This window comes from Fischerella major NIES-592 (genome assembly GCF_001904645.1).
Lineage (GTDB): Bacteria > Cyanobacteriota > Cyanobacteriia > Cyanobacteriales > Nostocaceae > Fischerella > Fischerella thermalis.
Genome location: NZ_MRCA01000016.1, coordinates 1 through 104,679, shown reverse-complemented (window position 1 = coordinate 104,679; position 104,679 = coordinate 1). Strand labels below are relative to the sequence as shown.

The 104,679-nt window shown below is 41.2% G+C and carries 90 protein-coding genes and 2 tRNA genes; 38 read left to right on the top strand and 54 right to left on the bottom strand.

Going from position 1 to position 104,679, the window contains the following annotated elements; translation table 11 throughout:
- Nucleotides 1-62 precede the first annotated feature (62 nt).
- Nucleotides 63-590 (bottom strand): hypothetical protein, encoded by a 528-nt coding sequence (locus NIES592_RS21075; RefSeq protein WP_073556792.1) that lies wholly within the window; start codon nt 588-590, stop codon nt 63-65.
- Nucleotides 591-688: 98 nt separating this feature from the next.
- Between NIES592_RS21075 and NIES592_RS21070 the strand changes: the two genes are divergently transcribed.
- The 4 genes from NIES592_RS21070 to NIES592_RS21055 all read left to right on the top strand — a co-directional run bounded on the left by NIES592_RS21070 (nt 689) and on the right by NIES592_RS21055 (nt 6,889).
- Nucleotides 689-1,345 carry an rRNA large subunit pseudouridine synthase E gene (locus NIES592_RS21070; RefSeq protein WP_073556791.1) on the top strand — a complete coding sequence of 219 codons (657 nt, stop codon included), beginning with the start codon at nt 689-691 and terminating at the stop codon, nt 1,343-1,345.
- A gap of 161 nt (nt 1,346-1,506) precedes the next feature.
- Entirely contained in the window at nt 1,507-3,186 is a 1,680-nt protein-coding gene (locus tag NIES592_RS21065; RefSeq protein ID WP_073556790.1) for a sensor histidine kinase, read from the top strand.
- A 326-nt stretch (nt 3,187-3,512) separates the two neighbouring features.
- Nucleotides 3,513-5,558 carry a serine/threonine phosphatase gene (locus NIES592_RS21060; protein ID WP_073556789.1) on the top strand — a complete coding sequence of 682 codons (2,046 nt, stop codon included), beginning with the start codon at nt 3,513-3,515 and terminating at the stop codon, nt 5,556-5,558.
- Between the two features lie 116 nt (nt 5,559-5,674).
- Nucleotides 5,675-6,889 carry an FHA domain-containing serine/threonine-protein kinase gene (locus NIES592_RS21055; RefSeq protein WP_062245549.1) on the top strand — a complete coding sequence of 405 codons (1,215 nt, stop codon included), beginning with the start codon at nt 5,675-5,677 and terminating at the stop codon, nt 6,887-6,889.
- A gap of 64 nt (nt 6,890-6,953) precedes the next feature.
- Here NIES592_RS21055 and NIES592_RS21050 read toward each other — a convergent pair whose 3' ends face one another.
- The 3 genes from NIES592_RS21050 to NIES592_RS21040 form a co-directional block, all read right to left on the bottom strand.
- Nucleotides 6,954-7,172, bottom strand: coding sequence for a DUF4327 family protein (locus tag NIES592_RS21050; protein WP_009459095.1), 219 nt, complete (start codon nt 7,170-7,172; stop codon nt 6,954-6,956).
- 775 nt (nt 7,173-7,947) lie between these two features.
- Nucleotides 7,948-8,895 (bottom strand): NAD-dependent epimerase/dehydratase family protein, encoded by a 948-nt coding sequence (locus NIES592_RS21045; protein ID WP_073556788.1) that lies wholly within the window; start codon nt 8,893-8,895, stop codon nt 7,948-7,950.
- A 306-nt stretch (nt 8,896-9,201) separates the two neighbouring features.
- Nucleotides 9,202-10,491: a serine hydrolase gene (locus tag NIES592_RS21040; RefSeq protein WP_178379599.1), complete on the bottom strand. Its 1,290-nt coding sequence runs from the start codon at nt 10,489-10,491 to the stop codon at nt 9,202-9,204.
- 797 nt (nt 10,492-11,288) lie between these two features.
- Between NIES592_RS21040 and remA the strand changes: the two genes are divergently transcribed.
- Both remA and gmk read left to right on the top strand, forming a co-directional pair.
- The gene (gene remA, locus NIES592_RS21035) at nt 11,289-11,555 is read left to right on the top strand and encodes an extracellular matrix/biofilm regulator RemA (RefSeq protein WP_009459091.1); all 267 of its coding nucleotides are present in this window, start codon (nt 11,289-11,291) and stop codon (nt 11,553-11,555) included.
- 208 nt (nt 11,556-11,763) lie between these two features.
- On the top strand, nt 11,764-12,363 hold the full coding sequence (gene gmk, locus NIES592_RS21030; RefSeq protein WP_009459089.1) for a guanylate kinase: 600 nt from the start codon (nt 11,764-11,766) through the stop codon (nt 12,361-12,363).
- Nucleotides 12,364-12,564: 201 nt separating this feature from the next.
- Here gmk and NIES592_RS21025 read toward each other — a convergent pair whose 3' ends face one another.
- From NIES592_RS21025 to NIES592_RS21015, 3 genes are all read right to left on the bottom strand, one after another.
- Nucleotides 12,565-13,083 carry a photosystem I reaction center protein subunit XI gene (locus NIES592_RS21025; RefSeq protein WP_062245558.1) on the bottom strand — a complete coding sequence of 173 codons (519 nt, stop codon included), beginning with the start codon at nt 13,081-13,083 and terminating at the stop codon, nt 12,565-12,567.
- Nucleotides 13,084-13,518: 435 nt separating this feature from the next.
- Nucleotides 13,519-13,656: a photosystem I reaction center subunit IX gene (psaJ, locus tag NIES592_RS21020; protein ID WP_009459082.1), complete on the bottom strand. Its 138-nt coding sequence runs from the start codon at nt 13,654-13,656 to the stop codon at nt 13,519-13,521.
- A gap of 37 nt (nt 13,657-13,693) precedes the next feature.
- Entirely contained in the window at nt 13,694-14,191 is a 498-nt protein-coding gene (locus tag NIES592_RS21015; RefSeq protein WP_062245561.1) for a Photosystem I reaction center subunit III, read from the bottom strand.
- 487 nt (nt 14,192-14,678) lie between these two features.
- On the opposite strand from NIES592_RS21015, the gene tsaD reads away from it, so the two are divergent.
- Nucleotides 14,679-15,722 (top strand): tRNA (adenosine(37)-N6)-threonylcarbamoyltransferase complex transferase subunit TsaD, encoded by a 1,044-nt coding sequence (tsaD, locus tag NIES592_RS21010; protein ID WP_062245564.1) that lies wholly within the window; start codon nt 14,679-14,681, stop codon nt 15,720-15,722.
- A 63-nt stretch (nt 15,723-15,785) separates the two neighbouring features.
- On the opposite strand, the gene NIES592_RS21005 is transcribed toward tsaD, so the two are convergent.
- Both NIES592_RS21005 and NIES592_RS21000 read right to left on the bottom strand, forming a co-directional pair.
- The gene (locus NIES592_RS21005) at nt 15,786-16,718 is read right to left on the bottom strand and encodes an alpha/beta fold hydrolase (protein ID WP_062245569.1); all 933 of its coding nucleotides are present in this window, start codon (nt 16,716-16,718) and stop codon (nt 15,786-15,788) included.
- Nucleotides 16,719-16,808: 90 nt separating this feature from the next.
- Nucleotides 16,809-17,528 (bottom strand): hypothetical protein, encoded by a 720-nt coding sequence (locus tag NIES592_RS21000; protein ID WP_062245572.1) that lies wholly within the window; start codon nt 17,526-17,528, stop codon nt 16,809-16,811.
- Nucleotides 17,529-17,823: 295 nt separating this feature from the next.
- Here NIES592_RS21000 and NIES592_RS20995 point away from each other — a divergent pair, with 295 nt between their 5' ends.
- From NIES592_RS20995 to NIES592_RS20970, 6 genes are all read left to right on the top strand, one after another.
- Nucleotides 17,824-18,369 carry a GNAT family N-acetyltransferase gene (locus tag NIES592_RS20995; protein WP_062245575.1) on the top strand — a complete coding sequence of 182 codons (546 nt, stop codon included), beginning with the start codon at nt 17,824-17,826 and terminating at the stop codon, nt 18,367-18,369.
- A 275-nt stretch (nt 18,370-18,644) separates the two neighbouring features.
- Nucleotides 18,645-18,718, top strand: a tRNA-Pro gene (locus NIES592_RS20990).
- Between the two features lie 830 nt (nt 18,719-19,548).
- A complete protein-coding gene (locus NIES592_RS20985; RefSeq protein ID WP_062250472.1) occupies nt 19,549-20,376 on the top strand; it encodes a Tic22 family protein in 828 nt (275 codons plus the stop codon).
- 283 nt (nt 20,377-20,659) lie between these two features.
- Nucleotides 20,660-21,574 carry a peptide chain release factor N(5)-glutamine methyltransferase gene (prmC, locus tag NIES592_RS20980; RefSeq protein WP_073556787.1) on the top strand — a complete coding sequence of 305 codons (915 nt, stop codon included), beginning with the start codon at nt 20,660-20,662 and terminating at the stop codon, nt 21,572-21,574.
- Nucleotides 21,575-21,754: 180 nt separating this feature from the next.
- Complete coding sequence (locus NIES592_RS20975; protein WP_073556786.1) at nt 21,755-22,342, top strand: L-threonylcarbamoyladenylate synthase; 588 nt, start codon at nt 21,755-21,757, stop codon at nt 22,340-22,342.
- Between the two features lie 89 nt (nt 22,343-22,431).
- Nucleotides 22,432-23,331 carry a sensor histidine kinase gene (locus tag NIES592_RS20970; protein ID WP_062245581.1) on the top strand — a complete coding sequence of 300 codons (900 nt, stop codon included), beginning with the start codon at nt 22,432-22,434 and terminating at the stop codon, nt 23,329-23,331.
- A gap of 114 nt (nt 23,332-23,445) precedes the next feature.
- Here NIES592_RS20970 and NIES592_RS20965 read toward each other — a convergent pair whose 3' ends face one another.
- The 6 genes from NIES592_RS20965 to NIES592_RS20940 form a co-directional block, all read right to left on the bottom strand.
- Entirely contained in the window at nt 23,446-23,907 is a 462-nt protein-coding gene (locus tag NIES592_RS20965; protein WP_062245583.1) for a GNAT family N-acetyltransferase, read from the bottom strand.
- A gap of 101 nt (nt 23,908-24,008) precedes the next feature.
- Complete coding sequence (locus tag NIES592_RS20960; RefSeq protein WP_062245585.1) at nt 24,009-24,410, bottom strand: hypothetical protein; 402 nt, start codon at nt 24,408-24,410, stop codon at nt 24,009-24,011.
- Nucleotides 24,411-24,511: 101 nt separating this feature from the next.
- Nucleotides 24,512-25,480 carry a protein translocase subunit SecF gene (gene secF / locus NIES592_RS20955; protein WP_062245588.1) on the bottom strand — a complete coding sequence of 323 codons (969 nt, stop codon included), beginning with the start codon at nt 25,478-25,480 and terminating at the stop codon, nt 24,512-24,514.
- On the bottom strand, nt 25,477-26,892 hold the full coding sequence (secD, locus tag NIES592_RS20950; protein ID WP_073556785.1) for a protein translocase subunit SecD: 1,416 nt from the start codon (nt 26,890-26,892) through the stop codon (nt 25,477-25,479). The genes secF and secD overlap by 4 nt, the downstream gene beginning before the upstream one ends.
- Nucleotides 26,893-27,005: 113 nt before the next feature.
- Nucleotides 27,006-27,989, bottom strand: coding sequence for an alpha-ketoacid dehydrogenase subunit beta (locus NIES592_RS20945; protein WP_062245593.1), 984 nt, complete (start codon nt 27,987-27,989; stop codon nt 27,006-27,008).
- Between the two features lie 429 nt (nt 27,990-28,418).
- Entirely contained in the window at nt 28,419-28,727 is a 309-nt protein-coding gene (locus NIES592_RS20940; protein WP_009459051.1) for a helix-turn-helix domain-containing protein, read from the bottom strand.
- A gap of 582 nt (nt 28,728-29,309) precedes the next feature.
- Here NIES592_RS20940 and NIES592_RS20935 point away from each other — a divergent pair.
- On the top strand, nt 29,310-31,310 hold the full coding sequence (locus tag NIES592_RS20935; RefSeq protein ID WP_073556784.1) for a cation:proton antiporter domain-containing protein: 2,001 nt from the start codon (nt 29,310-29,312) through the stop codon (nt 31,308-31,310).
- Here the strand turns inward: NIES592_RS20935 and NIES592_RS25420 are convergent.
- The 5 genes from NIES592_RS25420 to NIES592_RS20915 all read right to left on the bottom strand — a co-directional run bounded on the left by NIES592_RS25420 (nt 31,282) and on the right by NIES592_RS20915 (nt 34,011).
- Nucleotides 31,282-31,452 carry a hypothetical protein gene (locus NIES592_RS25420; RefSeq protein WP_178379598.1) on the bottom strand — a complete coding sequence of 57 codons (171 nt, stop codon included), beginning with the start codon at nt 31,450-31,452 and terminating at the stop codon, nt 31,282-31,284. The two genes, NIES592_RS20935 and NIES592_RS25420, sit on opposite strands and share 29 nt — an antisense overlap.
- 32 nt (nt 31,453-31,484) lie before the next feature.
- Nucleotides 31,485-31,631: a type II toxin-antitoxin system HicA family toxin gene (locus tag NIES592_RS20930; RefSeq protein ID WP_256678192.1), complete on the bottom strand. Its 147-nt coding sequence runs from the start codon at nt 31,629-31,631 to the stop codon at nt 31,485-31,487.
- Entirely contained in the window at nt 31,628-31,837 is a 210-nt protein-coding gene (locus tag NIES592_RS20925; protein WP_062245602.1) for a type II toxin-antitoxin system HicB family antitoxin, read from the bottom strand. Before NIES592_RS20925 ends, NIES592_RS20930 begins: the two co-directional genes overlap by 4 nt.
- A gap of 375 nt (nt 31,838-32,212) precedes the next feature.
- A complete protein-coding gene (hemB, locus tag NIES592_RS20920) occupies nt 32,213-33,193 on the bottom strand; it encodes a porphobilinogen synthase (RefSeq protein WP_009459046.1) in 981 nt (326 codons plus the stop codon).
- 476 nt (nt 33,194-33,669) lie between these two features.
- A complete protein-coding gene (locus NIES592_RS20915) occupies nt 33,670-34,011 on the bottom strand; it encodes a DUF4870 domain-containing protein (protein WP_062245604.1) in 342 nt (113 codons plus the stop codon).
- Between the two features lie 205 nt (nt 34,012-34,216).
- Here NIES592_RS20915 and prfC point away from each other — a divergent pair, with 205 nt between their 5' ends.
- The 3 genes from prfC (at nt 34,217) to NIES592_RS20900 (ending at nt 39,387) form a co-directional block, all read left to right on the top strand.
- Entirely contained in the window at nt 34,217-35,848 is a 1,632-nt protein-coding gene (gene prfC / locus NIES592_RS20910; RefSeq protein ID WP_073556783.1) for a peptide chain release factor 3, read from the top strand.
- A gap of 86 nt (nt 35,849-35,934) precedes the next feature.
- A complete protein-coding gene (locus tag NIES592_RS20905; RefSeq protein WP_073556794.1) occupies nt 35,935-38,244 on the top strand; it encodes a M48 family metalloprotease in 2,310 nt (769 codons plus the stop codon).
- 657 nt (nt 38,245-38,901) lie between these two features.
- On the top strand, nt 38,902-39,387 hold the full coding sequence (locus tag NIES592_RS20900; RefSeq protein WP_009459042.1) for an RNA recognition motif domain-containing protein: 486 nt from the start codon (nt 38,902-38,904) through the stop codon (nt 39,385-39,387).
- A 163-nt stretch (nt 39,388-39,550) separates the two neighbouring features.
- Here NIES592_RS20900 and NIES592_RS20895 read toward each other — a convergent pair whose 3' ends face one another.
- The gene (locus NIES592_RS20895; protein ID WP_062245610.1) at nt 39,551-39,940 is read right to left on the bottom strand and encodes a hypothetical protein; all 390 of its coding nucleotides are present in this window, start codon (nt 39,938-39,940) and stop codon (nt 39,551-39,553) included.
- A gap of 606 nt (nt 39,941-40,546) precedes the next feature.
- On the opposite strand from NIES592_RS20895, the gene NIES592_RS20890 reads away from it, so the two are divergent.
- On the top strand, nt 40,547-41,821 hold the full coding sequence (locus tag NIES592_RS20890; protein WP_062245612.1) for a glycosyltransferase family 4 protein: 1,275 nt from the start codon (nt 40,547-40,549) through the stop codon (nt 41,819-41,821).
- 181 nt (nt 41,822-42,002) lie between these two features.
- Here NIES592_RS20890 and NIES592_RS20885 read toward each other — a convergent pair whose 3' ends face one another.
- The gene (locus NIES592_RS20885; RefSeq protein ID WP_073556782.1) at nt 42,003-42,239 is read right to left on the bottom strand and encodes a hypothetical protein; all 237 of its coding nucleotides are present in this window, start codon (nt 42,237-42,239) and stop codon (nt 42,003-42,005) included.
- Nucleotides 42,240-42,594: 355 nt separating this feature from the next.
- Between NIES592_RS20885 and NIES592_RS20875 the strand changes: the two genes are divergently transcribed.
- The 4 genes from NIES592_RS20875 (at nt 42,595) to NIES592_RS20860 (ending at nt 47,398) form a co-directional block, all read left to right on the top strand.
- Nucleotides 42,595-43,404, top strand: a complete 810-nt coding sequence (locus NIES592_RS20875) for a choice-of-anchor W domain-containing protein (RefSeq protein ID WP_073556781.1) — start codon at nt 42,595-42,597, stop codon at nt 43,402-43,404.
- A 245-nt stretch (nt 43,405-43,649) separates the two neighbouring features.
- Nucleotides 43,650-45,371, top strand: coding sequence for an Rqc2 family fibronectin-binding protein (locus NIES592_RS20870; protein WP_073556780.1), 1,722 nt, complete (start codon nt 43,650-43,652; stop codon nt 45,369-45,371).
- A gap of 209 nt (nt 45,372-45,580) precedes the next feature.
- Nucleotides 45,581-46,018, top strand: coding sequence for a QcrA and Rieske domain-containing protein (locus NIES592_RS20865; protein WP_062245622.1), 438 nt, complete (start codon nt 45,581-45,583; stop codon nt 46,016-46,018).
- 69 nt (nt 46,019-46,087) lie between these two features.
- Entirely contained in the window at nt 46,088-47,398 is a 1,311-nt protein-coding gene (locus NIES592_RS20860) for a glutamate-5-semialdehyde dehydrogenase (protein ID WP_073556779.1), read from the top strand.
- Nucleotides 47,399-47,983: 585 nt separating this feature from the next.
- Here NIES592_RS20860 and NIES592_RS20855 read toward each other — a convergent pair.
- Nucleotides 47,984-49,399, bottom strand: a complete 1,416-nt coding sequence (locus tag NIES592_RS20855) for an isochorismate synthase (protein WP_062245626.1) — start codon at nt 49,397-49,399, stop codon at nt 47,984-47,986.
- 299 nt (nt 49,400-49,698) lie between these two features.
- Here NIES592_RS20855 and menA point away from each other — a divergent pair, with 299 nt between their 5' ends.
- Entirely contained in the window at nt 49,699-50,607 is a 909-nt protein-coding gene (menA, locus tag NIES592_RS20850) for a 2-carboxy-1,4-naphthoquinone phytyltransferase (RefSeq protein WP_073556778.1), read from the top strand.
- Nucleotides 50,608-50,710: 103 nt separating this feature from the next.
- Nucleotides 50,711-51,652 carry an o-succinylbenzoate synthase gene (locus tag NIES592_RS20845; protein WP_073556777.1) on the top strand — a complete coding sequence of 314 codons (942 nt, stop codon included), beginning with the start codon at nt 50,711-50,713 and terminating at the stop codon, nt 51,650-51,652.
- A 27-nt stretch (nt 51,653-51,679) separates the two neighbouring features.
- Here the strand turns inward: NIES592_RS20845 and NIES592_RS26040 are convergent, their stop codons facing one another.
- Nucleotides 51,680-51,811 (bottom strand): hypothetical protein, encoded by a 132-nt coding sequence (locus tag NIES592_RS26040; RefSeq protein WP_256678191.1) that lies wholly within the window; start codon nt 51,809-51,811, stop codon nt 51,680-51,682.
- Nucleotides 51,812-51,889: 78 nt separating this feature from the next.
- On the opposite strand from NIES592_RS26040, the gene NIES592_RS20840 reads away from it, so the two are divergent.
- Entirely contained in the window at nt 51,890-53,275 is a 1,386-nt protein-coding gene (locus NIES592_RS20840; protein ID WP_073556776.1) for a 2-succinylbenzoate--CoA ligase, read from the top strand.
- 43 nt (nt 53,276-53,318) lie between these two features.
- On the opposite strand, the gene NIES592_RS20835 is transcribed toward NIES592_RS20840, so the two are convergent.
- From NIES592_RS20835 to NIES592_RS20815, 4 genes are all read right to left on the bottom strand, one after another.
- A complete protein-coding gene (locus NIES592_RS20835; protein ID WP_073556775.1) occupies nt 53,319-53,765 on the bottom strand; it encodes an acyl-CoA thioesterase in 447 nt (148 codons plus the stop codon).
- 160 nt (nt 53,766-53,925) lie between these two features.
- A complete protein-coding gene (locus NIES592_RS20830; RefSeq protein ID WP_009459012.1) occupies nt 53,926-54,387 on the bottom strand; it encodes a PPC domain-containing protein in 462 nt (153 codons plus the stop codon).
- 91 nt (nt 54,388-54,478) lie between these two features.
- Nucleotides 54,479-55,150, bottom strand: a complete 672-nt coding sequence (locus NIES592_RS20825; protein WP_073556774.1) for a ComF family protein — start codon at nt 55,148-55,150, stop codon at nt 54,479-54,481.
- Nucleotides 55,151-55,421: 271 nt separating this feature from the next.
- Complete coding sequence (locus tag NIES592_RS20815; protein ID WP_062245639.1) at nt 55,422-55,631, bottom strand: hypothetical protein; 210 nt, start codon at nt 55,629-55,631, stop codon at nt 55,422-55,424.
- A 176-nt stretch (nt 55,632-55,807) separates the two neighbouring features.
- On the opposite strand from NIES592_RS20815, the gene NIES592_RS20810 reads away from it, so the two are divergent.
- Complete coding sequence (locus NIES592_RS20810) at nt 55,808-56,032, top strand: helix-turn-helix domain-containing protein (RefSeq protein ID WP_009459008.1); 225 nt, start codon at nt 55,808-55,810, stop codon at nt 56,030-56,032.
- A 40-nt stretch (nt 56,033-56,072) separates the two neighbouring features.
- Here the strand turns inward: NIES592_RS20810 and NIES592_RS20805 are convergent, their stop codons facing one another.
- From NIES592_RS20805 to NIES592_RS20795, 3 genes are all read right to left on the bottom strand, one after another.
- Entirely contained in the window at nt 56,073-57,932 is a 1,860-nt protein-coding gene (locus tag NIES592_RS20805; RefSeq protein ID WP_062245641.1) for a bifunctional serine/threonine-protein kinase/formylglycine-generating enzyme family protein, read from the bottom strand.
- Nucleotides 57,933-58,257: 325 nt separating this feature from the next.
- Nucleotides 58,258-59,082 (bottom strand): ABC transporter permease, encoded by an 825-nt coding sequence (locus tag NIES592_RS20800; protein ID WP_305887806.1) that lies wholly within the window; start codon nt 59,080-59,082, stop codon nt 58,258-58,260.
- A 276-nt stretch (nt 59,083-59,358) separates the two neighbouring features.
- Nucleotides 59,359-62,328, bottom strand: a complete 2,970-nt coding sequence (locus NIES592_RS20795; RefSeq protein WP_073556772.1) for a PAS domain-containing hybrid sensor histidine kinase/response regulator — start codon at nt 62,326-62,328, stop codon at nt 59,359-59,361.
- 418 nt (nt 62,329-62,746) lie between these two features.
- On the opposite strand from NIES592_RS20795, the gene NIES592_RS20790 reads away from it, so the two are divergent.
- The 3 genes from NIES592_RS20790 to NIES592_RS20780 all read left to right on the top strand — a co-directional run bounded on the left by NIES592_RS20790 (nt 62,747) and on the right by NIES592_RS20780 (nt 65,108).
- A complete protein-coding gene (locus NIES592_RS20790; protein WP_062245645.1) occupies nt 62,747-63,076 on the top strand; it encodes a hypothetical protein in 330 nt (109 codons plus the stop codon).
- Between the two features lie 495 nt (nt 63,077-63,571).
- Nucleotides 63,572-64,342, top strand: a complete 771-nt coding sequence (locus tag NIES592_RS20785) for a pentapeptide repeat-containing protein (protein WP_073556771.1) — start codon at nt 63,572-63,574, stop codon at nt 64,340-64,342.
- 139 nt (nt 64,343-64,481) lie between these two features.
- The gene (locus NIES592_RS20780; protein ID WP_073556770.1) at nt 64,482-65,108 is read left to right on the top strand and encodes a TenA family protein; all 627 of its coding nucleotides are present in this window, start codon (nt 64,482-64,484) and stop codon (nt 65,106-65,108) included.
- A gap of 6 nt (nt 65,109-65,114) precedes the next feature.
- Here NIES592_RS20780 and NIES592_RS20775 read toward each other — a convergent pair whose 3' ends face one another.
- The 5 genes from NIES592_RS20775 to NIES592_RS20755 form a co-directional block, all read right to left on the bottom strand.
- Nucleotides 65,115-66,317: an LL-diaminopimelate aminotransferase gene (locus NIES592_RS20775; protein ID WP_073556769.1), complete on the bottom strand. Its 1,203-nt coding sequence runs from the start codon at nt 66,315-66,317 to the stop codon at nt 65,115-65,117.
- 96 nt (nt 66,318-66,413) lie between these two features.
- Nucleotides 66,414-66,743: a thioredoxin family protein gene (locus NIES592_RS20770; protein WP_062245654.1), complete on the bottom strand. Its 330-nt coding sequence runs from the start codon at nt 66,741-66,743 to the stop codon at nt 66,414-66,416.
- 278 nt (nt 66,744-67,021) lie between these two features.
- Nucleotides 67,022-67,816, bottom strand: coding sequence for a PspA/IM30 family protein (locus NIES592_RS20765; protein ID WP_073556768.1), 795 nt, complete (start codon nt 67,814-67,816; stop codon nt 67,022-67,024).
- Between the two features lie 265 nt (nt 67,817-68,081).
- Nucleotides 68,082-68,786, bottom strand: coding sequence for a PspA/IM30 family protein (locus tag NIES592_RS20760; protein ID WP_062245657.1), 705 nt, complete (start codon nt 68,784-68,786; stop codon nt 68,082-68,084).
- A gap of 80 nt (nt 68,787-68,866) precedes the next feature.
- Nucleotides 68,867-70,111, bottom strand: coding sequence for a hypothetical protein (locus tag NIES592_RS20755; protein ID WP_062245659.1), 1,245 nt, complete (start codon nt 70,109-70,111; stop codon nt 68,867-68,869).
- Between the two features lie 169 nt (nt 70,112-70,280).
- Here NIES592_RS20755 and NIES592_RS20750 point away from each other — a divergent pair, with 169 nt between their 5' ends.
- Nucleotides 70,281-70,838 carry a DUF721 domain-containing protein gene (locus NIES592_RS20750; protein ID WP_073556767.1) on the top strand — a complete coding sequence of 186 codons (558 nt, stop codon included), beginning with the start codon at nt 70,281-70,283 and terminating at the stop codon, nt 70,836-70,838.
- Between the two features lie 30 nt (nt 70,839-70,868).
- Entirely contained in the window at nt 70,869-71,063 is a 195-nt protein-coding gene (locus NIES592_RS24745; RefSeq protein WP_143168393.1) for a hypothetical protein, read from the top strand.
- A 334-nt stretch (nt 71,064-71,397) separates the two neighbouring features.
- Here the strand turns inward: NIES592_RS24745 and NIES592_RS20745 are convergent, their stop codons facing one another.
- The 5 genes from NIES592_RS20745 to psbP all read right to left on the bottom strand — a co-directional run bounded on the left by NIES592_RS20745 (nt 71,398) and on the right by psbP (nt 75,626).
- The gene (locus NIES592_RS20745; RefSeq protein WP_073556766.1) at nt 71,398-72,375 is read right to left on the bottom strand and encodes a transposase; all 978 of its coding nucleotides are present in this window, start codon (nt 72,373-72,375) and stop codon (nt 71,398-71,400) included.
- A gap of 22 nt (nt 72,376-72,397) precedes the next feature.
- A complete protein-coding gene (locus tag NIES592_RS20740) occupies nt 72,398-73,324 on the bottom strand; it encodes a hypothetical protein (RefSeq protein ID WP_062245665.1) in 927 nt (308 codons plus the stop codon).
- Nucleotides 73,325-73,459: 135 nt separating this feature from the next.
- Nucleotides 73,460-74,116, bottom strand: coding sequence for an Npun_F0813 family protein (locus NIES592_RS20735; protein ID WP_062245666.1), 657 nt, complete (start codon nt 74,114-74,116; stop codon nt 73,460-73,462).
- A 232-nt stretch (nt 74,117-74,348) separates the two neighbouring features.
- Nucleotides 74,349-74,942 carry a Maf family protein gene (locus NIES592_RS20730; RefSeq protein WP_073556765.1) on the bottom strand — a complete coding sequence of 198 codons (594 nt, stop codon included), beginning with the start codon at nt 74,940-74,942 and terminating at the stop codon, nt 74,349-74,351.
- A gap of 141 nt (nt 74,943-75,083) precedes the next feature.
- Nucleotides 75,084-75,626: a photosystem II reaction center PsbP gene (gene psbP, locus NIES592_RS20725; protein WP_009458976.1), complete on the bottom strand. Its 543-nt coding sequence runs from the start codon at nt 75,624-75,626 to the stop codon at nt 75,084-75,086.
- A 1,561-nt stretch (nt 75,627-77,187) separates the two neighbouring features.
- Between psbP and NIES592_RS20715 the strand changes: the two genes are divergently transcribed.
- Complete coding sequence (locus NIES592_RS20715; protein ID WP_073556764.1) at nt 77,188-77,889, top strand: acyltransferase; 702 nt, start codon at nt 77,188-77,190, stop codon at nt 77,887-77,889.
- 28 nt (nt 77,890-77,917) lie between these two features.
- On the opposite strand, the gene NIES592_RS20710 is transcribed toward NIES592_RS20715, so the two are convergent.
- The gene (locus NIES592_RS20710) at nt 77,918-78,184 is read right to left on the bottom strand and encodes a phosphatase (RefSeq protein WP_073556763.1); all 267 of its coding nucleotides are present in this window, start codon (nt 78,182-78,184) and stop codon (nt 77,918-77,920) included.
- 373 nt (nt 78,185-78,557) lie between these two features.
- Here NIES592_RS20710 and NIES592_RS20705 point away from each other — a divergent pair, with 373 nt between their 5' ends.
- From NIES592_RS20705 to NIES592_RS20695, 3 genes are all read left to right on the top strand, one after another.
- Nucleotides 78,558-78,674 carry a photosystem II reaction center protein I gene (locus NIES592_RS20705; protein ID WP_009458972.1) on the top strand — a complete coding sequence of 39 codons (117 nt, stop codon included), beginning with the start codon at nt 78,558-78,560 and terminating at the stop codon, nt 78,672-78,674.
- A gap of 164 nt (nt 78,675-78,838) precedes the next feature.
- Nucleotides 78,839-81,316: a DUF3769 domain-containing protein gene (locus tag NIES592_RS20700; protein ID WP_073556762.1), complete on the top strand. Its 2,478-nt coding sequence runs from the start codon at nt 78,839-78,841 to the stop codon at nt 81,314-81,316.
- A gap of 558 nt (nt 81,317-81,874) precedes the next feature.
- Nucleotides 81,875-83,614 carry a serine/threonine-protein kinase gene (locus NIES592_RS20695; protein ID WP_073556761.1) on the top strand — a complete coding sequence of 580 codons (1,740 nt, stop codon included), beginning with the start codon at nt 81,875-81,877 and terminating at the stop codon, nt 83,612-83,614.
- An 11-nt stretch (nt 83,615-83,625) separates the two neighbouring features.
- On the opposite strand, the gene NIES592_RS20690 is transcribed toward NIES592_RS20695, so the two are convergent.
- Entirely contained in the window at nt 83,626-86,373 is a 2,748-nt protein-coding gene (locus tag NIES592_RS20690) for a cation-translocating P-type ATPase (RefSeq protein WP_073556760.1), read from the bottom strand.
- Nucleotides 86,374-86,555: 182 nt separating this feature from the next.
- Between NIES592_RS20690 and NIES592_RS20685 the strand changes: the two genes are divergently transcribed.
- On the top strand, nt 86,556-87,659 hold the full coding sequence (locus NIES592_RS20685; protein ID WP_073556793.1) for an ATP-binding protein: 1,104 nt from the start codon (nt 86,556-86,558) through the stop codon (nt 87,657-87,659).
- Between the two features lie 58 nt (nt 87,660-87,717).
- Here the strand turns inward: NIES592_RS20685 and NIES592_RS20680 are convergent, their stop codons facing one another.
- From NIES592_RS20680 to NIES592_RS20660, 5 genes are all read right to left on the bottom strand, one after another.
- Nucleotides 87,718-88,434, bottom strand: coding sequence for a DevA family ABC transporter ATP-binding protein (locus tag NIES592_RS20680; protein ID WP_009458967.1), 717 nt, complete (start codon nt 88,432-88,434; stop codon nt 87,718-87,720).
- Nucleotides 88,435-88,537: 103 nt separating this feature from the next.
- Nucleotides 88,538-89,695, bottom strand: a complete 1,158-nt coding sequence (gene devC / locus NIES592_RS20675) for an ABC transporter permease DevC (RefSeq protein ID WP_009458966.1) — start codon at nt 89,693-89,695, stop codon at nt 88,538-88,540.
- Between the two features lie 93 nt (nt 89,696-89,788).
- Entirely contained in the window at nt 89,789-91,081 is a 1,293-nt protein-coding gene (locus NIES592_RS20670) for an HlyD family efflux transporter periplasmic adaptor subunit (protein WP_073556759.1), read from the bottom strand.
- Between the two features lie 717 nt (nt 91,082-91,798).
- A complete protein-coding gene (locus NIES592_RS20665) occupies nt 91,799-92,536 on the bottom strand; it encodes a phycocyanobilin:ferredoxin oxidoreductase (RefSeq protein WP_062245683.1) in 738 nt (245 codons plus the stop codon).
- A 195-nt stretch (nt 92,537-92,731) separates the two neighbouring features.
- A complete protein-coding gene (locus tag NIES592_RS20660; protein WP_073556758.1) occupies nt 92,732-95,365 on the bottom strand; it encodes a DNA polymerase III subunit alpha in 2,634 nt (877 codons plus the stop codon).
- Between the two features lie 215 nt (nt 95,366-95,580).
- Between NIES592_RS20660 and NIES592_RS25415 the strand changes: the two genes are divergently transcribed.
- Nucleotides 95,581-95,730 carry a hypothetical protein gene (locus NIES592_RS25415; RefSeq protein ID WP_178379597.1) on the top strand — a complete coding sequence of 50 codons (150 nt, stop codon included), beginning with the start codon at nt 95,581-95,583 and terminating at the stop codon, nt 95,728-95,730.
- A 721-nt stretch (nt 95,731-96,451) separates the two neighbouring features.
- Here the strand turns inward: NIES592_RS25415 and recN are convergent.
- Nucleotides 96,452-98,197: a DNA repair protein RecN gene (gene recN, locus NIES592_RS20650; protein WP_073556757.1), complete on the bottom strand. Its 1,746-nt coding sequence runs from the start codon at nt 98,195-98,197 to the stop codon at nt 96,452-96,454.
- Between the two features lie 464 nt (nt 98,198-98,661).
- Between recN and NIES592_RS20645 the strand changes: the two genes are divergently transcribed.
- On the top strand, nt 98,662-100,722 hold the full coding sequence (locus NIES592_RS20645) for an ABC1 kinase family protein (protein WP_073556756.1): 2,061 nt from the start codon (nt 98,662-98,664) through the stop codon (nt 100,720-100,722).
- Here NIES592_RS20645 and NIES592_RS20640 read toward each other — a convergent pair.
- The 5 genes from NIES592_RS20640 to NIES592_RS20620 form a co-directional block, all read right to left on the bottom strand.
- On the bottom strand, nt 100,691-101,908 hold the full coding sequence (locus NIES592_RS20640) for an aminotransferase class V-fold PLP-dependent enzyme (protein WP_062245690.1): 1,218 nt from the start codon (nt 101,906-101,908) through the stop codon (nt 100,691-100,693). The genes NIES592_RS20645 and NIES592_RS20640 overlap by 32 nt on opposite strands.
- A 23-nt stretch (nt 101,909-101,931) precedes the next feature.
- Nucleotides 101,932-102,003 (bottom strand) — tRNA-Asn (locus NIES592_RS20635).
- A 181-nt stretch (nt 102,004-102,184) separates the two neighbouring features.
- Entirely contained in the window at nt 102,185-102,736 is a 552-nt protein-coding gene (locus NIES592_RS20630) for an NYN domain-containing protein (RefSeq protein WP_009458959.1), read from the bottom strand.
- Nucleotides 102,737-103,112: 376 nt separating this feature from the next.
- Complete coding sequence (locus NIES592_RS20625; protein ID WP_009458958.1) at nt 103,113-103,784, bottom strand: ABC transporter ATP-binding protein; 672 nt, start codon at nt 103,782-103,784, stop codon at nt 103,113-103,115.
- A 15-nt stretch (nt 103,785-103,799) separates the two neighbouring features.
- A complete protein-coding gene (locus tag NIES592_RS20620) occupies nt 103,800-104,072 on the bottom strand; it encodes a hypothetical protein (protein ID WP_009458957.1) in 273 nt (90 codons plus the stop codon).
- Nucleotides 104,073-104,679: the final 607 nt, after the last annotated feature.

Here is a 104,679-nt window from a genome sequence, read left to right as displayed (position 1 = left end):
GCTGCGGCAACGATAGTTGGAGGGACACCTCCTGCAAAAATAGCTCGATGCCAGGATATTATTTACATAACAGGAGCCGTTCTAGATGTTTCTGGAACGGCTTGTTCGTTTATTTTTATTGCAGTGTTACTTTGGGAAAGTATAATCACTCCTAGCGTTGAGTCAGAAATAGGGATGAGTCCTAAGCCAAAAGCTTGAGCTTTTATCTTCAGGTTTTTAAGTATCCGGTCTAGATACTGTTGTTCGTAAGCATCAATACCAGGGTCAGTATAGTGTTCGCCAGATGTCCAAAGGCGATGAAAAATACGTGCCAATTTATGAGCGGTGATCATTTCAGGTTTGTTTCCTGATCGCAAACCCAAATTAGTACCAAAGTCTTCCCACTTACTGTACTTTAGGAATCTTCCTCCAGCTACCATACATATTACCCATAACAGTTTCTTTGGCGCTTTAAGCCAAAATGTGCCACTCGTGACAAGGGCAGCGTGATGACGGGCTACCATCTTACTAAATTCTTTGTCACCACTACTACGCCTTGACGAATTAGCAAAAAGTGGGTTATTTGCTAAACCAATAGTAATGAAGACCATACTCCCCTGAGCGAGTGGGGATTAGGGTCAATAGGGAGGTGGGGAGAAAGACAAGCAAGACAACGAACAACCAACAACCAACCAATGACAATTGAGCAATGACAAATCATTATCGATATATTTTGTTTTATAAACCCTATGGAGTTTTGTGCCAATTTACTCAAGATACTCCAACTCGTAGCACTTTAAAAGATTATATTTCGATTCCAGATGTTTATCCGGTGGGTCGTTTAGACTGGGATAGTGAGGGTTTATTGTTGTTGACAAATCACGGACAACTCAAACATCGACTCTGTGATCCTCGATTTGGACATGAGCGAACTTACTGGGTACAGGTGGAACGCATTCCTGATGTTGCGGCTCTAGAAAAATTAGAAACAGGTGTAATAATTCAGGATTACCATACTCGGCCAGCTAAAGTGAGGCTGTTGTCAGCAGAATCAATTTTACCTGAGCGGGACCCGCCAATTCGATTTCGTAAGAATGTACCGACAACATGGCTGGAGATGGTTTTGACAGAGGGAAAAAATCGGCAAGTACGGAGAATGACGGCGGCTGTGGGATTTCCGACTTTACGACTAGTGCGAGTGGCGATCGCTGACTTACACTTAGATAATCTCAAACCAGGCCAATGGCGTGATTTGACGCCACAGGAAATAAAGTCACTAAATAACTTAACTTTTTCAAATCGCTCCTCAAGAAAACAAAATGGATTACAAACAAAGGCATTTCCGATGAAACAATTTCACCACTAACTTATGAAAAAAACTTTTTCCTGTTAAGAGTTCCCTGTATTCTTCTTAATATAAGTTTTTATTAGATTTTTTTCACAGAAATTACGCTATAAGCAGTATAATACTCTTTTATTTTTGACCTCCTTAGTTAACATCAGCGCTTGGGTGCAAGCTTAAGTTCTATGAGCCTTAATCAGCCATCTAGCTGGCATCACGCTTGCCAACAACAAAATGATATGGTTTCTGCAACACCTGTACGCTTGGGACTTGTACCAGAAAGAGCCTCCGAAGTCGAAAATTGCACAGCAGAATCCTGGCGTCGTACCCAAGAAGAACTGTTATGGTATCGCAAACTGTATGAAAATATACCTTGTGTGTACTTAATAATCAATAAAAATGGAGTAATATTATCTGTCAATAAATTTGGTGCTACTAGTCTTGGCTATTCTCCAGAAGAATTGGTACAACAGTCTATTCTGAATTTATTTGTTCAATCAGAACAGCACAGGCTATCTCATGCATTGAGAAAGCTATTTGAGGATGCACGAGAAAACGAAATTGTCAATCTTGAACTGCGCTTAAACTGTCCTACCAGTCAAATGAAATGGGTAAAAGTAGTGGTAAGGGTACTGCATCCTGAAAAGGAAAATCCATTGATTTCAATGGTTTTTGAAGACATAACTTCTCATAAGCTTTCGGAAGATGCCTTGCGAGAAAGTGAACAGCGCTTTCACACTATGGCCAATACTGCACCTGTGATGTTGTGGATGGCTGACTCCAAAGGATTGTGTAATTTTTTTAACCAGTTATGGTTAGAATTTACTGGACGTAATCAGGAACAAGAGCAAGGTTTGGGTTGGCTGGAAGGAATACATCCCGAAGATAAAAATTTCTGTACACAAACCTACGAAACCGCCTTCAATATACGTACGAAGTTTCAAATAGAATATCGCTTCAAGCGTGCTGATGGAGAATATCGTTGGATTTTAAATACTGGCGTCCCTCGATTTACTCCCAGTGGAAACTTTGCTGGTTATATTGGTTCAGCTATAGATATCACAGAGCGAAAATTAGCGGAAGTTGCTCTTAAAGAAAGCCAAAAAGCGACACAAGCACAATTAGAAGAATTAGAAAACCTCAATCGCCTCAAAGATGAATTTCTCAGTACGGTTTCTCACGAACTACGGACACCACTCACCAACATGAAAATGGCGATACAAATGCTAGGAATTGCACTTAATCAAGAGCAAAACTTGCTCTTAGAGATGGCAAAACCCCATGCACAAAGATCAAAAGTGGCTCGTTATTTCCAAATTTTAAATAATGAATGTGATCGAGAAATCAATCTAATTAATAACTTTTTAGATTTACAGCGTCTGGATACAACTGCCAAACCTCTAGTATTAGAAACTATTCAAGTCCAAGAATGGTTAGAAAGAGTAGTGGAACTATTTCAAGCACGCAACCGCAACAGTTCTTTGCACAATTTACAGATGAGGATAGCTGATAATCTTCCCAGTTTCATTTGCGATCAATTTAGCTTGGAGCGTATTTTAATAGAACTGTTGACAAATGCTTGTAAATTTAGTCCTCCAGGTGCAGAAATTATTATTACTGCTCAGTCAAAAGCTAATTTCATGCAAATTCAAGTCAGTAATGATGGTGCAGAAATCCCTATATCTGAATTGCCACGCATTTTTGAAAAATTCTATCGTATTCCCAGCAATGATCCTTGGAAACAGGGAGGTACAGGATTAGGGTTAGCATTGGTACAAAAGCTTATCAAATACATGGGGGGAACTATTAAAGTAGAAAGTGGGTCAAATCTTACTTGTTTTACTATTCAACTTCCATTGGCATAAAACCTCGGGCATGGGGCATAGGACAATATCAGTATCTAAATTACCAATTACCCATTACCCATTACTTAATTACTTATTACCAAATTTAAAGAAATGTGTTGTAATATGCTGCTTAAGATTATTTTAATGGCAAGTTATTGTGAGGAGTCAACTTGCCGAGATATCAAAATGTTTGGCTAAGATGCGTAAAAATTAAGACTGCCACAAAAACTCACATGTAAAACTACAATCATTTGTAGGTCTACTATAGGCAGGGGCTGCCGATTGTGGCACTTTGAGCGTAGTAGCCACAAGCACCTTGGAGCGGGAATTAAGGAACTTCCACAATGCTGATTTGCCCTCAGTGTAAATTTGAAAACCCCATTTCCAACAAATTCTGTCAAAAATGTGGGGCGTCCCTGACCCACAAGTTCTGTCTACAATGTGATACCCAAGTGCCTGTGGATGCACAACAGTGTCATAACTGCGGTGCTGAATGTGGCAGAGTTTGGTGGGCAATTATTACCAAGGTAGGAGATGTAGAAGTAACAGAAAGAGATTTTAATGAATCAGAGAAGGAGATAGGCGGTAGCGACGAGAGTGGGAGTGACTCCACATTACCACCTCAGGTAGTCTCTGTTTCTGCTTCTACCTTATCTCTTCTACCAGAATATCCCTACTTAGACCAGCAAAAGCGCTATCAGTTGCTAGAACCATTGCCAAACTTGGGAGACGTGGCGCCTCATACTCAAGTGTATGTGAGAGTTTTAGATTGTCTGCCTTACCAGGTTTCTCCTTTGGAAGCAATGATTGCTAACCAGTATCAGGGACTAGTAACGCCTGCGATGGAGGCTAGTGGTGTTCCTGTTTCTGCTAAAGCATATGTTGCTTTAGCAGCTTATACTCATCAAGGTATACCGCCTATTCACGATGCATGGCAGAACGAAAACATACAGGTAGTACTCATTGAAGACCGTTCTGATTGGAAGTACTTGCTAGATTTATGGCGCGATGAGTCAACCAGTTGTCTACAAATGATCAACTGCTTTTATCAGATGACACAACTTTGGGCGCTGCTAGAACCCCTAAATTGTTGTCACAGTCTGTTGGATTTATCGAATCTGCGGTTAGATGAAGACCAAGCAGTAGCGTTACAAATGTTATATGGGTCACCGTTTCAGCAAAGCAGTACTAGCAACATGCTGACTCATGAAGAAAATAACACACCTGAACAAATTGAAAATGTCTTAAATATTCAAGCTTTGGCCCAAGTTTGGCACAAGCTTTTTAGAGAGTCTCAGCGTACACAATTTGGTTCTTTGTTACAACTTTTGACAGATTTGGAAGCAGGTAAGATTGATAATTTGTTACAGTTACAGTCTAGTTTGCAAGCGATCGCTACAGAATTGCAACCAACCTCCAGTTTCGATGACTCAGATGTGACTGCAACAGTCGATTTAGCTACCAATTCACCGACAATTTTGCAATTAGGTGAGCCGCAAGAAGACAATGTCTCAAAAAATGATGATATGCCGACGGTAGTCCTACCAATGCAGCTAATCAGCTTAGAACACGCCGGACTTACCGATGTTGGGCGTCAACGACATCATAACGAAGACTACTTTGGTATTGATACCAAAATAACTAGGCTGGAATTGCCCACTAGCCGCAATGTCCAAGCCCGTGCTTTGTATATTCTTTGTGATGGTATGGGTGGACATGCTGGTGGGGAAGTAGCCAGTGCCTTGGCTGTAAACACCGTGCAACAATACTTTCAAACTCATTGGGTCGATAATAAATTACCTACAGAAGAACAAATCCGTGAAGCAGTAGGACAAGCAAACCAAGCAATTTACAACATTAATCAACAAGATGCCCGATCTGGTGTTGGGCGCATGGGTACGACTTTGGTGATGCTGTTAATTCAAGATACTCAAGCAGCCGTAGCCCATGTAGGTGATAGTCGGCTTTATCGTCTGACTCGCAAGGGGGGCTTAGAACAAATAACAGTAGATCATGAAGTTGGTCAGCGAGAAATCTCGCGAGGAGTAGAGCCTAGTGTGGCATATACCCGACCAGATGCATACCAACTCACACAAGCCCTTGGTCCCCGTGATGAACACTCAATTTCTGCCGATGTGCAATTTTTGGATATTGCGGAAGACACCCTGTTTATCTTAGCATCAGACGGTTTATCAGATAATGATCTACTAGAAACTCGCTATTCAACTCATTTACTTCCCCTGCTAAGTTCCGGTGCTAACCTGGAAACTGGCGTCAGGGATTTAATTGATTTGGCAAACGATTACAATGGTCATGACAACATCACCATTGTATTGATTAGGGCAAAAGTACGCCCAAATTTAGATAGTCAAAATATGGTTAATGGTTAGTGGATGTTTGTTCTTTGGTGTTTGTTGTTTGGAGAACCTACCAACAATCAACTACCAACTACCAACAATCGACAATCAACAACCAACAATTCCCATTCCCTTAGTTACTTTGTAATGTGGTTATTCTGACCCTGTTAGAACCGCAACAAAAAACGCCCCTCCAGGAGTGGCATTTTGAAAACGAGTCCGTGATTCGGATTGGTCGTTCGGCGGATAATCATGTTGTTTTAACCGATACTCTTGTATCGCGACACCATCTTGAACTCAGACAAATCAGTTCTGGTTATGATGGCGGTTCCTGGCAGGTGATTAGTAAAGGTACGAATGGTACTTTTCTTAATGGTGTGCTGGTAACTCAAAGTCCTGTACCAAATGATTCGCTGTTGCAATTGGCGCGGGGAGGGCCAATCCTCAAGTTTCACATCCAGCAGACAAGGGTGCAAAACAGACCTACACACTCGCTTAGTAATTGTACCCACGAAGGAAATTCCCCCAACAATCTGTTTTGTATCCATTGTGGTCAACCGCTGACTGTCCTCAAAACCATTCGCGATTATCACGTTTTGCGGACACTGGGACAGGGAGGTATGGGTACAACTTATCTAGCTTGGGATGAAACTGGAAAAATCAGCGGACAGCCTCAGCTTTTGGTGTTAAAGCAAATGAATGCTGACATGGCAAAAATTGCTAAGGCCCGTGAACTATTTGAAAGAGAGGCCAACACTCTCAAATCTCTTCACCATCCAGGCATTCCCAAATATTATGATTTTTTTGAGGAAGGAGGAAAAAGATATCTGGCGATGGAATTAGTTCATGGCCAGGATTTAGAAAAATTGATTTTATACAAAGGTCCTGTGACTCCATCTCAGGCGATCACTTGGATGATCCAAACCTGCGACATCTTAGACTATTTGCATAGCCAAGAACCTCCGCTAATTCACCGCGATATAAAACCTGCAAACTTGATGGTGCGGAATTCAAATAATGGCATAGTTGTGTTAGATTTTGGCGCAGTGAAAGAAATTGTTGGTACTGCACCAGGTACTCGAATTGGTGCAGAAGGTTATTGCGCCCCTGAACAGGAACGGGGACAACCTCTCACCCAATCTGATTTATATGCCATTGGTCCAACACTCATCTATCTGCTCAGTGGTGAAAATCCTTTCAAGTTTTACCGTCAGCAAGGGCGAAGCTTTCGGTTTGATTTGACAAAAGTCCCCACTATTACCCCTAAACTAGCAGAAGTAATTAATCGTGTTACACAACCATTGCCACGCGATCGCTATCAAACAGCTAGGGACTTAGCTCTAGCCTTGGCTGCTTGTGAATAGTAAAGAGTAGGTTGTTGATTGTTGATAGTTAGTTGTTATTCCCAACAACAAACAACTCTCATGCTTACTCTTCGTCCCAAGCCTCTACTGCTAATAAATCACTAACAGGGTCTTGCATATTAAATCCAAAATCCAATAATTCTTTTTTCCAATACTGCCATTCATTACCGAACAGCAGAGCGATTTTCCAGATACTATCAGTTGGCTTGATAATGTTTGAGTCTACGAGTGATTGCACATTACGCTGCAATTTCACCATTGGGTGAATTACTTGCTGAATCATAACCTCGATTGAATTTCAATTCAGATTTGGTTTGGTAAATGCTTAGTCAAAACCGCTTTCCATTTTGGAGCCATTGTCTATCCGTAGAGTTTAGTACTTTGGTAAAGCTAGTCTTAGCTTCTTCAATATATCATAACTAACTCTACTGAGTTCCTAGCAAATTCGGTTTTGTACGGTAATCACCACTAAAAAGTTTAATTGTGACTACCAACCTTTGCAGACACTTATATCAATAAACTCCACCTCTTCCCAGCATAGATAATATAGCAGGGAAACAATAGTACAATCTTATTCGTTTTTTCATCAACATGTGTGCATTATTTGACAAACCCATTGAAACAAGGGCTTAACGGTAGATTTTTGAGTAACAGCAAAATTTACAGGATTGAGACATCTACCATTTCTAGAAAATTGTTATATAGCATATCGTAATCCTTTGGAGTTGGAGAATGTAAATTTCAATTTTTATAAAAATTTAATGTTTTTCTTAGAAACCAAATCAAAAGAAAACAGAAAATTAAATAGCCGTAATGAACCATGTACACCAAAAGGGATGAAAATTCTTTGTGTCTTGGAGTCTTAGTGGTTCAGGAAGATTTTTTCATCCCAAAGGCGTACTCTAGTTTGAAAATAAGGCAACTATGCTGAGGGCAGTCTCGATGAAAAAATTTCACACTCATGCATAAAAAACCTCTCTAGGCATCTACGCCAGTCGCTTATTGGGAACCTCCTGCGTAAGAGTCGCTGACTCACCATCTGCCTTCTGCCTTATTTTTTAATAAAATGATTGTATCCATTGCCATTCTTGTTTTAAGCCGTCATATAGAGAAACTTGTGGCTGATATCCTAAAACCTTTTGTGCTTTTGACACATCTGCCGCAGTATGACGGGCATCTCCCATTGCTTTTTCTACATGGTTCTTCTTGATGGGATGTCCAACTATTTCTTCCATTGTCTGCAAAACTTCTGCTAAAACCACTCTACTACCACCGCCAATATTAAATATCTCCCCTACAGCTTCTAGTACGGTAGCGGCAGCTAAATTAGCTGCAACAGCATCACTGACAAAAGTAAAGTCTCGGGTTTGCTGTCCATCTCCGTAAATGGGAATTGCTTCATCTGTTAAAACTGCTTTAAAAAACTTATGAAACGCCATGTCAGGGCGCTGTCTCGGGCCATAAACAGTGAAATAGCGCAAAGATACAAATGGCACACCAAAATTTTTGTGATAAAGTCCACATAAACGCTCAGCTGCAAGCTTGGTAATTCCGTAAGGGGAAACAGGCTTGGGACAAATTTCTTCATGGGTAGGTAAAGTTTCAGCATCACCATAGACACTGGAAGTAGAAGCGAATACCAATCTTTTGAGAGAGGGAGTATCTTTTGCTGCTTCTAATAAAACTTGAGTACTGTTAATATTTCGTTCAGTGTAGGCACGAAACCCTTCTCCCCAACTAGCCCTTACTCCCGCCTGCGCTGCCTGATGGTAAATTACATCAACATTTTTTAGAAGTGTTTTCCAGTCTAGAAACTGAATATTTCCTTCTACTAATGTAAAGCGGGGATGATTTTGCAAATGTGCAATATTCTTACGCTTGATTGTAGGGTCATAGTAATCATTAAATTCATCAATGCCGATTACCTCTTCTCCTCTTTTCAACAATGCTTCTACAAGATGAGAGCCAATAAAACCTGCTGCTCCGGTAACTATACTTTTAGCCATAGTGTCCTATTTTTGGATATTTTTTAACTGGATATTCACAGGTTAATGCTTATAAGGTATTAACTGCCATTACTTAATTACTTATATTAAATATTACTTTGTTGTCTTCCTCTACCTTTTAGCCTCTGGCTTAAAAGTCACCTCACCCCGGCTACGCCACCCCTCTGGTGGACCCGCACAGAGGGTAACTCAGGACCCCCACTCACCCAAGGGAGTGGGGGTTACGGGTGTTGTGAGGTTTTTTATGCTTGGTGGTGAAATCTTTTCATCGGGACTGTCTGTGTCTGCCTTTGTTTGGTCAAGACTTTAATTCACATCAGGTAGATTGGAAAGTGCTACAGGCTTAGATTCTGGTTTAGTATCACGAGCAGTCATACGTTTGTAGACAAGACGAGAAATTTGGGGAAAGATGTCTACGCTATTGGAGTATGCAGGACTTTGACCAAAAATGGCTAAAATATAGGTTGTTTTATCATCTCCTGTGGAAACCATGGCCATTTCTGCACGGGAGCGAGAAGTCCAACCAGCCTTAGAATGAAAACTAACGTTATTTTTAGATAAAGACTGACCTAAAAAACCTCTTACAGGATTGAAAGCATACAAATCCGGATCTTGCCAAGCTTTCGGATTTAAATCCCTTTCTAGCCAGTTGCACATTTTTTGACTAGCTTCTTGAGAAACAGCTGTTTTCAGGTAACAAATTTCGTACATGAGTCTGGCTGCTTGTCTGGTTGTAATCCGATTCGGATTCCAAACAGGCGTACTCAACATTTGCGACTCACTACCTCTAGGTTCTGGAAGATTGAGGTAATAAAGCGGAAATGTTTTTTGGCTCACATTAATCCGTTTATAGCCAGCTTCCCGGAAAAACCTATTTACTTGTTCACGTTTATTTTTCAAACCTTTAAATTTTTCGCTCTTGAGTCTAGGTTGAGAACGTGTAGCAGTAATTTGATCAACAATATAGCTCGCAGCCTCATTATCAGACTCCTGAATCATTTTGGCGATATAAGGAATAAAATCATTTTCATTTTTCCAAATCCCACTCTCGATTTGGGAATATAAAACCGTCATCCAGAATGTTTTCACTACACTAGCAGGATATCTGGGTGTGTCTTGCTGATATCCTGCTGTCTCACCTGTTTTTGCATCTATCAATGTAATTGATAAAGGTTTTTTCGGCAGACCTTCAGCAGCAGTTAGCTTCACAACTTCATTAACGATTTTTTGCAACTCTTGGCTGTATTTAAAATCTGGAGGTGTGTCGAGATTGTAGGCAACTTCTGTATTTTCTTTTCCTGGAAGACGAGAAGGAATAGGCATTCCTTTAGCGATCGCCCAATTAGGACGTGGTGGCGGAGTAGTGCGTAATTTTAATTTTTTGTGAGCAGATGACGTTGCAGGAACTACTACAGAGTCTGGTACATTTGTACGTAATTTTAATGTTTTTTGAGTAGATGATTTGGCAGCAAGCAAAATACCGCCTGGTGCGGCAGCATTCAGTGAATTTAATGGTTGTGCAGCAGATGTTCTTGCAGACTGTGTAGTCACGTACTTAGCCATCAAAGCAGCTGCCAGCACAAATGGAATAGTCATTCTTACGGTTGCAGTATTGAATCTGGCAATGAAGCTTAGTGCTGAGATTTGCTGAGATGAAACCTTGGATTGAGGCGATTTCTGCATATTTATTTTTGGCTTGTGTATGGATATAGTTTGCAACTTCTAGTTACAACAACAAGCGTAATTATATTACCAAAAATATGCAGTATAAAACAATTCAGATTCGATTGTCTGTAACAGTAAATTGTATGAAATTACAATGTCTGATTCATATTGATTACAAATTTTAATAACGTGCTATCTCACGCAAAAATGAGGTTAAGAGACTAAAATTGTCACAGGATAAGGAACAGAAGATTTCACACTTAATTTACGAGATCAAATCTGATGGATAAATGTTTATCAAAATCTGGTTTAATTGATTGTTGTTAGTGACTGCATTCATGATAGTCTTGTATCAAACAAACAAATTTATCTTTTTCAATCTTTGATATTGAGTACGTGGCAGCGACAATAAAGATACTATCTAAAATTAGCTAAACAAACCAAAATACAAGCTTTTTTGAGTTTGAGTTTTTAATTTTGTGTAGCACTGTTAACACCTAGATTTTAATCCCTAGATACAGATACAGCTACTACCTGTATTCTGATAATTGTGCCTATATCTTGAGGCAGATATTTAGTTATTTGATATAAAAAATTCCTAAAAAAGCATTTCTTTTTAAAAAAGACCACTTACGGTGAAATAAAGCGTTGTAACTGCTATTTTTTGGGGATAACATGGGAAATAGTTCTAATTAGGCTTCTCACACCACATTTGGTGTTAGTTTTTTATGGACATTCAGCTAATCAACATCGGTTTCGGCAATATTGTGTCCGCCAACCGAGTAGTTGCCATTGTCAGTCCAGAATCTGCCCCTATTAAGCGAATCATTACGGATGCACGCGATCGAGGTCAACTTATTGATGCAACCTACGGTCGCCGTACCAGGGCTGTAATTATTACCGATTCCAGCCATGTTATCCTCTCGGCGATTCAACCGGAAACGGTTGCGAATCGTTTTGTGGTTTCCCGTGAGCATCAGGCGGTAGATAACTAAATCAGGAGTTGATGAAAATTCTTACTCCTATTTGCGCCATATCAGCAGTAACATGTGAAATAGACAAATTTTCTGTCACTCATACTACAAAATTCTGTTAGTCACAGAAAATCTGTGGGAAAGGGAATAGGTAATATGTAATAGGTGTTCTTACCAATTACCAATTACCAATAAATAATGTCTATTAATTAATTCACAGGTTGAGCGGATGATGCAAGTTTTATCCATCCAGAGTGGTGCTACTACCAAAGATTGTCCATCTTCTGGCAAGCTAATTGTCTTAACCGGGCCCAGTGGTGTCGGCAAAGGGACTTTAATGCGATCGCTCCTGGCGCGTCATCCAGAGCTTTATTATTCGGTATCCGCAACTACTCGTTCTCCTCGTCCAGGAGAAATCGACGGCAAAGATTATTACTTTATTAGCCGTAGTAAATTTGAACAATTGGTGGCAGCTGGTGAATTTTTAGAATGGGCAGAATTTGCTGGCAACTATTACGGTACTCCCCGTGAACCAGTCATCAACCAAATTTGTTCTGGCAAATTGGTTTTACTAGAAATAGAGTTAGAAGGAGCTAGACAAATACGCCGTTCCTTTCCCGAAGCACTGAGTATTTTTATCTTGCCACCTTCATTCAGCGAGTTAGAAAAACGGATACGTACTCGCGGACAAGACTCCGAAGAAGCGATCGCTCGTCGTCTACGCCGCGCCCAAGATGAGATCAATGCTGCTGATGAATTTGATATTCAAATCGTTAATGACGATTTTGAAACAACCCTCAAATCTATAGAAGCAACTTTGTTTGGATAGTTCAGCACCCTTAAAAAACCCCTATTATTTGCCCAAAAAGCGACAAAGGGCACAAAGCAAGACTTACTAAGCCTTTTCTTTGTGTCCTTTGTATTTTGTTAGTAGTTAATAGTTAGTAAATAGTAGTTAGTAGATAATAGGTAATTGGTAATTGTTATTAGCCATCAACCACTAACCACTAACCATTAACAAACACGTATATTAACCAAAGAAACCTTGAATCAATCCGAAATTGACAGTTAAGAAGTAGGCTGTAACAGCACCACCAATACCGCCAATTAAGAAAGCACTGCCGAAGTTGCTCCAACCTTCTTTAGTGTGGAAAGCATCAGAAGGATGAGGTGCAGTCACGCTAGCAACTGGTTCGGGAGGATTGCTATTAGCATACAAAGATAGGGCTATTGTCAAAATCACGAGTAAGCCAATAGTTGATAACAAACCAGCTAAGTCAGCATTCACAGTATTCCGCAGGGGACCCAATTTAGCAAAGGGACCAAAAATCCAGTAACCATGAGCCATGCCAACTTCCAGTCCTCTTCTAAAAGGAGTTATACCTGGACGATAGGCAGGCAAGTTGTTAATGAACCACTTGGTTAAGGCAGAAGAATTAATAGGTGTTTCTAAGTTGCCAATTTGCGGATCACGTGTTGCTGGAAAAACTACTTCCCGATTTCTAGGATCGCTAGGAAGATTTTTTGATGCATCTACTGCTTGCGCCATATTTTAATTTCGCCTCTCAACAGTAAGGTGGCAATATTTTATATTAATAATAATTGTCTTTTAATGACATTTTTGAAAACTAAAGTTTAGAAAAATTAATTTACTTTCCTACTACCTAAAAATACCTGATTATTTAGCTTTGAGCTTGTTGAAGATTTATATTTATCAGCCATAAAGGGCACAGAGAAGTTAAGGGGTATTTTTAATTTTTGATAACACAAAGAATCATGTTGTTATCAACATTTAAAGGTTAAAATACTCTTTTTATAATATTTAGCAGCGAGTAGTTACTATTTATTTATTATTTACTCAAGCTAACTACTGTACGGGCGAAGCATCTGTACAATAAAATTTTCGCTTTAGCGAGAAATATAAATAATACAAATGCTTCGCTCCTACTAACTAAACCCTTCAAAAACTAAAACCCGTTATTTCTTACGGCAACGGGTGGAAAAGTAGATCGGGGAAAAAGCGGTTAAATTCAATCAAAATGCCTGCTGTAATGAACAGCCATATTGTAGTGATTACAGGTGCTGTACTAAGAAACTTAAAGAAAGGGCTTTGATTATCCATGAATTAATCTCCGAAGTAGTCAATGAATCAAGCAATACTAGCGTGGTGAAATGGGAATTTCTTCATCCTTGGCTGTTAATTCACCAGAAAGCAATTCTTTGATTGCTGCTGCTGGCCAAGCAAAGCCGGATAGCATGATTGGCAATGCCAAGGGAACATCGATTTGAATTTCCTTCTGTTCTACGTCGCCTCCTTGCTTTTTGATTGTTTGCAGGTAAGCACGACCAACCCAGCCAATCCAACCAGCAATATACAAAAAGAGGATGCTGGGAATTAAAAAGTCACCAGCACGGTCTAAACGACCATCCACAATTAAGTGAGGTAAACCCTCAGGACCACAATACGCCTGAGAATAACGCTCAAATCGCTTTTGCCCAGACTGGGGGTCAGCGGTGGTGTTGCGAGCAACTTGTGCACGCTGAGCAAAGGCAGAAGATTCACTACAAGGTACAAGGTCAGCTCCCAGCGCATTAGCGGCAGGAGCAAAGTTCAACCAAAGACAAATCGCTAAAATCAAAGCAAACAAGCGTCGCATGGAATTGTTTCCTTTCATTACGAAACAAAATCTTAATATTGTACAAAACGAAGCGGCTTGTACAATTTTGATTTGCACAACTATTACGTCAGTATAGTTTCATAGAATAAAGGTGAATACTAAAATTACCTTTATTTTATGTTTTTGGGAATCACACCCAATGGCTGAACTAAAACAACCTTTGTCGAAAAAGGATGTGATCAATTTTCGACTACTTTATGTAGAAGCATGTTCACTTTTGATGACCAGCAGAAATTTAATATTTCTTATCTGGTCTTTTGTGAAATTGTGGAGTTTAAATCCACAATCAAAGTAGGATAAACAAAACTTTTGACAGATATTAATCTGACAAAATTTCTGATTTTTCCTGTTATTTTAGTGGGTTTTGAGTCTATGGCAATCATACTCTTGCCTGTGAACCGAGTAAAGTTGAAGTAAATAAAAGTTAAAGTTTCTCAAACTAGTCTCTATTAAGCATAACCCAGTAATGGCAAGCGTTTTAGCGATAGAAACCAGCTGTGATGAAACTGCTGTAGCAATTGTTAACAATCGTCAAGTAATAAGTAATATTGTTACGTCGCAAATTCCTGTCCACAGTCAATATGGCGGCGTAGTGCCAGAAGTGGCGTCTAGACAGCACTTAGAAGTCATTAATATAGCGATCGCTCAAGCTTTGGAACAAGCCCGGCTAGATTGGCAAGGGATAGATGGTATCGCCGCCACCTGCGCGCCTGGGCTGGTGGGAGCGTTACTAGTTGGGTTAACTGCTGCCAAAACCCTGGCAATGGTACACAACAAACCATTTTTGGGTGTTCATCACCTAGAAGGTCACATTTACGCTAATTACCTCAGCGAACCCAGCCTCAAGCCTCCTTTTTTAAGCTTACTAGTTTCCGGTGGACATACAAGCTTGATCTACGTCAAAGATTGTGGTGTATACGAAACTCTGGGCGAAACTCGTGACGATGCTGCTGGCGAAGCCTTTGATAAAGTCGCCCGTCTTTTGAAGTTAGGATATCCTGGGGGGCCAATCATAGATAAGTTAGCACAACAAGGAAATTCCCAAGCCTTTAGCCTGCCATTCGGGAAAGTTTCTTTACCGAATGGTGGCTATCATCCCTACGATGCGAGTTTTAGTGGCTTAAAAACAGCTGTGCTACGTCTGGTGCAGCAATTTGAGAAACAAGAGCAACCAGTACCAATAAAAGATATTGCAGCAAGTTTCCAAGATACCGTGGCGCGGTCGCTCACTAAAAGGGCAATAGCTTGTGCGATCGACTATGGTCTACATACAATTGCTGTGGGTGGTGGTGTTGCAGCTAACAGTGGATTGAGAAAGCACTTACAATCCGCAGCCACAGAATATAATCTCAGGGTTTTGTTTCCTCCTCTTAAATATTGCACTGACAACGCCGCGATGATTGCTTGCGCCGCCTCTGACCATTTAAGCCGGGGTCATACCTCACCTTTAACTCTTGGCGTTCACTCTCGCCTCGGATTGACGCAGGTGATGGAGTTGTATGAGGGATAGGGTATTAGGGATCGGGCATTGGTGTTTATTTTCTCCCGTATCTTCCTTGTTTTCCTTATCCTCCTAATCCCTAACCTTTATTTCTGAGTGTTTAAAAACAATTGAACGGATATGGTCAGCAACCGCGTCTGGTTGCTCTAACATAGCTAGATGACCACAGCCAGGAATTTCGATCACATTGTTACCACTGTATTGGAACAACGGATGAAAACTTGCTAAATGACGGACATACTTAGGTTCCATGACCTTATCTTGAGCGCCTGCAATGAAATAGATTGGCTGTTTTAGTTGGGCGACTAACTGTGGTAAACGGTTGATTTCATCCTCAGTTGTGGAATCTAGCAATGTTCCTAAAGCTGCTTCTGGGTCTGCGTTAATGAAATCAACGATCCGCTGGCGCGCCCAGTAGCGTTCTAGAGGACGCACCACACTCGCTCTGCTAAATAGCAAATCAATTAAAGGTACTTGACTAAGCCATCGCGGACGAATTTGTAAAAACCGTTGACCTGCAAGGCGAAATTGTTCAAAGGCTTCTTTGAGATAAATACCGCCACCAGAGTTAATACAGATGACTCCCCGAATGCGCTCAGGCTTCTGAGCAGTTCCCCAGAGAGCGATCGTACCTCCCAAGGAATGACCAACAAGCCAGGCACTGGTAATATTTAGCTGTTCCAACAGAGCAGTTAAATCCTGTGCATAGGCAGCTGGTGTGTAAAGAGACTCAAAAGGATTGGCAAAGTCACTGCGCTGGATAGAACTCAGTTCAAAAGAAACTCCCTGATGAATAAAATCAGTATATTTATTGGGCTGGGATTGGCCAAAACCCCTTAAATCATAAGACAGACACTGAAAATCACCGGACAAGCGAGAAATTACAGGTTGCCAGTAGCCACGACTATTGAGCCAACCGTGAACGAATACCAAAGTATGGGGATAGGACGTGGGAGCTGTTAGTTCGTATGCGTGTGGAACGCCCAAGATTTCGATGGTAGCCATATTTCTATCGTACTCCGAACAAGTGGGTACGACAGCACAAGAATAAAGGACGAAAGATTGAACTTAACACTTCACACTTCATCCTTCATTTCATTTGCCCAACAACCTCTGTCGCACCCCTTCAGCAATTTTGTGACCTAAGTATTCTGGAATTAGACTTTCATTTGGCCCTAGCAAATAGAGAATCAAGCGTGTACGTCCACGCCATACTAACAAGTTGGCATTGACTACCAAAAGGTCTTCCTGCCAAATGGCATACATTACTTTATAAAATAATCCCGGTTGGTTGTCAGCCTCTATGACTAAAGCAGGAAGATGAAAAACTGGATCGACGTAAAATTCAGTTTGTACCTGCTCTAAACCAGCATCAAGATTGAATTCTACTGCCAGCATTTCTTCTACTTCAAACCGCCCTGCTAAAGCTTCTCGAACCGCGCGACAGACATTTTCGGAAGTTTTCTCGCTCAAGGCTTTACTACCACGGGAAACTAGTAGTTTGATAAATACCAGCATTGGTGGTCGAATCTGACCGTATAAACTTAAACCGTGAATTGTTAGCCCATAAGCTGCAAGTACACCAAATATATCGCTGAGCAAAAACGATTGGTTACGGTAAGCAAAATGCAAAGCACTTTTGCTACCTTCCGGCTTCAGTTCAATAACTGCGCGCCTGCTTTTATATAGGCGGTAGGCCAAGCGTAAATTTTGCAGTTGAATTTCACTGCTGACAAATTGCTCATAAAACTGAGGAAATGCGCGATTAAAGCGTTTTAGGAGTTCCAGTGTTGAAGATTTTAAACCAGAAGCCATTGTTGGAGGTAAGCCTTGCTTGCTGTGATCAAATCTAAAGCTTTCGTACGTTTTGTGTGCTATTTAGTTTTAAGTTGTCGTCCTTTTGGTTAATTTTTCCTAGCCTTACTACAAAATGCTAAAGTTGAAAATGATTGATGTGAAGTAAACGATTACTGAGAACTGTCATTGGAACTCTCGACTATGCCAAAAACACGGATGTGAGAGATACTTAGACATAACTGACTCAGATAAGCGTTAATAAACACTCTTTCATTAGAAACCAATTCAGTTATACTACCCGAACCACGCTGGCATGGGTTTTTGGAAAACTTGGTTTAGTGCTTCTGAACCGATCGCAACAACTAAAACTACTTCCTTTGAAGAGCATACAGTGGACAGCGCTGGTAACTCCAGTGGCGTCACCGAAGCTTCTACCCAGGAGGCTCGCATTGTTTTTAGTACAGAAAGAGATATTGATTTATATGAACTTGAAGAACTATGTGATGCGGTTGGTTGGTCGCGTCGCCCTTTAAGAAAAGTTAAAAAAGCTATTGAGCATAGTTTTCTCGTTGCTTCAATGTGGCAAGTGCGAGGTAATAAAAGGCGACTCATTGGTTTTGCCCGTGCTACCTCGGATCATGCTTTTAATGCCACGATTTGGGATGTGGTAGTTCATCCAGACTTTCAAGGTAAAGGGCTAGGTAAAGCACTGATGAAATATGTTCTCAAAAAACTGAGGAGTGAAGAAATCAGTAATGTAACTCTTTTTGCTGATCCCCATGTTGTAGAATTCTACCGAAGCTTGGGTTTCATGTCAGATCCAGAAGGCATTAAAGGTATGTTCTGGTATCCTCAGTAAGCAGCAAATGTATTTAATTAGCCCAATTAATAAACATATATTTTTGCTAGAAGATACCGTAATAGCAGTATAGGTATAAATACAGTTAAATTCCTAACCTAGCTGCTTTGCTCCTTGCTTGGCGCTATACCCCTATTTCTTGACATATAAACGACTTCCTTGTAGATTTATCCTTGTTTGCGTATAGTCATAAGATGTAGAATAAAAGAGTCTAGGCTTTTATGTATTTATATTTTGTGTAAACGCTCCCAACTGTGATAAGATATTGGAATTAACGGGATGTAGCGCAGCTTGGTAGCGCGCCTGCTTTGGGAGCAGGATGCCGCAGGTTCAAATCCTGTCATCCCGACTTCAAAAATTCAGTTATGTAATCCTAGATCATTGAATTGGTCTAGGGTTTTTTATTCTGGAAAAAGTCGGGGGTCTGGACTGTCTCCACAACTCCTACACGATTGCTAGAAACATTAATCCAACAAGAATGTAACTGCTCACTAATATGCATAAGAAATGGAAGAGATTTTTTCTAATCAAGAGAAATATACGCAAATCTATAGTAATTATTGATTCAGATAGATAGTTCTATCAAGTAGATAGTGTCGCAATTCACAATCTATCTGTGATTTATCACTTATAGATTCAGTTGGTTAAATAATTATTGTTTTATATTTAGACCAAGTTATATGCAGCTTTTCATTTTCTCATAAATAAATAAAAATTGACTATATTTTAATCTTAGATATTTTCAGAAAAGTTTTGGTAATTATATTTGCACTTTAATTACCGATTATTGCGGAAAAATAAAACTTTGTAATTTTGCTGGCAGCTTAGTTTTGAGGTATAAAAGACAAATTCAATGTATTGGAGGATATGTGTAGATTAAGGCAATCATGTCATGCAGGAGATGGAACGAATGACTGGCATATGGCGTCAACTATGGCATAGTAAAGGCAATAAAATGGCATTTGTCGCCTTTACAAGCGGGAGAGTTTTCGCCGTCTGAAAGCAACATATAGCAGGCATCTATCTACGTTACTTTGCTGTCAATCTCTATGAGAAATTGACGAACAAACTACTGCACAGTCCACTAGTAGAACAGGTACCATAACAGAAACTAGTTGGTTCTGTGCGACTATAACAATTTGTTTGACTCGATAAAAAATATTGATGCTAGGAGAAGTCATGAAATCATTGGTTCGCTGGGGTACAACATTAGGTTTAGTGGGGAGTACTCTGCTGGCAACAGTTTTTAGCGGAAATGCCCCAGTACTAGCATTACCAGACCAACAAATAACAGAAAAACTGAATGAAGTACCTGTTTTTCTCATCACTAACCCTCAAGGTGTACCCCTAACTCGTACTCTGCCTCCTGCCCAAAACGGACAAAAAAGTACTACGGTGGCAGATGTATTTATGAACGGACAAGAAGCGCAGGCCTTTTTAGAGCAACTGCGGAAGCAAAAAGACCCGAAACTTGTAGAAATGGTGAAAACCCTGCAAGTAAAACCTGTACCTATGGGAATGGTTTATCAAAAGCTCCGAGAAGACAGGAATAAACCAGACCGCGTCTTGTTTGCCCTTCAACCCGGACAGCAAGATCTTCAAGGAGCAATTACACTACTACGCCAAAAAGGTCAAGAGGTCAAAGGTTTAATTGTACCCGTGTTTATTGTTCAATCAGCAGATAAGGGCTATGTTTCAGTCAAACGCAAGTCTAACAATCAGGAAATTGTGCCTTTGTTTTTGAGTAAAAAAGACGCCCAAGGTTTGTTGAACCAAGTCAAGAAAGATATTCCCAAAGCGGAAATTCAGGTAGTTGATATTGAAGGTGTCATCCAAACGTTGCAGCAAAAAAACGATGAGTGGTTGAAGCAAGTTACTTTAGTACCTTCTTCAGAAAGCTTAGAATATATCAGCAAGCAGCCAAGGACTAATGCACCTAACACAGCTGCGACACCAAATCTCAAGCCCAATAATGCTGTCACACCACCCACTCAACCGAAAAAATAACTAGCTTTATCAGTTATCGAGATTTTGGGTCTAAAACCCCGTCCTAGTAGTCGCCATAGGGCATTGGGAGACTCTAAACGGACGTGGAGAGACTGTAAGATTACCTAGTAGCAAGTTTCTGTGAAGCGTCAAGGAATCCTTGCTTTTAGGACGAGGAGGTATGTCAACAAACTGATATCTCCCCACACATTTTATGTGTGGGATTCCTTTTACAAATTTGAGACTGTTCACTCTTCAACGATTTGAGTCATTGAAATTAGCTAATAACTGCTAACTGTTAATCATGGCGGAGCAACAGCCCAAAGAAATTTCTGGTTTGCAACTCTGGCAATGGCGTCAAGCGGCGATCGCCGCAGCGATCGCTGCTGATGTATCACCTACCGAGGTAGACTGGCTATTACAAGAAATAGCTGGATTAGATCGTTTGGCGCTACGCTTGGAATCGTTTAAAGACTGGGCACAAATTCAGTTACATTTGCCTTTAGCAGAATTAGATCTACTCTGGCAAAAACGATTAAAGGAACGCCTGCCAGTACAGTACATCGCAGGAGTTACACCTTGGCGAAACTTGAAAATCACAGTTTCTCCTGCGGTTTTAATCCCCAGACCAGAAACAGAGTTGTTGATTGATATTGCAGTAGCAGCAATTGCCAAGAGTAAGAACGAACTGGGTCTACAACAAGGACACTGGGCAGATTTAGGAACTGGTAGTGGAGCAATCGCCATTGGGCTAGCAGATGCCTTACCAGAGGCGACAATTCATGCTGTTGATTATTCCAGCGCAGCAGTTGCGATCGCTCAAATTAATGCCCAAAATGCCAAGCTGAGCGATCGCATCAAATTTTATCAAGGCTATTGGTGGGAACCCCTGGAGTCTTTCAAAGGACGATTGAGTGGTATGGTGTCGAATCCGCCTTATATCCCTAGCAGTACCCTGTCAATCTTACAACCAGAAGTTGTCAACCATGAGCCACATTTAGCACTTGATGGTGGTGACGACGGTTTAGACTGTATTCGTTATTTGGTCGAAACTTCCCCGACTTATTTAAAATCAGGTGGAGTCTGGCTTGTAGAAATGATGGCAGGACAGGCGGATGCTGTGCAGGAGATGTTACAAAATCAAGGCAGCTACTGCGATATTGAAATTTATACTGATTTAGCTGGTATAGAACGCTTTGCCCTTGCCCAAAGATTATGAACTATAAACATAATTCATATTCATCATTCACGCCTAATGTGAATTAAAATCATGTTTTTTAAATCGTAGACGCCCTTGGGGGTCTCTACGTCAATCAAAATCAATAGGGCAATTGCCAAAAAACCTTATATTGTTTCTTCAATTCACAGTCTTACGTAATTCATAATTCATAACTTTAAAATGGCACAAGTTTCCTTTGATACCCTCGTAGCTGGTGCACTGGCAGGCAAATTAATCAGTTTTCCCACAGACACCGTTCCCGCTTTGGCAAGTTTACCAGAGCAGGCTGCCTTAATTTTTCAAGCTAAACAACGCACTCAAGATAAACCATTAATTTTAATGGCAGCTAGTGCGGAGGAACTTTGGCCTTTTGTCAAAGGAAATACACAAGAGTATCAAATTTGGCAAGAAGTTGCTGACAAATATTGGCCAGGGGCGCTGACTTTAGTTTTACCAGCCTCTGCACGAGTACCAATAGCGATGAATCCTATAGATCCAACGACAATTGGTATCCGCGTTCCTGATTGTGCGATCGCTCAAAAGATATTAGCGCAAACAGGGCCTCTTGCTACCACTAGTGCTAATTTGTCAGGTCAACCACCTTTACAGACAATGGCAGAAATCACAGCTCAGTTTCCTGAAGTTCTGGCATTAGCTAGCACAGAATACGAAAGTAAAATACCAGGAAATGGAATACCCTCCACTGTTGCCAAATGGACTGGGATGAATTGGCAGATTTTACGGCAAGGAGGAGTTAAGCTGAATTAAATCAGTTATCAGCTGTCAGTGAACAGTGATCAAGCTTGTTTACTCATAACTGATAACTGACACTGATAATGTTTATATTTGCCAAATGTATGGATTGGAGTAACTGGGCATATCTAGGAGCAGGACTATTATTAGGATTGGGTTTTAATGGATTATTGGCACGTAAAAATAAGCCATCTAGTTCATCCCCAGTGCTACCAACAGAACAACAGGATGTAGTGAAACTCCAACAACAGATCAAACAAACGCAATTGGCGTATGAAATGGCGCGCGAAATGAGTCAGTTTAAAGCTGGGTATTTAGCACGGACTACCCATGTATTGCGATCGCCAATCAATGGTTTAATTGGTTTACAACAGCTAATTTTGGCAAATTTGTGTGAAAACCCAGAAGAAGAACGAGAGTTTATCAAACAAGCTCATGACCGGACACTCAAGCTACTGAAATTAATTGATGAAATTCTCACTGTTGCCAGATTAGAACATGGTACAAATAAACTAGACTTGCAACCGCGATCGCTCAAAGATTTGTTGCAGGAAGTTTATGATTTAACTTATATGCTGGCAGAAAATCGCAATTTCCCCTTCAAAGTTTTACTGCCAGAATCAGAATTGAAAGTGGTAGTAGATTCTCGTTGGTTCAAACAAGTATTAATCAATTTAATCGAAACTGCGATCGCTCAGATGGAGGAAGGCGGTATTTATATATCTACCCAAGCCTGTCCTCAAGATAAATTTGTTTATGTTTGGCTGGATGTGCCGAAACAAACTGTTTTACAGTCTGAACCAATAGATTTAATTTCATCTAGCAATAAACTTGCTGAACCTGAGGAAGATAATATTGCCTTTGACCCAGGAATGAAGTTCTTGCTGAATCAAACTCTACTAGAAGTGATGGGAGGTAAATTAGAAATTGTTCCTCCTTTAACAACAGAACAAGCTGAAGAAATGACTAGGTTACAAGTGGCTATTCCTAGGAAGCAGGGGTGATGAGGAGTATGAGGAGTATGAGGGGTGTGTAGACGTGCTCATAGGCTTCCCGTAAGCATGGAGTGGGGAAATAACCAATCACCACTAACTACTAATCCTTGAGTGTTGACTGATTCATGATTCCTGAAGCTGAATTTCTGCTGTTGGCACAGAACTCAAACTTGATTGATTGTAAAGCACCATTGTAGTAGTGGAATTTTTTTGAAAGCCAATTTTTTCATAGAATTGCTGCTGGCTAGTAGTCATTAAGTAGACACGTTCTACCCGTTGTAGACGAGGATGACTCACAACTGTTTCTACTAATTTACTACCTAGTCCGTTACCACGATAGTTTGGATGAATCACAACGTCCCAAATTGTGGCACGATAAATACAGTCGGAAGTTGCCCTGGCAAAGCCAATTAGTTGTTGCCCATCCCAAATGCTAATCACAGGGTCACTATTGGCAATGGCTACTCCTAGATCTTCGATACTCCGTCCTTTTGCCCAGAAAGCTGAAGCATTTAATAGCTGTTGGAGTTGGTAAAGGTCTATTTTTGATTTGCGATCGCTAAATTGAATCTGAGAAGAATTCATCATCGCACCAATTTAGGCAGTACCTTGGCTGAGTTTCGCTGTGGAAAAGATACAGCCTTTATGGTTCTATGGCAACTATTTTGTAATAAATAATTCAAGGTTTACTGACAAATCCACTTCCACAGGGGATGACTCGGCCCTTGTTGACGTATGCGAAATACCTGTTTTTTAAGACGTTCCTTGTCTTGTTGCGGTAGCCCAAATAGGATATTACGACTTTGCCAAACCAAAACAGCAACCGTCATGCCGATGCAAAAAGCTAAACCAAGGGTAGCAAATGGATGGAAATAAAGCCCATATCTGACAGCTACCCAAGTAAAATATTGTCTCCACAAAGCGATCTCTTCACGTAGACTCCACAAGCACCAAGGTGCAATAGTCAGCCACAGAAAACCAACAAACAGCCATCTCCCATATACTGTGAGGCGATGTAGCTTTTGTATCTGTTTTGTCAAATTATTATCAGAGTTTGCACTGGGATATAAAGCTTCCGGTTCATCCATAGGCGAGGGAGGAGTGGGGGAGTGTGGGGAATAGTTACTAACTACTAACCACCAACAAACAACAACCAAAGAACTACTAACCACTAACCACTAACAACCAACTAACTATTTATAGATTCTGAAGTAGAAGAAACAACAGGTTGGGCTTTGCGTTCTCGCCATAAAGCTAACAGAGTACTGGCAATGAAAATACTGGAATAAGCACCCATCGTAAAACCAATAATCAAGGCGAGGGAAAAGTTCTTCAGGGTTGCTCCACCAAATAGGAAGATCGCAAATAATGTTAGCAAGGTTGTTAACGTTGTATTGATGGAACGTGTGAGAGTTTGATTGACTGCATCATCAACAATCTCAGTGATCGGATGATTCGGATTGATTTTCAGTGTCTCCCGAATCCGGTCATAAATTACCACGGTGTCATTCACAGAGAAACCTGTAATTGTCAACAAGGCAACAATGAATAGACTGTCTACCTCTATACCTGCCACCAAGCCAAGAATCGAGAAAATCCCTACTGTCACTAAAACGTCGTGGAATAGAGCAATAATCGCGAAGACAGCGAAGTCTAACTGAAAGCGGAAAGTTAAGTAAACAATAATACCAATAAAAGAGACTACGAGCGCGATCAGGCCACTCCTCAACAATTCTTTTCCAATTGTTGGACCAACAGTATCTATCTGGGTTTTTTGTGGGTCAAATGTGCCAATTTTCTCACTGAGGGCGTTTTGTAACTTAGTACGCTGCTCTACATCCAGGGTTTTTGTCCGGATTAATACACCGTTCTCTTTGCCTGTATCCTTGTCAGCGACAATCTGGATACTGCTGTCACCAAGTCCTTGGGCGTTGGCTACTTCCCGAACTTCGTTGATATCAATGGCTTGATTACAGTTATCTGGGTTGCTACAATCCCGTTCAAACTGCAAGCGTGTACCACCAACAAAATCCAAGCTGGGACGGAGGGGTGCGCCTATTTGTTGCCAGGAAATTACCATTGAGATGATACCAGCAAGAATAATGATGGAGGAAATACCCCACCATAGCGATCGCGATTTGTTAATACTTAGTTTCATTGGGCCACCTCCGTCTTGTTTGAGGCTGCTGACACACCAGGACAATATAGTTCTGGTTTCTTTAAGGAAGGAATAGAAATTGCCAAGAACATGAACGTCCGACTACAGGTAATGGCTGTGAACATACTTACCGCTACGCCTAAAGCCAGGGTGAGGGCAAACCCTTTAACTAAACCAGATCCCAACCAAAATAGTGCCGCACATGCTATCCAAGTCGTGACGTTACTGTCCAAAATACTAGAAAAGGCGCGATAAAAACCTGATTCTACTGAACGATATAAAGTTTTGCCTGCTCGTAATTCTTCCCGTGTACGCTCAAATATAAGTACGTTGGCATCAACTGCCATACCAATACTGAGGATGAAACCTGCAATTCCCGGTAGGGTGAGTGTAACGCCCAACAAAGCAAAACTAGCCCAAGTCAAGAGAGAATAAATTATTAGTGCTATGTCCGCAATTACTCCTGGTAGTCTGTAGTAAATCACCATGAATATGAGAACTAAGATCAGACCACCAACACCTGCCCATATACTGCTTTGGATACTGTCTTTACCTAAGGTTGCTCCTACTGTACGAATCTCACCAATTTCTACTGGTACGGGTAAAGAACCACCCTTGAGTTGCACACCTAATTCGTTGGCTTGTTGGGGTGTAAAGTTACCAGTAATTACAGCACCACCACCAGTAATACCTGTGGCTGCAAATTCCGGTCCGACTACGGGAGAACTAATCAGTTCATTATCCAGAAAAATCCCAATACTGCGACCTGTACCAGCAAGGTTTTTAGTGATCTGGGCAAAAAGTTCACCACCTTTTTGATCAAAGCGAATAGCAACTTCCCAATTATTACCTGAGGTTGGTTCGCCACGGGCGTCCTTCAGGTATTGACCAGTGAGTGGTGGATTGGTACTCTCAAATAATTCAGCGATCGCTTTGCTATTATTTTGCAGCGCTTCTCTATTTTTGGCAATCGCTGCGGTATCGTTAGAGTTTTTTAATTGTTGCTGTTGTTGTTTAAGTTCTTGTTGTGAAGTTCGTAAAGCAAACAACTGAGTTTCTGTGTTTGGTTTTTGTTGGCGAAACTCTAACTGTGCTGTACCGCCTAGTACTCTTTCTGCTTCCTCTGGATCGTTAACTCCAGGTAGCTGCACTAAAATCTTGTCTTCTCCAACTGTTTGAATTACAGGTTCAGAGACACCAAGACCATTTACACGTCCTTCCACGACACTTTTGACAGCTTCTAATTCTCGTTCAGTGATGCGTGGAATTTCTGGTGTTGGCTTCACCTGAATAGTCAGTTGTGAACCTCCCCGCAAGTCCAGTCCCAGGGGTATAGGAATTGTGGCAATTACCGCAATAGCGGCAATTACCATAACTAAAATTAGGGCTAATAGCGATCGCTGTCTTTGCATACCATCACTCGCTTCGACAAACGCTATAATAGCGCTCTTTGATCAATTATGAGTGAAGAGTTAAGTTTTTAAATGTTGGTTGTTGATTGTTCCCAACAACCAACAAGTTGTTTCTAAACTCGCAAAGCCATCATTTTTTCTACAGCTTCGACAATTTGCTCTGGTTGAACAATTGTCAATCTCTCCAATGTACCATTGTAAGGCGTGGGGATATCTTGGGAAGAAAGCCGCAGTACAGGTGCATCTAATTCATCAAAAAAGCGCTCGTTTATTGAGGCTATTAATTCTGCGGCAATGCCTCCTGTTCTCATACACTCTTCGACTATAATCACTCGATGGGTTTTCCGTATGGATGCCCCAATGGTTTCCATATCCAGGGGTTTAAGAGAGATTAAATCAATGACTTCTGGGTCATAACCTTTTTTTTCCAATGTTTTCAAAGCTTGCGTGACATGATGACGCATCCGTGAATAAGTGAGGATTGTCACATCTTGACCACGACGCACAATTTCTGCTTTATCTAGCGGTAACAGGTATTCTTCTTCTGGCAGGTTTTCTTTTAAGTTGTAAAGCAGGACGTGTTCAAAGAATAGGACTGGGTTATCATCGCGAATAGCAGATTTCAGCAGTCCCTTAGCGTTGTAAGGTGTGGAACAAGCAACTATTTTTAAGCCAGGTACAGCCTGGAAGTAAGCTTCTAATCGTTGGGAATGTTCTGCACCAAGTTGACGCCCTACACCCCCAGGGCCACGAATTACCATCGGAATTTTAAAGTTACCGCCGGAGGTATAGCGTAGCATACCGGCATTGTTGGCGATTTGGTTAAAGGCAAGGAGCAAAAAACCCATGTTCATGCCTTCGATAATCGGTCGTAACCCGGTCATTGCTGATCCTACTGCTAAACCGGTGAAGCTGTTTTCGGCGATCGGGGTATCTAAAACTCGGAGTTCTCCGTATTTTTGATACAAGTCTTTTGTCACCTTGTAGGAACCACCGTAATGTCCTACGTCTTCACCAAGTACAAATACTGTGGAGTCACGCGCCATTTCTTCATCAATGGCTTCCCGTAAGGCGTTGAAGAGTAGTGTTTCTGCCATTCGACCTCTTGTACACTTATTGTTCTAGAATCTTATCGTGCTTCTACTGTAAATACGGTCAGCGATGCTGCTGTTCTAAATACGTGTAAACACATCAATATCTTGGATAACTTCAGGTATTTCTCAAACTAATGCTCTTGGAGTAAGACAGAAATTGCGATGCAAATGGTCAACTGCTGCCACAGCGATATTGTACGTCTATTGCCGACACTTAGCTCAACACAAAGTTTTGTGTACCGGCTTTAATAGTTATCAGTTATCAGTGAACAAGCTGGATAACTGTTTACTGATCATTGATAACTGATTTAATTCTGGGACAGCCTGACAAAAGAAGTCTACAACGCCCTTGAATGGAGCGTATAAATTTTATCAGTTAATTTCATTATTTTCCCATAAATTTTGAGATAGTAATATCTGTGATCTCTTGAGCTATATCCGTATTTCAGCAGCAGGCGCATCAGGCATAGGAGTTACCTGATTTAATTGATTGTTGGGAAATCTCCTTGGTCTTCCTGGTTTGCGTTTATGCCGTTGGTTGATAGATTTTTCGCTTGCTGCTGCTAATTCTTCTGGTGTGCATTTGAATAATCGCAACGCTTCTAGGTATTTTTTAGGCGTCATTGTGGGTTCAGTACGGCCTGCTTCCCAGTTGCGAACGCTAGTTTCACTGATTGCAAGCCTGAAGGCAACCTCTGCACGGCTAAGCCCCGCGCGTTCTCTCAGGACTTGCATATCCATACCTAAATGCTCCCTTTGATAACTATATGAATGCATTTATTAAATCAATTGACGTAAAAAAGCCAACTAAGGTCTATATTATTAACTATATTATTTTATAGGTAATCGCTGTACCTTCTGACAAGTAAACAAACCAACTTGATAGAAGTAATACTGACACTAAGACAATAAACTTAGTGGTTGATCGCATTAATTATATGAGCGATAAATCGCTCAATTTCAAGGGCTAAAGCCGTAACTACAAACTTTCACAACTGATCAAAACTCATGCGATGAACTACTCTGGGGGTTCAAAACTAAAGTCCTCACTACGAACTTATACAGCGATCATAATTAGCGATCGCCAATGATCGATAATTCCTCCTGGGGTACAAGAAAGCAGATTTATCCGTGGGATAAATCGGGGTCAATCCAAAATCCGTCTTGAAAAGCTTTGAGGTTCCCTCCGGGACGCTGCTTTGTAGACGCCCTGTGGGCGTCTACAAACTTTTCGCAAAATCTAAAATCCAAAATTGTCTAACCTTCGCCAGGCATGATTTAAACAACGATACCCTGTAGAAAATATTGAAGGAAAAAGAATAAATGGCTGGCAAGTTGACACTGATTGTTGAAATGGTAACAGTGTTGGGGGTTGCGGTAAGCGGAGGGTATCTGGTAAGTCGTTTGCGTCAGCCCGTGTTACTTGGATATTTGTTGGGAGGTATAGTTGTCGGACCTGCGGGGTTAAAGCTGGTCACCCTTGAGGGGGATATTCAAGTGCTATCCGAAGTTGGGGTAGCTTTATTGTTGTTTGCTTTGGGTGTTGAATTTTCTCTTAAAGACTTATTGCGGTTAAGGGTTATTGCCCTTGGTGGTGGATCGCTGCAAATTATGCTCACGATTCTACTAGCAGGAGGACTCGCCTATTTGACAGGCTGGGTTCAGACAGTTCCGAAAGCGATTTTTCTGGGTGCAGTTCTTTCCCTGTCCTCAACAGCAGTCGTACTCAAAAGTTTGATTGAACGGAATGAAGTCCAAACCGTTCATGGGCAGGTGATGCTGGCGATTCTGATTGTGCAAGACCTGGGCTTAGGACTGATGTTGGCAGTCCTACCTGCTTTAACCCAGCCGACCAATATTATTGGTATTGCCTTATTTACTGCACTAGTCAAGGTACTACTTTTTTTACTTGGGGCAATTCTAACCGGCAGGTGGGTCATTCCCTTCCTGATCCGATTACTTGCTCAAAGTGGGTCTCAGGAGTTATTTCTACTCGGAATTTTGGTGCTTTGCTTGGGAATTGCCCTATTTACCTACGCCATTGGTTTGGGTATTGCTATGGGTGCATTTGTGGCAGGGCTAATGATTTCCAATGTGGAATATGCTGATCATGCCCTCGATCGGGTTCTGCCAATGCGAGATGTGTTTGCGACTCTGTTTTTTGTTTCGATTGGAATATTGATTGATCCTGGTTTCCTGCTGGCAAACGGCTGGGTCTTAATTGGGTTAATAGCGGTCACTATGGTCGGTAAAGCAGCGATCGTTGCATTAATTGTCAGGGGGTTTGGCTATTCCTTAAAAACGGCACTTACGGTCGGTATCGGTATCAACCAAATAGGGGAATTCTCCTTTGTGTTAGCAGGTGTTGCTCAAACTCAAGGACTTTTTTCTTCTAGACTTTATGGACTGACTGTAGGAACAACAGCTATCACATTATTGCTTGCGCCTTTTATGCTGAAAGCAACGCCGTATCTGCTTCAGTGGTTAGAACAGCTTCCGGTGCTGAGTCCATTCTTGCAGTTGAACGATTCCCCTCGCTTAGTCGGATTTGAGCAAGAACTTGCCAATCATGTGGTAGTAGTGGGGTATGGTCGGGTGGGGCAAACTCTCGTGAGGATGCTATATTTTCAGGGGCATAAAATTCTTGTTATTGATAATAATGAAGCAGCCCTCCAAACCTTGCGGGAACGAAGAATTCCCTATCTTTTTGGCGATGCTTCCAGTGCGTTGGTGTTGGAAAAAGCCAATCTTACTCAAGCCAAAGCAATGGCGATCGCTCTACCAGATCCGATGGCAACTCGACTGACTTTAAAGCGTGCTTTAAGTCTAGCACCAGATTTAGATATTACCGTCCGTGCCCATGTAAATGACGAAATTGATTCGCTTTACCAACTGGGCGCTCAAGAGGTGGTGCAACCAGAATTTGAAGCTTCTCTGGAAATGGGCGCACATATGCTGTTGAAGTTGGGCGATTCTACCTATGCAGTGCAGCAGGTTGTGAACCGTTATCGCCGTGGACGGTATCGGGACATTTTGCCAGAACGATCAGAGTACTGGGGTGCAGCTGATCTGGAGGTGGCGATCGAAGGGCTACAACACCACTGGTATGTCCTAAATTCAGATTCTCCTTTAGTGGGGCTGACCCTGGCTCAAACCAACGCGCGCCGTTTAACTGGAGCTACTGTGATGGCAATTGAACGCAACAAACAACTTTACCGCTATCCCACAGGTGAATTTACCCTTGCATCAGGCGATCGCCTACTGGTAGTCGGCAACTCCCAAGAGCATGTGGCGTTTACAAAACTCCTGAAAGGGGAAGCATAATTATCTCACACTTGAGGTGAGCGATCGCCTGATTCGGATCGGGGTGTGTGTTCAAAAATTGCGATCGCACAACTTGATATACTCTGCCAAAATAAGCCTCAGTGCGACTCCAGCATTTCTTCAACAGACAAACCAATATCATTTGCTATCTGGCGTAGCAGTTTCGGTGAAATATCACGCTCTTTGTGAAATAACGGTTGTTCCTCGACCATCTTCGTGGCGAAATTGCTTGTGCGAACCCTTCTGGCGCACTTCTACAAAACCAAGGCTCTCTAGAATACGAACAACCTCTTGTGGCTTCAGGACGGGAATATTGCTCATGGAACTACAATCTGTTGTGTACCCACAAATTCCGTCTCGAATACCACTTCTCTATCCTCTAAAAGCATCTCAATCACTTCACGAAGATTCTCTTGTAATTCATCTAAGGTTTCTCCTTGAGAATGCGCTCCAGGGAACCCAGGAACATAACCGACGTACAGATTTGTGTCAGGATCACGCTCAATAATTGCGGTGAAGGTTTTCATAAATGATGATCACTAGCAATACGCTCTAGATCATAGCCTGACAATCACCCACTCATTTTAGGACTGAAGGGCATAAGCTAAATTTGTCATGAATAAATTAAATTGACTTAAACTATAAGAAAACAGCAATCATCTGCTAAAAACACTAAATTTTCCTTATATTGCCCCACTAAAAGCGTCAAAGTCGGAAATTACCCATTTGTGCGAGATTTTCTCCACTTTTGCGGTCTCAAGTCTAAAATTCCCCAGCAAGCAATAATCTCACGCCCAGACACCAAGATACATAAGATTCACCCTGCACCTTTGCGCCTCTGCATGAGATTAAAAGCCAATCAACCAGATGAAATTTTGTCGCCCTAGAGGACAAACCACTGCCTACCCCAGCCAACGCGCTGCATCTTTAGCGTGGTAGGTTAGAATTAGATCTGCACCAGCCCGCTTGAAACCAGTTAAAGTTTCCATGACTACGCGCTGTTCGTCAATCCAGCCGTTGAGGGCTGCGGCTTTGACCATAGAATATTCACCGGAGACGTTGTAAGCAGCAACAGGTAAATTGCTAGCTTGTTTCACACGCCAAATAATATCCATGTAAGCCAAAGCTGGCTTCACCATTAGCATGTCAGCGCCCTCAGCAATATCCAATTCTATTTCTTTGATGGCTTCGCGGGAGTTTCCGGGGTCCATTTGATAGGTGCGGCGATCGCCAAACTGGGGTGCTGAATCAGCGGCATCCCGGAATGGTCCGTAGTAAGCTGAAGCATACTTGGCAGCATAGGATAAAATTGGTGTGTCTTGGAAACCTGCTTCATCCAAACCAGCGCGAATTGCTTGCACAAATCCATCCATCATCCCTGAAGGTGCAATAATATCAGCGCCTGCTTTTGCTTGGGAAACGGCGGTTTTCTTGAGTAGTTCCAGGGTGGGGTCATTTAAAACCCGTCCTGTCAAGTCACCAACTTGCAAATAGCCGCAGTGACCATGACTGGTATACTCACACAAACAAGTGTCAGCAATGATAATCAAATCTGGTACTGCTTCCTTCACTGCTGTTGCAGCTTTCTGGACAATACCGCAATCATGCCATGCGCCTGTAGCATCGACATCTTTCTCGGCTGGAATACCAAACAGAATGATGGCGGGGATTCCTAAGTCGTAAACTTCTTTTGCCTCTTCCACAATTTTATCTATCGAAAGCTGATAGACGCCAGGCATGGATTTAACTTCGTTGGCGATCGCTTCACCTGGTACAGCAAATAGAGGGTAAATCAAGTCGCTGGTGGTGAGAACAGTTTCACGTACCATCCGGCGGAGTTGGGGATGAGTACGCAGACGGCGGGGTCGATGAATGGGAAACATAAATTTTTATGAAGAAAAAATACAAATGGACAAAAAACAAAGCGTCACAAACTTAGGGCTAAATCCCGTTTCAGAAGGACACACTACAAACAGCGCTTAACTGTCCTCTGCCCTACTGCCGATGAGGTTGTGGGGCAATTTTGTATTTTACAACTTGCTTGTCATTTATCTTCTCAAAAAGACAAGAAAGTATACGAAAGCTTGCATGAATACATGATCGATGGACTTGATGAAAAATTGGTGGTGATATGTGTGTGAGGCGCAACAGTAATTGGTCAGACAATTTTGGATTTTAGATTTGGGATTGCTCCCACTTATAGGATTTGCAAGCTTGTAACTTCAAGGAGTTTTTGGTCATCGAAACACAGCCTATAACCCATTCTCGGTCAGTGATGACCAGGTATTGGCAAGCCACCTGTTTGTTTTAGATATTCATTGGTGACTGCGATACAACCGGATAAAAATCTATTTTTCTGCTAAAAAATGCGGAAAATGAAGGGATAACGAAAAGGTTTTTCAGTATCACTTAAAACATGAAAAAGTGCCCAAATTGTTAATCCCCAGTGAACTAAAAACCATAGACCAGCCAGAGGTATGAGCAAACCAAAAGTTAGCCAAATCAACACACCAATAATAGCCCCATAAAGCCAGACATTTAAGTGAAAATTAATGGCTTCTTTAGCATTTTCTTTCACAACAGGATCGTTAGTTGCAAAGAGGATAAAAATTGGTATACCAATTGAGACTAATGTCGAACTCAAAAAGATAGCTGCATGAGAAATTGCTGATAAAAGCTTGCGCTTCTCTGTGTCGTACATTTCTCTATTCCTTTGACTCTAGTGCAGTGTGAAGCATGAAGCATCAAGCATGAAGCATGAATCTTGATATTTATCCTTCTGGCTTTTGTCTTCTGCCTTTCTTACATAAAGACCCTATCATGAGCATTGTTGTTCTAAGATGAAAAGACTCGCTAAAGTTGGAAAAAGTTAAGTTAAATTTAATAATTTACAAGTAGATACAGTTATGTCAACTGACCTTGAGTTAGAACTTCAGAATGCAGTTGAACTTCGTCGCAATTTTGCGATTATTTCTCACCCTGATGCTGGTAAAACTACGCTGACAGAAAAACTACTGTTATACGGAGGTGCTATTCACGAAGCTGGTGCAGTCAAAGCACGACGGGCCCAGCGCAAGGCGACTTCTGACTGGATGGCGATGGAACAACAACGGGGTATTTCGATTACTTCGACTGTGTTGCAATTTACCTATCAGAATTACCGCATAAATTTACTGGATACCCCTGGACACCAGGACTTCAGTGAAGATACTTATCGGACTCTAGCGGCAGCAGATAATGCAGTGATGCTGATTGATGCTGCTAAGGGTTTGGAACCCCAGACACGCAAACTGTTTGAAGTCTGTAAAATGCGGGGTATTCCCATTTTCACTTTTGTGAACAAACTTGACCGTCCCGGACGGGAACCCCTAGAACTGCTAGATGAAATTGAGCAAGAATTGGGATTGCAGACCTATGCAGTCAACTGGCCCATCGGTATGGGCGATCGCTTTAAAGGTGTCTTTGATCGCCACAAACAACAAATTCATTTGTTTGAACGCAGCGCCCACGGTAGTAAAGAAGCAGTCGATACAGTTATAGACTTGGGTAATCCCCAAATTGAACAACTTTTAGAACAAGATCTTTACTATCAGCTAAAAAACGACTTAGAACTGTTAGAAGGGGTGGGGCCAGACCTGGATTTAGATTTGGTACATCAAGGCAAAATGACGCCTGTTTTCTTTGGTAGTGCCATGACTAACTTTGGGGTGGAATTATTCCTCAAGTATTTTCTAGAATACGCCCTCAAACCAGGCCCACATCAGAGTAGCTTGGGTGAAGTTTACCCCGACTACCCAGAATTTTCTGGGTTTGTGTTCAAACTCCAAGCCAATATGGACCCCAAACATCGCGATCGCGTCGCATTTGTGCGTGTGTGTACAGGCAAGTTTGAAAAAGATATGACGGTCAATCACGCCCGCACAGGCAAAGTCGTCCGTTTATCTCGTCCGCAAAAACTCTTTGCTCAGGAACGAGAATCTATCGATGTCGCCTATCCAGGTGATGTGATCGGTTTGAATAATCCTGGTGTTTTTGCAATCGGGGATACTATTTACACTGGGCAAAAGTTAGAGTATGAGGGCATTCCTTATTTCTCTCCAGAGTTGTTTGCCACTCTGCGCAACCCCAATCCATCGAAATTTAAGCAGTTCCAAAAAGGCGTTTCGGAGTTGCGCGAAGAAGGGGCTGTACAAATTATGTACTCCGTGGATGAAGCCAAACGCGATCCGATTTTAGCTGCGGTAGGTCAGTTGCAATTTGAGGTGGTGCAATTCCGCTTAATGAATGAATATGGAGTAGAAACCATCCTGGATTTATTACCCTACAGCGTTGCCCGTTGGGTAGAAGGTGGTTGGGAAGCATTAAGCAAAATCGGACGCTTGTTCAATACAACGACAGTCAAAGATAGTATGGGTCGCCCAGTTTTACTATTTCGTAATGAGTGGAATTGCCAGCAATTACAAGAAGATCACCCGGATTTGAAATTAAGTGCGATCGCTCCGGTGTTTTCTAGTCAACAACCAGTAGTGAACAATTAGTTGCTAGTTGTTAGTTGGTTGTTCCAAACAACAACCAACCATCAACAACCAACCAACAACAATATTTAGTTATTGGAGTGCAGACTATGCCTTCACATCCTGAACCATCTTTGAAGGCTGGTTTAACCGCCCTGAAGCAAGGAGATTACCAAACAGCAAAAGCTATACTAGAAGCCATTGCAGGTACCGAAAGCGATCGCACGGCAGTCATCCAAGCTGAAATCGGCTTGGTTGTGGTTTATGCGCGTATTGGTGAAGTTGCAGCAGCGATCGCATTATGCGAGACTTTAGTTCAAAACGAGCGTCCGCAAGTTAAAGAATGGGCAGAACGTTCTTTACAACAAATCAGAAAACGTTACCAAACTGAGGATACCTCTACAACTGGTGCCACTGGGTTTATCCCCTGGGAAAATGCAGCAGCAAAATCCCAGGTGGAGTCTCAAAAATCGGTGAGTGGGGAAGATGAAGATGAAAATGAACAAACACCTCCTTCCCAGACACCAGTCCGTAGCCTGCGAGTACCTACACCTAGGGGAAATCAGACACGCGGTTGGCTGGCTTCAGCATCTTCCACACCTCGTACTCCTGTACCAAAAACTTCATCTTTACCATTTCCTCCACCGCCCAATTCCCCCACCGCTGTTAACCAAGAAAAAGTCAAACCACCCACAATTTACTGGCGACAGGCTAAACGCGCGAAAGTGTGGCAACCCTTGTCGAAGCGGGGTTTAAAGTTATTATTTTTACTTGAATTGGGAACGTGCATAGCGCTGTTTTGGGTAATCAAAACCCTGCTGGTGTTGGTAATGAGATTTATCAACGATGCTTTTGTGAAACTGCCTTTTTTAGAACCACTCCAGCTTTTATATAGAGATCCTACACCTGTCTTGCTGGTTGTGATTTTTTTCCTGTTTGGTTTATCTCCTTGGTTGTTGGATCGATTACTGAGAAAGTTTTATGGTCAACGACAATTAGAAAAAGACCTTTTGCAACGGCATAGTAAAGAGACGGTAAGGGTTTTACAACGCTATTGTAAACAACAGGGGTGGCGGACACCAAAACTATTTCTCCTACCAATTACAGCACCAGTAGCTTTCTGCTATGGGAATTTACCTCGCACAGCCAGAATTGTAGTCAGTCAAGGTTTATTGGAACAACTGACAGATGATGAAATCGCCACAATCTATGCTAGTCAATTGGGACATATTGCTCACTGGAATTGTGCAATTATGTCTTTGTTACTACTGTTAACAATTCCGATTTACCAGCTATATCAGTTATTGGGACACTGGGGAGATGCAAAAACACAACCTTGGTGGCGTGGGATTTTTGCTGTGCTAACAAGTCTGGTTTACGGTTTGTGGTGCTTGCTGACGGGAACTGGTTTATGGTTGTCCCAGCTGCGACAATACTTTTGCGATCGCGTAGCGGCGGAAGTGACTGGTAATCCCAATGGGCTTGTCCGTGCTTTACTCAAAATCGCTATTGGTATTGCTGGTGATGTCCAAAAACAAGAACATACCAGCTGGCAGTTAGAAAGCTTAAATATAGTTATACCCATAGGCTATAAACAAAGTCTGTGTTTGGGCAGTATTGCTGGTCACACTACCTTTGAATCTTTTTTAATGTGGGATTGTCTCAATCCTTACCGTTGGTGGTTTGTAATTAATAATACTCATCCTTTAATTGGCGATCGCGTCAAACGCCTATGTAAAATTGCTCGTCTTTGGCACGTAGAACCAGAGTTATATCTCGAAAGCCAACAGTCTTTAACAATTAAACGTCAGTCTTTTTTATTACAAATTGCCCCTTGGCTGGGGATTCCCTTGGGTATTGCCTTTGGGGGTCTGATCTGGTTAACTTGGCAAACTCTGTTTGCACTTAAACTTTTAAATTTGAAATGGATTTATGACAACTGGAATTTTATCAAGGGCTGTATGCTAATTGGCTTTAGTATCGGCATCTTGTTACGCATAAATTCTTTCTTTCCTAACATTAAGCCTGCCACTGTCCAAACAGATGACCAACTGCCTGATCTGCTAACTAACCCAGCTGTTCTTCCTATTGATAACATCAGTGTACGTCTGGTTGGTAAGTTATTAGGCCGTCAGGGTACTAACAACTGTTTGGCACAAGATTTAGTCTTGCAATCTAGCACAGGTTTAGTGAAACTACATCACATTTCTTGGCTGGGACAGCATGTCAATCCTCAGGATTTGATCGGTCGTCAGATTATCGTCACTGGCTGGTTCCGACGAGGAGCAACACCTTGGATTGACGTGCAAACCCTACAAACTCAAAGCGGAAAAATCGTTAATAGTCCTCACCCTATTTGGTCTATTGTCTTGGCAGTGGCAGCAGAGGTTTGGGGGGCATATATTCTTTTAAGAGGTTAGTAGTTGGTAGGTAATGGGTAATTGGGCTTATTAGCCATCAACCACTAACTACTAACCACTAACCACTAACAACCAACAACCCAGAGATGTAAACAAATGTTGCAAACAATTTCCAATTCTGTTACATTTATTAACATAAGCTAGAGTAGGCAAGTTTTATTAGCAAGCCTGGTAATGAAACTCGCCTGCAAACCCCAATCCATCCCTTTTTCTCCTTCCAACACAGCAGCAAATTAACCAGCCTATGGCTGGTTTTTGTTTCCAAAAAGTCAAACTTCAAAAAAATATGTATTTTATGCTACGATGCTCTCATGCAATAGTCGGAAATGTCCGTCCTAAGCTAGCTACGTAGAAAATACCGTGATAATGTAAGAAATGGTGTTTAATTCTTTGGAACAAGGGCGTTGAAGTCATTTCCTGTCGTAAGCAGTAAGTTGTAAGATTCATAAATTCTTAGAATAAAGGTATTGTTAGCGCAGTGTACGCTTTTGTATTCAACAGACTTAATATTGGGAAAAAACAGTATTGTAATAGGTTAATAGTTTGGAGTAAGAAAGTAGGTTTGTGGCATTGTTATTCAATAGCATCTATCAAAAGCCGAAACCAAATTACTGTTTTTTGCCTAGTAGTTTTTCAATTAACTCTGGAGGTTAGTTCATGTCTGTTCGCCTATATATAGGCAATTTGCCTAAAGAAGAAATAGATCGTCAAGAACTGCAAGCAGTTTTTGCAGAAGAGGGTGATGCTGTCACCACTAAACTGATTAAAGACCGCAAAACCGGCAAATGTCGTGGCTTTGGTTTTCTCACGGTAAATAATGACGAACAAGCAGACCAAATTATTGAAAAATATAATGGTCAATTGTTCAAAGACTCTCCCATTAAATTAGAGAAGGCCTTACCTCGTACTAAGGGAGAGGATAATGAAGAACAATCAGCTCCCAAAGCTGCTAATCAAGCTGGTGGTAACGCTAGTGCTAGCACACCTAGAGAAAACAAAAAATCTAAGAAGCCTCGCCGTGGTGGTAGTCCCAAAGAAAGTGTCCCAGCAGGTGGCGATACAGAAGCTATTCGTCCAGATCCACGCTGGGCTTCTGAGTTGGAAAAACTTAAACAAATGCTGGCTGCACAAACTACAACTTAATCCACCAGTAGAAGTCATTAAAAATTAAAAATTCAAAATTGCTTTGAATTTTTAATTTTTAATCATCTACCCCTAGGCTATCTGAAAAATAGGGGCTAGGGGCTGGAAAAAGCTAAAAAAATGATTTTCATGCCTCTGATAGGTTGTAGTTTGAGACATCTACTTATTCAAGAGGAATATGCAGCCATGTTTGTAAGTGCGATCGCAAATTTTGGCTGAATTGTGAACGTTGTTCGTGTTTTTCTGTACGAATTGGCTTACGTTGTTGATTTAACATCCAGCCATAATCGCTACTCAAGCGTAGTTTATCCTGCCAATCTGAAATAGAGACTATCAGACTAGGTGCAGGAGTGTTATCTGCGCCTTTGACTCTGAACACGTAATTAAATGTGTTTTGTTTGCCAGGAGCAACAGTTGAGGGTTGTCCACATTCTGCTAAAAGTCGCGATCGCACTTGTTCTACCAAACCGGGTTTATCTATTTCTTCCAGTGTGCGAACTGCTAGGGTAAGAGCAAAGTAAAACTCTTCAACGGGAATGAATTCTAATTGCATAAGGTTATTTTACTAGACGGAAAGTCTGTATCATTTACGATTGCTTTTTAATTTTGCTACAGCGACTACTTATTAGTACTGACTACGGCAATAGGCAATAGAAAAATAATATGTGGAATTAATTCTGTCTAACTACTTATTTCTATGATTGAGCATAGGAAGAATCTATGCCTCTAGGTAGATATATAGGTATATTAATATCTGCGTAATCTATAAGTTATTTTTATCATTTATTCAAGTTTCATAATTCAGCTCTTGTATTTGGTCTTACCGATTAGAAATCGCGGCAATTATTAGTATTTCAAATAACTATTATTCTAATTTCTTATAAACAAGACTATAAATCACCTTAATTATCTTCATAGATGCAACGCAATCTTAGTAATTTTCGGTAAAAAACCTAACCTTGCTTATAGATACGATATATAAACAAAACGAATAGAAATATGTAATTTAGCAGATTACTTTTGGCAGAAGATGTATAAAAATATTAGACATATTAAATTAAAATAAAGATTACTTAAACTTTCCACATGATTGAGGTACAAAGGCAGGCGAAATCTCAAACTTGCCTGATACCTCGTTCAATTCAAAAACCAACAGACTATGAACTCTAGAACTGAACAACGCATTGCCTTGATTTCAGTACATGGCGACCCCGCAATTGAAATAGGCAAAGAGGAAGCTGGAGGGCAAAACGTTTATGTGCGCCAGGTGGGTGAAGCACTAGCCCAGCTGGGGTGGCAAGTTGATATGTTTACTCGCAAGGTAAGCACAGAGCAAGACACCATTGTTCAACATCGTCCTAATTGTCGAACAATACGATTAGAAGCGGGTGCTGTGGAATTTGTCCCTAGAGACAATTTATTTGGAAATTTGCCAGAATTCGTGGGTAATTTTCTCAAATTCCAAAGAGAGAATGGGATTACTTACCCATTAATTCACACAAACTACTGGCTTTCTAGCTGGGTAGGAATGCAGTTAAAGAAAATTCAAGGCAGCAAGCAGGTTCATACATACCACTCATTAGGAGCAGTCAAATATAACACTATCAAGACTATTCCTCTAATTGCCAGTACACGGTTAGCAGTGGAAAAAGAGGTATTGGAAACAGCAGAACGGATTGTGGCAACAAGTCCACAGGAGAAAGAACATATGCGATCGCTTGTTTCCACAAAAGGTAACATTGATATCATTCCCTGCGGTACCGATATTGAGCAGTTTGGTTGTATTAGTCAGCAAGCAGCAAGAGTTGAGTTAGGGCTTAACCCCGAAGACAAAGTAGTTATGTATGTGGGGCGCTTTGACCCCCGTAAAGGTATAGAAACCTTAGTGCGTGCTGTTGGAAAATCTCAATTCCGTGGTGATAAACATCTCAAGCTGATCATTGGTGGTGGAAGTCGTCCAGGACATAGTGATGGAATTGAACGTGAACGAATAGAAGGTATTGTTCACGAATTGGGAATGAGCGACTTCACCATCTTTACCGGACGTCTGAGTCAGGAAATTCTACCTTCTTACTATGCTGCTGCTGATGTTTGCGTTGTTCCCAGTCACTATGAACCATTTGGACTAGTAGCAATAGAAGCAATGGCTAGCAATACACCAGTAGTAGCCAGTGATGTTGGTGGGCTTCAGTTTACAGTCGTACCTGAAGAAACCGGTTTGCTAGCACCACCACAAGATGAAGATGCTTTTGCTGTAGCAATTGACCGAATTCTGGCCAATCCCCAATGGCGAGATCAGTTAGGTAAAGCTGGTAGAAAGAGAGTTGAAAGCAAATTTAGTTGGAATGGTGTGGCGACTCAACTCAGTGAACTATACACCCAATTATTGCAACCAAAAGTTCAAGAACAAGAACCAGTATTACTGAGTTCATAGAATTTTTATTCATTAACAATGGGTAATTGGCAATGGCTCAGAAGTAATTTTTTGCTATTGCCATTTACCTATTACTATAATTTTGTTCTGTCTTTCATCCTGATAAAAAACATTGGGATGGAAGACATACTGTTAAATACTGAAATCTAGATAAAATTACCAATTACTTCAGCAATTATAGTTAGCGAACCACAGACAACGCACCGAGGGCAGAGGTATTACGTCTAATGTTAATTAACAAAGGCGCTAATAGATCATGGGAAATAGTCAACAAACCAATGACCACCCAACCATCCATGAAAGATCCATCTGTATTATCTGTGTTTATCGGTGTGTATCGGTGGTCGATTTCTAAAAAAGTTTTATCAAGCTCAAATCCAAAAGTGCGACAACCAAATTGAGCAATGTTTGGCTTCATTTACTGATAAAAAAGCTATAAAAAATAATTGCAAGATAAATATCTAAGATTTTTGAATATTTTCAGTATTCTCACCACCTATTGAAAAGATTTTATTAATTTCCAAAGTTTCTGTAAAATTAAATATTTTTCCTCGACATTTAATCAGACTGGGTTGTAAGTTGTAATAACCACAAAGAAGATTTTGCACAAAGCTCAAGATGCAGAAATATACAAAAATCTGCATTGTTTGTCTTTATGTGTGTTGAGGCAAATTTTCTTGACTTGTTTGATTAGGCATGAGCTATCTCAACAATATCAGGGGGGTAAATCTTTCCATATACAACTACAGAAAAATTGCAGCTTAGGAGATAATATGCGCTATTTGAATAAATATGTAAATCGCAGCAAATCTATTTTTATATTGGGAATAGCAACGCTGAGCTTACTGATGGCAGCTAACCCAGCAAAGGCTTTTACACTTACCCCTTTAGTATCTCAAGATACGGATACAGATTTTGATGATTACGATTTTAATGCCATGCTTGACAGCAACCAGTTTAAAGAACTTTTTGTTGCTGAAGGACGAATTGGTAATAACAGTACAAATACTGCTGAGCGTGAATTAGGTATTAATAGAGATGTGAGAGATCCTGATCCGAATTTAGCTGGTAAACCTGTTGCTCAAGATCAGTTTGTCTGGGGAAATGGTACGTTGTACGATTTAGTTCTAGAGTATACAGGTACTCATGTTAATTACATTGTTGGAGGTAAGACCCTGACTAGCACAGCTTTTAGTGGTTCTGTAACAGATATTTTCTTCCGTACTCGTGCTGCTAACAACAGCACTATGATGCTCAGCAACTTCGTCATCCAAAGCCTAGATCAAAATGGAAATTTACTAGGGAACATATTTAATATTGGAGGTCTATCTTCTACTGGTCAAGGTAGTAGTGATATAGACTATCTCCGACTCAGCAATATATCTACTCCTTTCCGACTCACTGGTAAAGTTTCCATGAGTTGGACTGGTGCGGCACCTAGCCGTTCTAATTTGGCATATCAAATCAAAGTTGGCACTTCTCCCCAGAGCGTACCAGAACCTGCTACAGTCGGAGCTATTTTCTTAGCTGGAATTGCAGGTGTAGGGTGCAGTAAAAGAAACAAACAAACTCAACAAGTCTAATACAGTTTCACTAAATTGGGCGACTAGTGAGACAAGGAAGACAAGGGAGAGGATTTGTATCCAGCATTTTTTGAAATGGTACTAAGAGAATTGTGATGTTGAATTGACGTTTTCCTAAAACTCAATTGCCGCTAACATAAAAGATGCATACCGATAGAGATTTCTGAAGAATCCTTTATTCGGTGTGCATCTCTTGTTTTCAAGAGCTGTGTAAACCATCGAAGTTACTTGAGCGAAAAATTGTTGTGCAAACATTCGACTTTACCACTCTTACTGCTGTTTGTAGCGACATCCGCGCTCAGTGGTTGCCATCGCGCTTGGAACAAGTTTATCAGCGCGATCGCTATACTATTTGTATAGCGCTACGTACCCTCAAACAGCGCGGTTGGCTAGAGATTTCTTGGCATCCCCAAGCAGCGCGTCTGCACATCGGCGATCCACCACCGCGATTACCAGATACATTTACCTTTAGTCAGCAACTAGTTCATCAGTTGGGTAATTTGGCGTTAGTAGCAATTGAGGTGATCGCGCCTTGGGAACGCGTTATTGATTTACAATTTGCTCGTCGTCCGGGAGAAGAACCTCTGTATCACCTGTATGTAGAAATTATGGGTAAATACAGTAACGTGATTCTCACGGATGCGAATAACATGATCATTACTGCTGCTCACCAAGTTAACCAACAAAAATCGAGCGTCCGTCCGATCCTCACTGGACAGCCTTATGAAACACCACCCGCTCTGACTAACGCTATACCTAGTTTGAGCGAATCTCAACAACGCTGGCAAGAACGAATCAGTTTAATACCAACAGCAATTAAGCGACAGTTGTTAAAAAACTATCGTGGTGTTTCTCCAGCATTGGTACAGTCAATGCTTTTGGCAGCAAATATAGATCCAGAAACAAACACCGATACCCTGACACCCCAGGATTGGCAGAGACTTTTTGCACGTTGGCAAGAATGGTTGCAAGCTTTAGCAGAGGAAAAATTTCAACCAGCTTGGACAACAGAAGGATACACAGTACTCGGCTGGGGTGGAATTGAACCAGCAGAGGATATTCAAGAATTACTCAATCGCTACTACACAGATCAACTCAATCAACAAACTTTCTCTCAACTACGGCATCAGCTGACTCAGAAAGTCAGTAATTTTTTAGAAAAATTGCGGTTGAAGGCACAAACTTTTGAGCAACGCTTGCACCAATCTGATCAAGCCGATGAATATCGCACTCAGGCTGATTTGTTGATGACATACCTGCAAAAGTGGAAACCAGGGATGAAGGAAATTAGCCTTCCTGACTTTGACACTGGGAAACCAGTAAAAATTGCCCTGGAACCAGATAGAACTGCTGTACAAAACGCCCAATATCTCTATAAACAGCACCAAAAACTCAAACGCGCTCGTGCTGCTGTTGAACCACTCTTAGCAGAAGTGAATGCCGAAATCGAGTATTTAGAACAAGTCGAAGCAGCGATCGCTCAAATCGAGAATTACACAACAGCAACAGATTTGCAAGCCCTAGAAGAAATTCGTGAAGAATTAATTCAACAGCAGTATTTAGAAGATCAAGAATACCGCAGTCGTAGTACTAACGAAACCACTGATAATTTTCATCATTACCGCACCCCTAACGGTTTTGAAGTTTTGATTGGTCGTAACAATCGGCAAAATGATCAATTAACGTTCCGTATCGCTAATGATTATGACCTATGGTTTCACACTCAAGAAATTCCAGGCAGCCATGTACTACTAAGACTAGAACCCGGTGCTGTTCCAGACGAAACAGATTTACAATTTACTGCTAATCTGAGTGCCTATTACAGTCGCGCTCGTCAAAGCGACCAAGTGCCAGTAGTTTACACTCAACTAAAGTATGTCTATAAACCCAAAGGAGCGAAACCGGGAATTGCTATTTACAAGCAAGAACGGATTATTTGGGGACAACCACAGTTAGTTAGTGGTTAGTGGTTGATTGTTGGTTGTTGGTGGTTAGTGGTAGCCCCGACGGGTAGCCTACTCTTTAAAGCCGCTCTGGCTGCTTCCACTGCTCCGTGTAGTTTGTGCTGAGGGAGGAAAGTTACCAGAATAATCATGGTACAGTAATACGGATAATGGGGTCTACTCGCGAAAGCAACGTGACTGCGCCAGAGTTAAAAACCACTGAAAAATGGCTTATGAATCGTCGTGAATTTATCGGTTGGGTGGGTGTGGGGAGTTTAGCTAGTTCTCTACCTGTAGTCATTGCGGCTTGTTCTTCGGAAACCAAATCCCAAGTGACTACTACTCCTCCTCGTGCTGATGGTTTTCAAGTAGTTGGCACGGTCGCAGATTTAGAGAAAAACGGTCAACTCTTAAACGGGGAAACTGCTGCTGGTAAGGTGTTAATCGTTAAATATCCTAAGAATACCAGCCAGATAATAGCCGTCAACCCCACTTGTACTCATAAAGGTTGTGTTGTGGGATGGAATCAAGACCAAAGTTCTTTTGTATGTCCCTGTCATGGTTCTAAGTTTGCCAGTGATGGCAAAGTGACAAATGGACCAGCAGAAAAACCTCTTTCTACCTACACAGCCAAGGTGGAAGATAAGGAAGTTTTGGTGAAAATAAAATAAGTTAATAATGCGACATCCGGTCTGAGATAAAAAGTAAATACACCCTATCTATTTAGGTTGTTGTGTGGCATGAATATTTCTGGTGATAACTCATCAAACCTAGTTGCAATAGCTAAAAAAACCCGTTTGGCAGCACTTAAGCTTTCAGTTTCATCAACGGAGGCAAAAAATCAAGCGCTCGAAGCGATCGCTCAAGCTTTAGAATCAGCAAAAGATCAAATCCTACAAGCGAATGTTGCTGATTGTCAAACTGCTGCTGCTGAAGGTATTGCCAAACCACTTTATAAACGCTTGCAGTTAGATGAGTATAAGTTAAAAGATGCGATCGCAGGAGTCAGAGATGTTGGCAAACTTGCCGATCCTGTGGGTGCAGTACAAATTAACCGCGAACTAGATACAGGTTTAATTCTCAAACGCATCACATGTCCATTGGGAGTTTTAGGCGTAATTTTTGAAGCGCGTCCAGAAGCAGCAATTCAAATTGCAGCTTTGGCAATTAAGTCGGGTAACGGCGTGATTCTCAAAGGTGGTAAAGAAGCGATTCGTTCTTGTGAAGCCATAGTCAAAGCAATTAAACAGGGATTATCAGCAACTGCTGTTAACCCAGATGTAGTGCAGTTATTAACAACCAGAGAAGAAACTTTAGAACTTTTAAAACTAGATAAATATATAGATTTAATTATTCCTCGAGGTTCTAACTCTTTTGTACGGTTTGTGCAGGAAAATACCCGCATACCTGTACTAGGACATGCGGATGGCATTTGTCATCTTTATATAGATAAAGCTGCTGATTTCAAGAAAGCAATTACTATAACTGTTGATGCCAAAACTCACTATCCGGCTGCATGTAATGCCATCGAAACTTTGCTAATTCATGCTGAAATTGCCCAGGATTTTCTACCAAAAATTGCTGAGGCTTTGCAAACCCAAAATGTTGAACTAAGAGGCGATGAACGCAGCCGCAAAATTATACCAAGTCTCCCATTAGCCACAGAAACAGATTGGGAAACTGAATACAGCGATTTGATTTTGGCAATTAAAATTGTAGATTCTTTAGAAGAAGCGATTGCTCACATTAATGATTACAGTTCTAAACATACCGATGCGATCATCACTGAAAATGCAAAGGCGGCTGAAACTTTCCTAGCATTAGTAAATTCTGCTGGAGTCTACCACAACTGTTCTACTCGCTTCGCAGATGGCTTCCGTTATGGTTTTGGTGCGGAGGTTGGAATTAGTACTCAACAAATGCCACCTCGTGGTCCTGTTGGTTTAGAAGGATTAGTTACATACAAGTACCAGTTAACAGGTGATGGTCATATTGCTGCTAATTATACTGGTGCTAATGCCAAATCTTTTACTCACAAGGATTTGGCATAAAATATTGCCTTTTGCTGATTCAACTTAGTGCCTTAGTGTCTTGGTGGTTCAATAGGATTTCTTTTTTCACCACAAAGACACAAAGACACCAAGAAAATGTTTTGTTCAAATATATGTGAGTTACATAAGTAAATGAGCAAAGCACAATCAATTCTGAAACAGCATAGATTGGTTAATTGATGTTATTATGCTTCCTACGTTGTTACGTAATTTAAAATGTAAAACGGTAAATGGTAGGTAATGGTTTTAGCACCGCTGGTTAAGCTTATTCAATATATTACCTGAGATAATAAATAAAAAAAAGTAGGCTTAGTTGCCAGTTTGGCACTTTTGGCTGTGGAGAAGGTGATAAATACTTATGATAGATTTTACTAATACTTTGATATGTTCGATTTTAAAATTGTGTTGTATGTTCGCAGTTCAAAAAAACACAGGATAAAAAATGAGTACGATGCGATCGCCTGGAATTTTCAAAGTAGGGGTATGAAAGTTTAGGTGTGTCAGGGTGTAGGGAAAAAGTAAATACCTACTGATTTACTTATATTTTGATTTCTAATTATGTTCTTTCCCTTAAACCCAGTCCTATTAAACTAATGCTTTGAGTAACGCTTGCAGCTTGAGTTGAATTTCTGCAAGTTCTTTTTCAGGATCGGAACCTGCTACGATACCAGCACCTGCGTAAAGTCTCGCGCGATCGCCATCTATAAGTGCGGAACGAATACCAACAATAAACTCACAGTTACCATCTGCGTCTACCCATCCCAAGGGTGCGGCGTATAAACCCCTCTCAAAGCTTTCGTAACGCCGAATTTCCACACAGGCTGCATCTGGTGCAGTACCTGCAACTGCTGGTGTGGGATGCAGTTGGGAAACTATCTTTAAGGGATGCACTTCATCGGGAACGATGGCGCTAATAGGTGTCCATAGATGCTGAATATTAGATAATTGTCGTAAGCGAGGCGGTAATATTTGCGGTAATAAACCTAGTTGTGAGAGGCGTTGAGTAATAAAGTCAATTACTAGGGAGTGTTCGTGTCTTTCTTTTTCACTGTTGAGTAGGCGATCGGCGTTAGTAGCATCTTCCGCAGGTGTTTTACCCCGTGCTGCGCTACCTGCTAAAGCATCGGTGATCAGTTGTTGGTTGTGAATACAGATTAAACGTTCTGGACTCGCACCAATAAAGTTTTGTCCTTTACCGTTACTTGTAGAGAAAATATAACAATTTGGATGTAGCTGTCGCAAGTTATGCAAGGAATTAAATAAATCAAATGGGGTGTTGGAGCTAACGTCTAGTGCATCTGCTAGCACAATTTTACTCACATGGGTAGAGCGAATCGTTTCTAATGCTGACAATACCGAATTTTTAAACTTTTCTGGATTAGCAACTGATTTTTTACTGAACTTTGGCTCTTGAAAATTTTGGTGAGGGGAATAAAATTCCCAAGAGTGAATAATTTCAATTTTTCTCCAGAGAATCTGCAATATTTTTTCAATATTGACGTCTGCATGGATGCTAAAATTAGCAACTAAGATACAGCATTCTTCTTTTACGGCTATTTGCCAACGAGGAAGAAAAACCGTAGCTGCTGGAAATGGATAATTTTCTTGTTTATTGATATCAAAAAAACTAAAACCACAAAAAAACAGAGGTTTGGAAAAAGTTCTTTCTGTGGTGGCAAAATTAATTATGTTTTTTAAACAATACTTGATAAATCCTTCAGATTTGGTAAACCGTTCCTTTCCCTGTAGTTGTAATTTTGCTACAGCACCAATTGCAGCGATCGCTTCTTTTTTGCTCTGGTTTTCCCAATAAAAATTTAGTTGATGTGGTTGTGCCAGTTTATTCAGTACTACTAAGGGGTCAACCAAGTTAATTTCCAGCGAAATACTGGCAATTTGAGTGGAATTATTTTTGATACTCTTCCGCTGAGCAGCAACAAGAAATTGGTATAGTTCCCTATTATATACACAAAAGTCAGCGGCACATGGTGAAACTGTCATGGATCTAAAAATAGTAAATTTTTTTGAAGTAATCTTCCTAAACAGTGATAAATCATGGTCGTATTTCTACAGGTAACACAAACAGTCGCTGTTTCACCAGCGTGTTGGCTCTGCCAAATTATGGTTTTGCAATACCATGTGTGGTAAGACCTAGTTTTGTGGTGCAGATTGTGGCCATTAATAAGAAATTAATCGCAGACGTAGAAAAATCTTTCTTGAGGTGTTACCTGTAGATAGCTTGGATAAGACCAGAAATTTTGGACAGAAGAAAGTGCTGATAATACAATTAAGTGCGAATGATGACTACAAATCTGATTTCATATCCCAAAAAGAATGCCAAAAATAAATTATGGATGGCGGCAATAAAACCGCCGATGTACAGTGTTGCAATTATGCCCATCTGGGTAGGAACGGCTATTGCATATGCAGAAACGAAAATTTGGAATTGGACTGTTTTTTCTGTTTTTTTAGCTGCGGCAATTTTGATTTTGGCATGGGAAAACCTCAGCAATGATGTCTTTGATTCTGAAACAGGAATTGATCAAAATAAACATCATTCTTTGGTGAACTTAACAGGTAACAAACTATTAATATTTTGGTTAGGAAATATATTTTTATGTATAGGCTTGCTGGGAATACTGGCGATCGCTTGGTGGCAGCATGACTGGACTGTAATTGGGTTAATTCTAGTCTGTTGTGCTTTGGGCTACTTTTACCAAGGGCCTCCCTTTCGTTTAGGATACCAGGGTTTGGGTGAAATCTTGTGCTTTTTTGCCTTTGGGCCAATTGGCATGGCGGCTGTATACTACAGCCAAACTCAAAGTTGGTCAACACAGAATTTAGCAGCTTCAGCGATTGTTGGTATCGCCACAACTCTGATTTTGTACTGTTCGCACTTTCACCAGGTTAAAGACGATTTAGCCGCAGGGAAGCGATCGCCCATCGTCCGTTTGGGAACTCAAAGAGGCGCACAACTCCTTAGTTGGTTTACTGCTAGTATTTACGCCCTCACCTTGGTATTTGTACTTGCAGCTGTTTTCCCCCCATGGACATTACTGAGTTGGGTGAGTTTACCCTTCGCGATCAAGTTATGTCGCCACGTCCAGCAAAATCATCACAACCCAGAACAAGTTAGTAACTGTAAATTCATCGCCGTCGCCGTCCATTTTTGGTGTTGCTTGCTGTTTGGTGTGGGATTTCTGCTTTGACAACGCGATTTGATTTTGAAACTGACTCGTGGTGATTGTCCTTAGTCCTTAGTCATTGGTCATTTGTTATTACAAATGATGAAATTTATTTGATCTAGAGGTAGTGAATTATCAATTTGACTTTCGTCCTTACCGAAGAAAATTTGTGCGCGGGGTTGCTACTAGTCATGGTGTCTGGGAGATCCGTGAAGGTATTATTCTTCGCCTCACAGACGAAACTAACAAAGTAGGTTGGGGAGAAATAGCGCCGATTAGCTGGTTTGGTTCCGAAACCCTAGCACAGGCTTGGGATTTTTGTTGTCACCTACCACAAGAAATTACAGAAGAAACAATTTTTTCTATCCCGGATCAATTACCGGCTTGTCAATTTGGATTTGAATCAGCACTTTTTTCTCCCCCCACTCCTCACACTCCCCCCACTCCCCTCACTCACAGCGCTTTACTACCCGCAGGAGAACTAGCACTACAAGCGTGGGAAAATTTGTGGCAGCAGGGGTATTCTACTTTTAAGTGGAAAATCGGGGTTTATCCTACGCCTGTTGAACTCAAAATTTTAGATTTACTCACCCAAAGCTTACCAGCCTCTGCAAAACTGCGATTAGATGCTAATGGTGGATTGAACCAAGAACAAGCAAAGTTGTGGTTGGAGAGTTGCGATCGCTGCAAAGCCAATATTGAATTTCTCGAACAACCCCTATCTGTAGATGAATTTCCGGTAATGGTGGAGTTGAGTCAACGCTATCAAACAGCGATCGCTTTAGACGAGTCTGTTGCTACACTCCCACAGCTAAAGTACTGCTTTCAACAAGGTTGGCGAGGAATTTTCGTCATTAAACCAGGAATCGTCGGTTCCCCGTCTCGCCTACGTCAATTTTGCCAGCAGCATGAAATTGATGCGGTGTTTTCTTCTGTATTTGAAACCGCTATTGGTAGAAAAGCTGCCCTGCAAATAGCAGTAGAATTATCCAGATACAACCGGGCGATGGGTTTTGGTGTTGATCATTATTTTGTTGAGGAAGAGGGGGTGGAGAGGTGGGGGGTGTGAGGGGTGTGTAGACGCGCCTTCTTCGGCTTAAGGTAAGGGTGGGGTGTGAGGAGTATGAGGAGTATGAGGAGTATGAGAGGGGGGCGATCGCTCACCTGCACCACCACCTACAGATAGTGTGAGGAGTATGAGGAGTATGAGAGGTGGAGGAATTACCACTAACCACTAACTACTAACCACTAACCAATGTACAGACGTTCCATGGCACGTCTCTACAATAACTAACAACCAACCAAAATGGAGTTTTTAGGGAATTTTACTTTGGTGTGCGATCGCAGTGATCAACTGGCACAGTTAACTGAACAATTTTATCTAGAGTTAACACAATTTTCCGACTGGCAAACACCACCAAAAATCATTTTAGCCGAACGCGAACCCGTACGATTTTTAGCAGGTTTTCTCGCTGCTGTTAGTGCAAAATGTCCTATTTTTCTTTGTAATCCTAATTGGGCAAAACAGGAATGGGAACAAGTATTTGATTTAGTCCAGCCAGATATTATTTGGGGAACTAGTTATAAGGAATTGGTCATCGATAATAACAAAACCAATTACCAATTACCAATTACCAATTACCCACATATCATGGTTTCTACTGGAGGTTCATCAGGTAAGATTAAATTTGCTGTTCATACCTGGGAAACTCTCACAGCTTCAGTACGCGGTTTTACAGAATATTTTCAACTAGAAAAAGTCAATTCATTTTGTGTATTACCTTTATATCATGTTAGTGGTTTGATGCAATTTATGCGTTGTTTTACTACTGGTGGTAAATTGGTAATTTCAGCTTTTAAAAAATTAGCAGATTATCAATTAGATCAATTGGAAGCAGCAGAATTTTTCATCTCTTTAGTACCAACTCAGCTACAAAGCTTGCTGCAAAACTCAGATTTAACAACATGGCTGTCCCAATTTCAAACAGTCCTTTTAGGAGGTGCGCCAGCTTGGGATGAAATTTTAGAAAAAGCGAGATATTACCAAATCCGCCTAGCTCTCACCTATGGTATGACAGAAACTGCTTCTCAAATTGCCGCACTCAAACCAGATGATTTTCTCAATGGTAAAGTTAATAGTGGTCAAATTCTGCCTCATGCCAAAGTTTTAATTTGCAATGACAAAGGCGATATTTTAAATACTAACCAAACAGGAAATATCACAATTCAAGCAGAATCTTTAGCACTTGGTTATTATCCCCTAGCTGCTAACCACCAGCCCCCAGTCCCTACTTTTTCTACAGATGATATCGGCTTCATAGACAACAAAGGTTATTTAAATATTGTAGGACGTAACAGCGACAAAATCATCACGGGCGGAGAAAATGTCTACCCTCCAGAAATAGAATCGGCAATTAAAGCAACTGCAATGGTAAGTGATGTTTGTGTTGTGGGTATTCCAGATCAATATTGGGGACAAGCTGTAACAGCTATTTATGTCCCTAAAAACTTAGATTATTCTATAGCAGAAATTCAAAATTTACTCAAAGATAAACTCAGTAAATTTAAGCTTCCTAAACACTGGATTCCTGTTGAAAAGTTACCCCGCAACTCTCAAGGTAAAATTAACCGACAGCAGTTACGGGCAATAGCTTTAGATAGCATTTTGAAACGCAGAAAGACGCAGAGATAGCGCAGAGGAACGCGGAGTTTTTAGACATGAGAATTTTAAGTTTTCAAATCGCTTCTCTCGATTTTCTTCTCTCTGCTTTCTCTGCGTCTGATGCGTTTACTTCCAACCATTCAATCATCTGCTGAGGTAATTCTGTTTTTTGTCTGCTAGTGACATCAATGCAAACATGCCTAGTAAATGCCTTAGCTACCATTACATCTGCTAGTGCAATTTCGTAATTGATTTCAAACTTTTCAATACTCAGTTTTTGTGGCATTAAACTAACGATTAATTTATCACCACAAAACATTGGACGAAAAAAGTCAACATTAGCATGAACAATCGGAAAAGCTACTGTTGGGTTACTAAAAAACTCCTTAAGATTAATACCAGATGCTTCTAAAGATTCTTCGTAAGCTTCATGACAAATACTTAAAACATTGGCAAAGTAAACTACCCCAGCAGCATCAGTATCTTGAAAGCGAACAGTGCGATGATAAGTAAAAGTCATTTATATATTACGCTGGCTAGAATGAGTGCTGTTTATAATCATTAGTTCTCAGGGATTGCGAGGGGCCAGATCCCCGACTTTTAAAAAAAGTCGGGATCTCACAGCCAACTAAAATTAATGGGATAGATTACTACTTAGAGGCTCAAATCTAAATCCTAAATTATTTGACTGGTTGCAAGCGCGTTACTTTAAGTTTAAAAGCCCCTACTCCAGTTTCGCCAAAAGATCGGACGCGAACAATGTACGTTCCAGGTTCGGTAATGCGAGTAAATAACAAGGAATTACTGGTACCATCAGGGCCATCATCATTTTCTGCTACTGTCGTGCCGTCTGGAGCCAGTAAAGTAACAATACTGTCAAAGCTTTCAGAACTGAGATCAACTGCTAGATTATCGCCCTTTTTCAGAGTCACCATATAATCACGGGCAAATCCACCCTGACCTGTGGGAATATCTTTTTCTGACAGCGTATCGGAAACTTCATAACTGCCAGGTAGAGGAATTGGGTTATACAACTTATTAAGTTGAGCAAAAGCTGCTGTTGAACTTACGCCAATTACCAGCATAGAGGCAGGAATGAAAGCGATCTGTTTTAAACTTACTACAAAAGCCTGACTTCTCATCCCTAAAAGTTTTCCCACAAACTAAGCGTGATTGGCTCAATTATAGTTGTCTCTGGCACAGCTTGCCCATGTATAATTCAGTTATCAGTTATCAGGGTGATAAATGTTCGCTGTTGACTGATTTCACAGTGATTGCAACTGCTACTAAACCATAAACACTTATCCCACTTTCACGAAGTGTCTGTATAGCAGACCTGGCAGTTGCTCCTGTAGTGTAAATATCATCTAATAATAACACTGGGTTTTTTGGACGCAGACAAAAGTCTTTCCCTAATCCAAAGGCTTCATTTAAATTTTTTTCTCGCTCTGATGCAGATAAGTTAAACTGTGCCTGAGTTACTTTAATTCTTTCTAAGCCATGTTTTTTTAATTGTAATCCAGTTACTTCGCAAAAGCTTTGAGCGATGAGTGCAGCTTGATTATAGCCGCGTTGCTTGAGCTTGTGGGCGTGCAGTGGGATCGGAACAACTACTAAGGTACGATCGCACCCGCACCCGTGATGTGATAGCCATGCTTGTGCTAATAATTGACCCAACAGACGAGCTATTTCCGGGTGATTTTCGTATTTCATTGTAGCGATCGCTCGTTTGAGGATACCGCCATATGTACCCCAAGCAAATATTGGCAGAGACTGTGTTTTAAGATTATGACATTTTTGCAGTTGACGGATACAGTTTGGACATAGTTCTTGGGAGGTGAAACGCTGGCACAAAGGACAATTAGATTGGAGAAAGAGGTCGAGTAGGTTTTTCCAATTGCTCATTTGTCATTGGTCATTAGTAAAAAAACATTGGATTAGACTATGTAAATGCGATCGCTTATCTCTTCACGCCCTAAACTAAAGTTTTGGATTAAAACTGGTCATAAACTTTTTCAGAGTAAGCTGAAGCTTACTTCAGCTATTAGCCCGGAATTAAAATTCCGGGCGGAATATTGGGCAGGTGAGGTGCAAGATATGCGATCACAACTTCTAGTTGTTGTAACAAATATTTCCCTAATTATGTAGGGTGAGGATGCTCACCCTAGATGAATACTTAAATTCGTTTTGTGACTTTTTTCAGTGTTTGGGCAATAGCTTGAGCATCTTTGCCAACAAAAATCTCTTTTTCACCGTTACTCCAAGTGATAAAGCAGCTATACTGTAATCGATTTTGACTAGATAAATTCCGAAAATCAACTTGACGAATGTAAGCTAAATTTATTAATCCTTTTGTAAATGTTTGACAGAGAATAAGTTGTGGCATTATGGAAGTGTCCTAAATGTATGTTGATGGAAGTGTCCTGAATGTATGTTTAGGAACAGAGGGGCGAGGGTACTTGGTCGTGCGATCGCCCTTCTCTACTACTATTTAATCTCATTTAACGGGACGTGTCAATAGATTATATTAAAAAAATATTATACTTGGAGTAGTCTTAAACAATGGGACTAATCAACAGAATTCAAGAATTTGGCAAAGAAAAAGGCATCCCCAGCGCCAACAAATTTTGGCAAATCACTGGACTGCCAAGAGCAACTGCATTTAGGCTTTGGAGGGATAGAAATATTTATCCAGATAGAGGAAGCGTTGAAGTTATTTGTAAAAAATTAAACGCCCAACCAGGTGATTTTTTGAATTACGTAGAGGAGGCTGATGAAATCAGTTAACAGTTATTAGTTCGTAACGGGTGGTGCGCTTTCGAGGAATCTATCCAAAAGAAGTCGCCACAACCCGAAAACCACATATCCGTAATCCCCCATCCGCTTCGTTCCAGCTGCGACTAGCGCTACGGCAAAGTTCTGGACTAAAACTCCAAGAACCACCCCGCAATACCCGACGGTGCATATCTCCACCTACTTCCCATACTGTTCCATCTGTAGGAGCGCCATCATAATTTTTATGCCAAGGATCAGCACACCATTCCCAAACTAGCCCATGCATATCGTATAAGCCAAAGGCATTTGCCACACCAAAACTACCTACAGGTGTTGTTTCTTTGCGATATTTACTTTTGATTTCTGAAGATTCGCCGCTACTACAATTAGCTAACTCAGAGGTAATTGTTTCACCAAAATGGAAAGGTGTTGTTGTACCTGCACGAGCTGCATATTCCCATTCGGCTTCGCTGGGTAAGCGATAATGTCGCCCGGTTTTTTTCCACAAACGGGCACAAAATTCCACTGCTTCATGCCAAGATACATTTTCTACTGGTCGATTAGCACCTTTGAATTTAGAGGGGTAAGGATTTAAAGACTGTTTAACTTTGGGTAAAGCTGCAACTGCTTTCCATTGGGCTTGTGTGACAGGATATTTTCCTATAAAAAAGGGTTCGACGGTGACTCGATGTTGCGGACGTTCATCAGCATCTCCTTCTTCTTCACTTGCACCCATCAAGAAGCTACCACCAGGAATGGCTACCATTTCCATAGTTACACCATGCCCTAAATCTTCTGTATAGTAATTGGCAGTGCGATAATCACGCTTAATTTCCCTACCTGTAGAGTCTACCGTTACTGTGTCAAATTCAAAAATTTCTAGAGCAGGAAATCCTGGTGTGACTGATTGTCGTATTGTTGTCGATAATTGGGTTTGGTGTGGCGTGAATGTTGGCGATGTTGTAGATACAACAGGTAATGAAAAAAATGATTTTTGGGGATTTAAATCTTTGAGAACTTCTGCTGCTGATTGATACCTTTCTGAGGCTAAATGTTTCAGCAATTTATCTAAAATATTTCCTAAATCTTCGCTGACACTAATCCCTTTTTCTGCAAGAATTTCCCGCCATAACCATTTACAAGTCATAGGGTCAAAAAGGCGGTCATGAATTTGACCATAAGCATCTCGTACAGGTAAACAGCCAGTTAAGAGCCGCGCACAAGTCACTCCTAGAGCATACAAATCACTGGCATGACAAGCAAAGCCTGCCATTTGTTCACTGGGTGCATAACCAAGTGTATAAAGCACTGTAGCTTGTCTAGCTAAACTTGTTTGCGTAACTTGTTTAGCGCCACCAAAATCAATCAATACTAGTTTGCCATCGCTTTGACGACGAATAATATTTTCTGGCTTAATATCACGATGAATGACATTGCGCGCATGGATAAATTCTAAAACAGGTAATAAGTCAGTTAAAAGTTCTCGGATTTTTTCTTCAGTAAAAGCTTGTTGACTTACTTCTGCAAAAAGGGTATTTCCTTGAATAAATTCTTGTACTAAATACAAGCTTGTACCTTGTTCAAAGTAAGCCAATAATCTCGGAATTTGTAGATGATTTTCTCCGAGTTCATACAGTCGAAAAGCCTCTTCTTTGAATAATTCTGCTGCTTTAGTGCGTTCAGATGTGCCATGAACTTGTGGAAAAAATTGTTTGATGACGCAGGGAGCATTAAGTCTATCAATGTCTTCTGCTGCATAAGTTCTGCTAAACCCGCCTTCGCCTAACAATCTTGATACGTGGTAGCGGTTGCGTAACAATTCACCAAAGTTGCTTTGTCCGCAACTAATGCAAAACCTATTGTCATCAGCATTGAAGGGATTTGAGCAATTGGGATTTTGGCAGATTTGCATAGCCGAGCCAGGGATTACATCTTTTCGAGAGCAGGCCCAATACTATCTATATCGAAAACAGATATGTGGACAAATAAGCATGAGTATTAGTTCATCTGTGATGTTGCTCGTACAGAAGGTGATACAGATGAAGAAACCCTTTATTTATTTGTTTATCTGTACCTTAGAACTTTTTAAATATAAATAAATATGAGCGTAGGTTTTTCCGTTCTGAAGAGGATAATAGCTGAAGCGATCGCTCTTGTCAAGCGCTAGTGTTGGGGGGCAATGGGGAGGTGAGGAGTGTGAGGAAAATAAATAGTGACTAATGACAATTAACCATTGACTATTGACTCTTTCTTTCTGAAGAAGCACGGATTAATTCCGCGATCAAAGCAACTGTTGCAGAGATTACAATTAAGATGACGCTCAAAGCATTAACATCGGGTTTTACTCCTGTTCTAATGCGGCTAAAAATTTCCATTGGTAGAGTATTAGAACCACTACCAGCAGTAAAAGTAGCGATAAGAAAGTCATCCAAACTCAAGACAAATGCCAACAGACAACCGGCGATAATCCCAGGCATTAATTGAGGTAATAACACCTTGATAAAAGCCTGCACTGGTGTAGCTCCTAAATCTAACGCAGCTTCTTCTAAATAGGGATCTAAATTAGTCAATCTCGCTGAAACAACTAAACCAATGTAAGCCAAACAAAATACAACATGAGCCGCCACAATAGTCCATACACTCAAAGAAATGCCAAACAGAGGAATAGCGACCGCCGCGAGAAACACCAAAGTAGCAACAGCGATCGCAATATCGGGAATAATCAACGGTAGGTAAGAAATACCGCGATACAAAGCTTTACCAGGAAAGTGATAGCGCCCCAACCCCACCGCCATTAAAGTTCCCAACACCGCCGATATACCTACAGCACAAAAGGCAACTATTAAACTATTTTTTAAAGCCAATAAAATTCGCTCATCACCAAACAGTTGACGATACCAACCTAGGGTGAACCCTTGCCAGGTAGCACCGTAAGGTGATTTATTGAAACTGTAAAAGCCAAGTACCAAAATTGGCAAATACATTAACACAAACATTAATAGCGAGAAAACCGCTTGCCAGGATAAGACACGCGGTTTTCCCCCTAAATGAAATACGTTCACACCCGTGATTTTAATATTTATTCATCTTACCCATATCACAATAGCACAATTAAGCATAAAAATCAAAAAATTCCTCACTCAAAAAACTTAGTGCCTTTGTGCCTTGGTGGTAAAAAATCACAACCACCAAGACTCCAAGACACAAAGAATTTTTGGCATTGCTGAATCAAGATATGAATTTACAATTCACGGATATGTAGAGACGTAGCAATGCTACGTCTCTACAAAAATGTATACAAACATAATTCATGACCAGATTCAGCAACGCCGAATTTTTTAATTATTTTTTGTGCGACACAAATCTGCGATCGCTAACAATAATTGATCTATGTCGACTGGTTTGGCAATGTGGGCTTGGAAACCTGCTGCTAATAGTCGGGAGCGATCGCTATCTCCAGCGTAGGCAGTTAATGCGATCGCTCTAATGTTTCCACCCTGTTCTGGAGGCACTGCTCTGATTTGCTCTATCAAACTGTAGCCGTCTACCTCAGGCATGCCGATATCACTGATTAATAAGTCATGCTGCAATTGTGCTAAGGCTGTAAGGGCTTGGTTTGCTGAACTAGCAACAGTTACTGTCGCTCCATATTCTTTTAAACAATAATCAAGAAAATTGCGTGTGTCTGGGTTATCATCTACTACTAGTATCCGCAGTCCTGCGAGGTAGGAGGAGGTAAGTTTGTTTGATTGTTGTTCTGTGTCTTTTTCTCTACCTTCTCCTTGTTGTTCTATGAGGGGCAATTTTACGGTAAATGTGGCTCCTTGTCCTTCTCCTGGGCTATAGGCGGTGACGACACCGCTGTGCAATTCGACTAGATGGCGGACTATTGCTAATCCTAGTCCTAATCCCCCAAATTTTCTAGTGGTACTGCTATCTGCTTGGCGAAAGTATTCAAAGACGTGGGGTAGAAATTCGGAAGAAATACCCATACCTGTGTCTGTGACTGTGATTTGGGCGTAGCGGTTTTTGTGGTGGGGTGATATTGTTCCCCCCATCTCCCCATCGTTGACTACTTCTAGGCGCACTTCTACCCTACCGCCACTGGGTGTAAATTTAACTGCATTGGAAAGTAAGTTGCCAATGACTTGCTGCAAGCGATTTGAGTCCCCCTGAACGAGAATGGAAGATGTGGAGAAACTTTTACTTACATTCCCCTCTGTCTCCCTTGTCCCTGTGTCCTCTCCATCTGGAAGTATATACTCAAGTTGAATTTTTTTGGTTTGTGCGACTAGTTGCACGGTTTCTAATGCGGCATCAATTACTGTTGTTAGGTTGACGACGGCTAAATTGAGGCTGAGTTTACCTCGGAGTATGCGGGAAACATCTAGTAGGTCATCAATTAGTTGAATTTGTAGTTTAGCATTCCGCTCAATGGTGTCTAAGGCACGATCTGTGGCTGTTGGATCTAGCTTGCGATTTCTGAGTAATTTTGTCCAACCAAGAATGGGGTTGAGGGGCGATCGCAATTCGTGAGAAAGAATGGCTAGAAACTGATCTTTGATGCGGTTAGCAGCTTCTGCTTCTGCACGGGCTGCTTGTTCCAACTCTAACAGGTGAGCGCGTTGTTGTTCTATTTGTTTTTGGTCGTGAATATCAGTACAAGTGCCAAACCATTTGATAATGTTTCCTTGATTGTCTGTGAGGGGATAAGCTCTCACTAAATGCCAACGATATGTGCCATCACTGGCTCTTTTGAAACGCTGTTCGTTATCATAGGGAATTCCAGTTTGCAAAGATTGTTTCCAGCGTTGTATGGTAGTTGGTAAGTCGTCTGGATGCAGTACTTTGTGCCAACCAGTTCCCACAGTTTCTTCGAGAGTAAGCCCCGAATATTCACACCAACGCTGATTTGTATAATCAGTCAAACCTTGGGCGTTGGTTGTCCAAACCATTTCGGGAATACCTTCACTCAGCATTCTGTAGCGTTCTTCGCTTTGACGTAGGGCTTCCTCTGTGTGTTTGCGCTCAGTAATATCTTGGGCAGTACCCATCATGCGCACTGCTTTGCCTGTGCGATCATACAAGCATCGACCTTTGGCTGCGATCCAACGTAAACTACCGTTAGGCCAAATGACGCGGTACTCAACATCATAATCAACCTTGCCTTCCAAAGTTTGCATCACTGCTTCATGGGTAAAGTGGCGATCATCTGGATGCAGAGAATTAAGAAATACCTCGTAGCTTATTTGTGTATTAGATGCAAGTCCAAACAGTTGCTTGCATTTGGCAGTCCATACTAATTCGTCGGTGGTGAGATCCCAAAACCACATTCCTAACTCTGCTGCTGCGGTGGCTAGGCGAATGCGTTCTTCACTTTCGCGTAAGTCTGCTTCTGTTTGTTTGCGATCGCTGATATCAGTGGTGATGCCAACTATCCTGATAATGTGATGATTATGATCTCGTACTGCTAATCCCCGGTCTTCTACCCACAGATAGTAGCCATCTTGATGACGGACTCGATACTGGGTGCAAAAACGGTCTCCCTGGGCTAGACTTTCTGTAAACTCCTGTTCGGCTTGTGGCAGATCATCAGGATGAATATGCGATCGCCACCATGCTGAGGTTGGTTCAACTTCGTCTAGCGTGTAACCCAAAAGTTCAGTTAAACCTTGAGTTCTGTTTACAAAATCACTTTTCTTATCCCAATCGTAAATTAGGCAATTCGCAGCCGCAGCAGCTAGTTCAAACCGTTCATTACTTTGCCGTAAGGCAGTTTCTGTACGCCGTTGCTCTGTAATATTTGGATTTTCTCTTAAGGCAGTTGCTAAAGCAACTTCATGCATTTCTAAAACTGATTGTAGATTTGATGTGACTGTAATCTCAGTAAAAGTTGTGACAATACTATAAGGTTTAGTTTTTCCTGGTAAGAACAAAGGTTGTGAGTTCACAAGTAGCCAGACAAGCTCACCATGCGGCTGATACAATCCCATCACAACATTCAAACAGGATTTACCTGTGGTAAGGGCAACCATAAATGGATGATTTTCCTGAGAAAAAGGAGAACCATCTACATTAATGGCTTGCCAGGGTGCATCCAGCCAATTACGCCCAATAAGCTGCTCTGCTGTTAGTCCTAAAATCCGCTCCGATTCAGGGTTACAGGCTTGAATGCGACCATCCGCAAGCTGAAGCACCATTGCTCGCTCTTGGTCTTTGCTCATCGAATGCGTGAATTTTTCTGAGACTTGCTGCCAAGACAGCTTGCCATCAGCCAATGATTGTAGAGACTGCTCAAAATCTGGCATTTTTTATCCAATTGGAAAAATATACAAAATTTTAACTAAAATTTATCTCTGAATGAGTTAGATTTTATGACAAAATATTCTATCCTTAGAAGGATGATAGGTATTCTTTACTATTTATCTATTTTCAAAATTAGATTAGTAATTACTGATTAGTAGGGACTGGTTTTGGTAAATATTTCATTATCCCAGCCTCTAACTATCATAAGCTAAATCAGTCTGTACATTAGTCATTTGTTTATACTTGTTGAGAGAAATCTAGCAATAAAGAGCAACAAGTCATTATCTATTTGCTACAAACTACGATATTTATACCAATGTACATAAACTGAGATTACTCCTGGCGAAGGAACAAATCAAGATTTTGATTGACTACAGTGGTCATAGTAAGGAATCAATAAAAAACACAAAAATTTTTACTATGAAAGACCAAAAAGAAAATCAAATCAATCAACCGGTAAGTGAAGATTGGCATTCCCAGGAAGAGCCAAACGTCAAGGAAAGAAATTTAACAGCAAATCCAGGCGATCGCATTGCTGATGAACCTCAAACAATCGAAGAAAAAAGTCAACAAGTCGCTGTTGATTCTCCTGACATCACAGGAGACCACATCAAAGTTCCTACCTACTTTATAGTGGAAGAGCCTGATGGTGAAAAAAAAGCACTCCACCATGTTAAAGATGCAGAAGAAATTTCTGATGTCATTCGACAAGCAAGAGTAGATGAAGAAGGTAATAGAGTTTGGTGGTAGTTTGTTTAGCATCAACGAGAAATTCATCGTTGATTGTGGAGAATAAACAAATATTAACTAAATGTTTTTGGTGCGTTACGCTCTGCTTTAACGCGCCCCAATTAAAATACCGCTTGCAAAAGTCTATTTCCAGAAAAACGAACACCGATAAACACAGATAAACACCGATAATAATGTATCCTGCGCCAAGCAATATCTGTGTCCATCAGTGTTCATCTGTGTTCGTAATTAAAAATTATCTTGATTTTTGAAGAGATCTTTAATATCCAGTTAAAAATTAGATATTTGCGTAAAGTTCATGCTGCTGATCCATCGGGTAATGTATGAAAAACCTCACCCCTAGCCCCTCTCCTTGCCAAGGAGAGGGGTGTCTGATAGGAGGGGTGAGGTTTCATTCCAAAGCTGGGGTTGGCCGAAAAAACTCACCTGAAGTATAAATGTGTCTACGGTAAGGTTGAGTATTCAATATTAAGTAACAAATATTGCCACACCAGTATGAAAAGCCAAATCCTAGCTATAGCAACATTTACAGCTTCAATCAGCTTTCATCAAACTGTCTTAGCTGCAAATTCAGAACACATCAGACAGTTATTAGCCACTAAGCAGTGTCAAAACTGTGACCTTAGCGGTGCGGGGTTAGTGATGGCTGATTTGAGTAAGGCAAATCTTCAAGGAGCTAATCTTAGTGGTGCTAATCTCAGTCGTGCTAACTTAAGTGGTGCGAATTTAGCTGGTGCAGACTTGAGCGGTGCTAGTTTATTTGGTGTAAATCTAAGTGGTACTAAGCTGACAGGGGCAATTCTCATGGGTGCAGACTTGAGAAGTACTTATCTAATCAATGCAGATTTGACTGGTGTGAATCTCAACGGCGCTAACTTGCAGGGCGCTTATGGTATCCCGTTACAAATTGCTAAACCAGAGGAATTTTATGCTTGGGGTGTTGCAGAAGCGCAAAAAGGTAATCAACAACGGGCGTTAGAATATTTTAATCAAGCGATCGCACTCAAATCAGATTATGCTGGTGCTTACTTGGCTCGTGCAGTGGCTCGTTATCAGCTCTTTGATAAACAAGGTGCTTTTCAAGACGCCCAAGCCGCAGAAAAACTGTTTACTAATCAAAACGATGGTGATGGAATACGAACAGCACAAGCTTTTATCAAACAACTAGAAACGCCCCAAACAGCGCGGTTAGATCCTGGTAAACCCAGTTTTATGGACTTTTTTGGAAGTGTGACTTCACTGTTGCTTCAGTTTCTGCCTTTTTAAGTAGAAGGCGAGGTGGGGAGGACATGGGGGACAAGGAAGAAAAAGCAACAACTAACCACTAACTAATGTAGAGACGTGCCATGGCACGTCTCTACAACAACCAACAATCAACAACCAACCAACAACCAGCAACCAACAAATGACCATTTCTAACCAATTGTGGGAAGCAAATCAAGACATAGCAAAAGCTTGTTTACTACATCCTTTTGTCCAAGGGATTGCTTATGGTACGCTGCCATCAGCGAAATTTGCTTACTATGTGGGGCAAGATGCTTTTTTCTTAGAAGCTTTTGCCCGTGCTTACAGTGTCGCCGCAGCGAAAGCGCCTGATTGGGAAGCATTTATGACATTTCATGATTTAGCTGGTGGTGTATTGCAAGAACTACAGCTGCATGAAGGCTATGCAACTAAGTGGGGAGTTGATTTACGTTCTGTACAACCAGGCGCAACAACACGTCACTATACAGACTTTTTGCTAGCTACTGCTTGGGGTGGGGATGTGGGTTTAATTGCGACTGCTATGTCTCCCTGTATGCGTCTATATGCTTTTTTGGGGGAAAAATTGGCTGAAGATGGCATTGGCGAACATCAATACACAGACTGGATTCGTACTTACAGTAGCTCAGATTTTCCGTCATTAGTGCAACAGTTAGAAAGTCTAGTGGATCGTTTTGCAACTGCTTATACTCCAGCCCACTCGACTTATCGCTATGCCATGTTGTGTGAGCAAGAGTTTTTTCAAGCGGCATGGCAATTTGGGGAGTAAAATTAGCTATAGGAATTCAGCAATTCTACTTACAGCAGTTTCTAGTATGGGTGGTTCATGTACCAAGGCAAAGCGGACATAGCCTTCTCCAAATTTGCCAAAACCTGCACCAGGAGAGATAGCCACTCCCGTGTTTTCAACTAGTTGGGTACAAAATTCCATAGAATTTTGACTCCACGGTTCTGGTAACTTTGCCCAAACGTACATTGTGGCTTTGGGTACAGGAACATGCCAATTAATGCGATGTAAAGCATTAACGAAAGCATCCCGACGCTGACGAAACTTCTCAACTGAAGTTTTAACTATATCTTGTGGTCCCACTAAAGCAGCGATCGCACCGTTTAGAATACCACGATATTGGTTAAAATCAACTGCTGCTTTCACTTGACGCAAAGCATTAATCAATTTAGGATTCCCAATTGCGTAGCCAATCCGAAAGCCACCCATGTTATAAGACTTGGAAAGAGTAAAAAATTCGATTGAGACGGTTTTTTCTGGATCTGCTTGGAGAATCGAAGGGACAAGAGATTTGCGATTGGGGATTTCTCTAGAATTTCCTATTTCTTTTTCCTCGAAAACTAAATCAACGTAGGGGAAATCGTGAACAAGAATGAGGTTGTGTTGCTGACAAAAGGCGACAGCTTCTTTAAAGAAAGAGAATGGGGCGATCGCGCTGGTAGGATTGTGTGGATAGCTCAACACCATCATCCGTGCTTGTGCTAAGACAGGGGCGGGAATGTCAGCAAAAACTGGTAAAAAATCATTTTCTGCTCGTAGTGGCATTGGGTAAATTTGACCACTAGCTAAGTAAACTCCGCCAGCATGAGAAGGATAACCCGGATCGAGTAAAAGAGCAAAATCCCCTGGGTTAAGGACTGCCAAAGGTAAATGGGCAGTGCCTTCTTGAGAACCGATCAGTGGTAGTACTTCTGTTTCTGGATCTACAGCAATGCCAAATTTTTGCTCGTACCATTGGGCAGCAGCTTGACGGAAAGCTTGCGTGCCATGAAATAACAAGTAACCGTGGGTACTGTGATCATACAGAGACTGGGCGATCGCATCCACTACGTGTGATGGGGCTGGCAGATCCGCAGATCCTAAAGATAAATCAATTAATCGCCGTCCAGCAGCCAAAGCTTTGGCCTTAGCTTTATCCATCTCGGCGAATACGTTGGATTGTAGGGGTTGTAACCGTTTGGCAAATTCCATTGTAGTCAAGTGTCAAGTGTCAAGTGTCAATTGTCAAGTGTCAGTGGTCAATGCCTTTTGACGCTGGACTATTGACTATTGACTTTGGACTATTGACTAGTTTAAGTGAGTATCTAGGAAACTAATTAATTTCTCCTTACCCATGACTCCTTCAGCAGATGCCAAGATATTGTTACCTTGAATAAGCCTAATAGCTGGAACCCCTTCTACCTGGTATTGCTTAACAGTAAGTGGATTGGGGTCGATTTCCATTTTTACTACTTTTAAGCGATCGCTATAAGTATTGGCAGCAAGGTTCACTAGTGGACTCATCAATTGACAAGGACCACACCAAGAAGCCCAAAAGTAAACTAATACTGGCTCCTCGGCTTGCAAAACTTCGGTTTCAAACTCAGCATCAGTTATGCTTTTGACACCCTTACTCATTACAGTCTCCTAATGGTGTTATCGTTATCAGTTGACACACAAAATTACTGTATCCCAAAGTAGTCAATCATCCATAGCCAATATTCAATAGTTATTCCTGACAATTAACTATTGATATTTATTAACAAATACATATTGACAAATACGCAAACATTTGATATGTACTCTGCGTTCCTCCGCGCTTCACTTTGCGTCCCTTTGCGTTGTAAATAAAACCTTGACGCAAAATCCCACATCCAAAAAGGTGTGGGATTAATTTCAAAATTATGATCAAGGTGTTACATCTGGTCTATTTGCTTGCCTAGCGCTTCTAACTCAGCATCAACCACTTCATTGTTAGATGTGGAAGTGTTTGCTTGCTGTGTGTTAGTGGTAGATTCTTGGGGTGGTAGTGCTTGTTGATTTGGAGGATTGGCAGGAGCAAGGGAAGCTTTCAAAGCAGCCAATTCATCGTCAACGTCGCTGCTAGATTCCAAAGCCGCAAATTGGTGTTCTAAGTCTGAACCAGCCAACTCAGCTGCTGATTGAGCGCGGGCTTCTTGCATCAAAACTTTTTCTTCCATGCGCTCAAATGCTGCCATCGCTGAGGAGGTATTCATACCGCGTACCATACCTTCGAGCTGCTCTTGAGCTTTGGCAGCAGTGATCCGAGCTTTAAGCATTTCTTTCTTAGTCTTAGCTTCAGAAATTTTGCTTTCCAGCTGGATGAGGTTACGCTTGAGACTTTCGACTTGGGTAGTTTGCTGTTCTAAGCTGGCTTTGAGAGCATTTCCTGACTCAGTAAAAGTCTTTTTACGCTCCAAAGCTTGACGCGCCAGATTTTCATCACCTTTTTGTAGGGCGAGTTGAGCGTTACGTTGCCATTTGTTTATTTCATTTTGAGCATCGTTGTATTGTTTTTCGGTGCGTTTTTGAGCCGCGATCGCCTGAGCTACTCCCTGGCGTAGCTGAACTAAGTCTTCCTGCATTTCCAGGATCGCTTGTTCTAGCATTTTTTCGGGATCTTCAGCTTTACTTACTAAATCGTTGAGGTTGGCGCTGACTACTCGCCTAATCCGATCAAATAATCCCATAACTTTGTTTTTCCTTTGAGAGATTTACGCGCGACTTTGGGAAGTCAGCTTTTTTACTCTACTTATTTAAATTTAATCTTTTCGGAATAATTCAGTTCTCCTCTTTGTATTAGTACATGTATGGGCTTTATGCACCACGTCTACTAAAAAACAGAAGGCACCTATGCTGAAGGATTAAAATTAACACTTCATACTTCACATTTCATCCTTCAATAGACCCTTATTCTTAAGATATGCTTTTAATTCACGAATTGCCCAATCTCGCTTAACTCTCACTTTGGGGTAATTGTTGTGGTGATGATTGTGTATTTTCTTGACTACTAGGTAATTGTGCTTTCATCTGTAACAGTTCAGCATCCACTTCCGATTCTAGGTCTGCAAATCGTTTTTCTAATTCATCTGTTCCCGTAACGGCAATTGCTTCTTTTTGTGCTTCTAGTTGTAGAACTTTTTCTTCCATACGCTCAAAAGCATTCAAGCTGCTTGTTCCAGAAACGCCTTCTAGCAATTCTTGCAATTTGACGCTAGCTTCAGCAGAACGAGCGCGAGCAATATACATATCTTTTTTAGTTTTGAGTTCAGTAATTTTTAGCTCTAGCGATCGCATATCTTTTTTGAGTCTAGCGACAACACTGCTTTGCTCTTCTATTTGATGAAGAAGGGCTGTGGCTGTTTCTTGGTAAGCGCGACGTTTGGTGAGGGCTTCGCGTGCTAGAGTTTCGTTACCTTGTTGTAATGCTAATTGGGCGCGACGATACCATTCAAGAGCTGCGGATTGGGCTTGCGCTGCTTGCCGTTCTGTACGTTTTTGGCTAGCGATCGCCGCGGCTATAGCCTGGCGCAGCTGCACCAGATTATCCTGCATTTCCAAAACGGTTTTTTCCAGAACTTTTTCTGGATCTTCCGCAGATCCAACTAAACTGTTGATGTTAGCACGAATTACCTGCCCAATCCGGTCAATTAGTCCCATCTCGCCCTCCATCTACATTGTCACGGTGGTTGGTGGTTTTGCCTACACCCCTATTTTCCTACACCCCATCTTTAATCAGGCTACTCTACTTTGGCTGTAATTCCTTTGCTTTGTAAAAATTGCATCTGCTTTTTAACTTGTTCTTTGGTTTTGAAAGCTCCTAGATAAATTGCTTTTTTATCTTTGGATAAATAAGCATCAGGAACTACTTGCCGTACTTTAGCCAAGCTTTTTTCATCTTGATTATCTGTAAATATGTGAAAGAATCCATCTCTCGATGGTTTTATTCCTGGATCATCGATATTTTGCAGAGTTGGAGTTGGAGTGGGGGTGGCGGGGGTACTAGCAGCAACAGTTGGTGATGGAGTTGGGGAGAATGTCGGTTGCGCCTCCATCGTCTCAATAGTGTTTGTTGTGGGTGCAACTGTCGGATTTTGAGTAGCAATTGGAGTAGATACAGCTATGGGTGTCGGCTTAGGTTTTGGTGTTAAAGCAACAACATCATTGGGGTCTTTGACTTCTGGAAATTCGCTATTTGCGAGATTGGGAAATTTGGGTATGGGTGTCAGTTCTGGTTCAGTAACTGTGGTGGTTACTGGTTGGTTGTTGGCGGTTGTTGTTTGATTGTCAGGAGTATTTTTTTTAAATAAACTGCCAAGGCTCAAATTTGGCAAACTTTTGGGATTAAAGACTGCATAACCAAGGCTAAGACTCGCCATCAACATCAACAGCATCGAGCCTATACCCAAAGGCGAAAGCAGGCTGTCATTGGAATTATTCCGCTTTTGGGTTGGTGATTGTTCTTCTGTCAAACTTCGCAGTAGCGCTTCTGATGATTCTAAATAGTCATCAGGTGGTTTGGGGTTGCTTTCGGGCTTAACGAGATTGTCACTTTGATTTGTTTTAATGAATGCAGGCACAATACTGGCAGAATTGGGTGCAGGTGGAGAGGGCATTTTGGAAGTGTACTGTTGTGCAGTTTCTTCCTGGATCGGTCCTGGAACCTGTTGTGTTTCTGGCTTGGGTGTTGATGGTACAGTGGTGGAAAACTGGGGTAAGGATATTTCCTCACTACTGTTGGTAACTGGTGATGGGATTTTAACTTCCGTTGTTGGAGTAGCTGTTATCTGTTGGAATTTACTACTGGTGGAAACACCCATACGAGTTTGACTAAGTGTCTTGTATGTGAATCGTGTGCGCCGATAACGTGCCAACTCTTGATCTAGTTGCACTTCTAAACTCGCCAGTGCTGCTGCAAGTACTGGCTTTAATTCAGGCGTTTTGGAGGATTTTGCACCCGTATCTACTAGAGGGTTTTGACTCATTGCCTATTTGCCTCAAACCTAGACTGCCCGATTAATCACAAGGTAAACTAAAAAAGCCAATTGCGATCGCTAATTGCTTTATTTATTAAAATAGTTGTACCAACACTATTGTAAATTTGCATATATTTAATGCATCAACCAAGTTGAGTTGGGACACGCATTAACTAGGATGTCGTTTAAATCTATTAATGATATTTTATGTCTTCTGCAATTAGAGACAAAATTACAGGAGCAACCTTTTCAACGTTTGCTCAAGTGTTGGTCTGAAGTTGTAGGAACAACAGTAGCAGCTCATGCTCGTCCATTGTCTCTTCAGCGTGACGTGTTGCGGGTGGCAACTTCTAGTGCAGCTTGGGCGCAGAACTTAACTTTTGAACGCCAACGACTACTTGTCAAGTTAAATGCAGTACTACCGACTCCGTTGGTAGATATTCGCTTTTCTACTGCTGGCTGGCATTCTGTTAAACAAGTTGATCAGCCACCCAAGTTATCTGCACCACTTCAACATCCCAGTTACCTTGGTAAAGAATTTAGTATAGAAAATGATGTGAAGTCTACTGCCAGTGATGCGAATGCGGCTTTTGCAGACTGGACAGTGGCAATACAAAGGAGATTGCAGGGTTTAGCCCTTTGTCCGAACTGTGAATACCCCACACCCCCTGGTGAACTGCAACGTTGGGGGGTTTGTTGCTTGTGTGCCGCCAAAAAGTTTTCTCAAAAAGAATGAAGGCGATCGCACCACATAGGGGCTTTAGCAGTGAGTCAGTGCGGTGAACTCTTTCTCCGGCATAAAGAAGCCACTGCGCCCTTGGGGGTTCCAAGAGTTGTAGCACGTGGCGTCACCTGGCGTACACGCATAGACGCAACAGCAGCTTACGCAGGTAGGGGGTTCTCGTACGCCGTAAGGCGTTCCCGCAGTGTAGAGTACCCGGAGGGCTTCCCACTAGGGTAGGACACAAAGAACACAAAGAAAGGAATAAGTTGGTAGGGATTAGTGATTTTTGTTGGGTCATATGAAAGTACGACCCTTGTATCCTCCCGTTTCGGGGGTAAAATCTTACTCCCTCCCCGTTTCCTACGGTGCACTATGAATCCTGGTTTTACCCCACCCTAACCCTCCCCTTGTAAAGGGGAGGGAACTGGATATTTTGTTTCCCCGCGATATTCGGGGGGATTAAAGGGGGTAAATCCAACTTCTGTGTACACCGTAGCCCCGTTTCGCTTAGGGTTGGGCAGGGGTTCTTTTTATTTGTGCAAGAGGGGTCTATCATTGTTTGACTGATGACTCATTGCTGAACTGAAGACAAAGAGTAAACCTGACCATCAATTAACAGCCGGGTGATACCTTTGGCTTGGAGGTGGTAGCGGGCCTTATGCAACATTCTGCTATCAGGAATTTTTACCACGCGATCGCGTTTGGTAGAAAAGCGCTTTGCGACTCGGTGATTATCAAACACTGGCAAAGTTCTTTCTTGGGTTTCTGGACTGGGGATATATCCCAAGTCGCCAAACTCTCGCAGTGGTCTGGTGATCAATTCTGAGGAACGATCAATCACTAAATAACACGTTCTGGGTAAACTAGCTGCTGATAATGGTAAGACTCGCACAAAACTGTCACCAGTTCTGGCTCTTGCTACTAAACGTGGTCGTTCTCGATATTCTTCTTCCTCCTCCTCGAAGTCTTCATCATCAAAGTCTTCTTCTTCTAGATCCTCATCTAAATCTTCTAACTCTTCTGACTCGTCTAGCAAGTCTTCACCCAGCATCTCCGCGATCGCTTGAGTATCTGTATGTACATCTTCGAGCAGCGGACTTGGGATATTGGCGATTTCTTGGGCTTGAGGTTCTAAAAGTTCTAATTGTTTGACGACTGGTGGTGCAGTCTCTTTGGCTGCTGAAGAACGCCGCTTGACTCTCCTACTATTGGAGGTGGAATCAGTCAAGTCAGCTGCAACCACAGGAGTAGGTTGCTCTTGTTGCAGAGGAGTTACCTCCTGCTGTGGTTGCTCCTTAATCTCTGGCTGTGACTGCACAAAGGACGGCAGGTGATCATAACTTACCTGTGCTTTGCCTTCAGGAGTTCTAGCAGCACGCTTTAACGAAACAAGGTATTCGTACTCATCTTCTGGTAGAGTACTTTTGAGTAAGCGACTAATAGTCGAGTTACTCACGTCATAGCGTTCTGCTAAAGTAGAAGTTGTTTCAGCAGTTTTACGGTATAATTTCAGGATTTCTTGTTTATCAGATTCTGTTAGTTTTCTCACGGCAGGACACCAAAAAAATTTTTTAACTACGTTTTCTAACTCGTTCTCGACGGGAACGGCTTAATGATGCGTCATATTCCAAGACAGCACCCATACCAAATAAAACTCCACTCCAGACCCAAAACACTTCCAGTATTTCTCCACTTTGATAATTGGGAATCGAATTTGTGGCGTATTTATACCACATATCTGCAATGTAGAGCGAAAATGCCGCAGCTGCAATCATACGCCAAGAAAGAGAAACTCGTCCGCCCCAAAAAGCCAGCAGTAGAGTAGTAGCGATAATTAACAGCAATACGTCGCTGATCACGTAAAACCAATTTAAAGCAGAAGCAACAATTTCTAACCCAGGAGAATATTGGGCTTGGACTGCTGCGGTCTGTGGTTGATTGGAAATTAGCCATGCCAACGCACTGCCAAAGGCTCCTATTGCCAATACTATTATCCACTGTGAAGTTTCTAAATTCAGTCGCCTAGAAGCCACTGCTAAAACCATACCGACGCCCAGCAACAGATATGTTATTACAAAAAATACATCACCTAATGACGGAAAAGGTTCTTCTTTTAAGACAATTTCCGTATACCCAAAAAATATCCCTCCCAGGAAATAAGAAAGCATACCAATACCAATTGCCAGCCAAACGTTGCGATCGCTAACAATTTGCTGACTGCGCCAATTCCTTAGACATAAAATACTAGCAGATAGATAAGCCATTGCCTCAAAAACATTTGTGCCAAAAACATACCAATCAGCACGCCTGAGGCAAGTTGTTGCTTCCTGGGCTTTGGCGCTCAGTTTTGCTACACAGTCTGCTCCTACTGGAACCTTGGCACTAAACAATAAAAAATACAATAGTGCCAATACACCCCAACCTATGCTAGCCAAAATAATGTTTTGAGTGGTGAATAAAGATTTAGAACCTTGAGATTTGTTGTAAACGCTACTCATAATCCTTGACCATGACAGAGTATTCTGCAATGTTTTTGGTTCGCAAGATTACAGGATCAACGCCATATGACAAGGGTTTTGCCAATTAAGTTGTGCAGCTATCCAGAATCTCACGTCAATAAACACTGATATACATTAATGCCACAGTTTACTCAGTGGAGACTGATTTAGCCAACTGATGAATAGCGATCGCTCTCCTTCAGGCATATCTTGTAATTTATCAGCTACGGGATGGGCAAAGTTGGTATTGCCAAAATAGGCTTTTCCTAACCGATGCAAATCTTGCAACAAGGTGATGACATGATGTTCTTGCCAATTAGGAACTGGGACACTCAGCGGATCGATTTCAAGTAAGTATTTGATTCCCTCCGGGGACGACACCTGGGGAAACTGCCACTGTTGCAAGGTTTCGCCCATTTCTTTCTGAAATACGGCAGCTTGTCTAGCACCCAAAAAGTCTTCAATATCCATGTACACAGCTTGCAACAGCAAAATACTAGCTTGGGTAAAAATACCAATTTTGCTATGACTACCTGTGTCACTACCAAGCTGATCTAAACGAATCTTACCCCAAACGCTAAAACGTTCCGGTTCTTCTAGCAAAACACAAGCTTTACCTTTGTTATCTGTCAAGTCTCTCCATAAAGCCTTGGCTTCTTCTTCTTGGCTAGCTTTAAAGACGCTTATTAATCTGAAGGTCTGCCCCTGATAATGGAGAATCGGTACTTGCTGATCCCGTTTTGGGTGCTGAATGGTCGATATTTCAACATCCTGCCTTTTAAGAATAAACATGACACTAGCAGATAACTCCTCACAGGGGCATTGTTATTAACAGTTATCAGTGATCAGTGATCAGTTTTATGACTGGGTATAAGTCTCCTACCATAAATCTGATAACTGCGGCTGGTACTGTTCGCTGATTTAATATGGCAGATATCATAACCTTATTAGTTGTTGGTTAGTGGTTGATTGTTGGTAGTTAATTTTACCCAAAAACAAACAACTAGCAACTAACAACAAATTACTAATACCAAAAATCTGCCACCTCATACCCCAATTCCTCTAGCATCCGCCGTAGTAGAGGTAAACTGAGTCCAATCACATTACTGTGACAACCTTCGATTTTTTCCACAAATAGACCACCACGCCCTTCCAAAGCAAAAGCACCAGCACACTTGAGGGGTTCACCCGTGGCAATGTAGGCGTCAATAGTGCGATCGCTGAGTTGGGCAAAGTAAACTCTTGTTACTTGATGCTTGACTAAAATGTTTTGATGTGAATTATCGATCAAAGTATGACCAGTATATAAATCACCAAAGCTTCCCTGCATTACCCGCCAACGTTGGCGCGCTTCCTCAGCATCTGTTGGTTTGCCGTGAATCTCACCGTTAATGGCTAAAACTGAATCACAACCCATAACTAAAGCTGATTCAAACCGAGGCGCTACAGTTTCCGCTTTTCGTTGAGACAGAATTTCTACTAGTTGCGCCGGATCACTAATTTTCACTTGCGACTCGTCAAAATCACTGGGGCAAACTATTGGTTCGATACCAACAGTTTGTAACAAGCGGCGTCGCGCCGCAGAAGCAGATGCCAGTACAAAGGTTGGAATGCCCATAGTTTAGGAGGGGGAGGTGGGGAAGGTGGGGGGAGTGTGAGGAGTGGGAAATAACTACTAACCACTGTACAGACGTGCCATGGCACGTCTCTACAACCACTAACTACTAACAATCAACCACCAACCACTAATAACCAACACCTAATATACAGAAAAAGAATCAACAGACTCCTCTATCGCATTTTTGACTTTTCGCCAGCGTTTTTCTGGTACTGAGGCATTAAATGTAAAAAGCTTACCTCGACTGGTGGCAACACTAGCGAGGTTATGTCTTTGTTGCTTATTGGGAAGCGTAATTAAATATTCTAATTTGTAATATATTTTGCCGTCAGATTCTACTTGCTCTGCATTGACTAATTCTGCTGTCCGTCCTGAGCCTTCGGGAGCAAGGGCATTTTTGGCCAGCTTGTATCCTACTTCACTTGGTGTCCCTAATTCTGGTAGACTTTTCGCTTCTGGTACTGGACTAATTACCACAGAAACATTCTCACTAAATTCTATTAAATCGTGGAAGACCACATCTGGGCCATCGGTCACTCTAACTTGCACCCAGCCGTTAGGATATAAAAATTGATAGCCATCACTAGTGTCTACAAAACTTCTGAGAGCGGCAGACGCTGTACCGTAGTTAGTAAAGCTAAAGCTCAACACTAGTAACAAAATTACTGCAATTCGTTTCCACATTTGTTTCAATTCCTTTGGCTCGGAAGCAACACAAAGCAAGTATCATTTGTCGTTTTTAATTCTCCCACGGATGCTAACAACTTACGAACTGCGCTGGTTTTAACCTGGTACAATACCAGAAAACATTCAATTTTGGTTTGAACAACATTGTCTAGTTCTGTCTTCCCAACCACAAGAACCACCTTTTGCTGATCATGCCCGTATATTGGAGAATCTTCAAACAACAGCCAATTGGATATTCAGTAGTTATTTGGAACATAAGTTATTAGCTGTTGATTCTTATGCTCACCCAGTTTGGTTAGCACCAGTTATTGGTTAAATAGCACAGGTGCGTTTCTCTATCAGCGCTTGCTTATTATGTGCTGTCTTGAGAATTTGCCTAAAATCACCCATTAAATTATAAGTAATTTGACACAACCTTTAAGTAAAATTTTTTACTCTACTGCCGCTAAAAATATTTAGCACAAAATCTATCTTTAGCAAGAAGTAAGATTTTGCTTACTCATGTATTTGAACAAAAGCCATTTAAATACTTAATTGAAATTTTATTAAACCTCAAAAAAATTAAATTAATCTTTTTATTCCATAAATAGTAAAAAAATTATGTTATAGCTTAAGTAAATATAGTAACTTTAATATTGAAAGTTTACAAACCCAGTTTAATTTGTCTGCGATTAACCCACGTCCATCATGATTAAAGCAGCACACTACAAAAACTGGCTGCAAGAAAGCCGTTATAGGAATCGAGGAAGTGCTTATGTGTTTGCACTTCGATTCAATGTGATGGCTGAAGTTGGAGAATTTCCACCCTAGTTGTTGTGGTTTCAGGTAGAGAAAGTTTTTGAGCAATCTAAGGAACTTTACATTATCGTTGATGAAAAATGCAGACTTTACATTGACACACAGAAGTTTCAACGAATGTAGTTTGCTCAAAAGAGTGCTTGATTAACTAAATATATTGGGGAGATTATAGCTGTTTAGCAGAAGATAGCGATAAATCACACTTTATATTCTTACTGCTGTGTAAATCTCTGGTTTTACCCAAAAAACCAAATATTAGCCTATTTCAACTATCAAGTTTGAAATCTGAATTAGTTTGATGGTTGTGTGAGCAAAATTATCCTACTGGCTGATCAATATTATTTAGGCAATGCTCTTTTGATTCTGATAGCTGTCAGAAAACACAACAAAATATCAAGCTAACTCTAGCTACTATTTAGTAGTTATGAAAATCTGAGTTTTACCGAGTATGTAGTTTGGCAGATTATTTTTGTCTACTAGCAAGCTTGAACTTGATATTAAATGTAGGTGAAACAAGTTAATTTTTGTGGAATTTAGTTTTTTGTTTGGTAACACTAACTAAAAGTGATTTATCGTCATTAATTTCTCGATGTATTTTTGTTTGTGGCAATAAATCTACCAAAAAAATTAGTTATTTTGTGTAACCTGCTAAACAAATTTCAATTTATGGGAGATTTTTGGCAGGATCACAAAAGCTATAGTAGTGCAGACCACAGAAAATTATTCATTAATTATCTTAAGCGTAAGGACTGACAAAATTATGAATCAAAAATCTTTATCAAAAGTGCAACGTTTGAAAGAAGTTTTATTAATTAATCTGCTAGGAGAAATACCAACAATAGCTTTTGGACCTCTTTTAAGGAAACTGTTTTATCGGTTTATTTTCTCTCGGATAGATAAGTCAGTCTATATTCAAAATGGTGTCGAATTTATAGGTGCAAGTAAAATTGAAATTGGCAGTCATGTGCATATTTTTAAAGGTGTGCGTATAGACGTTAAAGGCGAAGATAGCAGAATTACTTTAGAAAAAGGCGTGGCCCTTGAAAAAGATGTAACGATTGGTGCTTTAGACAACACCTGCGTACAAATTGGTGAAGGTACATTTATTGGTCCTGGTGTATGTATTGCTGGTCCGGGAGATATCACAATCGGCAAACGCTGTTTAATTGCTGCCCATGCGGGAATATTTGCTAACAATCATAATTTTGCAGATCCGACAAAATATATTGCAGATCAAGGTATTAGCCGCCAAGGAATAGTTATAGGAGATGATTGTTGGTTAGGGCATAATGTTACAGTGTTGGATGGAGTGACAATTGGTGAAGGTAGTGTTATTGGAGCAGGGGCAGTTGTTAATCGAGATATTCCTCCTTATTCCATAGCGGTGGGAGTACCTGCAAAGGTAATTAAAAAACGAGGTATGAAGGAATTGGTATTGAACCAGCAAAACGTGAAAGAGTAAGCATTATTCAAAGTAATAAAGTCAAAAGTTAGAAAGTTTTTCTTTTTACTTTTGGCTTTTTGCTTTTTGATTTGTTCTGTTGGATAGGAAGTTCAACGACAAACTTCGTACCTATAGTGACGTTAAAAATTTGTTTTTGAACATCTTCCGACGTCCCTGGTTCATTATCAGCGATCGCAATTTGGATCGAATTAGAATTAATCACTGAAGCCCGAATGTAAATCTGGCTGGGATTTACTTGTATTGGTGTCACAGTCCGCTGTTGATTATGCTCCTCGATCACGTCATATAGCATTCGCGAGGATCTTCTTGACATCCTCTCCCGCTAACAAGAGCAGTGTAGCGGGAGATTCCCAAGTCTCACGAATTGAGTTTCTGTTTCCTTCCATTGCTGGATTGTCGTTCCCATTACCAATTACCCATTACCCAATGCTAGTTGCGACTGGAAACATCTGCTGTACGTAAACGTCTGCTGACTAAGGCGCATCTATTAAGAAGTCAGTTCATTATGGAGATATTGGCTTACACTCAGTTATGTTGCGGAGTTTATCTTTGCAATTTCTGCCAGTGTTCTCCAAAAAAGGGATGAGATTTGGGTAAGATAAAGGAGCTATCTGAATCTGTATAGCAGATACGGAAAGCTTTTCATATCCAAGGGAGATATCTCGATGCTGACTTTAAAAATCGTTGTATATATTGTTGTTGCCTTCTTTATCACTCTGTTTGTGTTTGGATTTTTGTCAAACGATCCTGCTCGTAACCCTGGTCGTCGGGACTTCGAGTAAGATAGAGGGCAATTATCCATTACTGCTGCAAGGCAGAAAACACTAGACGCTCTTGAGGCGGCTTGCTGAAAGTTAAACAGAAAGTGAAAGTCGGAAGGTAAAAAGCTAAGTTAGTCCTTCCGGCTCTTAATTTTGGCTATTTGTTTGCTAGATTGTGCTGAAACATGCTTCATTCCGTTCTGCCGCCCGAACCACCTGCCATAGTTGAACCGTTATTAGCAGAAAATTTGCCAATTATCGCTGCAAGCGATCGCCAATTGCATTCAAGGGGAGAACAGGCGAAAGCAGAAACTTTACAGCAACAACCAGTTAATTCTTCACATCAGCCTGTACCTGATCAGTTATTTACAACCAAAACATCTACAATCTCTGCACCGGAAAGTTTTCCAGTCGAATTTTCGCCTCTAAACATTACTGAAAACAGTGCAGATTTACTAGGGGAACCCTTATCTATTGGTTACTCCCAACAAGAGCCACAGATTACTCAGGACACTAACAACAGTAGTCAAAAACGGCAAACTCAACAGCAAATTGTTCAGACAATCAAAAATAGTAAGAACCGATCTCCAAAAAAATCTCAGTTATTGGCTGAGCAACTAGTCCAGTCTAAACAGAATCATACCACTGCTAAAAATTCCCAGACTTCTAGCTCAGTGCCGCAACCAATCAAAATCAAATTCCGTACTGCCAATCAACAATCAACCACTAACAACCAACTATCAACTATAGAATTTAAAACTCGCAACCTCACTAGTCAAGCTCCACAACCAGCACCTACACCGACAACACCAGAAACAAGGAGAGTTGTAGAAGTAATAGCCGATACCCAAGAGTATGACGAACAGAGGCGGGTAGTCACAGCAGAAGGCAATGTTGTTGTGCGCTTTGATGGGGCGGTGGTGGACGCTGATCGCATTCAAGTTAGTTTAGACAATTTAATTGCTGTGGGTGAAGGAAATGTTGCCTTAACCAGAGGCGACCAAGTACTACGTGGGCAGCGATTCACTTATAATTTTGTTCAGGACACCGGAGAATTATTAGCTGGTCGTGGTGAGATTTTTATACCCACAGCCCAGGAAGATTTTGCATTTTTGCCCACCGACGTCACAGCAGGCGGGGTACCAGCACGTCCACCCAGCGATCGCATCAGAGCTAATCAACCGTTGACTGGGGTTAGTAGCCCAGGGGGAATTAACTTTGGTATTGGTGGTAGAACAAATGCCACAAATGTACCCAGCCCCGAACAGGGAGGACAGGTGCGGCGCGTCCGCTTTGAAGCTGCACGTATTAATTTTTATCCACGTGGCTGGCAAGCATCAGATGTCAGTCTCACCAATGACCCCTTTTCACCCCCAGAATTGGAATTGCGGGCAGATAAAGTCACATTGACACGAGAATCTCCTTTACAAGACCGTGTTCGTACTGAAAATCAGCGTCTAGTTTTTGACCAGGGTTTGAGTCTACCCATTCCCAGAAATGAGCAGGTAATTGACCGCAGAGAGCGAGATGCCACGCCTGGCTTAGTTTCCTTTGGGTTTGATGGTGATCAGCGTGGTGGTGTATTTGTAGAGCGCAGATTTGAACCAATCAATAGAGAAAATGTGAGTTTTAGTATTACGCCTCAGTTTCTCGCTCAAAAGGCTGTGCAGGAAGGCGTTAGTAACATTCCCTCACTATTTGGTTTAAGAACATCCCTTGATGCCACTTTGAGTCCAAAAACAACGGTTGAAGGTTCGGGGACACTAACTAGTTTTGACTTGACCGACATTGAAGATAATCTGAAGGCAAGTTTGCGGTTGCGTCAACAAGTCGGTGATAATCGCAACCCGCACAATGTGACATTGGAATATAGTTATCGCGATCGCCTCTACAATGGTAGTCTTGGTTATCAAACTGTTCAAAGTAGCTTTGGCGGTGTCGTTACTTCCCCCATCATCCCTCTGGGTAAAACAGGGTTAAACCTCAGCTACCAAGGAGGGGCTCAATATATCACCGCCAACACTGATCGCGAAGACTTGCTAGAACCAATCCGGGATAATAACCGTGTCTCCCTTGGTCGTCTCCAAGCCAGTGCAGCCTTGAATGGAGGCTTGTTACTATGGCAAAGTAAACCTCTACCACCCACTGCTACTGAGGGTTTACGATACACGCCTAACCCTGTAGTTCCTTACCTACGAGCATTTGGCGGCTTGACTGGCACTACTAGTTATTACACAAACGGGGATAATCAAACTACATTGATTGGCACAATTGGCTTAGAAGGGCAAATTGGTCATTTTTCTAAGTCTTTTCTAGACTACACTGCTTTTAATATTAGCTACTCTCAAGGTCTTGATAGTGGTGAGTCTCCCTTCTTATTTGACCGTGCTGTTGATACCAGAACCTTGAGCGCGGGGATTACACAACAAATTTATGGACCATTTACTTTTGGTGTTCAAACATCAGTTAATTTAGATACAGGAGAATACACCAGCACCGATTTCATTTTACAGTACAGTCGTCGCACCTACGGGATTACCCTGCGTTACAATCCAGAGCTAGAATTAGGTGGCATTAGCTTCCGCCTTAGCGACTTTAACTGGACTGGTGGCACTAATCCATTTTCTGAAGTTAGGCCTGTTGTGGGTGGTGTGTCTGAGTAATACCAATTTTGGATTTTAGATTTTGGATTTTAGATTGGAAGTCTTTCCTATGAGAATTTGCGAGCGTCATATCCCCGAATTTTTAAAAAAGTCGGGGAACTTGTAGCACATCAAAATTAGTGTGGCAAACTACTAGTAATCATCTGCTAATATCCGAAAAAACTCAATATCTATAAATAATTTGTATAAGAAAAAAGTGCTAAATAGATGTGTATTAATGCAATAGAAAAATTTTGATTGTAAAAATTAAAACTATAAAATTTCCATTGCTGCCAACAAGCCTAAATTTCTAAATTTCTTTGTGAGTAAAACAAAAATGCTAAAGAATAGCTAGTTGTGCAGGCTATAATTACAATAACAATCAAGTAAAAATACTGAATAAAAATACTTTTACAGATATATATTAGTAACAATAGCTTTAAATCCAGCTATTACGAACATGCAATAAAATTTTTAAAGATCCTCTCAAAGTTAGTTTCTTAAAAAAGCTTTTTTTTGTAAAAATTAATAGGGTTATCACCCTATCATGGGTATGTCAATTGCGTTTAGGTAAAGCTGATGCTCTTCGGCAAAGTTCTCCGGAATCGCTACAAAATCCTTAAAAAGTTGGGAAGCGGCGGATTTGGTGATACCTTTCTTGCTGAAGATATGGATTTGCCTGGCAATCCAAGGTGTGTTGTGAAACATCTACAAACTCGCAACCCAAATCCAGAAATCTTGCAGATTGCCAAGAGACTATTTAACCAAGAAGCAGAAGTTTTGTACCGTTTAGGCAAACATCATGAGCAAATTCCTGAACTTTTAGCCCATTTTGAAGAAAATGGGGAATTCTATTTGGTGCAGGAATTCATAGATGGACACGATTTAACTACGGAAATTATTCCTGGTAAACAGCTTAGTGAAACTCAAGTCTTAAAACTCCTAAAGGAAATACTAGAAGTTTTAGCAGTTGTCCATGAACATGGTGTGATCCACCGAGATATAAAATTGCAAAATATTATGCGTCGTCAAGACGGCAAAATTGTCCTGATTGACTTTGGTTCTGTCAAAGAAATTAAAAGCTTAGCGACTAACACAGAAGGAGAAGTAAACTCTACCATTGTCATCGGCACACCCGGCTACATCCCAAACGAACAAGCCAATGGTAAACCAAGACTTTCCAGCGACGTCTATGCAGTGGGAATGCTAGGAATTCAAGCTTTAACAGGTGTACAACCACGTAAGCTACCCACTGATCCGGCGGATGGAGAAGTAGTTTGGCGTAACCTGGTCAATATCAGCAATGAGTTAGCGAATATTTTAGCCAAAATGGTGCGCTGTAACTTCAAAGAGCGGTATCAAACGGCAGCAGAGGCATTGCAAGCACTTCAAGCACCAGCGTCGCCACCATCAACAATCCAACAAATACCCCCACCAAAAGCCAAAACAGCATATCGTTCATCATCTCGTGCATTGCGTACTCAAGGATTTCCAGCCTTGGGGTTATTTAGTTTGATTGGGGTTGGGTTTGGTCTAGCCATGCTTGGCAAAACTTTTCTGCCATTCAACTTACAGGAAAATCAACCAACCAAAACCACCAATCCAGCAGTAGAAAATACCAACAACCAGCCACAAGCTTCACCATCAGTACCAAAGAATAAACGTAGCAAAAACTTTTTTACTCCTCCACCAACAACAATTTCACCATCGATATTTACACCGCAGCGTGATTTTAATAAGCCTGCAACACCAGCACCATCTCCCTCTCCCACCAAGAATGACACAAAACCATCTCAACCTGTTGTGAAGGAAGAAATTAACTTATTTCCACCACCTCCAACAGAAAGGGAATTCCCACTACCTCCACCTGCAATAGAGGAGAAAATTCAACCATCTACACCGCCACCTCCACCTCCAACCGAAACTGAGTCCCAACTATCCCCACCTCTAACAGAGGAGGAAATTCAACCATCTACACCGCCACCGACAACTGAAACTGAGTCCCAACCATCTACACCACCGACAACAGAAAATGATGTTCCAGCACCCCCACCTCCAACACCCGCCACAGAAGAACCAAATCAACAAATGATGGTTGTACCCAGTACACCAGTGACTGAGGAACCAACTCAGCAGAATACAGTTGTACCCACTACACCCGCCATTGAGGAATCAAATCAGCAAATGATGGTTGTACCCACTACACCCACCACTGAGGAAGCAATTCAGCAGAATACATTTGTACCTAGTATACAAGTGACTGAACAGCCAACTCAGGAAATGATGGTTGTACCTGCTACACCCACAGCAGGAGGGTAAAAAAATCAAAATTAATTGGGTGGGTCAATCTTATTTACTACTGCTGACCATAGAATCATGGGTGAACCTACCGCTAAACAGAACAACCACTGCTGAAAACTCAATGGGGCTGTGGAAAATACATCATTGATCAACGGTACATGAGCAAAAATAATCTGCAAAGCGATCGCACCTACAATTCCAAAACCAATTGCTGGGATATCAACATTCTCTTGAATCGTACCATCCATTTTGGCAATCAAATTTGGTACTAATTGACTAATACTCAACAGGTAAAAAATTCGTCCAGCAATCAAAGAATTAATTGCCATTGTCCGGGCTAAATTAATATTGCCAGTCGTGTATTCAATATATTCAAATACACCAAAGATCACAATCCAGTTAAACAGAGAAATTGCTAAAATTCGCTTGAGTCGGCTAGCTGATAGCAACGGTTCATTAGGACTACGTGGTGGTTGCTTCATCACGTTTTGCGGCTTTGGTTCAAATGCCAATGGTACTGTCATGGTGATGGAATTCAGCATATTTAGCCAGAGAACTTGTAACGATAGAATTGGCAATTCTCTAGATAATAAAACACTGAATAAAATTGTCATTGATTCTCCACCATTCACTGGCAGAATAAAGTAAATCGCTTTCAACAGGTTTCTGTAAACTGCCCGTCCTTCTTCCACCGCCGCTTCAATCGAGGCAAAATTATCATCGGTAAGCACCATGTCTGCTGCTTCTTTGGCAACTTCTGTACCTGCGCCTCCCATTGCAATACCAATATCTGCTTTTTTCAGTGCGGGCGCATCGTTGACACCATCCCCTGTCATGGCAACAATTTCGCCTTTAGACTGCAACGCCTCTACCAAACGCAGCTTTTGTTCTGGTGCAACACGGGCAAATACCACACCCTCTTCTGCAACTTCTGCTAGTTCCTGTTGATCCATCTGGGCCAATTCTGCCCCTGTAAAGGCCAGAACTGATCCATTTTTATGAATTCCCATGCGTCTAGCTATGGCTTGGGCAGTCACCGCATGATCACCCGTAATCATTTTTACCTGAATACCCGCTTCTTGACAGGCTTGCACCGCTTTTGTGGCACTCTCGCGTGGCGGATCAATCATTCCCTGCAAACCCAAGAAAATCAAACCAGTGTCAATGTCTTCATGATCTACCGTCATTTGCTGATTGGACACTGGTTTTTTCGCGAACGCTAGCACCCGCAAACCCTGCCGTGCCATGATATTTACTTCTCGCTCAATGATTGTTTGGCGGAAAGTTTCTACACAGTCGATGGGATAGGTTTGTCCATCAATTTTCTGCAAGAGTGTACAACGTTTGAGAATTGCTTCTGCTGAACCTTTGACGTAAATAGTCTTACCCTGAGGAGTTTTATGTAAAGTCGCCATGTACTGATAGTCAGATTCAAAAGGAATGCCATCCAACCTTGGCATCTTTTTGGTAAAGTGAGACTGACTAAAACCCGCTTTCTCGGCAGATGCAATTAACGCCCCTTCGGTTGGATCACCAACTACTACCCACTTCCCATTTTTGTTTTCTATGTGAGAATCATTGCACAACAAACCAGCTAGAAGGCACTCTTGCAAACCTTTTTCAGTGTTCAAATTCACTAGTTTGTCATCTAGGAGAATTTCTCCCTCTGGGGCATAACCTACACCTGTGAGTGTATACTGGTGTCCGCCCGCATAGATTGCCTGTACCGTCATCTGGTTTTCTGTGAGAGTGCCGGTTTTATCAGAACAAACTACAGTTGCACTTCCCAAAGTTTCGACTGCTGGTAACTTACGGATAATTGCGTGCCGTCGCGCCATGCGAGAAACACCAATTGCTAGTGTTACAGTTACTACTGCTGGTAAACCTTCAGGAATGGCACTGACGATTAAAGTTACGGCTGCTTCCAGGGCATCTTGTAAGTTTTTATAACTAAGTCCTGCGACAAACGTCAATGTTGCCAGTCCTAATACCACCCGTAACCAATTGCGGCTGAATTTGTCAAATTTCCGAGTTAGGGGTGTGGAAAGATCGGTATGGCGTTCCATTAATTGCGAAATGCGACCTGTTTCAGTGGCGTTACCCGTAGCAACTACGATACCGATCGCTTGCCCAAAGGTGACAAAACCACCTGCATAAGCCATATTTTTACGTTCTGCTAGGGGAGTGTCAGTCTTTAAAGCTCGAGTATCTTTTTCTACTGCCACTGATTCACCAGTCAGTGCTGATTCATCTACTTGTAAATTTCGTACTTGTACAAGCCGTAAATCTGCTGGTACTTTATCACCAGAGGTAAGCAAAACTATGTCACCTGGTACTAATTCTTGTGATTGTATGCGTAATTTTTTACCATCGCGTATCACTGTAGTTTCAGTTGTGATCGCTTTTGCTAGTGCTGCGATCGCACCTTCAGCTTTTGATTCCTGTATAAATCCAATGATGGCGTTGGTAGTAGTGACACCCCAAATTACCCCCGCATTCACAAAACTACCAGAGATAGCTTTAACCAAACCCGCACATAGCAAAATGATCAGTAGGGGATCGTTAAATTGCAGCAAAAATTTCCACCACCAAGGTTTGCTTTTCTTGGCTGTGAGTTCGTTCGCACCAAATTCAGCTAAACGCTGTTTGATTTGTACACTATTCAAACCTGTTTCTAAATCAGTTTCTAAGTCAGCGATCGCTTCCGCTATTTCTAAAGAATGCCAAGTTTTGGGCTGCCCTTCTGCCAGTCCAAGTGCAGATATAGTTTGAACCATAATTTAATACTTTTTTAATTCGTGCTATTTATTATTTAACACGTTATTTTAGTGCTGAGCTTAGATAAACACTAATGTTTTTAGATAGCCACGATTATTTTTCTCAATACTTGATGTCTTGTATAAGCAATGGGTATGCTTTCCATAGAGGCCAGGCTTATATTTCTGAAGGCAAAAAACGCGTGAACTTGGAACTGTCTACCCCTCTAGAATTAATGGGACGTTCAACAGAATTTCAGCGTATAGTAGAAGTTCTGGCAAAAGATGGTGACTTGTTAATTGCAGGAGTACCAGGAAGTGGACGGCGTACTTTGGTACGGAGGGCAGCTTTAGCAGTGGGGGCCATTATCCTAGAGATAGACTGCATCCGCGCCACAGATGGAGAGAGATTTGTGCAGTTAATGGCGGAGGCGATCGCTCAAAATTTTGATGCAGTTAAAATTCAAGATTGGATTGCTAGCAGTGGCAAAGAATTTTTTCGCTTCCAGATTGAAGAGAACTCCTCAATCGCTACTGGCAAACTAATACCAATGCGTTCCCTCAATCCAAAACAGCTGTGGCAAGCATTTGAGCTTTTGCTGGAATTACCCCAAATTTTAGCTGAATCTCAAAATCAGCGAGTGGTGATCATATTGCAGAGTTTCCCTCATATACGCTCATGGGATCGTCACAGTTTATGGGAAGCTACATTCAGACGAGAAATTAATCACCAAACTCATGTCAATTATGTACTCATAGCAACTATTGCCGAGACAACTCACTACTGCGAAGAGAATAACTACCCACTGGAGACTGTACAGTTACCACCGTTAGCTAGAGATGTTGTAGCAGTATGGGCAAGGGAGATTTTACAAACAGTAGGACTAACATTTGATTCCCGTTCCAAAGCTATGCAACTATTTTTAGATGCTGTCCAAGGACACATCGGTGATGCAGTGGCTATAATTCGTCGTCTGCAAGCTTTACGTCGTCCTGATGGGTTAATTACTGAACAAGAAGTACAACAGGCGATTGAAGAACTACTTAAGGATTTATCTATCACCTTTGAGTCCTTACTAATGCTACTTCCAGGTAATCAAGTTCACCTTTTGGAATGTCTAGCAACAGATCCCACGGAAAAACCCCAAAGTAGAGAGTATATTCAAAAACATGGACTCTCTCGTGGCGGTAGCCTTCAGGGCGCACTCACTGGACTGCAACACAAAGGCTTGATTTACGGGGCTGAACAACGGTATCAAATGGCACTGCCTTTACTGGCTTTATGGTTACGTCAGCGTTTGGGCTAGGAACTGAAACAATAAGTTTGTAGACGTAGAGACGCGCCATGGCGCATCTCTACATTAGTTAATAAACTTTACCTTTAACAACTGCACCTTGGTATTGACGTACTAAAATACCATCTTCCATTTCGACGATGCGATCAGCAATGTCTAAAATCCGGTTATCGTGAGTTACCAACAAAATTGATGTTCCTTGTTCTTTAGCAAGACGCTGCATCAATTCCACAACATCGCGTCCTGATTGTTTGTCTAAGGCTGCTGTAGGTTCGTCTGCTAAGACTAATGCTGGATTATTGACCAAAGCACGAGCGATCGCTATTCTTTGTTTTTGTCCTCCAGATAAACTATCCGGATAGTAGTTAATTCTTTGTCCTAAACCAACTGCTCTCAGTATACTTTCGGCTTTAGCAATAGCTTCTTTTTGAGATATATTTTTGTTCAATTCCACCGCCATTTGTACGTTTTGTCTTGCGGTTAAGAATTCTAATAAATTATGGGCTTGAAAAATATAACCAATATTACGCCGAATATTGACTAATTTTGTTTGACTAGCTCGATATAATTCCTTACCTAAAAACTTCAAACTGCCTTCTTGCACAGACCGCAAACCACCAATTAAGCTTAGTAACGTTGTTTTACCTGACCCTGAAGGGCCAGTCATCAATACGATTTCTCCCGGATAAATTTCTAGATTAATATCAAATAGAATTTGCCTTCTCAGCGCACCTTTACCATAATAATGGTTGATATGTTGAATAGAAATTACAGGTTCTGGTTTCATAGTAAATAGTTAGTGGTTAGTGGTTAGTAGGTAGAGATGCGAGGAACATCGCGTCTGTACAATAGTGGTTAGTGGTTCGTTATTTCCAATTACCAATTACCCATTAAAAGATATCTGCTGGGTCGGCATATCGTAATTTTCTGACAGCGATCGCACCTGAAATAAAGCACATAATGATTGTTAAAATCAGTACTTGTATTGCTCGACCAGCACTCATATAAACTGGTAATAAAGTTGCTTGTCTAGCTTGTTGATAAAGAAATAAAGAAAAAGCCAATCCTGGTATATATCCTAAAATTGCCAAAATCAAAGCTTCTTGCAGAATCACAATTAGTAAGTATTCTTGTGCATAGCCAATTGCTTTGAGAGTGGCATATTCAACTAAGTGATCTGCTACTTCTGTATAAAGGATTTGATAAACAATCACAGTGCCAACAATAAAACCCATGATTGTTCCTAAAGTAAAAATAAAGCCGATCGCTGTACTACTTGCCCAAAAATTTCTCTCTTTATCAATATATTCTTGCTTCGTTAAAACTCTGACATCAGGTGGTAAATAATTCCTTAATTCTTTAGCGACAGCCTCTGCATTGGCACCCGGTTTGAGTTTAATTAAACCAATATCAATTAATCCTGGTTGTCGATTAAAAAATATTCGCAAAAAGTTTACATCGCTCGTAATTAAATTACCATCTGCACCAAAGGATGCTCCTAAGGTAAATAAACCTCCTACCTTGATTAACCTTCTTCTTACTTCTGCGGTAACTAATTTACCTTGTGCAAATTTAGCTGCAATTGGCCCATATTCTTGGCGTGATGATCTATCATATAAAACTACATCCGGTATTTTAATTTTATCTAAATTCTCTTCCAGTCCTTCGAGTTTTAATACGTTAGATTGGGGGTTAAAACCAATGACAAGTAAGTTACGGGGGATGCCTGTTATGGGATTTTTCCAGCTAGTATAGTCTAAATATATGGGATGTACTGATTGTACTGCTTGTAAATCTAAAGCTTTATATAAGCGTCTCTGGGAAATGGGCTTCATCGATAGTAAGGCACTAGATTGGGGATTAATTAAAACAATATCGCCCTGTAAGCTACTATGAAACCTCACGTTACTATAGTACAGAGAATCCCGAAATCCGAGTTGCATAAACATCAAAATATCGGCAAAAGCAATTCCTGCCAAAGCTACAGCTAGGCGCGTTTTTTCACGTTTTAATTGTAGCCAAGCAAGAGGTATTTTGCTGCCAAACATTATGTTTATCTCCAAGCATTTTATGTAAAAAATATTGAAATAAATTTCAAAGTCACTAACTAATCTATGATTTTAATTTCATAATTCATAATTTTAAAGATTGATGCCCACAACTACCTTGGCATAAGTTAAACCTGCCACTTTAGCGCTATCTTCAGCAGATAAAGCTATTTTGACTTCCACAACTCTTGCATCTACATCTGCGGCGGGATCTGTATTGAGTACATCTTTCTTACCAACTTTTCTACCAATCTCAGTAACTGTTCCTTTTAATTCCCCACTAAAAGCTCCATTTTCACTACTAATTGTTGCTTCTTGACCAAGACGAACTCTACCGATTGTGTCTTCAGAAACTTCAGCAACAACCACCATCTGATCAGTTTTGCCGATCTCAGCAATACCATCTACGCCCACTGTTTCCCCAGCCTGAGTATGAACTTTTAAAATTTCTCCGGCTAGCGGTGCTTCAACATAGCTTAAGCGTAGTTGTGCTTCTGCTTTTCTGAGATTAGCGATCGCATTTACATATTGAGCTTGTACTATTTGCAAATTAGTAGGACGAGTATCTAAAAGTCTTTGCAGTTTAGCTCTTTCTTCATCAATTTGCTGTTGCAAAATAGCTATAGTTTTGTCTCGGTTTACTTTCGCTTCTGCAATTTGTTGTTGTAAAGTTGCAATGGTTTGTCTACGTGTGGCTTGGATTTCAGCTAATTGTTCAGTAGCTGTGACTGCACTCAAGTGCCTGTTGTCACGTTCTTGCTGAGAAATTGCGCCTTCTGTGTATAACATCTCATAACGTTGAGCATCAACTTGAGCATTACGTTGTTGAGCTTGAATACGGGCTATACTTGCTCCATAGACATCCCTTTGTCCCCTTAATTCCGCTTCTATACGGTTGATCAAGGCTCGTTGAGCGATGCTTTCACCACGCAACTGAGCGTTTAAGCGAGCTATCACTGCTCTTTGAGCTTCAATGTCTTTTGGTAAAGTTGCTCGAATTTGTTCCAAATTAGCACGGGCTTCTTGGACTCTAGCTCTGGCTTCTTCCAATAGAGCTTTGTTATTGCTAAAGCTATCCAAAATAGCTATTACTTGACCTTTTCTAACACGTTCTCCTTCTTTGACAAAAAGTTGTTCAACTCGCGAAGTCCCCTGTATTCCTGTGGGAGCAGAAAGTTTTACTACATCTCCTCGCGGTTCTATGCGTCCCACAGCATGAACAGTAGTGACTATTGGTGCGCTGGCTACAGGTTCCGTCTGTTTCAACTGATCCATTTTGGCCATCGTCAGCAACCCCGCCGCAACTGTGACTGGTAGAGCGATCGCGATCGCCCACCAAAGCTGAGGTTGTTCTCTAAATGCTGATTCCTCTGTCATCCGCGTCATAGTGTATTACCCTTCTATTTAAATTCTGCTAATACTAAAGGAAGTAAAAAGTAGCGAAAGAAGCATAGTCTTATAAATTAGAAATAGATTTTTGGAAACAGCAAAATATCACCAATAAATCATAGAAATTTAAAGCTGTTCTTTATATAATTTTTTATTTTTCCAAGCAACTCTAAAAACCCCCTCAATACCTCCGTTTACTAAGGGAAGATTTACTTCCCTCCTCATTTACGGGGAGAGTTAGGGTGGGGTAAAAATATTTGTGCAAGAGGTCTATTGAACAGCAAAATTTTTCACAATATTGCTTCTAGAGACAAAGCATTCTGATGATTTATCTTGAGTTAAATTAAACTCCTTACATCTTTCACTCAGGTAATAATCTGTTTTTTTCTTTAGAAGAGGTATAAATAACCTGACACTAACTATCAATCACAAACCACTTATTTAATCGACAGTTAGAGCAATAATTAGCGAAACTCAAAATCTAAAATTGTTACTACTAGATACACCTGGTTATTTGAAGAGATGGAGTAGATTTTCAAGGCGTGATTACAGTTATTTTACTCCAATTTTAGTTTCTTTGAATTAATTCTACATTAATAAGTTTTGGTGAAACGTAACAAAACTAACAGATGTTAGATAATTGGTAATGGATAATTAGTAATTGGAAAATATCAATTACCAACAACCAGCTACCAACCACCAACAAAGAAATAATTAATTTGACAGGTCAAATAAAACAGTACTCATATAATTATCTGCCCATTCTGAACCAAAAGCTTTTTCAAGTACACGACGGGTTTTGTCATTTTGTTGTTGTTTGGTGCAATAGTTATGTTGTCCAGCAATAATTTGCGTCACTTTGTCGGGTGAAATTGGGTTAGAGGCGATCGCATTTTGACAGTGAATATCTAAAAAAGCCTCCACACGTTTGAGAAACATTGTTTCTTCTTCAGTAGAACTCGGACGTACAAATAAACAAAACTCAGAAAAAATATCTCCCCACTCTGGTAATTCACGGGGTTGGGAAAAATCCGCTACTGGTAGCGCCAATAATGCAGAGGTATAAGATTCACTCAAAGAGTGGTCAGAGTTAACAGGTGAAAGATCAGCGATCGCTGCACTAATTTGACCCCTACCACCAACCAAGTCACAACCAAACATTGGTAAGTCATATTCCGGTCGAGGAAACATTACGCAGTGCAGAATATCCAGCATGTTTCCCACTTTTGCCAATTCTAGATGCATTTTGCGGAATTGAGGCGTTTGATAACAGCGATTTTCAATGATCAATTTTTCGCCCTCTAGTCTACCTTCTACATATCCCAATTCCGCAGGCAAATTGTAGGGCGAAAGGTCTAGGTGTTTATGCCAAGCTGCTTCAATGCTATCAGCCAGTTGACGAATGAGGGGATGTTGTTGTTCGCGTAGTGAGGGAATAGAAGTAGTTGACATTTTTAAACCCAGGAATTTTATCTAGTGGCTAGTGTACAACCCACCACGCATCACCCAATCTAGGTTGCAACATATTTTAGGAAGGGGAAAACTTCGTGCGATCGCCCCCACAATGGGGGGATGAAAAAACGACTACAGATGCAAACAGATGAATTATAATTTTGCTGCTAAGTTAATCCCTGATCCCCGATCGCTTCATTCTGGCAATCCTGTCACTTGTAGCAAATCTAATCCCCTAGCGAATATTTCATCAATCGGTAACATTTGCCTATCAATAGTCATAAATTTATGGTCTTTTGTTGCCCGGATTACTGAACCATCTTCTAAACCGTATTCAAACACTTCTTGGTAACCGCGATTATGCCACTGAGCAATAGGTTGTGTACAAACATAACCATTATTATCAACAGTATAAACACTACACTCAATTCTTTTTTCTACAATTTCCCCAATCGGCAAAAATCCATATTCTACAGTCAAAATTTCAGTTTCATAACTCAAGCAATATTCGGCAAATTTTAACATCTGCTCGAATAATTCCTCTGCAATTTGTTGTTTTACACCATTTTTTGCTGCGCCATCAATAAATTTTTCTCGCTGCTTCTGCATTTCTGAAACTTTCTTTTTACCCATTGCCCGGCGCAGCAAATCAGCTTGACCTAAGGAATATCCAGCCATATCTTGAGCAATTTTCATAATTTGCTCTTGATAAACCATAATTCCATAGGTTTCATCTAAAATTGGTTCTAAAATTGTGTGTTCATAATCTATTTTTTCGCGACCATGTTTGCGGTTAATAAATTTTGGAATCAATCCTGCATCTAATGGTCCTGGTCGATATAGTGCCAGAATCGAAGAAATATCTTCTATATTAGAAGGTTTCAAATCACGTACTATCTGACGCATTCCAGAAGACTCTAACTGAAATACACCCTCTAGTTCTCCTGCTTCTAATAATTCGTAGGTCTTCTTCACATCTGGAGGAAGTTTTGCGCCTTCTCCACCTTTGGCTAATATTTTCTGGGCTTTTCTTTCCTGGGCGGTAATTACATAAGGGTCAATCTTAAATCCATGATTATTTTCAATTAATTCGATGGTTTTCTGAATCATGCTTAGATTCTTTAAGCCGAGAAAATCCATTTTTAACAAACCCAGTGATTCTAAATCTTCCATGAAATACTGGGTAATGACAGAACCATCGTTATTTTTTTGGAGTGGAACAATTTCATCTAATGGATCAGCAGAAATAACTACACCTGCTGCGTGAACACCAAAAGTTTTGTTAGTTCCCTCAATCCGGATTGCCATATCTACCCAATGGCGGACTCTCGGATCGTTTTCGTATCTAGCTTTAAATTCTGGTTCAGGAGTGTCATCAGAAATCATCACCTTTAACTTGGCTGGTTTTCCTCGGGAAACGGGAATCAATTTTGCCATTTTGTCTGCTTCTGCGTAAGGAATATTTAACACTCTGGCGACATCTTTTAAGACTGCTTTGGAAGTCAGACGGTTAAAAGTGATAATTTGGGCAACTCTTTCTGTGCCGTATTTTTGTGTTACATATTCTATAACTTTATCCCGTTGAGCAATACAGAAATCCGTATCAATATCTGGCATGGATTTCCGTTCTGGATTGAGAAATCTTTCAAAGAGTAAGCCATGATGCACAGGATCTATATTGGTAATTCCCATTGTGTAGGCTACCAAAGAACCGGCAGCAGATCCACGACCGGGACCAACCGGGATATCATTATCTCGAGCAAATTTGATGTAGTCCCACACAACTAAAAAATAGGTGGAAAAACCCATTTGCTGAATCATTTTTAATTCATATTCCAGCCTCTCTTTGTAAGCTTGATCTATTTCATTGCGGGATTTTCGATTTAGTTTTTGTAATAGTCCTTGCCAGGCAATTTCTTCTACATAAGTATCAGCAGTATGACCAGATGGAATCGGATAATTGGGAATCCGAGGCTCACCCAAAATATTGTATGGTTCGATTTTATCTGCTACCTCTACAGTATTAGCGATCGCTTCTTCAATGACATCATCTGGCAAATGGTCACGAAATAGCTGCTTCATCTCTTCAGCGGATTTTAAATACTCTGTACCGCTGTAACGCATCCGGTTATCTTCAGTAATTAATTTCCCAGTTTGAATACACAATAAGGCATCGTGTGCTTCGACGTCATAACAAGAAATATAATGGGAATCATTGGTAGCGACAATTTTTATCCCTAATTCCCGCGCGATTTTGACAATTTCCACATTGACAATCCGGTCTTCTTGGGAACCGTGGTCTTGAATTTCTAGATAATAATCTCCACCAAATACATCTTTATACCATTGAGCAACTCGGCGGGCTGCATCTAATTTTCCAGCTAGAATTGCTTGGGGTATTTCTCCACCCAAACAGGCACTGGTAACTATTAAATCTTCATGATATTTTTTGAGTAATTCTTTGCTAATACAAGGACGAGAAAAAATGCCTTTGCCTTGTACACCTTGGAGATGAGAAATTGATGTTAATTTAACTAAATTTTTATAACCTTTGGTATTTTTTGCTAAAACAATTTGATGATAACGGGGACGGCGTTCTTGTTTAGTAATATCGCCGTTGATAATATACATTTCATTGCCAATAATTGGCTTAATATTTTTGTTGCGACAAATTTTTATGAGTTCGATCGCACCATACATGACACCATGATCCGTCAGAGCGATCGCTTTAATACCTAGTTCGATGGCACGATCCACCAAATCTGGTAGTTGACTAGCACCATCTAACAGACTGTAGTCACTATGAATGTGCAAAGGAACGAAGGACATATGTGTTTATTTAAGGGGGAATGGGGAAGGGGGAGATCACGGAGAAATTCTTCTTTGTGTTCCTTGTCCCCAATCCCTCATCCCCGAATCACTATCAAAAGTTACGGTATCTTAGGATAGCTTAGTTTGCCAACATTAAGATTTGTATTTTTTGGAAAAATTTTCTTGGCAAAGTGTTGTGTTTATGGTGACATCACCAGCCTATTCCTGAAGCAATGAGTGAAATAGACAGCATCGAACAGCCAGAAAAAAAAGGCCATCGCTGGTGGCAGAAAATTCTGCTGACATTGCAAATTATCATTGCCTTGATTTTAGCGATCGCAGGTCTTTCTTGTCCTCCTGATTCCCGATCCCCTACTTGCTAACTTGAAAAAGGCCCCTTGGCATCACATTCCCTATGCCAGCATTTTTTGAGAAGTTCTATTCTGTAGAGATGAGCGAAGCGTCGAGGATTCAATACCAATTTGGTATGAGAACTAAACAAAGGCTGATTGAGATATTCCAACAGAGGGAATTTGAGCTTGGTGTGTTTTGGAGTCATAGGAGCAAGACAATACTATAAGATTAAACTTCGTAGCAGTAGAAAGCAGGCATTTTAAAAGATGCCGATTACTGAATTGCCTAGTTAAACCGTACACAATGTGTATTCAGTTGTCCTTAGGGCAATTGCGGAAAAAATGGGAAGCTAATTGCTCAGTTTTGTATGTGATTTTTTTATAGGTATCTTAAGTAACCATTTATATTCGTGAATTAACATAAACATATGAGAACAAGCAGTTAACTTACTGTCTCTTCTGGTTTTCATAGAATCTATCCGGAATTCTTTAGATGCTTCTGACAGGGGTTAGTTTACAAAGCTGTTTCTAAACCCTGGTACCTACTCCTTTCCTACGGTAATTAGGAGCTTGTGTCAACATAAATTTTGTAAAGGCGATCGCTCGTTAGGGTAATGGAATTGGTAATTAAAAAACTGATAATTTTCCCATGCCCAATGTCCAAGCTTTATATCGTAAAGCCGAACTTGATATAAGGTGAGTCTGGCTGTTAATGGAACTGGAGGAGTTGTATTGTTTGCTGAGCAACTATTTAGTGTTTTTGTTGGCGATGATTTGCAGCCTGTGTTAGCAAAGATTCTGCAAAAGCGATCGCTTCTTGGGCTGATTTACCACCTGCTAGTTGAGCCAGTTCTTCCCGACGTTTGGTTAAGTTATCCAAGGTAGTAATCCGTACAACAGTACGCTCTTCACTAGAGCCATTGTGTTCTTTCTTACCTTTTATTTGATTGATCACCTGTTTATCTACGCGGAAATGCCGATCTGCCATCGCTGCAACTAAAGGTTGGTGTGTCACACATAATACTTGGTGAAATTGACTTAATTGATGTAATTTTTCGGCGATCGCCTGTGCTACTCTCCCAGAAACACCGACATCAATTTCGTCAAATACCATTGTTCCCGTCGTCTCTGCTTGGGAAAAACAAGCTTTCAGCGCCAGCAAAAATCTACTCATTTCCCCACCAGAGGCAATTTCTGATAGAGGTTGTAGTGGTTCTCCAGGGTTGGGGCTGAACATGAATGTAATTTTGTCTGCGCCAACAATAGTCGGGGGGACAAGGGCAATTTCAACTTGAAACTGTACCTTTTCCATCGCCAAAGGTTTGAGTTCCCTGATCAGTTTGGCTTCTAATTTGGCTGCGGCGGTACGACGTAATTGTGTTAACTTTTGGCAAGCTTGTGTCAGCTTTGCTAAACACTCAGCTTGTTGTATTTCTAAACTTTCTATTGATTGCTCACTGTCGTTGAGTTCGGCTAACTCGGCTTGGATGCGCTGGTAATAAGCGATTGCTTCTGCGAGTGTCGGCCCATACTTCCGACAGATTTGCTTTAATTCCCGAATTCTTTCTTCTACTTCTTCCAAACGCTGGGGATCTGCTTCCAAGCTTTCCGCGTAGGCATTAATTTGCCTGGCTACCTCTACCACTGTTGCTTGAGCATCCCTCACCATATCCAACAGCGTTTGCATTTGGGAGTCGTATTCTACCATGTCACTTAAGACCGTTTCGCTGTCTGCCAGTAAATCTGTGGCGGTTGGCGCTTCGCCATCGTTTTGGTACAAAGCTTGGTATACTTTGTAACTCATCTGTTGGAGTTCGACTACATGATTCAGGCGTTGCCGTTCTTGTTGGAGTTGCTCTAGTTCATCGGGTTCAGCGAGGTTGACTTCTCCTAGTTCCTTGACTTGGTAGGTTAATAAGTCCAGTTGTTGCAGGCGTTCCCGTTCTGATGTCCGGCGTTTTTCTAAGGCTTGCTGCGCTTGTTGGTAGGCGCTAAAGGCGTGAGCGACTTCTTGGCGTTGCTGCAAAACAGAGTCGCCACCGTACGCATCCAACCAGTCGCGAATTTGGGCAGATTGCCCAACTAAAACTGTTTGACCTTGGGCAGTGATTTCTACGAGGCGATCGCGTAGTTCTGACATGAATTGCTGATTTACCAACACTCCATTCACTCGCGAGCGACTCCGTACTTTCCCAGAAGTAGCTGTAATTTCTCGACTTATAAATATAGAGTTATCTTCAATTAAGTCTATTTCTTGTTCGGTTAACCAGGCTGCTAAAGCAGAATTAGAAGTAAAAGTTGCTTCTACCATTGCCCGATTTGTACCAGTGCGAATTACGCGACTAGAAACTTTTCCGCCTAATACCGCATCAATCGCATCCAAGATAATTGACTTTCCAGCGCCGGTTTCACCTGTCAACACATTTAGTCCAGGGCCAAACTCTAATTCTAATTGGTCAATTAGGGCAAAATTTTCTATTCGCAAAAGAGATAACATTGAGTCATCCGAGTTTTGGATTCTAGAGCCACTGCGCCCTTAAGGATGTCCTGTTTAGCACGTGGCATGATTGTCGATTGTTTCTACTAAATAAATTTGCTGGCTTTTCCCATCGAGAATTTATTGCTTAAATTCTCCGTCAGGGTAGAAGCCTGATAGATTTTACTTAGAAGATACTAAAGATTGTGTTTTTGCACCCTGCAATACTGACAAACTAAATGTATTAAGCAAGCCCTTTTTAGGGATACCAAAACTAGTGTAGTTGGATTTTTGGATCTTGGCCCAAGTAATAGTCTTTCTTAATAGGGCAGAGAATCGGGAATCGACGATCAGGGCTCGGGGATTGGGCAAAAAATCACAAGTTCTTAATTTTGACTTTTTCCTTGTCTCCAGTTCCCAATACCCAACCTTCCTACAAATTGTTACAATACTTAACAAGTTAACTCCGATGCGGTGGTAAGCTCATGAATGCAAATACTGTTTCCCCTACTTCCCAAATAGATCATGAAGTAGTTCCAGAAAATGGTACAAAAATGTCCATTGTGAGTTTACCAGCAGAAGAAATTAAAAAACCCAACGCAGCGCTGGTGATTTCAACAAGCGAATCTGAGGCTTTACGATACAACCCTGAGAACATAGCCACATATTACAGCAGCCGCCCCCTCAAGGTTTTACGACGCATCATCACAGTTTTAACGCCAGCAATCAGATTTGCTTTTGGTATATGGTGGGATAGTAAACGGGGAATTGTAGTCAAAAATGACCGTCGCCGGGCAATTCAATTGCGACAAATCCTGACCAGGCTGGGGCCTGCTTACATTAAAATTGGACAAGCTTTATCTACTCGACCAGATTTGGTTCCTCCCACGTATCTAGAAGAACTGACGCAGTTACAAGACAAATTACCACCTTTTCCGAATGAAATAGCCTACCAGTTTATCCAAGAAGAACTAGGCGCACCTCCTCAAGAAATTTATACTGAACTTTCGTCAGAACCAATCGCTGCTGCTTCCTTGGGGCAGGTTTATAAAGGTAAGCTGAGTACTGGCGAAGAAGTTGCCGTTAAAGTCCAACGTCCTGACCTCCGAGAACGCATTACTATTGACTTATATATCCTGCGCCGACTAGCAGGATGGGTGCAGAAAAACTTTAAACGCATCCGTAGTGACTTGGTGGGTATCCTCGATGAATTGGGCGATCGCATCTTTGAAGAGATGGATTATATTCACGAAGGAGAGAACGCCGAACGCTTTTATCAATTATACGGTCATCTTAAGGACGTTTACGTACCGAAAATTTACTGGGAGTATACCAATCGTCGGGTTTTGACGATGGAGTGGATTGAAGGTACGAAATTAACTAATACAGAAGAGATCAAAGCCGAAGGTATAGACGCCCGCTATTTAATTGAGGTAGGAGTACAGTGTTCATTACGACAGTTGTTGGAACACGGATTCTTCCACGCCGATCCCCATCCTGGTAATTTGCTGGCTACCCGCGATGGCAAATTGGCATATCTCGACTTTGGGATGATGAGTGAAATTAAGCCACCCCAGCGTTACGGCTTAATTGAAGCGATTGTCCACGTCGTTAACCGCGATTTTGAAGGTTTAGCCAACGACTACGTGAAGCTAGATTTTCTCTCACCGGATACAGATTTAACACCAATTATTCCCGCATTTGCCAGAGTCTTTGCTGATGCTCAAGGTGCTAGTGTTGCAGAATTAAACATCAAAAGCATCACTGACGAACTCTCAGCTTTGATGTATGAATATCCGTTCCGTGTTCCGCCCTACTACGCTTTAATCATTCGTTCTTTAGTGACACTGGAAGGGATCGCGATTCATATCGATCCTAACTTTAAGGTGTTGAGTGAAGCATATCCTTATGTTGCCAAACGCCTGTTAACCGATCCTTCACCAGAATTACGAGCATCCCTACGAGACTTACTATTTAAAGAAAATCGTTTTCGTTGGAACCGCTTGGAAAACTTGTTACGCAATGCCCGTAACAACCAAGACTATGATTTTAACTTGGTGTTGAACCAGGGAGTGGATTTTCTTTCTTCCGAACGTGGTTCATTTATTCGCGATCGCCTGATAGATGAATTAATTAAAAGTGCAGAAGCCTTGAGTAAAAATGTTCTGCATAACTTTACCTACCTACTTCGGGAAAGAGTCGGCGTCACAGCCATTAACGAAACTCCCGCGGCCACCGACGAACAACAACAAACTTTGGAGCATATCAAACGCATATTAAATATTCTCCGGGAAACCCGTGGTTTTGATCCAACCCAGCTGGTACCCCAAGTTGTACAAATTGTGCTCAACCCAGGCGTACAGCGTTTGGGACAACAAATAGCAGGTCAATTGTTGCAAAAAGCAGTCGCCAGGTTAATTCGGGACTTATTGGCATCGGAAGAAGGCGATCGCAGTTTCGAGGTATCTTTATTCAACCACAAAGACACTAAGACACAAAGGAATGCTAAAGCGCTTAACCACCACTTTCGGCGATCAATTCTCTGAGTGCTTTCCCTAAATACTCATACTCTTTTATCGTGTTGTAAATCTGTGCGGAAATCCTCAGCAGTAACTTCGGTGTTTCTTGCCAAGGAACCATTTGTACCTGAATAGAATACTGATCAAATAACTCATCACGTATAGATAAAAAATTGCGGTTCTCCAAAACACTAGGAATCGGTACAACAGCCATTGAGCCGATCATCTCTCCCGGACAAGGTGGCAAAACTTCCAGTGTTTCACAAAGTAGCTGTCTGGCTTGCAATGCTAATTGGTGATTGTGCTGTCTCAATTCATCCCAACCACCAGGTAACAGTGAACCCAAAAATGCGATCGCTTCTGGTACGCACATATATGCAGTGGGATCATCTGTTCCCATCCAATCAAATTCCAGTTGAAAGCGACTTTTATCAGTGCGTGGCGAGTTTGCACCGTGGCTAATTGTCAAGGGACGAATTTCTGAGTGTTTATCCCGCCGCACATATAAAAAGGCTGCTCCCTTGGGCGCACACAGCCATTTGTGACAATTTCCTGTGTAATAGGTTGCGCCAATTTCTCGCAAATTTAGGGGTATCATTCCTGGCGCATGAGCGCCATCTACAAGTGTGTCCACACCCCTGGCTTGTAATTGTTGCACTAACTCCTGTAGAGGAAGGATTAACCCTGTTTGACTTGTGACATGATCCAGTAGTGCTAATCTTGTTTTGGGTGAAACTCGCTCTATTACTGCTTCTACAACTTGCTGAGGTGAATCGAGGGGAAAAGGAATTTGAGCAACTACCACCTTTGCCCCTGTACGACTGGCGATAAAATCAAGTGCATTACGACAGGCGTTGTATTCGTGGTTAGTTGTGAGTATTTCGTCTGTGGGATAAAAAATTAGGGAACGCAACACGGAATTGACGCCAGTGGTTGCATTGGGGACAAATACCACATCTTCTACGTCGGTACCAACAAATGCCGCTAATTTGCTTTTAGCTCCATCTAGAAGTGGTTCCCATTCCCTGGTGAAAAATCGCAGTGGTTCCTGTTCGAGTTGCGATCGCAACTGTTGCTGAAATGATAAGACTGCGATCGGACAAGCACCAAAGGAGCCATGATTGAGAAAAGTTACTTTTGGGTCAAGCGACCATAAATGTTTGAACGGTGAAGGATTAGGGCTGAAGCATGAAACTCTGTCTTTATCCTTCATCTTTTGTCTTTTATCTTCTTTAACTCCCCAGGCAGGATTCGAACCTGCGACCAATCGGTTAACAGCCGACCGCTCTACCACTGAGCTACTGAGGAACGTCACGATTAACAATATTAATACCAAGTTATAGGAATTGGCAAGTACTTTCGGAAAAATTTTTCCAAAAATTTTGTGAGTGTGTTTGAATAGCAAATCTGAATCTAAATTTTTGCCAATACTCAATCAACTCAGACTCCCGGCCAGAGAAATGGTCAGGATTTGATTTGTGTCAACAATCTACTTTAATCCCATTCGCAGTTCAGCTAGGCGCTGTCTTGCTTTGGCATCAATAGAATTAGCTAAAAATCTACTATTGGATTTTTTACGTGGTTGATACCTTTGCCGCACCCGACAAACTGTGGCTTGCACTTCGTAACATAACTGCTGTGCTGATAACCATTCTGCCCCGTACCCCTGCACCATCAGCTGCTGGGCGCGGTCTGAGGTGGCAACAATCACGCGAGGAATTAAAGATTGAGCTATGGCAGGACGCAAAGATGCACAGGCTTTTTCAATATATGTGTCTGCTGTTTGACCGAAATCAGTATAATAGACGGATACAAGTTCTGTAATAACTTCTTTGTTACTACTAGCATTTTGATATTGGGCATCAAAAACTATTTGTGTCTCATAGCCTTGAAAGGCGCTGTAATCGGTCAAAGCTTCTATCAATTCCCAGCGCGCCGCTTCTAGTCCGGCTTGGTCACGGGTTCTTTTCAGACAAGACCAAGTGCCTATAATGTTGTAGCCGTCTACTAAGAAAACGGCTTGGGGTAAGGAACGGGACATGGTTTTTAATCACAATTATCTAGAGTTAACAAAATTCATTCATAACTTTTATAGTAATTCAATGATCTCTTGTAACATAGTGTTACAAAGTTAAAAAACGCAATAGCTTCACAAAATTTGCCTTTATAGGGGCATAGGAACAAGAGGTTAGGAGCTAAAGTAAGTTAAAAGCCAAATTAACAACTAAATGAAGAGAAATTTCTACTTTTGTCTTTTAACCTTTATTGCTATTTCCCAGTCTCTAACAATATTTGCTTGATGTTAAGGTTTTAAGTTCGCTCTATTAAAGGATGTAGGGGTATTTAAGGATATAAATCTCAGAAAAACTTTGTATTTCTCTTACATCCTTACACCCTTACACCCCCTGTGCCCATCTCTAATCTGTGTGTAATTGCATCAGACGCTGTTTGAGGCGTTGAGCCTCTCCCTTGTCTATCAAGGAACCTTTTTCTAGTAAAAAAGCGCCGTCACAGTAATTTAATTCATCTAAGCGATGCGTAACCCATAGAGCTGTAATACCGCGAGTTTTGACCAGTTTGCGGACACTAGCTACTAATTCTAGTTGACTATCTGGATCAAGCAAGGCAGTGGGTTCATCTAGTAGTAAAACTGCACAGTGACGGGCTAAAGCACCAGCGATCGCCACTCGCTGTTTTTGTCCTCCACTCAAAGCATAGATGGGACGTCTTTGCAGTCCTAATAAATTTACTGCTGCTAATGCTTCCTCAACCCTGGTTCTAATTGTATGTAGTGTTAATTTTTCTTCCACTAGCCCAAAAGCAACATCAGCACCAACAGTAGGCATTACCAATTGATGGTCAGGATTTTGGAAAACAAAGCCCACCGGATGTAAAACGCCAATCTCACCTGATTGGGGTGCTAATAACCCTGCTAGCAGTCTCAGCAATGTTGATTTTCCACTGCCATTTGTACCCAAAAGCATCCAAAATTCTCCCTTGGGTACTTCGATAGAGCAAGATTTAATTACTTTCTCTCCAGAAGGCCAGCTGAAGTTTAAGTCTTTTACCTTAATACCTAGTTCCGCCATTCTTAAGTCATCTCTTTATTCAGAGGTAAGGGCAAAGAAGCCAGGTGGTCTACCACTAGCAGTAGTTGCACTGTCTTTCTGTGTTACCTGCACTCCGGAGATTTCACTAGCACGAACGGCGATTTTTTTCTCTGTTTTACCTTCACACTTGAGTTCTACAATTTCAGGCTTTCCAGAAGACATTGCTGCCAAAATTAGCTGATAAACAGCCTCTGCGTCTTCAGCTGTCTTACGCTGTACCGAAATGGGAAAGGGAGTATTCCTTACGGTTAAATCGATGGTAAACATTTAGCGTTAATTAATTTAACTTTAGGTCTAATTCTAGCTTGAAGAAGGTCGGGAATTGAGATGGGGAGGTGGAGAATTCGGAGCCCCACTCCCTTGGGGGAGTGGGCGTCGGAAATTACCAACAACTCACTACTAACTATTAACTACTAACCTCTTACCAATGTGGAGATGTGCCATGGCATCTCTCTACATGTTCAGAAGTATAAAATCGCTGAAACACTTACTAATGGCAAATGACAATTGACGACCCTAGCGAGTTAGCTTTATTTGTGCCGACTCACTTGAACAATGCAAAGTAGAGATTCATCAATATTGAAAATCTAAAATTAATTTACGTTTTTATTTTAAAAATTCATTTAACAAAGATAAAGTTCAGTTAAAAAACCCCTGGAAAAATTAGCGAAGAACACATAATATGATTAGAGAGAGTAAAATTTTGTAAACTAGATTGACAACCTAGTTTACACTCTGTATTTGGTCAGCCAAAAAATGGCAGTCTATAATACAGAAAGTTAAAAACCTTGTACTTATAAAGTTTGGAGATTTTCTCTAATGACCATCGCAATCGGACGTAGTACTACCAGAGGGTGGTTTGACGTTCTCGACG

Coding starts and splice junctions, on each gene's coding strand:
- prmC (WP_073556787.1), top strand. CDS start 20,660: ATGGCGGAGCAACAGCCCAAAGAAATTTCTGGTTTGCAACTCTGGCAA.
- prfC (WP_073556783.1), top strand. CDS start 34,217: ATGTCAACTGACCTTGAGTTAGAACTTCAGAATGCAGTTGAACTTCGT.
- NIES592_RS20915 (WP_062245604.1), bottom strand. CDS start 34,011: ATGTACGACACAGAGAAGCGCAAGCTTTTATCAGCAATTTCTCATGCA.
- NIES592_RS20865 (WP_062245622.1), top strand. CDS start 45,581: ATGAATCGTCGTGAATTTATCGGTTGGGTGGGTGTGGGGAGTTTAGCT.
- NIES592_RS20810 (WP_009459008.1), top strand. CDS start 55,808: ATGGGACTAATCAACAGAATTCAAGAATTTGGCAAAGAAAAAGGCATC.
- NIES592_RS20885 (WP_073556782.1), bottom strand. CDS start 42,239: ATGAAGCCAAACATTGCTCAATTTGGTTGTCGCACTTTTGGATTTGAG.
- NIES592_RS20925 (WP_062245602.1), bottom strand. CDS start 31,837: ATGAAAACCTTCACCGCAATTATTGAGCGTGATCCTGACACAAATCTG.
- NIES592_RS20835 (WP_073556775.1), bottom strand. CDS start 53,765: ATGACTTTTACTTATCATCGCACTGTTCGCTTTCAAGATACTGATGCT.
- NIES592_RS20705 (WP_009458972.1), top strand. CDS start 78,558: ATGCTGACTTTAAAAATCGTTGTATATATTGTTGTTGCCTTCTTTATC.
- NIES592_RS20620 (WP_009458957.1), bottom strand. CDS start 104,072: ATGTTTACCATCGATTTAACCGTAAGGAATACTCCCTTTCCCATTTCG.
- hemB (WP_009459046.1), bottom strand. CDS start 33,193: ATGTTTCCCATTCATCGACCCCGCCGTCTGCGTACTCATCCCCAACTC.
- NIES592_RS21065 (WP_073556790.1), top strand. CDS start 1,507: ATGAGCCTTAATCAGCCATCTAGCTGGCATCACGCTTGCCAACAACAA.
- NIES592_RS20630 (WP_009458959.1), bottom strand. CDS start 102,736: ATGTCCCGTTCCTTACCCCAAGCCGTTTTCTTAGTAGACGGCTACAAC.
- NIES592_RS20700 (WP_073556762.1), top strand. CDS start 78,839: ATGCTTCATTCCGTTCTGCCGCCCGAACCACCTGCCATAGTTGAACCG.
- NIES592_RS21005 (WP_062245569.1), bottom strand. CDS start 16,718: ATGGCTACCATCGAAATCTTGGGCGTTCCACACGCATACGAACTAACA.
- NIES592_RS20905 (WP_073556794.1), top strand. CDS start 35,935: ATGCCTTCACATCCTGAACCATCTTTGAAGGCTGGTTTAACCGCCCTG.
- NIES592_RS20785 (WP_073556771.1), top strand. CDS start 63,572: ATGAAAAGCCAAATCCTAGCTATAGCAACATTTACAGCTTCAATCAGC.
- NIES592_RS21015 (WP_062245561.1), bottom strand. CDS start 14,191: ATGCGACGCTTGTTTGCTTTGATTTTAGCGATTTGTCTTTGGTTGAAC.
- NIES592_RS20660 (WP_073556758.1), bottom strand. CDS start 95,365: ATGTCCTTCGTTCCTTTGCACATTCATAGTGACTACAGTCTGTTAGAT.
- tsaD (WP_062245564.1), top strand. CDS start 14,679: ATGGCAAGCGTTTTAGCGATAGAAACCAGCTGTGATGAAACTGCTGTA.
- NIES592_RS20960 (WP_062245585.1), bottom strand. CDS start 24,410: ATGGATGAACCGGAAGCTTTATATCCCAGTGCAAACTCTGATAATAAT.
- NIES592_RS20975 (WP_073556786.1), top strand. CDS start 21,755: ATGGCACAAGTTTCCTTTGATACCCTCGTAGCTGGTGCACTGGCAGGC.
- NIES592_RS20680 (WP_009458967.1), bottom strand. CDS start 88,434: ATGAAACCAGAACCTGTAATTTCTATTCAACATATCAACCATTATTAT.
- NIES592_RS20815 (WP_062245639.1), bottom strand. CDS start 55,631: ATGCCACAACTTATTCTCTGTCAAACATTTACAAAAGGATTAATAAAT.
- NIES592_RS20970 (WP_062245581.1), top strand. CDS start 22,432: ATGGATTGGAGTAACTGGGCATATCTAGGAGCAGGACTATTATTAGGA.
- NIES592_RS21025 (WP_062245558.1), bottom strand. CDS start 13,083: ATGGCGCAAGCAGTAGATGCATCAAAAAATCTTCCTAGCGATCCTAGA.
- NIES592_RS20670 (WP_073556759.1), bottom strand. CDS start 91,081: ATGACGCGGATGACAGAGGAATCAGCATTTAGAGAACAACCTCAGCTT.
- NIES592_RS20735 (WP_062245666.1), bottom strand. CDS start 74,116: ATGTTTATTCTTAAAAGGCAGGATGTTGAAATATCGACCATTCAGCAC.
- NIES592_RS20625 (WP_009458958.1), bottom strand. CDS start 103,784: ATGGCGGAACTAGGTATTAAGGTAAAAGACTTAAACTTCAGCTGGCCT.
- NIES592_RS20765 (WP_073556768.1), bottom strand. CDS start 67,816: ATGGGATTATTTGATCGGATTAGGCGAGTAGTCAGCGCCAACCTCAAC.
- remA (WP_009459091.1), top strand. CDS start 11,289: ATGGACATTCAGCTAATCAACATCGGTTTCGGCAATATTGTGTCCGCC.
- NIES592_RS20945 (WP_062245593.1), bottom strand. CDS start 27,989: ATGGCAGAAACACTACTCTTCAACGCCTTACGGGAAGCCATTGATGAA.
- NIES592_RS20985 (WP_062250472.1), top strand. CDS start 19,549: ATGAAATCATTGGTTCGCTGGGGTACAACATTAGGTTTAGTGGGGAGT.
- NIES592_RS20645 (WP_073556756.1), top strand. CDS start 98,662: ATGAATGCAAATACTGTTTCCCCTACTTCCCAAATAGATCATGAAGTA.
- NIES592_RS20770 (WP_062245654.1), bottom strand. CDS start 66,743: ATGAGTAAGGGTGTCAAAAGCATAACTGATGCTGAGTTTGAAACCGAA.
- recN (WP_073556757.1), bottom strand. CDS start 98,197: ATGTTATCTCTTTTGCGAATAGAAAATTTTGCCCTAATTGACCAATTA.
- NIES592_RS20665 (WP_062245683.1), bottom strand. CDS start 92,536: ATGTCAACTACTTCTATTCCCTCACTACGCGAACAACAACATCCCCTC.
- NIES592_RS21050 (WP_009459095.1), bottom strand. CDS start 7,172: ATGATTCAGCAAGTAATTCACCCAATGGTGAAATTGCAGCGTAATGTG.
- NIES592_RS20805 (WP_062245641.1), bottom strand. CDS start 57,932: ATGCAAATCTGCCAAAATCCCAATTGCTCAAATCCCTTCAATGCTGAT.
- NIES592_RS21040 (WP_178379599.1), bottom strand. CDS start 10,491: ATGACTATTCCATTTGTGCTGGCAGCTGCTTTGATGGCTAAGTACGTG.
- secF (WP_062245588.1), bottom strand. CDS start 25,480: ATGAAACTAAGTATTAACAAATCGCGATCGCTATGGTGGGGTATTTCC.
- NIES592_RS20830 (WP_009459012.1), bottom strand. CDS start 54,387: ATGAGAAGTCAGGCTTTTGTAGTAAGTTTAAAACAGATCGCTTTCATT.
- NIES592_RS20825 (WP_073556774.1), bottom strand. CDS start 55,150: ATGAGCAATTGGAAAAACCTACTCGACCTCTTTCTCCAATCTAATTGT.
- NIES592_RS20755 (WP_062245659.1), bottom strand. CDS start 70,111: ATGAGTCAAAACCCTCTAGTAGATACGGGTGCAAAATCCTCCAAAACG.
- NIES592_RS25415 (WP_178379597.1), top strand. CDS start 95,581: ATGAGTGAAATAGACAGCATCGAACAGCCAGAAAAAAAAGGCCATCGC.
- NIES592_RS20730 (WP_073556765.1), bottom strand. CDS start 74,942: ATGGGCATTCCAACCTTTGTACTGGCATCTGCTTCTGCGGCGCGACGC.
- menA (WP_073556778.1), top strand. CDS start 49,699: ATGACTACAAATCTGATTTCATATCCCAAAAAGAATGCCAAAAATAAA.
- NIES592_RS20775 (WP_073556769.1), bottom strand. CDS start 66,317: ATGGAATTTGCCAAACGGTTACAACCCCTACAATCCAACGTATTCGCC.
- NIES592_RS20855 (WP_062245626.1), bottom strand. CDS start 49,399: ATGACAGTTTCACCATGTGCCGCTGACTTTTGTGTATATAATAGGGAA.
- gmk (WP_009459089.1), top strand. CDS start 11,764: ATGATGCAAGTTTTATCCATCCAGAGTGGTGCTACTACCAAAGATTGT.
- NIES592_RS20640 (WP_062245690.1), bottom strand. CDS start 101,908: ATGAAGGATAAAGACAGAGTTTCATGCTTCAGCCCTAATCCTTCACCG.
- NIES592_RS20695 (WP_073556761.1), top strand. CDS start 81,875: ATGCTCTTCGGCAAAGTTCTCCGGAATCGCTACAAAATCCTTAAAAAG.
- NIES592_RS20995 (WP_062245575.1), top strand. CDS start 17,824: ATGGGTTTTTGGAAAACTTGGTTTAGTGCTTCTGAACCGATCGCAACA.
- NIES592_RS21000 (WP_062245572.1), bottom strand. CDS start 17,528: ATGGCTTCTGGTTTAAAATCTTCAACACTGGAACTCCTAAAACGCTTT.
- NIES592_RS21070 (WP_073556791.1), top strand. CDS start 689: ATGACAAATCATTATCGATATATTTTGTTTTATAAACCCTATGGAGTT.
- devC (WP_009458966.1), bottom strand. CDS start 89,695: ATGTTTGGCAGCAAAATACCTCTTGCTTGGCTACAATTAAAACGTGAA.
- NIES592_RS21075 (WP_073556792.1), bottom strand. CDS start 590: ATGGTCTTCATTACTATTGGTTTAGCAAATAACCCACTTTTTGCTAAT.
- NIES592_RS20940 (WP_009459051.1), bottom strand. CDS start 28,727: ATGGATATGCAAGTCCTGAGAGAACGCGCGGGGCTTAGCCGTGCAGAG.
- NIES592_RS25420 (WP_178379598.1), bottom strand. CDS start 31,452: ATGATATTGGTTTGTCTGTTGAAGAAATGCTGGAGTCGCACTGAGGCT.
- NIES592_RS20790 (WP_062245645.1), top strand. CDS start 62,747: ATGAAAGACCAAAAAGAAAATCAAATCAATCAACCGGTAAGTGAAGAT.
- NIES592_RS20895 (WP_062245610.1), bottom strand. CDS start 39,940: ATGCAATTAGAATTCATTCCCGTTGAAGAGTTTTACTTTGCTCTTACC.
- psbP (WP_009458976.1), bottom strand. CDS start 75,626: ATGTGGAAACGAATTGCAGTAATTTTGTTACTAGTGTTGAGCTTTAGC.
- NIES592_RS20690 (WP_073556760.1), bottom strand. CDS start 86,373: ATGGTTCAAACTATATCTGCACTTGGACTGGCAGAAGGGCAGCCCAAA.
- NIES592_RS20930 (WP_256678192.1), bottom strand. CDS start 31,631: ATGAGCAATATTCCCGTCCTGAAGCCACAAGAGGTTGTTCGTATTCTA.
- NIES592_RS20780 (WP_073556770.1), top strand. CDS start 64,482: ATGACCATTTCTAACCAATTGTGGGAAGCAAATCAAGACATAGCAAAA.
- NIES592_RS20710 (WP_073556763.1), bottom strand. CDS start 78,184: ATGCTATATGACGTGATCGAGGAGCATAATCAACAGCGGACTGTGACA.
- NIES592_RS20740 (WP_062245665.1), bottom strand. CDS start 73,324: ATGAGTAGCGTTTACAACAAATCTCAAGGTTCTAAATCTTTATTCACC.
- NIES592_RS20715 (WP_073556764.1), top strand. CDS start 77,188: ATGAATCAAAAATCTTTATCAAAAGTGCAACGTTTGAAAGAAGTTTTA.
- NIES592_RS20860 (WP_073556779.1), top strand. CDS start 46,088: ATGAATATTTCTGGTGATAACTCATCAAACCTAGTTGCAATAGCTAAA.
- NIES592_RS20840 (WP_073556776.1), top strand. CDS start 51,890: ATGGAGTTTTTAGGGAATTTTACTTTGGTGTGCGATCGCAGTGATCAA.
- NIES592_RS21060 (WP_073556789.1), top strand. CDS start 3,513: ATGCTGATTTGCCCTCAGTGTAAATTTGAAAACCCCATTTCCAACAAA.
- NIES592_RS20750 (WP_073556767.1), top strand. CDS start 70,281: ATGTCGTTTAAATCTATTAATGATATTTTATGTCTTCTGCAATTAGAG.
- secD (WP_073556785.1), bottom strand. CDS start 26,892: ATGCAAAGACAGCGATCGCTATTAGCCCTAATTTTAGTTATGGTAATT.
- NIES592_RS20965 (WP_062245583.1), bottom strand. CDS start 23,907: ATGAATTCTTCTCAGATTCAATTTAGCGATCGCAAATCAAAAATAGAC.
- NIES592_RS20900 (WP_009459042.1), top strand. CDS start 38,902: ATGTCTGTTCGCCTATATATAGGCAATTTGCCTAAAGAAGAAATAGAT.
- NIES592_RS20795 (WP_073556772.1), bottom strand. CDS start 62,328: ATGCCAGATTTTGAGCAGTCTCTACAATCATTGGCTGATGGCAAGCTG.
- NIES592_RS20935 (WP_073556784.1), top strand. CDS start 29,310: ATGGCTGGCAAGTTGACACTGATTGTTGAAATGGTAACAGTGTTGGGG.
- NIES592_RS20760 (WP_062245657.1), bottom strand. CDS start 68,786: ATGGGACTAATTGACCGGATTGGGCAGGTAATTCGTGCTAACATCAAC.
- NIES592_RS21045 (WP_073556788.1), bottom strand. CDS start 8,895: ATGGCTAAAAGTATAGTTACCGGAGCAGCAGGTTTTATTGGCTCTCAT.
- NIES592_RS20890 (WP_062245612.1), top strand. CDS start 40,547: ATGAACTCTAGAACTGAACAACGCATTGCCTTGATTTCAGTACATGGC.
- NIES592_RS20875 (WP_073556781.1), top strand. CDS start 42,595: ATGCGCTATTTGAATAAATATGTAAATCGCAGCAAATCTATTTTTATA.
- psaJ (WP_009459082.1), bottom strand. CDS start 13,656: ATGGATAATCAAAGCCCTTTCTTTAAGTTTCTTAGTACAGCACCTGTA.